This is a genomic window from Pseudomonas sp. BMW13 (genome assembly GCF_013357275.1).
Classification (GTDB): Bacteria; Pseudomonadota; Gammaproteobacteria; order Pseudomonadales; family Pseudomonadaceae; genus Aquipseudomonas; species Aquipseudomonas khazarica.
Map to the genome: position 1 here is coordinate 111,720 of NZ_SUKD01000036.1, position 98,294 is coordinate 210,013.

Sequence of the window (98,294 nt, forward strand, 5' to 3'; positions counted from 1 at the left end):
TCCATCAGCGGTACGGCGCGGGTCGACAGCGGCCAGGTCAGGAGCAGGGCGACGCAGATGCGATAGAGCATGACCGGGCCTCAGAGGGGGAACAGCGGGTGGGTGAAGAAGCGCGTCAGCCAGCCGGCCGAGTTGCTGTCGTTGAGCACGCCACGGCCGGCGTAGGAGATGCGGGCGTTGGCCACGTTCTGCGACGACACCTGATTGGCGCGGTTGATGTCGTCGGTGCGCACCAGACCGACCAGACGGATGTACTCGTCGCCCTGGTTCAGGCGCAGGGCCTTCTCACCCTTGATCAGCAGGGTGCCGTTGGGCAGCACCTGGTGCACGGTCACCGCGATGGAGCCGCGCAGGGTGTTCTGCTGCGAACTCTTGGCCGAGCCCTCGAAGTCGCGCTTGGCCTCGGCGGAGCTTTCCAGGCGGTCGTAGGTCTTGCCGAGCACGGTGGGTACGCCGATGGCCGCGCTGGAGTTCTTGCCGAAGCTGGTGCCGGCGCTCTTGCTCGACTGGGTGGACTCGTCGAGCACCACGGTGAGAATGTCGCCGACCCGCACCGCGCGCTTGTCGCCGGTCAGCGAGCCGCTGTAGCCGCTGCGAAACAGCCCGCCGCTGGTGGTCGGCGGCTGGCTGTAGTCCATCGCCAGTGGCTGGTACTGGCTGGAGTCTTCGTCGGGGAGCATCTCGTTGAAGCTGGCGCAGCCGCCGAGCAGCGACAGCAGAACCAGCGAAAGCAGGCGCATCATGGCGATCACACGGTCTGGTTGAGGAACTGTTGCATGCCGGAGGCGGCGTCGAGCACCTTGGCGTTGGCCTCGTAGGCGCGCTGGATGGAGATCATGTTGACCATGGCCTCGACCACCTGCACGTTGGAGCCTTCCAGCACGCCCTGCTTGAGGTTGCCCAGGCCTTCCTCGCCCGGCACGCCCTCCACCGGCTCGCCGCTGGCCACGGTCTCGCGGTAGAGATTGCCGCCGAGGGCTTCCAGGCCGCCCGGATTGGTGAAGTTGACCAGGGTGATCTGGCCCAGCTCGGACGGCAGGGTGTCGCCGGCCAGCACGGCGGTGACGATGCCGTCGCTGCCCACGGTGAAGCGGCTGCTGCCGGCTGGCACCTCGATGTTCGGCGTCAGCGGCAGGCCCTGGGAGTTGACGATCATGCCTTCGGCATTGAGCTGCAACTGGCCGTTCTCGGTGTAGTAGATGTCGCCATTGGGCGCTTCCACCTGGAAGAAGCCCGCGCCGATGATCGCCAGGTCCATGGGCTGGCCGGTGGTCTGGATGCTGCCCTCGGTGAACACCTTCTGCGTGCCGGCCACGCGCACGCCGCTGCCGAGCTGGATGCCGGAAGGTACGGTGTTGACCTCATCAGCCTGCGCACCCGGCTGCAGTTCGATGGCGTAGAACAGGTCCTCGAACACCACGCGGTCGCTCTTGAAACCGTTGGTGTTGACGTTGGCCAGGTTGTTGGCCACGGCGCTCATGGCCTTGTCCTGGGCGGCCAGGCCGGTCTTGCTGACCCAAAGTGCGGAACTCATGTCGTGTCTCCTCTGTAGCCCGGATGCGCTCCGGGGACGTACTCCCGGATCGCATCCGGGCTACCTGTGTCGTTGCCGACCTCTGCCGTTCAAGGGAGAGGGGAGGCAGCCTCATCAGCTGCCGCGGATCATCCGGTTGCCGGCCTCGGAGAGGTCCTCGGCGGCCTTCATCATCTTCACCTGGGTCTCGAACAGGCGGTTGAGGCTCATGGTCGCCACCAGCTGGTCGATGGCGCCGACGTTGCTCGCCTCCAGGTACCCGGCGGCCAGCACCGGCGCCTCCATGGCCTCGGCCGGCTGGCCGTCGCTGCGCAGCAGCAGGCCGCTGGCGTCCTTGCTCAGGTCGGCGGCGTCGACATCGACCACGCGAATGCGGTCGACCTCGGCGGTGACGAAATCGCCTCGCGGGATCACCGACACCGTGCCGTCGCGACCGATGTGCAGGCTGTCGTACTCGGGCAGCACGATGGGGCCGCCCTCGCCCAGCACGGCACGCCCGTTCAGGGTCAGGCGCAGCTCGGCATCGACCTGCAGCGCGCCGTTGCGGGTGTAACGCTCGGCACCGCCGTCGCCTTCGACGGCGAACAGGCCGCGACCCTGGATCGCCACGTCGAGGTCACGACCGGTGGCCATCAGCTCGCCGGGCGCCAGGTTGACGCCGTTGTTCTTGACCCGCGCCAGGTGCCGGCTGTCATAGCCGTAGCCTTCCACGGCAACGGCCTGGGCCTGTTCGAGGTCGGCGCGGAAGCCAGGGGTGTTGACGTTGGCCAGGTTGTTGGCGCGCACCGTGAGCGAGCTCATGGTGCGGCTGGCGGCGGTCATTGCGGTGTAGCCGAGACGGTCCATGGGTCAGCCTCAGATCGCGCCGAACAGCACTTGGGTGAGTTCCTTGTTGGTGGTCAGCACCTTGGTGTTGGCCTGGTAGTTGCGCTGGCCCTCCATCAGGCCAACCAGCTGCTGGGTCAGGTCGACGTTGGAGTTCTCCAGGGAACCGGCGGCCAGTTCGCCGAAGGGGCCGACACCCGGCACGCCGATCAGCGCGGCGCCGGACTCGGCGGTCTCCACCCAGGCGGTGCCGCTGATGTTCTTCAGGCCGCCGGTGTTGGCGAAGGTGGCCAGCGCCACCTGGCCCTGCAGCATGCGCTGGCCGTTGCTGTAGTTGGCGTAGACCATGCCGTCCTTCTCCACCGACAGGCCGGTCTGCTCGCCTGCCGCATAACCGCTGGCGCGGTTGGTGGTGACGACGAAGTCGGAGCCGTACTGGCTGGAGTTGCTGTAGTCGATGGCGATGGCCATGGGGTCGACGCCCGGTAGCGGGAAACCGACGTTGACCGGGCCGGCCGGTGCGGCGAGCGTGCCGTTGGTGCCGAAGTTCAGCGCCTGCGGGCCACCGACCGCGGCGCCATCGGCGTAGTAGTACGCCTCCCAGTCATTGGCGGCGGTCTTGACGAAATACTGGGTCAGGGTGTGTTCCTTGCCCTGGGAGTCGAACACCTTGGTGGTGTAGGTGGAGTTGTAGGTGTTCACGTCCGCCACGTCGAAGGGCGCGGTGGCCGGGACCGCCTCGTTGGAGTCCAGGTTCATGACGAACGCCAGGGTGTCGGTGGCGCGAGCCGGCAGGTTGGCGTTCTGCAGTTGCAGGTCGCCCATGGCCCCGACCAGCAGGTTGCCGGCGGCATCCACCGGGTAGCCCTGCAGGGTCTGCCCGGCGGCATTGACGATGAAGTTGTTCTTGTCGGCGCCGAACACGCCGGCGCGGGTATAGCTCAGGTCGCCATTGGTATCGCGGGTGACGAAGAAGCCGCCGCCGGAGATGGCCAGGTCCAGGCTGCGCCCGGTGGTCACCAGGGAACCGCCCTGGCTGATGCTCTGCGTGGTGGCCAGCACTTCCACGCCCATCGCCTGGCTGTCGGCGTAGATGCTGCCGAACTCGGTGCGCGACGATTTGAAGCCGGTGGTGCCGGCGTTGGCGATGTTGTGGCTGATGGTGTTGAGCTGTTCGTTGACGGCGCTGAGGCCGGTCATGGCGATGTTGAAACTCATGGCGACAGGACCCTTGAAGGAAGCGGATGAGAGGGATCAGAGCAGACCGGCGGTCTGCGTCTGGCCGAATTCGGTGATGTTGTAGAAGGGCACGGAGCCGACGCCGATGACGTCCAGCACCGGGCCTTCGGCGCTGACGCGCACCTGGGTGACACGCCCGGCCACCTCGACCTTGGGGTACTCGCCACTGTCGCTGTTGACCTCGACCTGGTAGCGCCCCGGTGCCAGGCCGAGTGCCTGCGGGTCCAGCGCGAAGGGCACGCGACCCGGCGCCTGGGAGCCGAGGTCGATGTCCTTCTTCACGCCGTTGCTGTCAGTCAGCGTCAGGGTCAGCTTGCCGGCGGCATGCTCCAGGTTGATCTCGCCGTTGATGGCGTCCTCGCCCAGCTCCAGCTGCTCGGTCGCCACCTTCACTTCCTGGCCGACCAGGCCCGCGGCGGTGAGGGTCTGCAGGTTGTCCAGCAGGACCAGGTTGCTCTTGCTCAGCGAGGCCATGTTTTCCAGGCTCTTGACCTGGCTCATGGCGGCGAACTGGTTGAGGAACTCGGTGCTGTCCACCGGCTTGGTCGGGTCCTGGTTCTGGATCTGCGCGACCATCAGGGTGAGGAAGTTGTTCTCCAGCTGCGCCGCGTCGCTGACGTTGACCGCCTGCTTCACCGCCTCGTCGATGCCATAGGCGGTGCTGTTCTGCTTGTCGTTGCTGACCACGGCCATCAGGATTCTCCGAGCTTGAGCAGGCCCTGCTGCATGCTCTTCAGGCGGTTGAGGACTTCGACACTGGTCTCGAAGCTGCGGGTGGCCGACATCATGTCGGTCATCTCTTCGATCTGGTCGATGTCGGCGTAGAACACGTAGCCCTGGTCATCGGCCAGCGGGTTGTCCGGTTCATAGCGGCGCACCGGCTCGCGCCCGGCCGTGACCACGTCGAGCACCTGCACATGGGCGCCGCCCATGCCCACGCTGCGGGTCATCTGGTCGTTGTTGTAGACGGCGGCGAACACCGGTTTGCGCGCCTGGTACACGTCGTCGGCGCTGGCCGCCGCCGAGTCGGCGTTGGCCAGGTTGCTGGCCACGGTGTTGAGGCGCACGGTCTGCGCGTTCATCGACGAGCCGGCGATGCGGTAGATGGAATCGAAAGCCATGGTCAGCGTCCCTCGATGGCCTGCTTCAGGCCGCGGAATTTCATGCTGAGAAAGGTCAGGCTGGTCTGGAAGTCCATGCTGTTCTTGGAGAACGCGGCCTGTTCCACACTCAGCTCGACGCTGTTGCCGTCCTGCGACGGCTGGGTCGGCACGCGGTACTTGAGGTCGGCGCTGCTGGCCGCGAAGGCCTGCTGCGGGTCGAGGCGCTGCATCTCACCGGCGAAGTCGATGTCACGGGCGAGGAAGCCCGGCGTGTCTTCGTTGGCCAGGTTGGCGGCGAGAATCTCGCTGCGTTGCATGCGCAGCTCGATCGCCCGCGAATGCAGCCCCACCACGTCATCAATCCGTATACTCATTCACCGCTACCCTTAACCCAAGGTTGTGCCGAGATGCCTTGAGCACAAAGCGTGCCCAACCCCATGAAGAGCTGCAGTACATTGATTTATCAGGACTTTTCAAGATCGATCGGGCGTCTTGGCGTCGCCCTCTTTCCGCATCGGCGCGGCGCCGAGAGGAAAAGCGGAAAGGCTTTTTCCGCCTGCGCGTCGCTGCTTTTCCTCCTCGCGCTGGGGCCACTCGCGACCATGGCCGCTGCGGATGAGGCGGCCGTCCAGATCGATCAGGCGATCGCCGCGCACATGCAGCAGCGGCTCGCCGAGGAGGCCAGGCGCCAGGCCTGGCACGGGCAACGCCACAGCCTCGACATCAGCCTGCTGGGCAATGCCGAACGCTTGCCGGCCTGCACCCAGGCGTTGCAACTGAGCGCCAGCAGCGACGACCCGTCACCGCTGTCACGCCAGCGTCTGCAACTGAGCTGCGCGGATGCCCCCGGCTGGACGCTCACTGCCCTGGTTCAGGCCAGCGTGTTCCTGCCGACCGTGCATGCGGCACGGGTGATCGAGCGCGGCCAGACCATCAGCCGCGACCACCTGCAGTTGCAGGAAGTGAACATCGGCAAGGCTTCGCGCGGTTTCTACGCCGACGTCGACGAGGTCGTCGGCCAGGGCGCCAAGCGGCGCATCCGCGCCGGCCAGCTGATCGCACCGAACCTGCTCAGCGCGCCGCTGCTGGTGCGTCGTGGCCAGCAGGTGAGCATCGTCGCCAGCCAGGACGGCATCTCCGCCTCGGCCACCGGCGAGGCCCTGGCCAACGGCCGCGAGGGCGAGGTGATCCGCGTGCGCAACCTCGGCAGCCAGAAGGTGATCGAGGCCCAGGTGGTGGAAGAAGGCGTGGTCACCAGCACCTTCCGGTAGCGCGGCGACAAGCCCCAGGCGACAAGTCGAAAGCAGCTCGCGAACGGCTGCGGGGTGGGTCAGCCGCCTGGCGTGCCGTGTTGAAATGCCTGCTGCGGCGCAACGCCTCCCAGCGGCAACCGCGACCAGGCTCTGGCTTCTACTTGCCGCTGGAAGCTGGCGGCTCGACGCTCATGTCCAGCCTTCCAGGCGCATGGTCGCGCGCACCAGGCGCTGCTCCTCCTGCTCGATGTCGCGCAGGTTGTCGCGGATGCTGTTGATATGGTCGCGTGCGGCGCGCTGGGCCTGCTCCGGCAGGCGCTCGAGCACCGCGTGGTAGAGACGCGCGTGCTGCCGGTCGATCTGCCGCTTCTGCGCCGGCCGGTGATACAGGTTGTTCACCGAGGCGAACACGGTGCTGAGCATCAGGTCGGTGAGCGATTGCAGGGTGTGCACCAGCACCGGGTTGTGCGAGGCCTCGCAGATCGCCAGGTGGAAGGCATGGTCGAGACGCGCATGCTCGCGCGGGTCGACCGGGTTCTCCTGGGTATGCGCGGCGAGCATCTCCTCGTAGCGCCGGGTCAGCAGGACGAAGTCCGCCTCGGTGCCACGCAGCGCCGCCAGCCGCGCCGACTCCCCTTCGAGCAGGCCGCGCACCTCCAGCAGGTCGTAGAGCGTGCGCGGCTGCGAATTGAACAGGTGCATCAGCGGGCTGGCATCGCGCTCGCCACTGAGCTTGGCCACACGCGAATCTCGCCCCTGGGCGGTCTCGATGATGCCGCGCCCGCGCAGCACCTTGAGCCCCTCGCGCAGCGCCGAGCGGGAGATGCCCAGTTTCTCGCACAGGCGCCGCTCCGACGGCAGCGGCTGCCCCACCTTGAGCACGCCATCGACGATCAGGCGCTCGATGCGCTCGGCCACCACGTCACTCACCTGCCGTCGTGCGGCGTTCAGATTCGCGTCCATTTCGTCCTCATCACAACTGGTCGTACCAGTTTTACAGCGCAGTCCGATCCACCCCGGATCGGCCAGCATGGCGCTAGAGAATAAGCGCTTTAGCCATGTTGGTGTGAAAGCCTGGAGAAAGAAACTGGTCCGACCAGCAGGGAAGACGGTGGACTGGCGAGCAAACGCAAGCTGAATATGCGGCCCATGGTCGCAGCATGACCGCCCATAAAAACAACGTTCCCGATTGAGCCTGCCATGAGCATTCTGTACGACGAGCGCGTCGACGGCGCGCTGCCCAAGGTCGACAAGGCCGCCCTGCTGGCGGAATTGCAGCAGCGTCTGCCCGACCTCGACATCCTCCATACCCGCGAGGACCTCAAGCCTTACGAGTGCGATGGCCTGTCCGCCTATCGCACCACCCCCATGCTGGTGGTGTTGCCCGAGCGCATCGAGCAGGTGCAGCAGTTGCAGCAGCTGTGCTACGCCCGCAACGTCCCGGTGGTCGCCCGTGGTGCCGGCACCGGCCTGTCCGGCGGCGCCCTGCCACTGGAGCAGGGCATCCTGCTGGTGATGGCGCGCTTCAACCAGATTCTCGAGATCAACCGCGAAGGGCGCTTCGCCCGTGTGCAACCAGGCGTACGCAACCTGGCGATCTCGCAGGCGGCGGCGCCGTTCGACCTCTACTACGCCCCGGACCCCTCCTCGCAGATCGCCTGCTCCATCGGTGGCAACGTCGCCGAGAACGCCGGTGGCGTGCACTGCCTGAAGTACGGCCTGACCGTGCACAACCTGCTCAAGGTGGAAATCCTCACCGTCGAAGGCGAGTTCATGACCCTCGGCAGCGATGCCTTGGACGCGCCAGGTTTCGACCTGCTGGCACTGTTCACCGGCTCCGAGGGCATGCTCGGCATCGTCACCGAGGTGACCGTCAAGCTGCTGCCGAAACCGCAGGTGGCCAAGGTGCTGCTGGCGGCCTTCGACTCGGTGGAAAAGGCCGGCCGTGCCGTGGGCGACATCATCGCCGCCGGCATCATCCCCGGCGGCCTGGAGATGATGGACAACCTGGCCATCCGCGCTGCGGAAGACTTCATCCACGCCGGCTACCCGGTAGACGCCGAAGCCATCCTGCTGTGCGAGCTCGACGGCGTCGAGGCCGACGTGGCCGACGATTGCGAGCGCGTCGGCGAGGTGCTGCAGAAGGCCGGCGCCACCGAAGTGCGCCTGGCCCGCGACGAAGCCGAGCGCGTGAAGTTCTGGGCCGGCCGCAAGAACGCCTTCCCGGCGGTCGGACGCATCTCGCCGGACTACTACTGCATGGACGGCACCATCCCGCGCCGCGAACTGCCCGGGGTTCTGCGCGGCATCGCCGAACTCTCCGAGGAGTACGGTCTGCGCGTGGCCAACGTGTTCCATGCCGGCGACGGCAACATGCACCCGCTGATTCTCTTCGATGCCAACGTGCCCGGCGAGCTGGAACGGGCCGAGGCCGTCGGCGGCAAGATCCTCGAACTGTGCGTCAAGGTCGGCGGCAACATCACCGGCGAACACGGCGTCGGACGCGAGAAGATCAACCAGATGTGCGCGCAGTTCAACAGCGACGAGATCACCCTGTTCCACGCCGTGAAGGCCGCGTTCGACCCGGCAGGCCTGCTCAATCCGGGCAAGAACATCCCCACCCTGCACCGCTGTGCCGAGTTCGGCTCCATGCACGTGCACCACGGCCAACTGCCCTTCCCGGAACTGGAGCGCTTCTGATGTCGCATGATTTCGATGCCAGCGCCGCGTTGCTGGAACAGGTCAACCACGCACTCAACAGTGCCACGCCGCTGCGCATCCAGGGCAGCGGCAGCAAGGCCCATCTGGGCCGGGCTACCACCGGCGAGGTGCTCGACACCCGCACCCACCGGGGCATCGTCAGCTACGACCCGACCGAGCTGGTGCTGACCGCCCGTGCCGGCACCCCCTTGAGCGAGATCGAGGCGGCGCTGGACGCCAACCAGCAGATGCTGCCGTGCGAACCGCCGCACCTGGGCAGCGGCGCCACCCTCGGAGGCATGGTCGCCAGCGGCCTGTCCGGCCCGCGCCGGCCCTGGGCCGGATCGGTGCGCGACCAGGTGCTAGGCACCCGCGTGATCACCGGTCAGGGCAAGCTGCTGCGTTTCGGTGGCGAGGTGATGAAGAACGTCGCCGGCTACGACCTGTCGCGCCTGCTGGCCGGCAGCTTCGGCTGCCTCGGCCTGCTCGCCGAAGTGTCGCTCAAGGTACTGCCCAAGCCGCGTCAGGTACTCAGCCTGCGCCTCGAGGTGGACGCCCGGCACGCGCTGAACAAGCTCGCCGAGTGGGGCCAGCAGCCGCTGCCGATCAGTGCCGCCAGCCACGACGGCCAGGCCCTGCACCTGCGCCTGGAAGGCGGTGAGGGTTCGGTCCAGGCCGCACGCCAGCGCCTGGGTGGCGACGAGATCGACAGTGCCTACTGGCTGGACCTGCGCGAACAGCGCCTGCCGTTCTTCGCCGGTACGGGTGCGCTGTGGCGCCTGTCGCTGCCGACCAACAGCGGCCTGCTCGACCTGCCCGGCCAGCAGCTGATCGACTGGGGCGGCGCACAGCGCTGGCTCAAGTCCGATGCCAGCGGCGAGCTGATCCAGCGCACGCTGGCCCAGGCCGGCGGCCATGCCACCTGCTTCGTCGCCGGTCAGGAGCAGCCCTTCCAGCCGCTGGCGGCCCCGCTGCTGCGCTACCAGCGCCAGCTCAAGAACCAGCTCGACCCCCAGGGCATCTTCAACCCTGGCCGCATGTACGCCGAGGTATAAGACGTGCAGACAAACCTGAGTGAACAAGCCAAGCGTCTGCCGCGCGCCGAAGAGGCCGAGCGCATCCTGCGTTCCTGCGTGCACTGCGGCTTCTGCAATGCCACCTGCCCGACCTACCAGCTGCTCGGCGACGAGCTGGACGGCCCGCGCGGACGTATCTACCTGATCAAGCAGATGCTCGAAGGCGGCGAAGTCACCGCCAAGACCCAGGAGCACCTGGACCGCTGCCTGACCTGCCGCAACTGCGAAACCACCTGCCCATCCGGCGTGCAGTACCACAACCTGCTCGACATCGGTCGCGAAGTCGCCGAGCAGCAGGTGCCGCGCCCGCTCAACCAGCAGCTGCTGCGCCAGGGCCTGCGCACCGTGGTGCCCCGCCCGGCGCTGTTCAAGGCCCTGACCCAGACCGGCCTGGCCCTGCGCCCGCTGCTGCCGGCGGCGCTCAAGGCCAAGCTGCCGCGAGAAGTGCGCCCGGCCAAGCCGCGCCCGAGCGAGCGTCATTCGCGCCGCGTGCTGATGCTCGAAGGCTGCGTGCAGCCGGGACTGTCGCCCAATACCAATGCCGCCACTGCGCGCGTGCTGGACCGTCTCGGCATCAGCGTCACGCCGATCCGCGAGGCCGGCTGCTGCGGCGCCGTCGACTACCACCTCAATGCCCAGGAAGCGGGCCTGAACCGCGCCCGGCAGAACATCGATGCCTGGTGGCCGACGATCGAGGCCGGCGCCGAAGCCATCGTGCAGACCGCCAGCGGCTGCGGCGCCTTCGTCAAGGACTACGGCCACCTGCTCGCCAGCGACCCGGCCTACGCGGCCAAGGCGGCGCGGGTCAGCGCCCTGGCCAAGGACCTGGTCGAGGTGCTGCAGGGCGAAGCCCTGGAGCAGTTGCAGGTCCGCGCCGAACAGCGCCTGGCCTTCCATTGCCCCTGCACCCTGCAGCATGCGCAGAAGCTCGGCGGCGCGGTGGAGGCGGTGCTCGGCCGCCTGGGCTTCGGCCTCACCGCGGTGCCCGACGGGCACCTGTGCTGCGGCTCGGCCGGCACCTATTCGCTGACCCAGCCGGAGCTGTCGCGCCAGCTGCGCGACAACAAGCTCAATGCCCTGGAGAGCGGCAAGCCGGACGCCATCGTCACCGCCAACATCGGTTGCCAGACCCACCTGGACGGCGCCGGGCGCACTCCGGTGCGGCACTGGATCGAGATAGTCGAAGAGGCGATGGGCTGACCATCACAGCAAACGTAGCCCGGATGAAATCCGGGAGAACCAACACCCTGAACCCGGATTGCATCCGGGCTACGAAACCACGAACACGAGGTCCGTCATGCAACACAAAGCCGTACTCAGCCAGACCGAAGTCAGCCAGATCATCGCCGCCGCCCGCAGCGAAGCGCAGCAACAGGGCTGGGCAGTCGCTATCGCCGTGGTCGATGACGGCGGCCACCCGCTCGCCATGGAGCGCCTCGACGGCTGTGCGCCGATCGGCGCCTACATCGCCACCGAGAAGGCCCGCAGCGCTGCCATCGGCCGTCGCGAGACCAAGGGTTACGAGGACATGGTCAACGGCGGCCGCACCGCCTTCATCAGTGCCCCGCTGATCACCTCGCTGGAAGGTGGCGTGCCGGTCGTGGTCGAGGGCCAGGTGGTCGGCGCCGTGGGCGTGTCCGGGGTCAAGGCCGAACAGGACGCGCAGGTGGCCAAGGCGGGCATCGCAGCCCTTTGAACATGCGGCGTAGCCGCCAACGGATGACCTTCTCCCCCAGGGGGAAGGTGGCACGCAGTGCCGGAAGAGGGTGTGCCCCTCTCTCCTCTTTCGATGAAAGAGGAATGCAGACAGACAGGAGAACAGGAAAATGACCGAACGCGTGCAATGTCAGCGCCTGCAGGTAGCCGCCGAGCTCAAGCAGTTCATCGAAAACGAAGTGCTGCCCGGCAGCGGTATCGAAGCCGCGGCCTTCTGGAGCGGCTTCGACGCCCTGGTACACGACCTGGCACCGCGCAACCGTGCGCTGCTGGCCGAGCGTGACCGCCTGCAGACCGAGCTGGACACCTGGCATCGCGCCAACCCCGGCCCGGTTCGCGACATGGCCGCCTACCGCGCCTTCCTCGAGTCCATCGGTTACCTGCTGCCGCAGCCGCAGACCGTCAAAGCCAGCACCGCCAACGTCGACAGCGAGATCACCAGCCAGGCCGGCCCGCAGCTGGTGGTGCCGGTGATGAACGCCCGCTACGCGCTGAACGCCGCCAACGCCCGCTGGGGTTCGCTGTACGACGCCCTGTACGGCACCGACGCGATCAGCGAGGACGGCGGCGCCAGCAAGGGGCCGGGTTACAACGAGGTACGCGGCGCCAAGGTGATCGCCTTCGCCCGTGCCTTCCTCGACCAGGCCGCGCCGCTGGCCAAGGGCTCGCACGCCGATGCCAGTGCCTATGCCGTGGTCGCCGGCCAGCTGCAGGTGACCCTGGGCAGCGGCGAGCAGACTTCCCTGGCGCAGCCGGAGAAATTCCTCGGCCACCAGGGCGAGGCCGCCACGCCGAGCGCCGTGCTGCTGAAGAACAACGGCCTGCACTTCGAGATCCAGATCGACGCCAGCAGCGCCATCGGCCGCACCGACGCCGCTGGCGTCAAGGACGTGCTGATGGAAGCGGCACTGTCGACCATCATGGACTGCGAAGACTCGGTCGCCGCCGTCGACGCCGCCGACAAGGTGGTGGTCTACCGCAACTGGCTGGGCCTGATGAAGGGTGACCTGGCCGAGGAACTGGAGAAGGGCGGCAAGCGCATCACCCGCCGTCTCAACCCGGACCGCACCTACAGCGCCGCCACCGGCGGTGAACTGACCCTGCACGGCCGCTCGCTGCTGTTCGTGCGCAACGTCGGGCACCTGATGAGCAACCCGGCGATTCTCGACGGCGACGGCCAGGAGATTCCGGAAGGCATCCTCGATGCCGTGGTGACCAGCCTGATCGCCCTGCATGACCTCAAGCGTCGCGGCAACTCGCGCGCCGGCAGCGTCTACATCGTCAAGCCGAAGATGCACGGCCCGCTGGAAGTGGCCTTCGCCAACGAGCTGTTCGGCCGTGTCGAGCAACTGCTGGGCATGCCCGCGGCCACCCTGAAGATGGGCATCATGGACGAGGAGCGCCGCACCAGCGTCAACCTCAAGGCCTGCATCGAGGCCGCCAGCAGCCGCGTGGCCTTCATCAACACCGGCTTCCTCGACCGCACCGGCGACGAGATGCACACGGCCATGGAAGCCGGCGCCATGCTGCGCAAGGGCGACATGAAGTCCAGCGCCTGGATCCAGGCCTATGAGCGCAACAACGTGCTGGTCGGCCTGGCCTGCGGCCTGCGCGGCAAGGCGCAGATCGGCAAGGGCATGTGGGCCATGCCGGACCTGATGGCGGCCATGCTCGAACAGAAGATCGGCCATCCCAAGGCCGGTGCCAACACCGCCTGGGTGCCTTCGCCGACCGCCGCCGTGCTGCACGCGCTGCACTACCACCAGGTGGACGTGCAAGCCGTGCAGACCGAGCTGGAGCTGATCGACCTGGCCAGCCAGCGCGACAGCCTGCTGGGCGACCTGCTCAGCGTGCCGGTCAGCGCCGAGCGCCCGTGGAGCGCCAGCGACATCCAGCAGGAACTGGACAACAACTGCCAGGGCATCCTCGGCTACGTGGTGCGCTGGGTCGAGCAAGGCGTCGGCTGCTCCAAGGTGCCGGATATCCACAACGTCGGCCTGATGGAGGACCGCGCCACGCTGCGGATCTCCGCCCAGCACATCGCCAACTGGCTGCATCACGGCGTGGTCGGCGAAGCCCAGGTGCGCGAGACGCTGCAACGCATGGCGCAGGTGGTCGACGGGCAGAACGCCGGCGACGCCGCCTATCGCCCGATGGCCCCCGGTTTCGAGCAGTCCCATGCCTTCCGCGCCGCCTGCGACCTGGTGTTCAAGGGCCGCGAGCAGCCGAGTGGCTACACCGAACCGCTGCTGCACGCCTGGCGTCTGCGCTTCAAAGAGGAGGTCTGAGCGTGGGAGGGGCCATACGCGGCTGCAGCGGGATGCCGCCCAGCCCCTCCTGAAAAATGATTGAGCGCCGTGGATGAACGCCACGGCGCTGCAACAGGCCCTGACGGTTTCCGACCGTCGGGGCTTTCGAGCATGAGCGCGACGGTGGGTGATCCCCGGCGTCGCTGCTCGCGGAATGGTCGGTGCCGTGGCGCCCGGCCACTCCAGATGCGTGGCGCCGGATATCTCCGGAAAACCGTGGTTCACAAGAAAAAGAAGGAACCAACACATGAGTCAAACGCTGCTGTCCATCCTGGCCTTCGTGCCGCTGGTGCTGGCGGGTGTGCTGCTGATCGGCTTCCGCTGGCCAGCCAAGTACGCGATGCCGCTGGTGTTCGTCCTGACCGCCCTGATCGGCCTGCTGGCCTGGGACATGTCCCTCAACCGGGTCATCGCCTCCAGCCTGCAGGGGCTGATCCTCACCGCCTCGATCCTGTGGATCATCTTCGGCGCGATCCTGCTGCTGAACACGCTCAAGCACTCCGGCGGTATCGCGGCGATTCGCCGTGGCTTCTCCAACATCAGCCCTGACCGGCGCGTACAGGCGCTGATCGTCGCCTGGCTGTTCGGCTGCTTCATCGAAGGGGCCTCCGGCTTCGGCACCCCGGCCGCCGTCGCTGCACCGCTGCTGGTTGCCCTCGGCTTCCCGGCGCTGGCAGCCGTGGTGCTGGGCATGATGGTGCAATCCACGCCGGTGTCCTTCGGCGCGGTGGGCACGCCGATCCTGGTGGGCGTCGGCGCCGGCCTGGACAGGACCGGCATCACCGAACAGCTGGCGGCCACCGGCAGCACCTGGGAGACCTTCTTCCACCTGATCTATTCGCGGGTGGCCATCACCCACGGCGTGATCGGCCTGCTGATGCCGCTGATCATGGTGATGATCATGACCCGCTTCTTCGGCAAGAACCGCAGCTGGAAGGAAGGCCTGGCCATCGCGCCGTTCGCCGTCTTCACCGCGCTGTGCTTCTCCCTGCCGTACATGGCGGCCGGCGTGTTCCTCGGTCCGGAATTCCCGTCGATGATCGGCGCCCTGGTTGGCCTGTCCATCGTGGTACCGGCAGCCCGTGCCGGCTTCCTCCTGCCGAAGGAGACCTGGGACTTCGCCGACGCCAAGGACTGGCCGGCCGAGTGGATGGGCAAGATCGAGATGAAACTCGACGAGGTGGCCGGCAAGGCGCCGATCTCCGTGCCCATGGCCTGGGCGCCGTACCTGCTGCTCGCGGTGTTCCTGGTGCTGTCGCGGATCTTCCCCGAACTCAAGGCCGCGCTGATGAGCCTGAGCTTCGGCTGGAAGGACATCCTCGGTGAGACCGGCGTGTCCGGCACCATCGAGCCGCTGTACCTGCCGGGGGGCATCCTGTGCATGGTGGTGCTGGTCACCTTCTTCCTGCACCGCATGCGCTTCTCCGAGCTGAAGGCGGCCGTGGGCGAGTCGAGCAAGACCCTGCTCGGTGCCGGCTTCGTGCTGATCTTCACCATCCCCATGGTGCGTATCCTGATCAACTCCGGGGTCAATGGCGCCGACCTGGTCTCCATGCCGGTGGCCATGGCGCGCCTGGTGGCCGACAGCGTGGGCGGCGTCTATCCGTTCTTCGCCCCGGCCGTGGGTGCCCTGGGCGCGTTCATCGCCGGCTCCAACACCGTGTCCAACCTGATGCTGTCGCAGTTCCAGTTCAACGCTGCCGAGCTGCTGGGCGTGTCCGGGGCGATGATGGTGGCGCTGCAATCGGTGGGCGCTGCGGCGGGCAACATGATCGCCATCCACAACGTGGTGGCGGCCTCGGCGACGGTCGGCCTGCTGGGACGCGAAGGCATCACCCTGCGCAAGACCATCCTGCCGACGCTCTACTACCTCGCTGCTGCGGGCTGCATCGCGCTGGTCACCATGTACGTCATGGGTATCAGCGATCCGCTGCTGGCAAGCCGCTAGTCCATGCGCGGGTCGTGCCGGGCACGACCCGACTTTGGTTGGCCTCTGGCAGGCGGCGATTACCGCCTGTCCGCTTGGCGCGTCCGTTCAATTGCGGTAGCGTGCCTCGCGCAAAACCGTGAGATTCACCCGAGGTCGATATGAAGAAGTGGCAATGCGTGGTCTGTGGACTGATTTACGACGAGAGCCAGGGCTGGCCGGACGACGGCATCGCGCCCGGCACCCGCTGGGAAGACGTGCCGGAAGACTGGCTGTGCCCTGACTGCGGCGTCGGCAAGATGGACTTCGAGATGATCGAGATCGGCTGATCACGTGTCATTTCAACGAACGGCGACCCTCGGGTCGCCGTTTTCATTTCACCCTGCCAGGCGCCGCCAGCAGGCCCCGCAAGCGCGTTACAGCCGCCTCACGCCCCAGCAGCCCCCTGGCCTGAAGCCCGCACCAGAGCCTTCGCCGGCCGTCCCGCAGAAAAATCATCAACGCCATTTAAGCAGCGTCAAAAGCCGGTCGCCCTTCACTTACAGCAGGCAATCACAGCCAGCTTCACTCAACTGAAGGAATCTCATCATGGCTCTGTCGATTCATACCAACTACTCCTCGCTGATCACTCAGACCAACCTGTCCAAGACCAACAACGCCCTGGGCACCAACCAGCAGCGTCTGGGCACCGGTTTCCGCATCAACTCCGCTGCCGACGACGCCGCCGGCCTGCAGATCGCTACCCGTCTGAACGCTCAATCGCGTGGTATGGACGTGGCCATCCGCAACACCAGCGACGCCGTTTCGCTGCTGCAGACCGCCGAAGGCGCCTTCAGCGAAATGACCGACATCGTGCAGCGCATGAAAGACCTCTCCACCCAGGCGGCGAACGACACCAACAGCGCAGACGACCGTCTGGCCCTCTCGGCCGAGTTCAACGAACTGGGCAAAGAGCTGGCCAACATCATGACCAACACCAAGTACGCGGGTGAGGCCCTGTTCGACATCGCCGGTACCGGCGGCAAGTTCGGCACCGCTGGCGGCATGAGCTTCCAGATCGGCGCCAGCGCCACCGAAACCCTGGCCCTGGACGTCAGCGCCGACGTCGGCACCCTGACCGCCGCCCTGGGCGCGCTGAACACCCAGTTCGCCGCTGCTCCGGCCGCCGACCAGAAGCTCGAGACCCAGGCCGGCGCCAACGGCGCGATCACCCTGGCCGAGACCGCTCTGGACGAGATCGGTGCACTGCGTGCCCAGTTCGGCGCCAACATCAACCGCCTGAACCACACCGCCAACAACCTCGGCAACATGAAGGACAACACCGACATGGCCAAGGGTCGCATCATGGATGCCGACTTCGCCAAGGAAAGCGCCAGCATGAGCAAGAACTCCATGCTCCTGCAGTCGGGCATCTCCATGCTCAAGCAAGCCGGCCAGATGCCGGGCATGGTCATGTCCCTGCTGGGCTGATCCCGCGTCATCCAGGCGCAACGGATGGCGCCACCCCCTCCAACGCCCCGTACTCACGGGGCGTTTCTCGTTACGGCCTGAGCCCCGGCAACGCGCATCGCCAGCGTGCAACCGTCATCAAACGACGGGATGCTGAAATGACCGTCACGACACCTGCCGACTGCATCGACTTCGTCCACGAAACAGCTAGCATAGAACTGAGCACGGCCTGTGCGAGGCCGCTCGGTCAGCCCGTGACTGGCACAAGACTTGCCACTGCATTTCCCTGACGCCAGAATGCTGACCATCCGTCGCCCGGACGTTTCCAGCCGGAAATGTCGCTCGCTCTAAGGACCGCATGAACTCCAGCCCCGACACGCCGCCCACCGAGCCGGGAAGCACCATCGCCTGCCAGGTCATCAGGACCGGGCGCAGTGACTGCTACGCGCACTTCTATCCGGCGCTGTATCAGCTGACGCTGGCCAAGAGCGGTATCGAAGAGAAGATCGACCTCGGCTACTCCGGTAGCCGCCTGCTCGAGCGCCTGCTGCAGAAGCCGGGCGAGGTCGTCTCGCGCGAGGAGCTGATGAACCACGCCTGGGCCGACCGGGTAGTGGGCCAGGGCAGCCTGAACCAGCAGATCTATACCCTGCGCCAGGTGCTGGGCGACGAGAAAAGCCGCGAGATCATCCAGACCCTGCCGCGCCGCGGCTACCTGCTCAACCCCAATCACCTGGTCGTGCCGTCAGCCAGCGATGCCGCCGACCCGTCCGGCGCGGCGCCCGACGTGCCAGCCGCACCACCCGCCTTCCTGCGGCGCCACAGTCGTCAGCGCGCCTCCTGGCTGATCCTGCTCAGCCTGTTCAGCATCATCGGCATCGCCCTGTTCCTGACGCTGTACCGGATCAGCCAGCCAGACGACCTGTACAGCAGCGAGATGACCCAGGGGCCCCTCAACGTGCGTTACATCGACCAGAACCCGCAGCGCCTGCAGCAACTCATCCTGCACACCCATGGCCTGACCAGCCGCCTCACGGCACTGGCCAGCGCGCCGTCCGAGCTGGTGCTGCGCCTGAGTGGTGGCTTCTACGAGCTGCTCTGCCTGCAACCGGGGGGCGGCGCACGCTCACTGATGCTGCATGAAAGCCAGCTGGGTCAGGTGGCCGATGCCCAACTGAGCAGATGCCTGCCATGAGCCGCTGCAGGCAACTCGGCATCAGCGGCGTGTGGCTGCTGAGCATGTTCGCCACGGCCCTGGCGATGCTCCTGGGCATGCTCGCGCTGTGGCTCAGCTTCAGCTCCAGCGCGGAGCTCGACGGCCGCTACCAGTCCAGCGGCCAGGTCCAGCTGAGCAACGGCAAGGTGCTCGACATCAGCCACAGCCTGCAGGTCAACAATGGGCGTTTCTACGCCATGACCCGCCAGGGCGACAGCATCCTGGAGACCTCGGGGACGGTCGACTACGGCTTCCTCGGCAACTACCGCCTGCGCGTCGAGGATGGCCAGGTCACCGGCCTGGCCAGCGAGGTCGACGACGAGCTGGTGTTCAACCTGCTCTACGGTCGGCACAAGGGCTCGACCATCCGCCTGACTCGCCTCGACGGCTGCCTCTACGCCCTGGAAACCCGCCAGTTCTACTGCCCGGCGCGCCACCTGTAGCGCCGCGCTCACGACTCCGGCGTGCTCAGCCGCGCGCCCTCGGCGCGGTACTCCACACGCACCTGCGTGTCGCCGAACAGCTCGCGGTACAGGCCCTCGGCCTGGCTGGTCAGCAACAGCAGCTCGATGCGCCGGTTGGCACCGTTCTCCGGGTCATCGGGCAGCAGCGGCATGCCATCGGCCTGCGCCGTCACCTGCAGCACCGCGCGGGTCGGCAGGCCGGCCTCGACCAGCACGTTGCGCGCGCGCAGGGCGCGATCACCCGACAGGTTCCAGTTGTTGTAGCCGCCGACGATGCCCCGGTAGGGAGTGGCATCGGTGTGGCCGCTGACGATCAGGTGGTTGTCGACCTTGGCCAGGATGCCGGCCAGGCGCTTGAGCAGGGTCTCGAAATGCGGGTCCAGGCGCGCGCTGCCACGGGCGAACATGAAGCGCTGCGCATCGTCCTTGATCAGAATGCGCAGGCCCTGGGGCACCACCTGCACCTCGATGTTGGCCTCGGCATCCAGTTGCAGCGCCAGCGCCTCCATCAGTTGCGCCAGCTCCTGCATCTGCAGCGGCTCGGCGTAGTGCGGCCTGCGCGCCGCGCCAGGCTGGCCATCACCCTGCTCGGCCCCCGGGTCCTCCTGGGGCGTACGCGCCTGGTTGAGGCGGTCCTGGCGCGGGCTGACCTGCACCGGAATACCGTCGAGGTCCAGCGGCGTGGTACTGGTGCCGTCGAAGATGCCGGCGCCGCCATCGACCAACGGGTTGTTCAGCATGTCCGCATTGGCCCGGCTCTGGTCCTGGGTCTGCGGCTGGATGATCCACAGCACCATGAACAGCGCCATCATGGCCATGGTGAAGTCGGCGAAGGCGACCTTCCAGGCACCACCGTGCTCGTCGTGGCCGCCTTTCTTTCCACGCCGCTTGATGATGATCTCGTGTTCTGCGCCGCCACGCTTCTTCATGCCGCGTCCCTTTCATCCTCGTAGCGGTTGACCCAGGTCTCCAGCTGCTTGAAGGCCGGCTTGACGTCCTGCTCGATCAGCTTGCGCCCGGCGTCCACGGCCAGCAGCGTGGGCTTGCCGGCGACATGGGCGACCAGCGTGGTGCGCACGCACTCGAGTGCCGACAGCTCGGTCTTGATGCGCTGGCTCATGGCGTTGGACAGCGGCTCCATCACGCAGTAGCACATGAAGATGCCGAGGAAGGTGCCGACCAGCGCGGCAGCGACGTGGGCGCCGATCTCGGCCACCGAACCGCCGATGTTGCCCATGGTGATGATGATCCCCATGATCGCCGCGAGGATGCCGAAGCCCGGCATCGCCTCGCCGATCTTGTGCAGCGAACGCGACGGCTGCAGCAGGATGTGCTCCATGGCCTCCAGCTCCTGTTCGAGGAAGCCTTCCAGCTCGTGTGCGCTGATCTTGCCCATGGCCATCAGGCGGAAGTTGTCGGCGATGAAGGCCATCAGGTTCTTCTCCTGACGGATCAGCGGGTACTTGGCGAACAGCTCGCTCTGCTCGGGCTCCTCGATGTGCGCGTCGAGCACCTTGAGACCACCGACCTCGACCATCTCCAGCAGCTCGTACAGCAGCATCAGCAGTTGCCGCTGGAACTCCTCGCCGCGCCGCTTGTAGACGAACACGCCCTTGATCTGGTGGCACATCTCCACCAGCACTTCCTTGGGGTTGCCCACCACCAGTGCGCCGAGACCGGCGCCGACGATGATCACCACCTCGGCCGGCTGCCAGAGCATGGCCAGCTCGCCGTGGGCCATGACGTACCCGCCCAGCACGCAGCCGACGATGATCAATGCACCTAGTAACTTCTGCACCCTAGCCTCTCTCGTTCAGGTAGCGGCTGGCCTTGGCGATCGCCTGCTTGCTCAGCTGGCAGACGCGCGCGTCGCTCAGCTCCAGCACCAGGGCGATTTCCTTGAGGCTCAGCTCATGTTGGTAGTAAAGGGTCAGCACCAGCCGCTCGCGCTCGCTGAGCTGGCTCAGCGCCTGGGTCAGCAGGCGTTCCTTGAGCACCCTGTCCTCGACCGCACTGCTGCCACAGGTGAACCCTTCGTGGCCGTTCTGCAGCAGCTCGTCGAGGCTCTCGATGGCCTCGCAGGCGTCGGCCTGGAGGAATTCCTGGTAGTCCTTGGCGCTGATCCCGGTGGCCCGGAGGATCTCCTCCTCCTGCGGCACACGGCCCAGCTGGCGCGCCAGCTGGCGAATGGCATCGCGGATCTTGTGGGTCTGCTGGCGTACCTGGCGCGGCCGCCAGTCCTGGCGACGCAGCTCGTCGAGGATCGCACCACGCACGCGCAGCGCGGCGAAGCGGCCGAACTGCTCGTCCGGCGTGCCGTAGCGGCGCAGGCATTCGAGCAGCCCCATCAGGCCGATCTGCTCCATGTCCTCGCGATCGAGTACCTGATTGGCCTGCAACGCCAGCTGGCTGACGATGCGCTTGACCAGCGGCAGGTACTGCATCAGCCATTTCTGCTCGGCCCCGGGGGCGAACAGCGCGGCACCACCCTGGTCGGCGGCGTAGCGGTAGTCGATGGCGCAGTTGGCGTTCATGGGCAGGCCCTGCTCTCTACTGGACGATCAGCTTGCTGACCAGCACGTTGGCGAACGGCATCGCCAGCTTCTTGCTGGCGAAGTCATCGAACAGCGCGCTTTCCAGCTTGCCCTGCAATTCGGGGATGGGCATGGCACGCAGGCTCTCGAAGGTCATCGCCGACAGGTGGGCGACCACCGAGTTGCGCACCATGGGGTCGATCTGCTCGAGCTTCTTCGGGTCGGTCTCGAGGTCGGCCTGCAGCACCAGGTCGAGCACGAAGTAGTGCTCGCGGTTCTCGCCCTGCAGGCTGACGATGACTTTCTCGATGGGGAAGAAGCGATACTCGCTGGCCTGCTCCTCTTCGCCGGCGCCCGCGCTGGAAAGCCCCGGCAGCGGCTGCCCGGACTGCAGCGAGCGCAGCGTGGCGTAGTTGAAGACGGTCCCGCCGACCACCACCAGCGTGTTGAAGATGAGCAGCAGGAGGATGATGCGCGGCATTGTCATGGGGTTCTCGATTCAGGTACGAAGGGTTAAACGGTGACCAGCACGTCGCTGGTCGAGTCCGGGTTGCGCGGGCCGCTGTCGGCCGTGGTGCCGCTCGCCGCCTGCACCGGCTCCTCGGCCAGCCAGGCCTGGCGCGGCTGGCCTTGCTGACGCCCGCCCTGGGCATCGGCGGAGACCTGCACGTCGACCTGCACGAAGTGCTGCCCGACCAGTTCCTGGCGCAGGCGCTCGCTGGTCTGCTGCAGCAGGCGGGCGACATCGGCGTTGGCCGCGGAAAGCTGCACGCTGAGCCGGCCGGATTCGTGACTGAGGAAGATTTCCAGGCTGCCCAGCTCCGGTGGGTCGAGACGGATGGTGGCGTTCTGGATGCGCTGGTTGATCTGCAGATCGACCTGCTCGCGCAGGCTGCCGAGCATCTGCTCGCCCCACTGCGCCTGCGGCGCATGCAGCTTGAGGTGGCGCTCCGTGGTCGGTGCCAGGTTCGCGGGCAGGGAAGCTGGCGCAGTGGCCGTCGCGGTCGCCTTGTCGTCGGCGCTGCCGGTGCCGGACAGACGCTCGACAAGGCTGGCCTCGAGGCTGTCGTTGGTGGCGAGTGACGCGGCATTCTGCAGCGCAGCGTCCAGCGCCATTGGCGGCATCGGCGCAGTCATGGCCTGGGCAGGCACGGCGGCAGGCACCGGCCTGGCCGTGACCGCAGCGCGCTCGGGCTCGCTCGGCAGGGGTTCACGCGGCACCCGCGCGGGATCGACCGGCAAGGCGGCCAGCTGCGGGTCCTGCTCCTGTTCGTCCGGGGGCGCCGGGGCGTGCTGCGCAGTCTCCGCCGTCTCGCGCGCCTCCACCCGGACCGCCTGCTGCCCCAGCACGCTGGCCAGCCACTGCTCGGCATCGGCCTCGCCGAGGCCGAGCGCGATCGGCGCCGGCGCGCTGGCTGGCGGCGCCACGCTTTCGCTGGCGGCGAAGGCATGCAGCTCCATCTGCAGATCGAAGGCCGGCTGTTCGCCGGACGCACTCTGCGCCTGGGCAAAGCCGTTCAGCGCAGGCTCCGCTGCGGCGCCGCCGAGGTCGACTCGCGCATTCGCGTTGATCAGTTGCAGCACCTTCTATCTCCCCTCTTGATACAGATCGACGCGCAGGTAGGCACTACGCCCTTCGGCGTATTCCAGATGCGTCAGCAGCAGGCGCCGCACGCGCTCGCATTCCTCGGCGCAGGCGACTCGCGCCTGGCCGTGCAGCTGTTGCAGACGCTGCTTGGCCGCACGCGTCTCGTCATTGAGCGACGGCAACCCGGCCAGCAGTTGCAGGCAGGCGCGGATCAGCGCATCGACCTCGCCGATGCGCGCCCAGTCGCCCTGCTCCAGCGCCTCGGCCAGCTGGCCATGCAGCTGCTGCAGGGCGCGCAGTTCACTTGCGCGCTGCATTCACGCCTTCCCAGCCTTCACGCAACACACCGAGCAGCCCCACCACCTCGTCCAGGCCTTCCAGCGACAGGCTGACGCTGACGTCGGAGAGCCGGTAGATGCAGTAGTCGTAGAGCCGCGCCAGGCCCTGCACCAGCTCGCCGCCGTTCTCGTAATCGAGCGCGCTGTTGAGGCCGCCGAGGATGTTCAGGCACTTCTCCAGGGACTGGCCCTTCTGCTGGTAACGCTTGGCCTCGATATGGCCACGGGCACGGGCCAGCTCGTCGAGCAGGCCGTCGAACAGCACCAGCACCAGCTCGTAGGGCGAAGCGGCGGCAGCGCGGGCCTCGAGGTCCACGGTGCGGTAGCTGTCGTAACTTTCGTTGAGGTTGTAGGCACTCATCAGAACATTCCGTAGGTCTGTTCCATCGCCGCCATGGTCTGCATCAGACCGGTGTACTGACGGAGATAGCGGGCGTAGTAGGAGTCGTACTGCTTCTGGATGTTGTCGAACTGCTGATCGACACGACGCAGCTGGGTGTTGAGGGTGTCCTTGCGATTGGTCAGCAGGCCGCCGGCGCTGCTGGTGTAGACCGCCAGGTTCTTGTCCAGGGTGTCGAGCAGGTTGCCCTTGTCGGTGAACAGCTTCTCGAAGCCTTCCGGGTTGGCCGCCACGGCCTTCTCGAAACGCGCACTGTCGATGGTCAGCTTGCCGCCGCGGTCGGCGACGATGCCGAACTCGGTCAGGCTCACCCCGCCGAAGGACGTGCGCACCAGCTGGTTGAGCATGCCTTCGATGGCGCGCACGCTGGCGTCACCGGCCAGGGGCCCACGGCTGCCGCTCTCGCCGCCGCTGGCGGTCAGCGAATCGAAGCTGCTCATCAGGGCATTGAAGGCACTGACGAACGTCTGCGCCTTCTCCTTGGTGGCGCTCTGGTCCTGGGCGATCTCGATGGTCAGCGGGGTGTCGCCCGTCTGGTGAGCCTTGCTGAACGTCAGGCTGACGCCGTCGATGATGTTGGCGAAGGTGTTGCTGCTACTGGTCAGCTCGATGCCGGCCTCGCCGCCGAGGCGGACGATGGCGTCCTTGGCCACGGACAGCTCCTGACGCGCGGCCACGGCATTCTCGAATGCCGTGTTGCCGCTGGCGGTCAGGCTGATGGCCTGGTCGGCACCGGTCGTCTCGCTGGTCAGCACCAGGTTGACCTGGCCATTGCTGCGCACCAGCGTGGCCTTGACCCCGCTGTTGTCAGCCGCGCCGTTGATCGCAGCGGCCAGTTCGTCGAGCGTCGTCACCGCGCCCAGGTCGACACTGAACGTGTCACTGCCCTGGCCGATGCTCAGGCTGCCGCTGCCCAGGTCGCCGTCCTGCAGGCCCTGCAGGGCGAGCTGGCTCTTGCTGGCCAGCTGCTGGACGAAGAAGTCATAGCTGCCCGCGACCGCCTTGCTGCCGACCGTGGCAGTGGCATAGCCCTCCTGGCTGTAGCTGGCGCTGTTGACCAGCATGCTGCTGCCGGCGAGCTTCAGGCCGCTGGCAGCGCTCTTGAAGCTCTTCAGCGCAGTGTCCAGGGAGCTCAGGGCATTGAGCTGCGCCTTGTAGGCTTCCTGGTTGCGGTTGGCCTTGGCCAACTGCCCCTGAATCTCGTATTGGGCCAGTTGGGTCGCCATGCTCTGTACGTAATCTGAATCGATAGCCATAGTCGGACACCCGTTTTCCTGAGAGATAGCAATAGCGGTGCCAACCAGCCAAGTCGTTGATATTCAAGGACTTGAGCCAACCGCCAGGTGAAAGATCCTTTCCGCTCGCGAGTCAGCGAGCGACAGGCGGAAGGCCGGCTTCCGCTCGCCTGCGCAACAGGCGGACATACCCCCTACACAGGCGACGCGGCAGCGGCCCGGCTTAAGGAAAACGCGGTGAATGCAGTGCACTGAGGCCGGGCAAGCCAGCCAGGCGCGGGGAGGGCTGCCGTGACGCGGGACAGCATTGAGGGAGTTCTCCCCAGCCGCGAGCGGGACAATCGTGGATGAATGCGCCGACGAAACCGGGACTGAGGAGCGAGAGAAGATTGCGTTGATGCGTGGGAGGGGCTTCAGCCGCGACCGCCCGCCTGAACCTGCCGCTTACTCGCCGCCAACGGCGAAATTGGGCAGGCTGTTGACCGGCTGGCGGAAGTTGAACGGAATGGATTCGACGGCCAGGCCGACGTTGCGCTGGACCACGAAGTGCAGGTGCGGGCCGGTGCTGTTGCCGGTATTGCCGGAGCGCGCCAGCAGGCTGCCGGTCTCCACCCGCTGCCCCTCGCGCACGCTGACCGAGCCACGCATCAGGTGCAGGTAGACCCCCATGGTGCCGTCGTCATGCAGGATGCGCACGAAGTTGCCGGCAGGGTTGTTGCCGCGCCCGCTCTGCTGGTTCTCGGTCTTCACCACCACCCCACCACGGGCTGCGACGATGGGCGTGCCCTCGGGCATGGCGATATCCACCGCGTAGCGCCCCTTGGCCGTGAAGTGGCTGTAGGTGCCGTTGGCGCCCTGGGTCTGACGGAACGGCCCCCCCCGCCAGGGCAGTGGATAACGATGGATGCTCGGTTGCAGACGCGGGTCGCCGAGGGCGTAGCGCAGCTTCGGCTTGTAGCGCAGCGGCTTGCCGGCATCCTGCGGCGTCAGGGTGGCGAGACGGATCTTGCTGCGCGGCGGCAGCACCCAGCGAATCGGCTTGCTCGGTGCACCGATGGCGTTCTTCACCTGCTCCAGCCTGAGCTCGATCTCCACCGGCGCATACAGGTCGTTGCGAATCAGCAGCGTCTCGCCGGCTTCGTGCTTCTTGGTCTCCAGCTTCACCTGGTTGTCCAGGCGCTCGACCATGCGGTCGTTGAACACGAACACCTGGGCACCAGGCGCCGCCTGATCGCTGTAGGTCACCACGCCGTTCGCGTCGACGTACTTGTAAACGGTCAGAGCAGCGGCCTGGCCACAGAGAACCAGCAGACTGCAGAAAATGATCAAACGCCCTAGCATAACGATTCGGATCTTATGGCTTTTTGCTATCCGGATTGAAAAGACTAGCAGCGCGGGAGGGCATGCGCGAGGAAGCAACCGTCAGGCTGTGAACCGGCTCACCGCCGCCGGTCGCTACGGCGCCGTGCGGATCAGGCGCCCGGAGAGAAATGCTTCTGCGCGGTACCACGTGCGATCAGCCGCGACAGGTAGTCGAGCTTCTGCGGGTCGCGGTCGACGAAACGGAAGGTCAGCTGCAGCCATTCGCTGTCGGGCTTGGGCTCGAACGCCGCCACGGCATGCAGGTAGCCGTTGAGGCGGGCGGTTTCCGCTGCCTCGCCCTGCTCCAGATCGAGCACCGCGCTCTCCAGTACCTGCGGCAGGACATCGGCACGCCGCACCACCAGCAGCGCCTCCTTCAGGCTCAGCGCCTTGATCACGCAGGCCATGCTGCCGGACGGCAGGCGCAACTGGCCCTGGCCACGCCCGGCCGGCGCCTTGCTCGCAGCCGCAGGGGCCGGTTTGGCGAAGGCCGCCGCCGGGGCTGGCGCGGCCGGTGTCGGCGCACTGGGCTTGACCACCTCGGCCTTGCCACCGGTGAGTGCGGCCAGCGAATCGTTGGCGAAGCCACCGCCGCTCAGCATCTTGGGCGCAGCGCTGGCGGTGAGCGCCTGCAGCTTGCCGGCGCGGCTCAGGGCCTTCTTCACCTTGGTGACCAGTTGCTCGTTGGAGAACGGCTTGCCGATGTAGTCGGAAACACCGGCCTGGATGGCCTGCACCACGTTTTCCTTGTCGCCACGGCTGGTGACCATGATGAACGGCGTGGTTTTCAGGTCGTCCTGCTCACGGCACCAGGTCAGCAGCTCCAGGCCGGACATCTCTGGCATTTCCCAATCGCAGAGGATCAGGTCGACCGCCTGCCGGCCCAACAGCTGCTGGGCCTTGCGACCGTTGACCGCTTCCTCGATCTGTACGCCGGGGAAGTGATCACGCAGCCCTTTCTTGACCAGATCACGGATAAAGGTCGCGTCGTCCACCACCAGCACACTGACTTTGCTCATCGGCCTCTCCTGTACGAATGGCAATAAGCATAGTCATGGCCAGTGGCCTAAGGCCAACGGAAACGTCGGGTAAACGACAAATCGCGCAAACGCAACGGCCCGGGAAGTCCCGGGCCGCTGGCTCGACGCAGGCATCAGTCTGCGGATTTGCCTTCGACTTCCTCGCGCATACGGGTCAGGCCGATATGCCGCACATCGGTACCACGCACGAGGTAGATCACCAGTTCGGCGATGTTGCGTGCATGATCGCCGATGCGCTCCAGCGAGCGCAGCGCCCAGATCACGCTGAGCACGCGGGTGATCGAACGCGGGTCTTCCATCATGTAGGTGACCAGCTCGCGCAGCGCCGTCTTGTACTCGCGGTCGACGGTCTTGTCGTACTGCGCCACGGACAGGGCCAGGTCGGCGTCGAAACGGGCGAAGGCGTCCAGCGCCTCCTGGACCATCCTGCGCACCTGATCGCCGATGTGGCGAACCTCGACGTAACCACGCGGCGCCTCGCCTTCCTCGCACAGCTGGATGGCACGCTTGGCGATCTTGGTCGACTCGTCGCCGATGCGCTCGAGGTCGATCACCGACTTGGAGATGCTGATGATCAGGCGCAGGTCGGAGGCCGCCGGCTGACGACGGGCGAGGATGCGCACGCATTCCTCGTCGATGTTGCGCTCCATCTGGTTGATCTGGTCATCGATCTCGCGCACCTGCTGAGCCAGACCGGAGTCGGCCTCGATCAGGGCGGTGACGGCATCGTTGACCTGCTTCTCCACCAGGCCGCCCATGGCCAGCAGGTGGCTGCGCACTTCTTCCAGCTCGGCGTTGAACTGCTGGGAGATGTGCTGGGTAATGTTGTCTTTGTTCATCAAGTTCGCTCCGCGAAAGCTTCAAGCTGCAAGCCGATCGGTGAAGTGTCTGGTTACCGCAAGCTGACCGGCAGCTTGCGGCTTGTAGCGTGCCGCTGTCCTCAACCGTAACGACCGGTGATGTAGTCTTCGGTCTGCTTCTTGGCCGGGTTGGTGAACAGCGTGTCGGTATCACCGAACTCGATCAGCTTGCCCATGTACATGAACGCGGTGTAGTCGGAGACGCGCGCCGCCTGCTGCATGTTGTGGGTGACGATGACGATGGTGTACTTGCTCTTGAGTTCGTAGATCAGCTCTTCGACCTTCAGCGTGGAGATCGGGTCGAGTGCCGAGCAGGGCTCGTCGAGCAGCAGCACTTCCGGCTGTACCGCCACGGTGCGGGCGATCACCAGACGCTGCTGCTGACCGCCGGACAGGCCCAGTGCCGAATCGTGCAGACGATCCTTGACCTCGTCCCACAGTGCCGCGCTCTTCAGCGCCCATTCCACCGCTTCGTCGAGCACGCGCTTGCTGTTGATGCCCTGGATGCGCAGGCCATACACCACGTTCTCGTAGATGCTCTTGGGGAAGGGGTTGGGCTTCTGGAACACCATGCCGACGCGGCGACGCAGCTCGGCGACATCCTCGCCCTTGCGGTAGATGTTGCGGCCGTCGATGTTGATCTCGCCATCGACGCGGCAACCATCGACCAGGTCGTTCATGCGGTTGAAGGTGCGCAGCAGGGTCGACTTGCCGCAGCCGCTCGGGCCGATGAAGGCGGTCACGCGCTGCTTGGGGATGTCCATCCTGACGTCGAACAGCGCCTGCTTCTGACCGTAGAACAGGTTCAGGCCCGGCACTTCGATGGCCGTGGTCTCGTCGGCCAGGCTCAGGCTCTGCTTGTCGCGGCCGAGGGCGGCCAGGTCGATACCGTGGGTATGGGCTTCGTGTTGCATATGGGCTCACTCCGTTCGCAGCTGCAAGCTGCACGCTACAAGCTGCAAGCCGGTCGCCGCGCTTCTCGTTGAAGCTTGCGGCTCGGGGCTTGCGGCTCGAATTTAATGATCCAGCGCCTTGTACTTCTCGCGCAGGTGGTTACGGATATAGACCGCGGTCAGGTTGAGCAGGGCGATGACGATCACCAGCAGCAACGCGGTTGCATAGACCAGCGGGCGGGCCGCTTCTACGTTGGGGCTCTGGAAGCCGACGTCGTAGATGTGGAAGCCCAGGTGCATGATCTTCTGGTCCAGGTGCAGATAAGGGTAGTTGGCGTTGAGCGGCAGGCTCGGCGCCAGCTTGACCACGCCCACCAGCATCAGCGGTGCCACCTCGCCGGCGGCACGGGCCACGGCGAGAATCAGGCCGGTCATCATCGCCGGGCTGGCCATCGGAATCACTACTTTCCACAGGGTCTCGGCCTTGGTCGCACCGAGCGCCAGCGACCCTTCGCGCACCGCACGCGGAATACGCGCCAGACCTTCCTCGGTGGCGACGATGACCACCGGCAGGGTGAGAATCGCCAGGGTCAGCGAGGCCCACATCAGGCCCGGTGTACCGAAGGTCGGCGCCGGCGCCGCCTCGGGGAAGAACAGCTGGTCGATGGAACCGCCCAGCACGTAGACGAAGAAGCCCAGGCCGAACACGCCGTAGACGATCGAGGGCACGCCGGCCAGGTTGTTCACGGCGATGCGGATCACCCGGGTCAGCGGGCCCTGGTGGGCATACTCACGCAGGTAGACCGCCGCGATCACACCGAACGGGGTGACGATCACCGCCATCAGCATGACCATCAGCACGGTACCGAAGATCGCCGGGAAGATGCCGCCCTCGGTGTTGGCCTCACGCGGCTCGTCGCTGATGAACTCCCACACCTTCATGGCGTAGAAGCCGAGCTTGTCGACGCTGCTCATGGCATTCGGGCGGAAGGCGCGGACGATCTTGCCCAGGGCGATCTCGGTCTGGCGGCCGTCGCTGGCGGTCAGGGTCACGCTGTCGCGGTTGATCTGCTGGGTCAGCGCCACCATGCGCTCTTCGAGCACCTTGTACTCGGCATTCAGGGCATCGCGGCGAGCGTCCATGTCGGCCTGGGCGGCAGCGTCCAGCTTGTCCTGCAGCTGCAGCTTGCGCCCTTCCAGGCGAATGCGCTCCAGACCATGGTTGATGCGGCCGATGTCGCTCTTCTCCAGGCGCACCAGTTGGGCGTGCAGCTCGTCGACCCGCTCCAGGCGCTGCTGCAGCTCGGCCCAGGCGGCATCGCCCTCGGCGACCAGCTGACCACTTTCCTTGACGTTGACCAGGTTGCCGTAGAAGTTGCCCCACTCGCGGCGCTCCAGCACGGTGATGTCCGCCGGCTTGCGCAGGTTGCTCAGCCATTCGCCGACGACCCAGGTGAAGTCCGCGCCGAACAGCTCGCGGTTACCCACCTTGAGCAGCTCGCGGGTCATGAATTCGCCGCCCTCTTCGGCGACCGGCAGGCCGGCCGCAGCGAGACGGGCACGCGGGACTTCCTCAGCCTGCACCACTTCGCCGAGCATGACCCGGGATTCCTGGCCAGGCACCTGATAGTCGGCCTCGATGATATCCGCCGGCCAGAAGTGCCCCAGGCCGCGCGTGGCGATCACCGCCAGCAGGCCGAGGGTCATGATGATGGCGATGGCGACCGCGCCGCCGCTCATCCACACGCCGGGGGCGCCGCTCTTGTACCAGGATTTCAGGTTGTTCTGTTTCACGGCATCACACCTTGAATGAAATCATTCTTTACCGCCCCTCTCCCGCTGGCGGGACAGGGGCCGGGGGAGCGGGTCGCGGCGTTGTTCGCACGGCCCTCTCCCGCCCTTCGGGCACCCTCTCCCATCAATGGGCGAGGGTCATCAGTTGGCCTGCTGCGCAGGCCATTCTTTACAGCGACGAATACTTGGTACGCAGACGCTGACGAATCAGTTCGGCCAGGGTGTTCATCACGAAGGTGAACATCAGCAGCACCAGTGCGGCCAGGAACAGCACGCGGTAATGGGTGCCGCCAACCTCCGACTCGGGCATCTCGACCGCGACGTTGGCCGCCAGGGTGCGCATACCCTCGAAGATGTTGACGTCCATGATCGGCGTGTTGCCGGTGGCCATCAGCACGATCATGGTTTCCCCCACGGCGCGGCCCATGCCGATCATCAGCGCCGAGAAGATACCGGGGCTGGCGGTCAGGATGACCACGCGGGTCAGGGTCTGCCAGGGCGTCGCGCCCAGCGCCAGCGAGCCGAAGGTCAGGCTCTTGGGCACGCTGAACACGGCGTCTTCGGCGATCGAGTAGATGTTCGGGATCACCGCGAAGCCCATCGCCAGGCCGACCACCAGGGCGTTGCGCTGGTCGAAGGGAATGCCCAGGTCATTGGACAGCCACAGGCGCATGTTGCCGCCGAACAGCCAGTTTTCCAGGTGACCGCTGATCGCGATGGAGAACCAGCCCACGGCGATCACCACGGGGATCAGCAGCGCGGCTTCCCAGCCATCGGGAACGCGATGACGCACCGCTTCCGGCAGCTTGCTCCAGATGAAGCCGAACAGCAGGATGCCCAGCGGCGTCAGCAACAGCAGGCTGAATATGCCGGGCAAGTGGTTTTCCAGGAACGGCGCGAGGAACAGACCGGCGAAGAAGCCGAGGATCACCGTCGGCAGCGCCTCCATCAGCTCGATCACCGGCTTGACCTTGGTGCGCATGCGCGGCGCCATGAAATAGGCGGTGTAGATCGCCGCGGCGACCGCCAGCGGTGCCGCCAGCAGCATGGCGTAGAAGGCTGCCTTGAGCGTGCCGAAGGCCAGCGGCGAGAGGCTCAGCTTGGCTTCGAAGTCGGTGTTGGCGGAAGTCGACTGCCAGACGTAGTCAGGCTCCGGGTAGCTCTCGTACCAGACCTTGCCCCACAGCGAGCTCCAGGAAATTTCCGGGTGCGGGTTGTCGACCACGAAGCGCTGCAGCTTGCCGTCGGACTCGACCAGCACGCGGGTGGCGCGCGGCGACAGGGCGGCGGCGGCCTTGCCGTCGGCGACCTGTTCCTTGAGCAGGGTACGGTGCGCGGTGCTGTGGAAGATACCGAGCAGGCCGCTCTCGTCGAGCGCCATGAAGCCCTTGCGGCGCTCTTCGGGAAGAATCTGGGTGACCGCGCTGCTGCCCAGCTGGAAGCTGCGGATCGACTGGAAGGTGGATTTGCCGTCCTTGTCACGCACCATGAACCACTGCTGGATGCCGCCCTTGGCGTCGCCGATCATGATGGAGATGCCGCCCAGCAGGCTGGTGGCGCTGGTGACACGGTTGGAGGCGTCCTTGAGCAGCTGGTAGCGGCCATTCAGGCTGCGCTTGCGCAGGTCGAAGACATCGGCGTTGGAGTCGCCATTGAGGACGTACAGCCACAGCTGGCGGGGATCGAGGATCAGCTGGCTGATCGGCTCACCGATCTGCGGCAGGGCGATGCGCTCTTCGCTGACGCTCACTTCGCCAGTGAACAGGTTTTCCTCGCGACCGAGGCTGATCAGGTGCAGCTCGCTAGCGGTGGAGCCTGCCAGCATCAGCGTGCCGCTGTTGAGGTTCAGCGCCACGTGCTCGAGCGGGCGGCCCTGCGGATCGACCTCGATCGGCGTCTCGCCGTACGGATAGTCGATGCGCGGCGCGATGGTGCGCACGTTGTCCGGGTAGGTGATCTTGTAGTTGTGCTGGATGACCAGCGCCTGGCCATTGCTCAGGCCCAGCGCCACGCGGCGGCTGCCCGGCTGGTCCTGCGCGACCGAGGCGACGCTGACGCCTTCCGGCAGCGGCAGCTGCACGCGCTGCAGCGCTTCGCCGTTCTTCAGCTCGAAGAACTGCACCGCGCCGCTGGCGTCCAGGCGCATGGCCACCTGGTTCTGCTCCTCGACGGCCAGCATCAGCGGCGCCGGGGCGTCAGCCAGCCAGGCCGGCTGCTGAACCTTGCGCGCATCCAGTTCGGCGCCCTGGAACATCGGCAGTACCACGTGCGCCAGGTAGAAGAAGATCAGGGTGATCGCACCCAGCACCGCCAGGCCACCGACGGAGACGTACCAGCGCGCCATGCGGTCCTTGAGGGCACGCAGGCGACGCTTGCGTTGCAGGGCGGGGGTATTGAAGTCGATCCCCAGCGGATTCTGAGAGCGATTCACGGATTCGTTTGCCAAGTCATTCATGCGAGAAGTCTCTGCGCGGGCTCAAGTGCAGCGCATAGGGCTGTCCAGGCTTGTCAATCTAGCGAGCTTGTATGACAGAAAGGTTACAGTCACCTGACATGACGAAGCCCACCACTCGAATCGAGTGGCGGGCTCTTCCGACCATCAGCCGAAGATCAGCGGGTCGGCGGCGTCAGGCACTGAAATTACAGGCCCAGTTCCTTCATGGTCTTCTCGACCACTTTGGACGGCAGCGGGATGTAACCATCCTTGACCACCACTTCCTGACCCTGCTTGGACAGCACCAGCTTGACGAACTCGGCGTCCAGCGGGCTCAGCGGCTGGTTCGGCGCCTTGTTCAGGTAGACGTAGAAGAAACGAGCCAGCGGGTACTTGCCGGACAGCGCGTTGGTTTCGTTGGCTTCTTCTACCTGGCCGTTCTTGTCGACCAGCGGAACAGCGCGAACGCTGGAGGTCTTGTAGCCGATGCCCGAGTAACCGATGGCGTTCAGGGTGCTGGAGATCGACTGCACCACGGAAGCCGAACCCGGCTGCTCGTTGACGTTGGCGCGGAAGTCACCTTTGCACAGGGCTTCTTCCTTGAAGTAACCGTAGGTGCCGGATACCGAGTTACGACCGAACAGCTGAATCGGCTTGCTCGCCCACTCGCCGGTCAGACCGACGTCACCCCAGGTTTTCAGGTCCTTGTCTTCGCCGCACAGACGGGTGCTGGAGAAGATCGCGTCGACCTGATGCATGGTCAGGGCCTTGATCGGGTTGTCCTTGTGCACGAATACCGCCAGGGCATCGATGGCGACCGGAACGGCGGTCGGCTTGTAGCCGTACTTCTCTTCGAAGGCCTGCAGCTCGCTGTCCTTCATCGGACGGCTCATCGGGCCCATGTTGGCGGTGCCTTCGGTCAGCGCGGGCGGCGCGGTGGAGGAACCGGCGGCCTGAATCTGGATGTTGACGTTGGGGTAGTTCTTCTTGAACTCTTCTGCCCACAGGGTCATCAGGTTGGCCAGCGAGTCGGAACCGACGCTGGACAGGTTGCCCGATACACCGGAAGTCTTCTCATAGGTCGGCAGAGCCGGGTCGACGGCGGCTACAGCAGATACGGCGCTTACGCCGGCGGCGGCGAAAGTCAGGGCCGCCATCAAACGCTTCAGTTTCATGCCTTGCTCCTAGCAGGATAGTGTTGGATGGAACGGGCCCAAGTATCTGCAGGCCACGTGAACACTCTATGAAACGAATGTGACAGTTAAATGAACGCTGATGACTTTTCATTGCAACGATGCAAAGCGGCCTGCCGCGAGGACGCAACCTGCGGATGAGCAGCGCTCGCCCGCTGCCGGACAACCAATGAAAAGCCCCCGCACGCAAGGCGTGCGGGGGCTCGGGGCTGACGCTGGGCGTTACTGCATGTTGTGCTTCAGCGCACGCATGCGGTCATGGCAGGCACGCACCTTGGGCATCTCCACGGCCAGCAGCGCACGGACGTCGTTGTCCGAGTCCTCCAGGGCGTCCTCGAAGGCGTGCAGGATGCGGTCCTCAGCCTCTTCCAGCTGGGCGACGTAGGTGGCCTCTTCGTCCTTGGCCAGGGTGGCGCGGGTATCGGCGTACACCTGGCGCAGCTTGCCCAGCATGGTGCCGCCGGCTGCCGGCTCGCTCTGGTTGGCCGCGACCTTGACGCTCAGCGCGTCGATCACTTCGGTCTTGGCGCGGACCATGTCACGGAACAGCGCCTGCAGGCGGATGTCCTTGACCTCCTCGTGGGCGTGCTCGTAGAAGCGCTTGCCGTCACGGGTGATCTCGATCAGTTCGTTGAGTTGTGCGGTCTTGCTGCTCATGGAATGACTCCTTGGCGATGGGACTTGCGGATGGCTGACCGCGCCTGCGGTCAGGATGAAAAAAGCTTCAGCCGGTGATGCGCAGGGCGTCGGCATCCACGCCACGCACACCACGGATGTTGCGGGCGATCTCGACTGCCAGGCGCTTCTCGGCACTGCTCAGCACGCTGCCACGCAGGCTCACCAGGCCATCGTCGGTGTTCACCGAGATGTTCAGCGCATCGAGGTTGCGGCTATAGAGGAAGCTGGCCTTGACCTTGCTGGTGATCCAGCTGTCGCTGATGTCCTCGCGCGCCTCTTCCACTGCGGTCTGCACTTCACTGCTGGTGCTGTCGGCGGTGCTGATGCTGAGGTGGTTGAACACCTCGCGCACACCGTCGGTGTTGGCGGCCAGCTGGCCGGCCAGTTCCTTGGCCGCCGGGGTCTGTGCACGGCCGCTGAGGGTGATGGCACCGGTCTCGCTCTTGACCTGGATGTCCAGGCCACGGGTGTTGCTGTTCCACAGCAACTTGGACTTCACGGTGGCGGCCAGGCTGGCGTCTTCCAGACGCTGCACCAGACCCGGCGGGTTGCCGCTGGCGGCCTCGCCCGCGACCTCGATGCGATTGTCCACCGCGTCGATGCCCTCTATGCTCAGGGCCACCTGCTCGGCCAGGTCCTTCTGCACGGCGTTCTCGACCTTGCCGGTCAGCGTGGCCTCGCCAGCCTCCACCTCGATGTCGAGCTTGAACGGATTGAGATGACGGTTGAGCGCGAAGGCGGTCCAGATGGAGCCTTCCTGACGCGCGGCTGCCAGTTGCGCGGCCAGCTGACCGTCAGCTGCCTGACTGGCCAGCGGCGTCAGGCTCAACATCAGCGCAGCGCTCGTGGCCAGCAGCAAGGGTTTGAACGGGGGCATGGATTCACTCCTGCTCATGAAAGGACAAGAGGAATATCGCAAGCCCCGTGCCAGCCGATACAATCAATTAAATTCTTTATAAAACAAAGAGTTAAAAACAATAAAGGCACCCTGCCTGCATGCAGGGTGCAGCATCGGCGCGGTCAGGCCGTGCAACTTGCACGGTTTTTACCTGACTAAGCTGCATCGACTCGTCAGACGGAGCACATACATGGCAGTTTCAGAGCAGACCAGTGGACGCATCCTGCTGGTGGACGACGAAGCCGCAATCCTGCGCACCTTCCGCTACTGCCTGGAGGACGAGGGGTACGACGTCGCCGGCGCCAGCAGCACGGCACAGGCCGAAGCACTGCTGCAGCGTCAGGTGTTCGACCTGTGCTTCCTCGACCTGCGCCTGGGCGAGGACAATGGCCTGGAGCTGCTGGCGCAGATGCGTATCCAGGCGCCCTGGATGCGCGTGGTGATCGTCACCGCGCACTCGGCAGTGGACACCGCCGTCGATGCCATCCAGGCCGGCGCCGCCGATTACCTGGTCAAGCCCTGCACCCCGGACCAACTGCGCCTGGCTGCAGCCAAGCAGCTGGAGGTGCGTACCCTGGCCGCACGCCTGGAGGCCCTGGAGGGCGAGGTGCGCAAGGCCAAGGACGGCCTCGATTCGCACAGCCCGGCGATGATGGCGATCCTGGAGACCGCGCGCCAGGTCGCGGGCACCGACGCCAACATTCTCATCCTGGGAGAGTCCGGCACCGGCAAGGGCGAACTGGCCCGCGCCATTCATGGCTGGAGCCGCCGCGCCAAGCGCACCTGCGTGACCATCAACTGCCCGTCGCTGACCGCCGAGCTGATGGAGAGCGAACTGTTCGGCCACGCGCGCGGCTCCTTCACCGGCGCCAGCGAGAGTACCCAGGGCCGCGTCAGCCAGGCCGATGGCGGTACCCTGTTCCTCGACGAGATCGGTGATTTCCCGCTGACCCTGCAGCCCAAGCTGCTGCGCTTCATCCAGGACAAGGAATACGAGCGCGTGGGCGACCCGGTGACCCGCCGCGCCGACGTGCGCATCGTCGCCGCCACCAACCTCGATCTCGACGAGATGGTCCGCGAAGGACGCTTCCGCGAGGACCTGCTCTACCGCCTCAACGTCATCACCCTCAAGCTGCCCGCGTTGCGCGAACGCCACGAGGACGTGATGTCGCTGGCCGAGCGCTTCCTCGCCCGCTTCGTCAGCGACTATGGCCGGCCGGCCTGCGCCTTCAGCGACGAGGCGGTTGCGGCGCTGCAGGCCTACCACTGGCCGGGCAACATCCGAGAGCTGCGCAACGTCGTCGAACGGGCCAGCATCATCTGCCAGCAGGAAACCGTGGAGGTCGCCCACCTCGGCCTCGGTGGCAGTACGGAAGCGCCGACCAGCACCGTGCGCGTCGGAGCGCCGATGAGCCTGGAGGAGCTGGAGAAGGCCCACATCGCCGCCGTGCTGGCCAGCAGCAACACCCTGGATACGGCGGCGAAGACGCTGGGCATCGATACCTCGACCCTCTACCGCAAACGCAAGCAATACAACCTCTGACCCCTGGGATCACCATGCAGCTGCCGATGAAGCTTCGCACCCGGCTGTTCCTCAGCATCTCCGCGCTGATCACCGTCGCCCTGCTCGGCCTGCTCCTGGGGCTGTTCAGCGTCACGCAGATGGCCAGCAGCCAGAGCGAGCTGATCCAGCGGGGCTTCAGCGCCGTGGAGATCGGCCAGAAGCTGCGCCAGCACCTGGGCGAGGAGCTGCTGATCCTGATCGGCGACACGCCCAAGCCGGAACAGCTTGCCAGCAGCCGCCAGGCCTTCGTGGCCACCCTCGACCGAGGTATCGCCGCCAACCTGGGCAAGCGCTACAGCCGTGGCCTCGAGCAGGCGGCCGTGCTGCACCAGCAGATGGTACAGGCCGCCAGCGCCGGCACACCCGCCGGTCAGTCGCCCCATGCCCTGGCCAACTACGATCCCTTCAGCGAAGCCTTCCAGAACCTGCGCCAGCACCTGCTGGACCTGCAGAACCAGGTGATCGAGCGGGTCAGCGAGGCCGAGCAGCAGGCCGCCGAACGCTCACAGCTGATCGCCGCCCTGCTCGCCCTGATCGGCGTGGCGGTACTGATCATCGGCGTGCTCACCGCCCATGGCATCGCCCGCCGCTTCGGCGCGCCCATCGACCTGCTGGCCCGAGCGGCCGACCAGATCGGGCGTGGCCAGTACGACGTCGTCCTGCCCGTGTCGCCAGTGGCCGAGCTGGCCCTGCTGAGCCGCCGTTTCGGCCTGATGATCGAGGCCCTGCGCGAGTATCACTCGAGCAACCTCAACCAGCTGCTCAGCAGCCAGGGGCGTCTGAAGGCAGTACTCGACAGCATCGACGACGGCCTGGTGATTCTCGACGCACATGGCCGTATCGAGCACGCCAACCCGGTCGCGTTGCGCCAGCTGTCCTGGCACACCGACCTGCTGGGGCAGAGCATCGGCCCGCTGCTGCCCGGTCACGCCGTGGAAGAGGCATTGCACCAGGTGCTCGCTGGCGAACTGCTCAGCGAGCCGCCCGCCGACCTGCAGATCGAGCGCGACGGCGAGACGCGCCTGCTGGCCTGGGCACTGACGCCTGTGCAGGTCAGCGAGGGCGGCAGTGTCGGGGCGGTGATGGTGTTGCGCGACGTCACCAAGCAGCGCGCCTTCGAGCGCGTGCGCAGCGAGTTCATCCTGCGCGCCTCCCACGAGCTGCGTACGCCCATAACCGGCATGCACATGGCCTTCAGCCTGCTGCGCGAACGCCTGCAGCTGCCCGCAGGAGGCCGCGAGCAGGACCTGATGCGCACCGTCGACGAAGAGATGCACCGCCTGGTACAGCTGATCGACGACCTGCTCAACTTCTCGCGCTACCAGAACGGTGTGCAGACCCTGCAGCGCACCCCTCAGGACCCCGCCGGCCTGATCCAGGACGCCCTGCAGCGCTGCGCAGACGAAGCCCAGGAGCGCGAGGTCGCCCTGGTCAGTGAGATCCACGAGGCACTGCCCGCGATCAATGTCGACGCCGAACAGGTGTCGCGCCTGCTCGACAACCTGCTCAGCAACGCCCTGCGCTACAGCAATCCCGGCGGCACCGTGCGGCTGCAGGCACGGCGCAGCGGCGAACAGGTCATCGTCAGCGTGCAGGACGCAGGCGAAGGCATTCCCTTCGGCCAGCAGAGCCGTATCTTCGAGCCGTTCGTTCAGGTCGGCAGGCGCAAGGGCGGCGTCGGCCTGGGCTTGGCACTGGCGCGGGAAATCGTCCAGCTGCACGGCGGTCAGCTCAAGGTCGACTCGAGCCCCGGCGAAGGGGCGCTGTTCTACTTCAGCCTGCCGGTGTGACGAAAACGCCGCACTGCGTGCGAACAGCTTTGGCTCCCCTCTCCCATTCATGGGAGAGGGGTTGGGGGAGAGGGCTGAAATGCCGCAAGACTGCGTGTGGCGTCTTCGCTGGCGTCAGGTGATGAATGAACGGGTCAGCGCAGCACCGGGTCGAACTTGATACGACGCCCGAGCATCAAGGCCACCAGGAAGGCCAGGGCGAACAGCGCGCAGGCGCCCTTGAGCAGCAGCGCAAGGCTGCCCTCCAGGCCTGGGCTCAGCCACAGCACGGCGAGGCTGAGCAGCGTCATGATCAACAACAGGAAAGCGCTTCTGAACATGGCGGGACTCCTGTCGCTCAAAATACCCAGCGCGGGCTGCTGGCAGGGCGCGGCTCACGGTTGGCGGTAGCGGTCTTGCCGTCGCTGACGGTGCGCAGCCACTGGCCGTCATCCTCGGTGCTGCGGGCAGCGGGCTGGCGCAGGCTGCCAGGCGCCTCCGAGCGCACGGCGGAGCCAGAGGTCCAGGCCTGCGCACTGGGCACCGTCAGTTCGGCGGTACGCGCCATGGCCCCTGCCGAACCCGTGAAGTCCGTGGCGTAAGCCCCGTTGACCAGCAATGCAGTGATGCAGAACAGGCTCATTCGGACGATGTACATGACGCTTCTCCATTAGCAGATCAGTCGAGGGCTTACATGACTGAATCTGCAGCGCTCATGCCAACACCAAACGAATAAAAATATCCTTATAAATCAAAAACTTAATGAACTCTCAAAGCGCCATTCCCATGCACTTTGCAAGATGCACGAAGTACGACACGTGCAAAATGCACGATCAGCCGCGATGCGGCAGCACGACGCTGAAACAGGAGCCCTCGCCAAGGCGACTGCTCAGCTCGATACGGCCGCCGTGCGCCTGGACGATCTGCTCGCTGATGAACAGGCCAAGCCCCAGGCCCTGCGCGACAGCGCTGTCGCCGACCCGCTCGAACTGTTCGAACACGCGACGCTGATCCGCTTCGGAGATGCCCATGCCCTGATCGCGTACCTCGGCGCGCACGGCATCGCCCTCGGCGCTCACCCGCACGGACACCGGCTTGCCGCCACCGTAGCGCAGCGCATTGGTCAGCAGGTTGGCCAGCACCTGCTCGATGCGGAACTCGTCCATCAGCACCGGGGCCGGGCCGTCCACCCTCAGGTCGACCTGGCAACCGGTGGCGCTGAACTGCGCGTCCAGGCTTTCCACCACGTTTGCGGCCAGCACGCCGAGATCGCCCGGCTGCGGACGCACCGAGAGCTTGCCGGTGCGAATGCGCGAGACATCCAGCATGTCGTCGATCAGGCGGCTAAGGCTGCGAATCTGCCGTTCGTCACGCGTGATCATCTCCTGCAGTTTTTCCGGTGTGAATGCGTCCTCCCGGCCCTGCTCCAGGCGCAACCGGCGCAGTTGCACATCGAGGATCAGGCCGTTGAGCGGAGTGCGCAGCTCATGGGAGGCGATGGACATGAACACGTCGCGCATCTGCACCGCCTTCTGCAGCTCGGCCTGGGTTTCGCGCAGTTCGGTGAGCAGGGCCTCCTGCTCGCGGCGCGCCGCCTCGACCACTTCCAGTTGCATGCTCAGCGCCTTGCGGTGGCGGTACAGCTCGACGAACATCGCCACCTTGCTGCGCACCTCGAAGGGCGACAGCGGCTTGTGCAGGAAGTCCACCGCACCGCTCTCGTAGCCACGGAAGGCGTAGTCCATGTCCCGGCCAACGGCGCTGACGAAGATGATCGGGATGTGCTTGGTCCTCTCCGTGCCGCGCATCAGCTCGGCCAGTTCGAAACCGTTCATGCCCGGCATCTTCACGTCGAGAATGGCCAGGGCGAACTCGTGCTCGAGCAGCAGCGACAGCGCATCGTCGGCACTGTTGGCTTCGAACACCGTGCGGTCCTCGCTCTGGATCAGCGAGCGCAGGGCCAGCAGGTTCTCCGGCAGGTCGTCGACGATCAGCACCTTGGCTTCAATCTTCCTTAGCATGGCGGGGCATCCAGTTCATTCAGCAGTACGCGCATGGCGGCGATGGGGAGAAGGAAGTCCGGTTGCAACAGCGCCAGCGCTGCTTCCGGCATGGTGGGCACTTGGGCGTCGGCGGGGTCCTGCACCAGAGCCAGGCCACCGGCTCGCTGGACGGCCAGCAGGCCGAGCGCACCGTCTTCGTTGGCGCCGGTGAGCAGCGCAGCAGCCAGGTATTCGCCGTAGGCATCGGCGGCAGACTCGAAGAGGATGTCGATCGACGGCCGGGAAAAATGCCGCGGTTCCTCGCGACTCAGGGAGAAACTGCGATCTCCCTCGATGGACAGGTGATACCCGGCAGGCGCCACATAGACCCTGCCGCCACGCAGGTATTCCTTGTCCTCGGCCTCCTTGACCGGCAGTTGCAGGCGCCGCGCGAGCAGTTCGGCGAGCAGACTGTCGTTGCGGTCCGGCACATGCAGCAGGCAGACCACCGGCAGCCGGTAATCGGCCGGCAGGTCCTCGAGCAACTGCAACAGCGCCTCCACGCCGCCGGCCGAGGCACCGATGAGCAGGGCCTGCAGCGGCGCACGCAGTTGCCCGCGCAGGTTGATCCGTTGGCCGCTCATCGCTTGCGGAAGATCCGCTCGGGGCGCGAGACCGCCTCGAACTGCTGGGCGTAGGCGGAGAAGTCCAGGCTTTCCTTGCTGCCCAGGCCGAGGAAACCACGGTGGCACAGCGACTCGTGGAACAGGCCGAGGGCGCGGTCCTGCAGGTCGCGGTTGAAGTAGATCAGCACATTGCGGCACGACACCAGGTGGGTCTCGGCGAACACGCTGTCGGTGGCCAGGCTGTGGTCGGCGAAGGTCACGTTGCTGCGCAGAAACTTGTCGAACAGCACCCGGTCATAGGCCGCCGAGTAGTAATCGGAGAAGGCTCGCTTGCCACCGGACAGCTGGTAGTTCTGGGTGTAGGTACGCAGGTTGTCGAGCGCGAAGATGCCCTGCTCGGCCTTCTCCAGCGAATGCGGGTTGATGTCCGTGGCATAGATCATGGTGCGCTCCAGCAGCTCTTCCTCGTGCAGCAGGATGGCCAGGGAATACACCTCCTCTCCGGTACTGCAGCCGGCCACCCAGATCTTCAGCGACGGGTAGGTGTGCAACAGCGGCACCACCTGTTCGCGCAGGGCGAGGAAATACCCGGGGTCACGGAACATCTCGCTGACCGGGATGGTGAGGTACTGCAGCAACTGCATGAACGCCTGCGGCTCGTGCAGGATGCGCTCCTGCAGCGCGGAGATGGTCGGGCACTCCAGCTGGGCCTGGGCCTGACGCACGCGGCGCTTCAGCGACGCCTTGGAGTAGTCGCGAAAGTCGTAGCTGTAGCGCAGGTAGATCGCCTCGATCAGCAGGCGCAGCTCGATCTCGTCAGGCATCAGAGACGCTCCAGCTTGGGCATCCACACGCGGATCAGGGAGAACAGGCGGTCCAGGTCGATGGGCTTGGCCAGGTAGTCGTTGGCACCCGCCTCACGGCAGCGCTCCTGGTCATCCTTCATCGCCTTGGCCGTCACCGCGATGATCGGCAGGTTGTTCCAGCGCGCCTGCTGGCGGATCTGCCGGGTGGCCTCGTAGCCGTCCATCTCCGGCATCATCACGTCCATCAGCACCAGGTCGACGTCGTCGTGTTCACGCAGCTTGGCCAGCGCCTCGATGCCGTTGCGCGCGACCACCACCGTTGCGCCCTTCTGCTCCAGGGCGCTGGACAGGGCGAAGATGTTGCGCACGTCATCGTCGACCAGCAGCAGGCGCCGCCCCTCGAACAGCTTGTCGCGGCTGCGTGCGGTCTTGAGCATCTTCTGGTGCTCGCTGGACAGCTCGGCCTCGACCTTGTGCAGGAACAGGGTGACCTCATCGAGCAGGCGCTCCGGCGAGCGCGCACCCTTGATGATGATCGAGCGCGAGTACTTGAGCAGCTCGGCTTCCTCGTCGCGGGTCAGGTTGCGCCCGGTGTAGACGATCACCGGCGGGAAGGAGCAGATGTCTTCCTCGGCCATGCGCCGCAGCAGTTCGTTGCCCTGCATGTCGGGCAGCTTGAGGTCGATGATCATGCAGTCGAAGACCGTGTCGCGCAGCTTGTCCAGCGCCTCGCCGGCCAGCGCCACGGCGGTGATCTCGATGTCTTCATCGCCGATCAGGCGGGCGACGCTGTCGCGCTGCAGGGGATCGTCTTCCACCAGCAGCACGCGCTTGACCTGCTGGTTGAGCTTGGCTTCGAGCTTGCCGAACACGTCCTTGAGCTGATCGCGACTGGTCGGTTTGAGCGCATAGCCGACGGCGCCCAGGTGCAGGGCCGCTTCGCTGTGGTCATCCACCGACACCACATGCACGGGGATGTGGCGGGTCTGCGCGTCGTCCTTCAGGCGTTGCAGCACGCCCAGGCCGGAGCCGTCGGGCAGGCGCATGTCGAGCAGGATGGCATCGGGGCGGAACTGCTGGGCCAGCTCCAGGCCCTCGTCGGCGCAGGTCGCCACCAGGCAGGCGTAGCCCAGCTCATGCGCCAGGTCGAAAAGAATGCGCGCGAAGCGCACCTCGTCCTCCACCACCAGCACGCGGCGGCCACCGCGCTCGCCGAGTTGCTCGCGGTCATCCGCGAACGGCGCCGGCGGGCGTGGTGCGACGCCGCCAGTGGAGGCAGCGGGCAGTGCAACAGGCGCCGGCGCCACGGGCACGGGCGCCGGCGCGAGCGCGCTCGACGGCAGCGGGCCGGCGCTTTCCAGCAACTGTTCGGGCAGTACCAGGGTGAAGGTGCTGCCCTCGCCTGGCACGCTGGCCACCGCGATGCTGCCACCGAGCAGGCCCGCCAGATCGCGCGAAATGGACAGCCCCAGGCCGGTGCCGCCATAGCGCCGGTTGGTGGTGCCGTCGGCCTGGCGGAAGGCATCGAAGATCACCTCCTGCTGGTCCGCGGCAATGCCGATGCCGGTGTCACGCACGGCGAAGGCCAGTGTCTGGCCGTCCTGCCGCGCCACGCTCAGCGTGACACCGCCACGCTCGGTGAACTTGAAGGCGTTGGACAGCAGGTTGCGCAGGATCTGCTCGGCGCGCTGGCGGTCGGTGAACAGCACGTCCGGCAGGTCGCCCTGCAGGAGGATCTCGAAGCCGAGGCCGCGTTCACGGGCCAGCGGCCCGAACACGTCGCGCAGGCCCTCGAGCATGCCGGCCAGCTGCGTGCGCTCGGGACGAACCTCAAGCTTGCCGGCCTCGACCTTGGCGATGTCGAGAATGTCATTGATCAGGTTGAGCAGGTCGTTGCCGGCGGAGTAGATCGACTCGGCGAACTTGACCTGCTCCTCGTTGAGGTTGCCCGCCGGGTTCTCCGCCAGCAGCTTGGCCAGGATCAGCGAGCTGTTCAACGGCGTGCGCAGCTCATGGCTCATGTTGGCGAGGAACTCGGACTTGTAGCGGCTGGCCCGCTGCAGCTCCTCGGCACGCTCCTCCAGCTGCGCCTGGATACGGCCCAGGGTGGTGTTGCGCTGATCCAGCTCGTCGCGCTGGTCGGCGAGCACCTGGGTCTGCTCGGCCAGCTTCTCGTTGGTCTGTTCCAGCTCGGCCTGCTGGGTTTCCAGGTGCGCCTGGGACTCCTTGAGCACGTTGGCCTGCTGCTCGAGCTCTTCGTTGGCGGCGCGCAGCTCTTCCTGCTGGGTCTGCAGCTCCTCGTTGAGCTGCTGGGTCTGGCCCAGGACTTCCTGCAGGCGCTGGCGATAGCGCGCCGCCTCCAGCGCGGTGCCGACGTTGCTGGCGATGGCCCCGAGGAACTCGCGCTCACGCGCATCCAGCTGGCGCATGAAGGCCAGTTCGACCACACCGTTGATACGGTCCTCGGACTGCAGCGGCACCAGGGCGACGCTGACGGGCAGGCCCTCGCCGAGGCTGGAGGCGACCTTGATGTAGTCGCCCGGCAGACTGTCCAGGTAGACCGGACGACGCCCCTGGGCGGCCCGCCCGACCAGACCCTCGCCCTGGTAGAACTGCTCCTTGAGGCTGGCGTCCTCACTGAAGCCGTAACCGGCCACGCGTTGCAGGTCGCCGCTCTGGGCATCGCGCAGATAGAGCGCCGCGACCACGCAGTCGAGGTACTCGGCGAGGAATTCCAGCGAACGATCGGCCAGCTCCTGCACCCGCGGCTGGCCGAGCAGGCGTTCCGCCAGCTGGGTCTGGCCGGCGCCCAGCCAGGCCTGGTCGCCCTGCTTCACCGCGAAGTCCGCCTGCCTGGCCATGGCCTGTGCATAGGTGCTCGAGAGGTTCATCAGTTCGCGGCGGCCGAACAGCGCGAGCAGCGCGCTGAACAGGATGCTGATCACCAGGTAGGTGCCGGCGCCCCACAGCGTGCCCGTGCTGACCTCGGCGTTGCGCTGCTGGCGCAGCTCACGCTCGCCGCTGATGAAGGTGTCCAGCTCGCGGCGCATGCCATCCATGAGGTTCTTGCCGCGCCCACTGCCGACGTCACCGAGGAAGTCGCCCCCGTCGCGACGGCTGACGATCACCTCCTCGGCATAGGTGTCCCATTGTTCCTGCAAGGCGCGCAGACGCTCGATGCGCTGTATCTGCGACGGATTGTCGACGACGATATCGGCGAGCTGCTCGGTCAGCGGGCCGAACTTGCCGCGCGCGAGTTCGTAGGGCGCCAGGTAGTTCTCGTCAGCACTGAGCAGGAAACCACGCATCCCGGTCTCCATGTCCAGCGTCAGCTTGTATACCTCGCTGGCCCGGTTGAGCACCTGATCGGAATGCTCGACCCAGCGCATCACGTTGAGCAGGTAGCCAATCAGCACGGCGAAGAACAGAGCACCAACCAGCCCCAGGCCGAGGGGCAGCCCGACATTGCGATTGAGGATTCGGCGAAAACCAGCCTCGTCCATGGCGGACTCATTCGACATTGGGGCGTCCATTCGATGATTGTCTCGCTGCTTCTTATAGTGGGAGGTGGCCTGTGGCAAACTGACCATGTGCAGACCCGGAAGTTTGCCAAACATTTGCGTCTTCTGCGCGCCCAAACAGAGAGCCCCATGACCGCGACCGATTCCGCTGCCGAGAAGACCATTCTGCTGGTCGAGGACGATGACGTCGTTCGCCACCTGACCGTGGAGGTTCTCGAAGAGTTCGGCTATCGCGTCCATGCCCTGCGCGACGCCCCCAGCGCACTGGAACTGCTGCGCGGCGACCTGGCCGTCGACCTGCTGATGAGCGACATCGGCCTGCCCGGCATGGACGGCCGCGAACTGGTGCAGAACGCCCGCCAGGTGCGACCGACCCTGCCAGTGTTGTTCGCCAGCGGCTATGCAGAGCGGGAACTGCTGGAGGAAGTGCGCAGCCGCGACGCCGGGGCCGCCACGGCCAGCATCGTAAAACCCTACGACTTCGCGCTGCTGGCCAGCCGCCTGAGCGAGCTGCTCGAAGCCTGAGGCCGCGACGACGGCAGGCGCTGCCATGCATCGTCGGTCATCATCCTCATCGATAGCGCTTGCCTGCCGGCACCACTCACCTCCAGGCTGACTCGATCAGCCACCGAGGAAGTCGCCATGCCCAGCCTCAACCCCAGCCGCGAACAGATGCGCGCATTCGCCGAAGCGATGCCGGCCGATACGCCGATCGTGATGCTCAACCTGCTGCGTTTCAGCCCCCAGGCGAACTACCCCTCGGGCAGTGACGAGACGCCCTGCAGCGGGCGCGAGGCCTACGCGCGATACAGCCGTACGGCGCTGGCCAAGGTGCGCGGCGTCGGTGGCGAAGTGCAGTGGCTGGGCACGGCCCATGTCGCCGTCATCGCGCCAAACGACGAGCACTGGGACCAGGTCCTGCTGGTGCGCTATCCATCCTCCAGCGCCTTTCTCGCCATGCTCGCCGACCCCGAGTACCAGGCCGCGACGGTGCATCGCAGTGCCGCGCTGGCCGACTCGCGCCTGATCGGCACGACACCGGCCTGATCACTCCCGGCGGGCGGCGTTCTGCTGGTTCAGCACCAGCAAGCGTGCGGCGGTCTCGGCATCGGGCTGGCCATCGTAGTTAGCCGGGCGGTACTTCATCTGGAAGGCGGCGATGACATTGCGCGTCGCCTCGTCCAGCTCACCCTGCCGAGGCACCGTGTAGCCGTTGCGCGCCAGTTGCTCCTGGAACCACTGCACGCTGGGCAGACTGAGGGCGAACAGCGCCTGCTGACGCGCCACCGCAGCCTCGTCCGGCCAGGGCACCAGCCCCTCGTCGGCCAGGCGCTTCCAGGGGAACAGCGGGCCCGGATCGACCTTGCGCTGAGGCGCCACGTCGCTGTGCGCGATGATCGAGCCCAGCGGCAACTGGTGACGCTTGACGATGTCCTTGAGCAGCACGATCAGCTTGTCGATCTGCTGCGCCGAGAAGGGCTGCCAGTAGCGCCCGGCAGCGGTCTGGTAATAACCCTGGTTGACCAGTTCGATGCCGATCGTCGTGCTGTTCAGCCAGGTGCGCCCCTGCCATTCGCTGACCCCCGCATGCCAGGCGCGGCGGTCCTCGTCCACCAGGCGGTAGACGGTCGCCGGGGCATCGCCGATCAGGTAGTGGCTGCTCACCTCGGTGTGCGTCAGCAGGTCGAGCGAGCGCTGCAGATCGGCGGAGGTGTAGTGCAGCACCACGTACTGCACGCGGCTGTTCTGGCCAGTGGCCGTGTGGCTGTCATCGATGCGCAGGCCGCCCGTGCAGCCCGCGAGCAGAACAGCGATTAAAGCGAGGCAGAAAGACTTCATGCGTGACCGAATACGCTCTGCAGGTTGTCCAGCAGCATGTCGACGCTGAGCATGATCAGCAGCATGCCCATCAGCCGTTCCACTGCCATCAACCCGCGATTACCAAGAAAACGCTGCAGGAACGAAGCCTGCAGGAGAATGAACGCCGTCGCCGCCCAGGCCAGGATCAAGGCCAGATACAGCTCCCAGATCGGCCCGACATGGGTGTTGCGCAGGGTCATCAGCACCGCCAGGGCCGAGGGCCCGGCCACGGCCGGCGTCGCCAGCGGCACCAGCATCGGCTCGCCATCCGGTACATCGCCGAGCAGCCCCTGCGGGCTGGGGAAGATCAGGCGCATGGCGATGACGAACAGGATGATACCGCCGGCGATGGCGGTTGCCTCACGCGACAGGCCGAGTCCGGTGAGGAATTTGTCACCAAAGGTGAGGAACAACAGCAACAGTCCCAGGGCGAACAGCAGCTCGCGCGCGGCCACCCACAGACGCCGACGAGGCTCGACGTTCTTCAGCGCAGCGATGTAGATGGCGATGTTGCCGAAGGGGTCGGTGACCAGAAAGATCAGCACGGCGATGCTGAAGATGTCCATAGGCGCCTCCAGTGGCTAGTGCGCATAGTCTAGGGGTTGCGCCAGGCGGGTGCGAGCGGACGTAACGGTCCGCCTGCGGGCGCCAGGCCGGAGCGAAGCAACTTCGTGACCGGATCGAGGGGAGGCGTCCTGACAAAGACCACTCGTAGAAATGTATACAAATAGTTAGATTTTTAACCCATAAAATGTATACATTGACCCAACAAGAACAACAGCGAGTAGTTTCCCATGACCTCCCCCGCCCAGCGCCCCGAGGACGAGAACCTCGGTCTTGGCTCCAACCTGCTCTACGGCCTGCAACACGTACTGACCATGTACGGCGGCATCGTCGCCGTGCCCCTGATCGTCGGCCAGGCGGCCGGCCTGACGCCGGCCGACATCGGGCTGCTGATCGCCGCCTCGCTCTTCGTCGGTGGCGCCGCCACGCTCCTGCAGACGCTCGGCCTGCCGTTCTTCGGCTGCCAGCTGCCGCTGGTGCAGGGCGTGTCGTTCGCCAGCGTCGCCACCATCGTCGCCATAGTCGGTGCCAACGGCGGCGAAGGGGGGTTGCCGGTGGTGTTCGGTGCCGTGATCGGCGCCGCGCTGATCGGCCTGCTGATCACGCCGGTCTTCTCCAAGATCACCAGGTTCTTCCCGCCGCTGGTGACGGGCATCGTCATCACCACCATCGGCCTGACCCTGATGCCGGTCGCGGCCCGCTGGGCCATGGGCGGCAACAGCCAGGCCGCGGACTTCGGCAGCATGGCCAACATCGGCCTGGCCGCCTTCACCCTGGCCACCGTACTGCTGCTGAGCAAGGTCGGCAGCGCCAGCATCTCGCGCCTGTCGATCCTCCTGGCCATGGTGATCGGCACCCTGGCGGCCCTGGCATTCGGCATGGCGGACTTCTCCCGCGTCGGCGCGGGCCCGTTGCTGGCCTTCCCGACGCCGCTGCATTTCGGCGTACCGGTGTTCAAGGTGGCGGCGATCATCTCGATGCTGATCGTGGTGATGGTGATCCTGGTGGAGACCTCGGCAGACATCCTCGCGGTGGGCGACATCATCGACACCCGGGTCGACTCCAAGCGCCTCGGCAACGGGCTGCGCGCAGACATGATCGCCAGCGTCGTCGCGCCGCTGTTCGGCTCCTTCACCCAGAGCGCCTTCGCGCAGAACGTCGGGCTGGTCGCCGTGACAGGCGTGAAGAGCCGCTACGTGGTGGCCACCGGCGGCCTGATCCTGGTCACCCTCGGCCTGCTGCCGGTCATTGGTCGGGTGATCGCCGCCGTGCCCACCTCGGTGCTCGGCGGTGCGGGCCTGGTGCTGTTCGGCACGGTCGCCGCCAGCGGCATCCGCACCCTGGCCAAGGTCGACTATCGCAACAACATGAACCTGGTGATCGTCGCGACCTCGATCGGCTTCGGCATGATTCCCATCGCCATGCCGAGCTTCTACCACCACTTCCCGGCCTGGTTCGAAACCATCTTCCACTCGGGCATCAGCTCGGCTGCGGTCATGGCCATCCTGCTCAACCTGCTGTTCAACCACTTCACCGCCGGCAACTCCGATCAGCAGTCGGTGTTCGTCGCCGGCACCGAGCGCAGCCTGCGCTACCAGGACATCGCCGCCCTGCACGAGGGCGATCACTTCATCGGCGGCAAGCTGTACGACGCACAGGGCATCGAGGTGCCGTTGCAGGAGGACGCGGCTCACGCGCCTCGGCCACGGACCGCCGAGGCAACCCCGGCGACAGGCAGGAGCGAGGAGAAGCTACCGTCCTAGCGGGACGCACGCGCGAGGCAGCGCCGCCTCTTCACTGATCAGGCGGCCTGCTCGACCCGGTTGCGGCCAGCACCCTTGGCACGATACAGCGCCTGGTCGGCGCGCTCGAAAGTGGTCTCGGCCGATTCACCATCGCGGAACTCGGCAATGCCGGCGGAGAGGGTGATGGTCACCGGCTCGCCCTTGAAGTGGAACGGGCAGGCCTCGACCGCGCTGCGCAGGGTTTCGAGCAGCTGCAAGCCACCCTCCAGCGGCGTCGCCGGTACCAGCAGGACGAACTCCTCGCCACCGAAGCGCGCGATGAAGTCGGTCTTGCGCAGGCGCCTGTTCAACTCACCGGCGATGATCTTCAGCACCCGATCCCCGGCCAGATGGCCGTAGCCATCGTTGATCCGCTTGAAGTGATCGATGTCCAGTACCGCCATCAGCAGCTGGCCGCCATAGCGCTGGCGGCGGGCGACCTCCAGCTCGAGACGCTCGCTCCAGGCGGCGCGGTTGGGCAAGCCGGTCAGGGGATCGAGCAGGGACTTCTGCCGCTGTTCCTCGATGTGCGCGCGGAACTGCTGCGCCTCGCTCTCCATTTCCGCGACACGCTTGACCAGGCCCTGCAAGCGCTCGGCGACATCGTCCTCGGCGCTGTCGCGCTGGCGCTGATGGTTGCTGACGCTCTGCAGCAGACCTTCCAGGCGCTGTTCCAGCGCCTGCTTGAGCGCGTCCAGGTCGACCGCTTCCTGCACGCTGTTCTGCAGGTCGGTGACCTGATCCTGCAACTGCTGGTTGAAGTTGCGCGCGCTCTGCGCCGAAGCGCCGTAGCCCTCGTGTGCCTCGCTCAGGGTCTGAATGAAGGCCGCCAGGCGCTCGTTGAGCTGTTTCAGGTAGCCGGCGAACTCGCGCTGGCCGCCGTTGTTGATCGCCAGCAGCAGCACCGCCAGGTCGTCCAGCACCGGCACCAGTTCGTACCAGTTGAGATTGCCCTCCAGGCGCTCGCGCAAGGCTTCGCCCTGCGGCAGGTGGCTGGCCGGCAGGTCCAGCTCGTCGAGCAGGTTGCGCAGGCTGTTGGCGATATGCGGCGCCACGGCGCTGTAGCCCGGCTCGCTGCTGGGCAGGGAGAACGGGCCATCACCCTCGTCATCCAGCGGGACCAGGCCAGGCGGTACCGGCAGGCTGTCGAGTACCGCCGGCACCTCGGCGGCCTCCTGACGCACCGGCGCCGCACCGGCAGCGGCAGCGGCAGCGGCAGCGGCCTCGGCGACAGGTGCAGGTGCAGGTGCAGGTGCAGGTGCAGGTGCAGGTGCAGGTGCAGGTGCAGGTGCAGGAATTGACGCAGGCGCAGGCGCGGCCGGCAAGGGCTCGTCGACAGGCAGCGTCGGCGCGGCGGGCTCTGCCGCTGGCGGCACATCGGCGGCGGCAGGCGCCGGTGTCACGGGCGCGTCGCTGGCACTCTCGCTGCGCGAGCCGAACAGGCGCTGCAGCAAACCGGGTTGGTCCTGCGCAGGTGCCTGCTGCACGGCCAGCGCCTGCGCCTGCAGATTGCTCAACTGGCTGAGCAGGGCCGGCAGCAGGTACTGATGGCTGGCCGCCTCCTCCAGCTGCTTGCCCAGCGCCTTGAGCGCCTTGCGCACCTCGCGGGGCGGCTCCAGGTCCTGCAACTGCGTGACCAGGCGCGCCAGGGCAGTGGCCGCCTCCGCAGCGCGCTTCTGACGGCGCTGCTCGGATTCCAGCACGGCCTTTTCCAGGCGCGGGATCAGGCCACCCAGTGCCGCGTCCATGTCATCGCGCCGCAGGATATCGCGCATCTCCTGCATGCACTGATCGACCGCCTTGTCGGCGCCCTCGGCAGCCAGACTGCTGCGCACCAGCCCCCGGCGCAGCAGATCCAGGCGCAACTCCCAGCGGCGCTCGAGCTTTTCGTGGCGCTCCAGGCTACTCAGGTATTTGTCTTTCCAGCGTTGCGCGTCTTCGCTCATACGGCTCACTCGGCAGATGGCGTCTTCAGCATAGGCAGTTGCGCCGTATTCTGGGCCTGCGGCAGGCGGATTTCCACGGCCACGGGCAGGTGATCGGATATCGGCTGGCTGAGGACATCGACGCGCCCCAGCTCCAGTTCGGAGCTGAGCAGGATATGGTCAAGGCAACGCTGCGGGCGCCAGCTGGGGAAGGTCGCCTGCGCCTGCGGCGCGACCAGCCCGAGGTCGCGCAAGGGGGAGTTTTCCAGCAGGTCGACGGCATGGGTGTTCATGTCCCCCATCAGCACCAGGTGGCGGAACTCGCTGACCCGTTCGCGGATATAGGCCAGCTGCCGGACGCGGGTTCGCGCGCCCAGCGCCAGGTGCATCATGACCACGCCGAGCGCCTGCTCACCCTCGCCCAGGCGCAGGAAGATGGCCCCCCTACCCGGCGGCCCCGGCAGCGGGTGATCCTCCAGCAGCGTCGGCCGCAGACGACTGAGCACCCCGTTGCTGTGCTGGGCGAGGCGGCCGAGATTGCGATTGAGCTGTTGGTACCAGTAGGGGAAGGCGCCCTGCTGGGCCAGGTACTCGACCTGATTGACGTAGCCGGAACGCAGGCTGCCGCCGTCGACTTCCTGCAAGGCCACCAGATCGAAATCGGCGAGCAGATCACCGATGCGCTGCAGGTTGCCGGCGCGCCCCGCATGAGGCAACAGGTGCTGCCAGCCACGGGTGAGGTAATGATGGTAACGCTGGGTATTGATGCCGACCTGGACGTTGAAACTGAGCAGGCGCAACAGGCCGTCGGCTGGCCAGTCGCCCTGTGGCGAACACTGCGGGTTGACCTGTGGATCGCACAGGCCAACCGTACGTGTCTGTCGCCAGCGGCGCAGCATGTCTTGCGCCTGCGGCCGCTTACAGCGCGGCGCGTTCCTTGGCGATCAGGTAGTCGGCTACACCGAGGGCCTCACGCGGGCCGCCGGAGGAGCCGATGTCGAAGCGGTACTTGCCGCCGACGATCATCACCGGTACGCCAGTGACCTGGTAAGCCATGGCCAGCTTCTTGGCCTTTTCCATCTGGCCTTTGACGGCGAAGGAGTTGAAGGTGCTGAGGAAGGTGTCGCGGTCCACGCCCTGAGTGGCGACGAAGTCGGCGAACTCTTCGGCGGAAGCCAGCTTCTTCTTCTCCTGGTGGATGGCGTTGAACACCGCGTCATGCACCTTGCCCTCGACCTTCATGCTTTCCAGGGTGAGGAAGGCCTGGCCGTGCACGTTCCAGATGCCACCGAACAGCGCCGGGACGCGGACGAAGTTGACATCTTCCGGCAGCTTCTCGACCCAGGGATTGAGGGTCGACTCGAACTGATAGCAGTGCGGGCAGCCATACCAGAACAGCTCGACGACCTCGACCTTGCCCGGTTTGGAGATCGGCACCGGGCTTTTCAGCTCGACGTATTGCTGGCCGGCAACCGGCTCGGCGTGGGCGCTGAGGCCGAAAAGACTGCTGATCGCCAGAGCGGCGCCGAAAATCAGGTTACGCATGGGGGTACTCCTTGGCTGGAAAGCGTCGCCCTGGTGGCGATTCGAGACTATGACTCGCTGGCACCGGGCCGGTTCCGCCCATTGTAGCCACCGCGCCCAATAAAAAGGGCGGCCGCAGCCACCCTTTGTCTTACCAAGTGCAACGGCGGTCTGTTAGTGCAGACCCTGGATGAAGCTGGAAACCGCTTCGATGTCCTTGTTGCTCAGCTTGGCGGCGATGGAACGCATGATCATCGAGTCGCCGTCGTTGGTGCGGTTGCCTTCACGGAAGTCGGTCAGCTGCTTGGCAACGTACTGCGCGTGCTGGCCACCCAGGTGCGGGAAGGCAGCAGCGGCCAGGCCAGCGCCGTTCGGCGAGTGGCAACCGGTGCAGGCCGGCATGCCTTCTTCCAGCTTGCCGCCACGGAACAGCGCTTCACCACGCTGGACCAGCTTGGGATCGGCAGCACCGACGCTCATCTTCTGGCTGGAGAAGTAGGCAGCGATATCTTCCAGATCCTGGTCGCTGAGGTTGTCCAGCATGCCGGTCATCTCGACCACCTGGCGATTGCCGGACTTGATGTCGTGCAGCTGCTTGAGCAAGTAACGCTCGCCCTGACCAGCCAGCTTGGGGAAGTTTGGAGCAGGGCTGTTGCCATCAGCGCCATGGCAGGCGCCACAGACAGCGACTTTGCCCTGACCGGCTTCGGCATCGCCAGCAGCCTGCGCCACGCCAGTGAGGCCCAGGGTCAACAGCAGACTCACGAGTACTTTGTTCATCAGCTAATCCAACTACGGCTAAGAGAGAAAAGGGTTATCGGTCGGGTTTACTCATTCGCTCATCAATTTGATGACCGCCTGGTAATCCTCGGCCGTGCAGTCCATGCACAGGCCGCGCGGCGGCATGGCATTCAAACCATTGGTGACGCTCTGCACCAGTGCATCCGTCCCCTTGGCCAGACGCGGCTCCCATGCGGCCTTGTCGCCCTTCTTGGGCGCCGTGGGAATCTGGCCGTTGTGGCAAACACCACAGGCACGGTCATACACAGCTTGCGGATCCTGAGCAGCATAGCCGTTGAAAGACAGCATCAACACGGCAGCTGCAAGCAGCATTTTCTTCATCAGATCAACCTCATCAGGGTAGAGAGCGTTCTGCTTTCTATCGAGCAGAGATGTAATCGCTCCCAGCAATCGGGTTCCTGCGGGTGGGACAAAGCGCACACAAAATCTGCGGCATTATATACTGGCAACGCTGAAACGGAAACGACGCCGCTTGCCGCGCCACCTGGCGTGCGGTAGGTGCGCGGAAATGTCGCAAGCCCTCGAGCGCCTCAATCGCCTCGCGGCAACCACCGGATACCCCCATGCTCCCGAAGAATCCCATCATCGGTCTGTGCCAGCAGGCCAGCTTCCTCATCAGTGCCGCCAAGGTCGATCAGTGCCCCGAGGACAGCGGTCTGGAAGTCGCCTTCGCCGGCCGCTCCAATGCGGGCAAGTCGAGCGCCTTGAACACCCTCACGCATGCCAGCCTGGCGCGCACCTCGAAGACCCCCGGGCGCACCCAGCTGCTCAACTTCTTCAGCCTGGACGAGGAGCGTCGCCTGGTGGACCTGCCCGGATACGGCTACGCCAAGGTGCCGATCCCGCTCAAGCAGCATTGGCAGAAACACCTCGAAGCCTATCTGGGCAGCCGCGAGAGCCTGTGCGGCCTGGTCCTGATGATGGATATCCGCCACCCGCTGACCGAGTTCGACCGCATGATGCTGGACTGGTCGGTGGCCAGCGGCATGCCGCTGCACATCCTGCTGACCAAGGCCGACAAGCTGGCCTTCGGTGCGGCGAAGAACGCACTGCTAAAGGTTCGTCAGGAGATCCGCAAGGAGTGGGGCGAAGGCATCAGCATCCAGCTGTTCTCGGCGCCCAAGCGCATGGGGGTGGAGGAGGCGCAGATGGTGCTGGCCGCCTGGCTGGACCTGCTGCCGGAGGAAGATGAGGAAGGCACTGAGGCCTGAGTCAGCCTGTGGCTAGGGGCACCTGAAGAAGATCGCTCAACGCCCGTTTTGAGTTGGGATGCCTCAAAGAAGCCTCTCCCGCCCTTCGGGAACCCCGGCTTTGGCATCCTCCTGCATCCACGCAGTCGTCTCCGATAAATGGGAGAGGCTCAGCAGAGTGCCGCTGGCGGCCGCTTTTTTTCAGGCAAAAAAAACCCCGAGCTTCGTATGGGGAGGGAGAAGTTCGGGGTTCAAGGTCTGAACCGCTAGGGCGGGGTCCAGATGTCTGCCAACACTTAACACAACAAAGGAGCATTGAAGGGCTTAACGGCCATTCACGAACTCTGACCTGGCTGTCTGGCGGAAAGTTCATCGCTTTTTTAAAAACCATTTGCAATAAGAAAGCGTCGTTTGATGCCCTGAAACCCATAAGCTAGAGCGGCCGCGGCTTTGCGCCGCGGCACCGGGTATCAATGCGCTTCATCCCAGTTGGCACCGACACCCACTTCGACCAGCAACGGCACATCCAGGTCGGCGGCGTCCCCCATCAGGCTCTGAAGCTTGGCACCGACCTCGTCGACCAGGTCCTCGCGCACCTCCAGCACCAGTTCGTCGTGGACCTGCATGATGATCCGCGCATCCACGCCGCTGTCCTGCAACCAGCCGTCCACCTTGATCATCGCGCGCTTGATGATGTCCGCCGCCGTGCCCTGCATGGGCGCGTTGATCGCCGCCCGCTCGGCCCCCTTGCGCATGGCCTGGTTCTGCGCGTGGATCTCCGGCAGGTACAGACGCCGGCCGAACACGGTCTCCACGTAGCCCTGCTCGGCCGCCTGCGCACGGGTGCGCTCCATGTAGCTGAGCACGCCGGGATAACGGGCGAAGTAACGGTCGATGTAGGCCTGGGCCTCCTTGCGCTCGACGTCGATCTGCTTGGCCAGGCCGAAGGCACTCATGCCATAGATAAGACCGAAGTTGATGGCCTTGGCCTTGCGCCGCTGATCGCTGCTGACCTCGTCCAGCGCCACGCCGAACACCTCGGCCGCGGTGGCCTTGTGCACGTCCAGGTCATTGCGGAAGGCCTCCAGCAGGCCTTCGTCCTTGGCCAAGTGGGCCATGATGCGCAACTCGATCTGCGAGTAGTCCGCCGCCATCGTGCGGTAGCCCTTGGGGGCGACGAACGCCTGGCGGATCCGCCGCCCTTCGGCGGTACGGATCGGGATGTTCTGCAGGTTCGGGTCACTCGAGGACAGGCGCCCGGTCGCCGCCACCGCCTGGTGGTAGCTGGTATGGATGCGCCCGGTACGCGGGTTGATCTGCTCCGGCAGCCTGTCGGTGTAGGTGCTCTTGAGCTTGCTCAGGGAGCGGTACTGCATCAGCACCTTGGGCAGTTCGAAGTCCTGCTCGGCCAGCTCGGCGAGCACCGCCTCGGCGGTGGATGGCTGGCCCTTGGCGGTCTTGCTGATCACCGGGTAACCGAGCTTCTCGTAGAGGATCACCCCGAGCTGCTTGGGCGAAGCCAGGTTGAACTCCTCGCCGGCGATCTCGAAGGCCTTGCGCTCCAGTTCCACCAGCTTCTCGCCCAGTTCGACGCTCTGCTGACCGAGCAGCCGGGCATCGACCAGCGCGCCGTTGCGCTCGATACGCGCCAGCACCGGCACCAGCGGGATCTCGATCTCGCGCAGCACCCTGGCCAGGGACGGCACGGCCTCGAGGCGGCCCCAGAGTTCCTGGTGCAGACGCAGGGTCACATCGGCGTCCTCGGCGGCGTAAGGCCCGGCCTGCTCCAGCGGAATCTGGTCGAAGGTCAGCTGCTTGGCCCCCTTGCCGGCGATGTCCTCGAAGCGGATGGTGCTGTGGTTCAGGTACTTCAGCGCCAGGCTGTCCATGTCGTGACGGGTGGCGGTGGAATCCAGCACGTAGGATTCGAGCATGGTGTCGAAGGCCACGCCCTGCACCGCGATCGGCGTGCTGGCATTGGCCAGGACATTGATGTCGTACTTGGCATGCTGGCCAACCTTGGCCTTGGCCGGGTCTTCGAGGATCGGCTGCAGCGCCTTGAGCACGGCATCGCGGTCGAGCTGCTGCGGCACGCCCATGTAGCTGTGGGCCAGCGGCACGTAGGCGGCCTCGCCGGCCTTGACCGCGAAGGACAGGCCAACCAGTTGCGCCTGCTGGGCATCGACGCTGGTGGTTTCGCTGTCGAAGGCGATCAGCTCGGCCTGCTCCAGCTTCCTCAGCCAGGCATCGAACTGTGCCTGCTCCAGCACCAGCTGGTAATCCCCGCTGCTCGCCGGCGCGGGCTCGGCTACCGCCTCGGCAGCGCCAGCGACCGGCTCGGCGAACAGATCACCGGCAGGCGCAGCGGCCTTGGCCGCCAGGCCCTTGTTCTGGCGCAGCAGGTCGTCCAGCCAGTTCTTGAATTCCAGTTCGCCATACAGCTCGACCAGCGCCGCCTGATCCGGCTCGCCCGGATGCAGGTCATCGATGGCGATGTTCAGCGGCACGTCGGTCTTGATGGTCGCCAGCTGATAGGAGAGGTAGGCCATCTCGCGGTGTTCCTCGAGCTTGGCCGGCAGGCCCTTGGCGCCGCGAATCGGCAGCGCCGGCACCTTGTCGAGATTGGCGTAGAGCACGTCGAGACCACCACCGATGCCGACCAGCAGGCCGAGCGCGGTTTTCTCGCCGACCCCGGGTACGCCGGGAATGTTGTCCACCTTGTCGCCCATCAGGGCCAGGTAATCGATGATCAGCTCGGGACCGACACCGAATTTCTCCTTTACGCCACCTTCGTCATAGACGCTTCCGGTCATGGTGTTGACCAGCGTAACGTGCGGGCAGACCAGTTGCGCCATGTCCTTGTCGCCGGTAGAGATCACCACGTCGCGCTGTTCACCGGCTGCCTGCCGGGCCAGGGTGCCGATCACGTCGTCGGCTTCCACGCCTTCGACGCACAGCAGCGGCAGGCCCAGGGCACGCACGCTGGCATGCAGCGGCTCGACCTGGACACGCAGCTCGTCCGGCATCGATGGACGATTGGCCTTGTACTCGGCGAACAGCTCATCGCGGAAGGTGCCGCCCTTGGCGTCGAAGACCACGGCGAACGGACTGTTCGGGTATTGCTTGCGCAGGCTCTTGAGCATGTTCAACACGCCCTTGACCGCCCCGGTGGGCATGCCCTTGGACGTGGTCAGCGGGGGCAGGGCGTGGAAAGCGCGGTACAGGTACGAGGAACCGTCGACCAGAACGAGGGGAGCTTGGCTCATGCGCGGGATCAACCTTTTCGGCGGGTGCAGCGGTAGAATGGCTGCATCGGTGAATATCAAGGAGCAAGGTTATCATGGGTACATTGAATCGCCTGTTGCTGGTCAGCCTGCTGGCCTGTCTTCCGCTCGCCGCTCACGCCGAGGACCCGGTTTCCGCTGACCCCGACGTAACCATCCGCCAGGACGGCGACCGCACCATCCAGGAATACCGGGTCAATGGCTTCCTCTATGCCATCAAGGTCATTCCGAAGAATGGCAAACCCTATTTTCTCGTGCGCGCCGATGGCAGCGACGGCAATTTCATTCGTTCGGACGATCCGGACATGCTCATCCCGTCATGGGAAATCTTCAGCTGGTAAGGCAATAAAGGTCTGATATGTCGGTATTCACCCCCCTGGAGCGTCATGAGCTCGAAGTCTTCCTGGCGCCCTACGGGCTCGGGCGCTTGCGTGATTTCCAGGGTATTGCGGCGGGCAGCGAAAACAGCAATTTCTTCGTCAGCCTGGAGCAGGGCGAATACGTTCTGACCCTGGTCGAGCGCGGCCCGGTGGCCGACCTGCCGTTCTTCATCGAACTGCTCGACGTCCTGCACGATGCCGGCCTGCCGGTGCCCTACGCCCTGCGTACCCAGGATGGCCTGGCCCTGCGCAGCCTGGCCGAAAAGCCGGCACTGCTGCAGCCGAGGCTGTCCGGCAAGCACGTGCGCGAGGCCAATGCCCACCACTGCCAGGAAGTCGGCCGCCTGCTGGCGAACATTCACCTGGCGACGCGGGCCACTCCCGTCGAACGACGCAGTGATCGCGGGCTGGACTGGATGCTCGCCGAAGGCCCGAGCCAGGCCCTGAAGCTCGACGAGCAGGCGCTGCCTCTGCTGCGTGATGCGCTGCAGGAGATCGCCGAGCTGAAGCCGCGCATCCTCGCCCTGCCACGCGCCAACCTGCATGCCGATCTGTTCCGCGACAACGTGCTGTTCGACGGCAATCACCTGGCGGGCGTGATCGACTTCTACAACGCCTGCTCGGGGCCGATGCTCTACGACCTGGCCATCACCCTGAACGATTGGTGCTCGCACGAAGATGGCAGCCTCGACGGCGCCCGTGCCCGCGCGCTGCTCGGCGCCTATGCTGCGCTGCGGCCGTTCACGGCGGCAGAGGCCGAGCTGTGGCCCGCCATGCTGCGCGTGGCCTGCGTGCGCTTCTGGCTGTCACGCCTGATCGCCGCCGAGTCGTTCGCCGGGCAGGAAGTGCTGATTCATGACCCCGGCGAGTTCCAGCGCCGCCTGGCGCAACGCCAACAGGTAGACCTGCCTCTGCCGTTCGCACTGTAGGGTGGGCCACGCTTTACCGGTCCACCGTGGCGTACGCTGCGGTGGATGGAAAGAGCGTCATCCACCCTACGCTGGGGTTTGCCAGCAGCGACCGGCTTGCAGAGCGGGTGAGCCGCCAACACCCGTAGGGTGGACCACGCTTCACCGGTCCACCGTCGCAGGCGCTGCGGTGGATGAGAAGAGCGTCATCCACCCTACGCAGGAACTTGCCGTCAGCGACCGGCTTGCAGAGCGGGTGAGCCGCCAACACCCGTAGGGTGGACCACGCTTCACCGGTCCACCGTGGCGGGCGCTGCGGTGGATGAGAAGAGCGTCATCCACCCTACGCAGAAACTTGCCGCCAGCGACCGGTTTGCAGAGCGGGCGAGCCGTCAACACCGTAGGGTGGACCACGCTTCACCGGTCCACCGTCGCAGGCGCTGCGGTGGATGAGAGGAGCGTCATCCACCCTACGCAGGAACGTGCCGTCAGCTGCCGGAAACCAGTCCCGGCAGTTGCTCGGCCAGCTTGGCGTTGTTGATCGGCGCGCGGATGAAGCCGCGCTGGGTGCCATCGGGGCCGACGATCACCAGGTTGCCGCTGTGATCGACGGTGTAGTTTTCCTTGCTGGTGTCGGCCGGGATGTAGGGGATGCTCACCGAATTGGCGAACTTCTGCAGCGTCGCCTCCTCACCGGTCAGCCCTTTGAAGCCCGCATCGAAGTAGCCCAAGTACTTGCTCAGTTGCTCCGGCGTATCACGGTGCGGGTCGACGCTGACCATCACCACGTTCAGCCGCGCACGGGTTTCTTCCGGCAGCTGGCCCTGCAGCTGGCGCAGCTGGGCGAGGGTGGCCGGGCAGATATCCGGGCAGAAGGTGTAGCCGAAGAACAGCAGGGTCCAGTCGCCTTTGAGCTGGTCGACCGCCACGGCCTTGCCATCCTGGTTGGTCAGGGTCAGCGCCGGCAGGCTGCGAGGCTGCGGCAACAGGACGATGCCGGCATCGAGCAGCGCCGCCGGATCACCCTGGCCCTTGCTGCTGAGCACCTTGTTGACGGTCAGGCCCAGCACCAGGGCCACGATGGCGACAAGAACGAAGACGGTTATGTGAGTACGAGTCATGAAAGCCCTTAGCACGTCGTGAAGGCCAGCTGCGCCGCCACGGCTCGCTAGACGTTCAGCAGCAGGTAGTGATCCGCCAGCAAGGCGATGAACAACAGGAACAGGTACCAGATACTGTACTTGAAGGTGTTGATCGCCGCGTGCGGTTTGCTGTCACGGTACAGCACCCAGGCCCAGTGCAGGAAGCGCCCGCCGAGCAACAGCGCACAACCGAGATAGAGCACCCCGCTCATGTGGATGGCATAGGGCAGCAGGGTCACGGCGAACATCGCCAGGGTGTAGAGGAGGATGTGCACCTTGGTGTAATGCTCGCCGTGGGTCACCGGCAGCATGGGAATGTCGGCCTTGGCGTACTCGGCCTTGCGATGAATGGCCAGGGCCCAGAAGTGCGGCGGCGTCCAAGCGAAGATGATCAGCACCAGCAGCAGTGGTTCGGCGCTCAGGTGCCCGGTCACCGCCACCCAGCCGAGCAGCGGCGGCGCGGCGCCCGCCAGGCCGCCGATGACGATGTTCTGCGGCGTGGCGCGCTTGAGGAACCCGGTATAGATCACCGCGTAGCCAAGCAGGGAGGCCAGGGTCAGCCAGGCGGCCAGCTCGTTGGTGAACAGCAGCAGCAGGCTCATGCCGGCGATGGCCAGCGCCAGGGCGAATGCCAGCGCGGCCACGGGCGAAACGCGCCCCGAGGTCACCGGTCGCTTGTGCGTGCGCGCCATGATCGAGTCGATGCGCCGATCCACCACATGGTTGACCGCCGCCGCCGCCCCGGCGCACAGGCCGATGCCGAGGTTGCCGAACAGCAGCACGGTCCACGGCACACCGGCGCGGGTGGCGAGGAACATGCCGACCAGGGAAGTGATCAGCATCAGCAGCACCACCCGAGGCTTGGTCAGCTCGAGGTAGTCACGCCAGCTTGCGGAGGCGGCGTGAGCAGTGAGCACGGTAGCCATGGTCATTCTCCTCTTCTTGTCATTTGCCGAGTGCCGGCGCCAGCTTGCTGGCCATCACCCGTTGCACGGCAGGTTCGCCCGCCCTGGCACGCTCGACGGCGCTGCCACGCAGGCGATAGTTGATCAGCACCATCGTCAGCAGCAGGGCCGCGCCGCCGGCGTTGTGCGCCACCGCCACCAGCAGCGGCAGGTGGAAGATCACGTTGCTCAACCCCAGGCTGATCTGCAGCGCCAGCGCGACCAGCAGCAGCCCGGCCAGGCGCGGCAACCCGGCCGCCCGCAGGCGCCAGGCCAGCAACAGCAGCGCCAGCGTGACCAGCAGGGCGCCGATGCGATGGCTCATGTGAATGGCGGTGCGCGCGTCACTGTCGAGCTGGCCGCCCAGGTAGTTGGGGCCGATGTGCTGGGTGAGGTGAAAACCCTTGCCGAAGTCCATCGCCGGCCACCACTCACCGTGGCAGGTGGGCAGGTCGACGCAGGCGACCGCCGCGTAGTTGGAACTGACCCAGCCGCCGAGGACGATCTGCCCGATCACCAGCAGCAGGCAGGCCGCAGCCAGCGCGCGCAGGCCGGCCGGCAACTGCAGCGGTGCGAAACGCCCGGACAGGCGCAACGTCAGCAGGGTCAGCAGACTCAGGGTGGCGAAGCCGCCCAGCAGATGCGCCGTGACCACCTGCGGCCAGAGTTGCAGGGTGACCGTCCACATGCCGAACGCCCCCTGCAGGATCACCAGGGCCAGGATGGCCAGTGGCAGCTTGAGCGGCTGCGTGGCATCGGCGCGGCGGCGGATGGCCTGGGTGGCGATGGCCAGTATCACCAGGCCCAGGGAACCGGCGAAGTAGCGATGGATCATCTCGTACCAGCCCTTGGCCACTTCCACCGGCGCCTCCGGGAAGCGCGCCTCGGCGATGGCCTGCTTGTGCTCGCTCATCGGCACGCCGAGAAACCCGTAGCAGCCCGGCCAGTCCGGACAGCCCAGGCCGGCGTGGGTGAGCCGGGTGTAGGCCCCGAGCAGGACCACCACCACGGTCAGGAGGGTCGCGAACAGCGCTAGACGATAACCTGGCTTGTGCATGTCTACTCCTTGGGCACTGGGCTTGGCGCTCTGCCGGCGAAGGCCGGGCGGAGCCTCAACCGATCAGGGAAATCTTCAGCAGGTAGCGCAGGTCATCGAGGATGGCCTTGCCGTCGCTACCGGCGGGGTAGCGCAGCACCAGGTTGCCGTGCGGGTCGACCAGCCACAGCTGGGCGCCGGATGCCGTCCCGCTGGCCTTGTCGTAGGCCTGCGGATCCAGCGGGTAGCGCCCCAGGCGCGGGTACTCGCGCTCGAGCTTGGCCTGGTAGTCGGCGGGCAGCGCCTCGGCCAGGGCCAGCGCATGACTGGCCCGGCCCGTCTCGCGGTTGAGGCCGATCTGGATCTGCCGCGCCAGGTAGACCAGCTGCTGGCAGTCGGCGGCGCACGCCCCAGGCGCCGTGACCAGGATCTGCCACACCGGCTGCACCTCGCCCTGCACGCCGAGATCGGCCAGGGTGCGGCCATCGCCGATCAGCACGCCGTGGTAGCTGCGCGTCTCCGGCACCCAGAAGCGCCATTTGTACATGGCGCTGGCGAGCAGCATCGGGCCGATGACGATGGCCAGGATCAGCAACAGCTGCAGGCGGCCACGCCCCTTGCGCGGAGCCTCAGGCATGGCGATGGCTGGGTTCATGGCGAATCTCCCGTGCGTTGTGTATTCCGAGATAGATGAACAGGCCGAGCAGTGCCGCAGCCAGGGCGAACCACTGCACGGCATAGCCCACATGCTTGCTGGGGCTCATGGAGACGATCGGCCAGTCGACGCGATAGCTGGCGGGCCCGGGTTCCAGGCGCACTTCGAATGGCAGGCCACCGCGCCCCAGGCGCTGCCACAGGTCGGGGGCCTCGACCTGGGTGATCAGCCGGGGCCAGCCGTCCGTGGCGCCGGACTGCAGGTGCAAGCCGCCCGCAGGTGCCACGTAGACCCAGGCCGTGAGCTGCATGACGCCGTCGGGGCTGGCGAAACGGGGCGGCGTGCGCCGGTCCGGCCAGGGCAGCCAGCCACGATTGAGCAACACCCAGAGCCCGCTGGGCTGGTCGTAGAAGGGTTGCAGCAGTTCCACGCCGGCATGGCCGTCACGAATCCGGTTGTCCAGCAGCAGGCTGTGCTCGCTGTCGAAGTAGCCATGCAGCTGCACGCGCCGATAGGCGGGGTCGCGCAGTGGCTCGAGCTGGTCGAGGCTGATCGGCTCGGCCTGGCGCCGTGCCTCGAAACTGGCCAGCAGCTGGCGCTTCTCGTCACCGCGCTGCAGCTGCCAGAAGCCCAGCCACAACAACCCCGGCAGGAGCAGGGCGACCAGCAGGCTGGGCAGCCAGCCGGGACGGAAGGCGCTCATCGCAACCTGCCGTTGGGCTTGGAGTGGCTGGCTATACTGCACTGCATCAGTCGATTCCCCCGGAGTCCCGCATGCTCAAGGCCGCGATCATCCTCTTGCTGCTGGCCACGCTCACCAGCCTGTTCAGCGGCCTGTTCTTCCTGGTCAAGGACGAAGGCCATGGTTCCCGTGTCCTCGGCGCCCTGGCCCTGCGCGTCGGCCTGACCGCCATCACCGTCGCCCTGATCGCCTGGGGCTTCTATTCAGGGCAACTGGTGTCCCACGTCACCTGGTAGCGCAACGCCTGCGACGATCCGCAGCGCGTTTCTTGCAGCGTGAAGCGTGTGGCTCGCCGCTGCCTCACAGCACGTAGACGAAGATGAACAGGCCCAGCCAGACCACGTCGACGAAGTGCCAGTACCAGGCGGCGGCCTCGAAACCGAAGTGCTTGTCGGCATCGAAATGCCCGCGCAGGATGCGCACCAGCATGACGGTCAGGATCAGGGTGCCGAGCGTCACGTGGGCGCCGTGGAAACCCGTGAGCATGAAGAAGGTCGCCCCGTAGATGCCCGAGCCCAGCGTCAGGCCCAGCTCGGTGTAGGCTTCGATGTACTCCTCGACCTGGAAGAACAGAAAGCTCAGGCCCAGCACGATGGTGGCCGCCAGCCAGGCCTTGAGCGCCCCCCGGTGATTCTTCTTCAGGGCATGGTGGGCGAAGGTGACGGTGAAGCTGGAAGACACCAGCAGGATGGTGTTGACCAGCGGCAGGTGCCACGGATCGATGACCCCGGTGGGCGGCGGGAACAGCTTGGAGTCGGGGTTCTGCAGCAGGGGCCAGTTGTACTCGAAGCCCTCCCAGAGCATGTTCGACACACCCTTGTCGCCTTCACCGCCCAGCCAGGGCACGGCAAAGGTGCGGATGTAGAACAGCGCGCCGAAGAAGGCGGCGAAGAACATCACCTCGGAGAAGATGAACCAGCTCATGCCCCAGCGAAACGAGCGGTCCATCTGCGCGCTGTACAGGCCGCTGCGACTTTCCTTGATGACGTTGCCGAACCAGCCGAACAGCATCCAGGCCAGGATCAGCCCGCCGACGAAGAAGATCAGCGGGCCGTTGGAATTCTCCCGCCCCGCCGACAGGTCGTTGAACCAGGTCCCCACGCCGAAGAAACTCACCAGCAACCCGATACTGGCGACGATGGGCCACTTGCTTTGCGCCGGTACGTAATAGTTTTCGTGACTCGACATTGTTGTTCTCCTTATGGAGTCGCCCGAGCAAGGGTCGCCTGTACCACTGGCGGTTTGCGTTCGGTGATATCGAACAGGGTGTAGCTCAGGGTCAGGTGTTTCACGTCCTGTGGCAGGTCGCGGTCGACGATGAAGCGCACCGGCATCTCGATGCGTTCGCCGGGCTGCAGCACCTGCTGGCTGAAGCAGAAACACTCGGTCTTGTGGAAGAAGGCCGCCGCCTTCGAAGGCGAGATGCTGGGAATCGCCTGCGCGGTCATCGGGTGGTCGCTGGGGTTGTAGGCGACGAACAGCATGTCGCGGGTTTCCCCCGGATGAACCAGCAGCTCGTCGGCCTTGGGCGCGAACTCCCAGACCATCTCGGCCGAGTTGGTGGCGAGGAACTGCACGCGCACCTGGCGCACCTCATCGATCACCTGCTCGCCCTGATAGGGGCCGGCGGTCTTGCCGTTGATCCCGAACACACGGCACATGGCGTCGTAGAACGGCGGCAGGACGAAGACGCCGAAACAGAACATCACCACCACCACGACCAGCAGGCGGGCGACCAGGCGACGCGTCGCGATGACCTCGCTCACGGCGGACCTCCTACTTCACTTCCGGCGGCGTGCTGAAGGTGTGGTAGGGCGCCGGCGAGGGCACCGTCCACTCCAGCCCTTCGGCACCATCCCAGGGCTTGGCCGGAGCCGGCTTGCCGCCGCGGATGCACTTGATGACGATGAACAGGAACAGCAGCTGGGTCGCCCCGAACAGGAAGGCGCCGATGCTGGAGACCATGTTGAAGTTGGCGAACATCAGGTTGTAGTCGGGGATGCGCCGCGGCATGCCGGCCAGGCCGACGAAATGCATCGGGAAGAAGGCCAGGTTCATGCCGACGAAGCTCATCCAGAAGTGCAGCTTGCCCAGGGTCTCGTCGTACATGTGGCCGGTCCATTTCGGCAGCCAGAAGTAGGCCGAGGCGAAGATGCCGAAGATCGCACCGGGCACCAGCACGTAGTGGAAGTGGGCCACCACGAAGTAGGTGTCGTGGTACTGGAAGTCCGACGGGGCGATGGCCAGCATCAGCCCGGAGAAACCGCCGATGGTGAACAGGATGACGAAGGCCACCGAGAACAGCATCGGTGTCTCGAAGGTCATCGAGCCCTGCCACATGGTGCTGGCCCAGTTGAACACCTTCACCCCGGTGGGCACGGCGATCAGCATGGTGGCGTACATGAAGAACAGCTCGCCGGTCAGCGGGATGCCGACGGTGAACATGTGGTGCGCCCAGACGATGAACGAGAGGAAAGCGATGGCCGCCGTGGCGTAGACCATCGAGGTGTAGCCGAACAGCGGCTTGCGCGCGAACGCCGGGATGATCGAGCTGACCGCACCGAACGCGGGCAGGATCATGATGTACACCTCGGGGTGGCCGAAGAACCAGAACACATGCTGGAAGAGCACCGGGTCACCACCGCCGGCGGCGTTGAAGAAGCTGGTGCCGAAGTGGATGTCCATCAGCATCATGGTCACCACGCCGGCCAGCACCGGCATCACCGCGATGAGCAGGAAGGCGGTGATCAGCCAGGTCCAGACGAACAGCGGCATCTTCATCAGTGTCATGCCGGGCGCACGCAGGTTGAGGATGGTGGCGATCACGTTGATCGCGCCCATGATCGAGCTGATGCCCATCAGGTGGATGGCGAAGATGAAGAAGGTGGTGCTCTCCGGCGCATAGGTGGTCGACAGCGGCGCGTAGAAGGTCCAGCCGAAGTTGGGCCCGCCGCCCTCCATGAACAGGGTGCTGACCAGCAGACCGAAGGCCGCCGGCAGCAACCAGAAGCTGAAGTTGTTCATGCGCGGCAGGGCCATGTCCGGCGCGCCGATCATCAGCGGGATCATCCAGTTGGCCAGGCCGACGAAGGCCGGCATCACCGCGCCGAAGACCATGATCAGGCCGTGCATGGTGGTCATCTGGTTGAAGAACTCCGGCTGCACGATCTGCAGGCCCGGCTGGAACAGCTCGGCACGGATGACCATGGCCATCGAGCCGCCGAGCAGAAAGGCGCAGAAGCTGAACCACAGGTACATCGTGCCGATGTCCTTGTGGTTGGTGGTCAGCACCCAGCGCATCAGGCCCTTGGCCGGGCCATGGTGGTGGTCAGTATGACCGTGGTCGATCACTGCACTCATGTCCTTACTCCTGCGCCTTGGAGAAATCGAGGATGTCCTTGGGCGTGACCATGTCACCGACATTGTTGCCCCAGGCATTGCGCTCGTAGGTGATGATGGCGGCCAGGTCGACCGGCGACAGCTGCTTGCCGAACGCCGCCATGGAAGTCCCAGGTTTGCCGTGGAAGACGATGTCGATATGGCCCTCGGCCGGCCCGGTGGCGACGGACGAGCCCTTGAGTGCCGGGAACATCGGCGGCAGGCCTTCACCGGTGGGCTGGTGGCAGGCGGCGCAGGTGGTGTTGTAGGCCTTCTCGCCACGCGCCATCAGCTCTTCCATGGTCCACTCCTTGCTGGTCAGCTCGCGCTCGGCAGCGGCCGCCTGCTTGCGCTCGGCCAGCCAGGCGGCGAAGTCCTCCTTGGACTTGGCCTCGACCACCACGGGCATGAAGCCGTGGTCCTTGCCGCACAGTTCGGTGCACTGGCCACGGTAGATGCCGGGCTCCTCGATGCGGGTCCAGGATTCGTTGATGAAGCCGGGAATGGCATCCTTCTTCACCGCCAGTGCCGGCACCCACCAGGAATGGATCACGTCGGCCGCGGTGATGAGGAAGCGCACCTTGGTGCCCACCGGCACCACCAGCGGCTCGTCCACCTCCAGCAGGTAGTGTTCGCCCTTGTCTTCGCGGTTGGTGATCTGCGTGCGCGGCGTGGCCAGGTTGCTGAAGAACTCGACATCCTGGCCCAGGTACTTGTAGTGCCACTTCCACTGGTAGCCGGTGATCTGGATGTCCAGCTCGGACTCGGACGAGTCGTAGATGTCGATCAGCGTCTTGGTCGCGGGAATCGCCATCGCCACCAGGATGAACAGTGGCACCACGGTCCAGAGAATCTCGACGGTGGTACTTTCATGGAAGTGCGCGGGCTCCTGGCCGGTGGAGCGGCGGTGCAGGATCATCGACCAGAACATGGCACCGAACACCAGGATGCCGATCACCACACAGATCCAGAAGATGGTCATGTGCAGGTCGAAGACGGAACGGCTGACCTCGGTGACACCGGGCGCCATGTTGACCGTCCACTGGGCGTGCGCCGAGCCCAATGCCAGCCACAGCAGGAGGCCCATCCAGACTCGTGGATGTCGCATCATTGCGGGTTCCCCTTGATTGTTCTTGTTATCCCGCCGGCTGAGCCTGCGGCTAAGGGATCGACTGCCATCGACGAGATTGCGCCTGGCTCACTGCCTGGGCTGCCCCGCCTGACTGCTGGCAACTGCTGTCAAAACCTTTCCGTGCCTGAGCCCGTCCGGTTCCATCAGGTACTGCCTTTCGAAATCGAGTATAGACGGCGACTTTCAGCCCGCAATGTGCCGGAAAGGCCCTCCATGCCCTCCCGACGCCGATGCTGAAGAGCGCGCCCGGCGCGGGTTGTAGCGTTTCTGATACAGGTAGATATAGCGGACTCGCATAAGTATGAAAAAGTTATGACAATCGCGTCTTAGCCCGCGAATTACGCCGGCTAAGGTTCACGTCCATGTCCTGAATTCGTAGGAGCAGTCATGAACACCGCCGCCCTTCGCCAACTGATCGCCCAGGCCCGCCAGCAGGAAGCCGGCGAGCAGACCCTCGCCCGCTTCCTCCAGACGCAGCTGGAACGCCTGCATCCCTCCATCCGCCTGCCCGAAGACAATGCATCGGGGGCGCTGAGCGCTTTCGTCATCGCCTATATCGAAGAGGTGCCGGACGTCCTCGACGCGGCCGCCGACGTGGCCCGCGAAGCCGGGATCGAGGCGGCGGTCAAACCGGTGCTGAAGATCGCCGAGCAGTTCTTCCTGCAGCCGCCGACGCTGGTGGCGGGGCACGAAGGGCTCGAAGGCCTGCTCGACGAGGCCTACCTGGCGCATCGCCTGGTGGAAGAGGTCAACGACCGCTACATCGCCCACCTCGGGCAGCCGTTGATCCCGCTGGATACCACCCGCGCCAACCTGATCGCCCACCAGTTGATCGGCGAGCCGTTCGCCAACCAGCTGGACGAAGCGGTGCACCATGCCCTGGCCGGCATGCTCGACGACAGCAGCTTCGACCAGCCGTCCGTGCAGGCCTACCGCGAGCGCCTGGCGGCGCCGAATACCGCGTCGGCCTGGCAGCGCTGGCCCTGCCTGTCGCAACAGCTGGGGGTGGAGCTGCAGCTCACGGCGTGATCAGCAGCAGGATCAGCGACAGGGTGAGCAGCGAGCCCAGGGTCGAGAACAGGATCGCCCGCGACACCAGCCCGGCCTCGCGGTCGTAGTATTCGGCCAGCATGAAGGGGCCGGTGCCGGTTGGCAGCGCGCTGAGCAGCAGCGCAGCGTGTGCCCAGAAGGGTGGCAGGTCGAGCAGGACGAAGGCGATGAACCAGGTCACCAGCGGCTGCAACACCAGCTTGAGACCTACCAGGGGCCAGGCCCCGGCGCCCGAGCCGCTTTGCCGCTGCGCCAGGAACAGCCCCAGCGAGACCAGGGCGCAAGGCACGGTGGCAGCCCCCAGCAGACGCAGGAATTCGTCCAGCGCCGCGGGCAGCTGCGCCCCGCCCAGGGCCCAGGCGGCGCCGAGCAGCGGCGCCACCACCAGCGGGTTCTTCAGCAGCGCGGCGAACACCTGGAGGATCGCCCCGGCCAGCCCCTTCTTGCTCTGCAACCCCACCTCGATGCACACCACCGCCAGGCCGAACAGCACGCAGACCACCATCAGCGAGGCGATCAACGCCGGCGCCATGCCGTCGTCGCCGAGCACCAGCACGCACAGCGGAATGCCGATGTAGCCGGTGTTGGCGTAGCCGGCGCTGAGGCCATCGATACTGGCGTCGACCAGGCTGCCCGTGGCTTTCCAGCGATACGCCAGGGTGATCAGGAACACCGCCAGCATGCCGCCGGTGAAGGCGAGCAGGAAACCCGGCTGCCAGATATGCGCCCAGTCGGCCTTGGCCGTGAGGCTGAACAGCAATGCCGGCAGGCCGAGCCAGACCACGAAGCGGTTCATCTCCGAGGCGGCGGTCGGTCCCAGGCGGTTGGTACGTCGGCAGATGTAGCCGATCAGGATCAGGCCGAAGATCGGCAACAGGACATTGAGAACGGTGGACATCGTACTGCGCCAGCGAAAGGGGAGACCGAGACTAGGGGCCCGCGCCTGCCAGAGCAAGCCGGCGTCTGTGATTCCACCTCGCCCGCCGGCGTCTAGGATTGACATGCCGGGGCAACCCGGCGTCGCCGCGAGCCAGCCCGAAGTCAGTTGCGCGTCGGCCATGCTGCTCGAAGGACAAGCTCGGAATGCTCATTCACCGCTCGTAAAGTCGAGCGCGACTCCTACCGGTCCTCGCCTGCTTGATTCGCTGGCGCTCACCCTTCGGGCCAGCCCTGGGCTGTGAATCCCGCTGGTCGTTGCGCCTTGCATGGCTCCAGCTCGCGAGACTTTGAACAGGCTCTACCCATGCAAGCGCTGTTGAACGAAATTCTCGATGAAGTCCGCCCGCTGATCGGCCAGGGCAAGGTCGCCGACTACATCCCCGCCCTCGCCAGTATCGTCCCCGATCAACTGGGCATCGCCGTGTACGGCAACGATGGCCAGCTGCATGTCGCCGGCGATGCGCGCACGCCGTTTTCCATCCAGAGCATCTCCAAGGTCTTCAGCCTGGTGCAGGCCATCGGCCACAGCGGCGAAGACATCTGGCAGCGCCTCGGCCACGAACCCTCGGGGCAGCCATTCAACTCGCTGGTCCAGCTCGAGTTCGAACGCGGCAGGCCGCGCAACCCCTTCATCAACGCCGGCGCCCTGGTGATCTGCGACATCAACCAGTCGCGCTACGCAGCACCGGCGCTGTCGATGCGCGACTTCGTCCGGCGCCTGTCGGACAACCCGGAGGTGACGGTGGACAACCATGTCGCCGAGTCGGAGTACCAGCACCGCGCACGCAACGCGGCGGCGGCCTACCTGATGCAGTCGTTCGGCAATTTCCACAACGAGGTGGAGGCGGTGCTGCGCAGCTACTTCAGTTGCTGCGCCTTGCGCATGAGCTGCGTCGACCTGGCGCGGGCCTTCGGCTTCCTGGCCAACCAGGGGTTCTGTCAACACAGCGGCGAGCAGGTGCTGTCGCCGCGCCAGAGCAAGCAGATCAACGCCATCATGGCCACCAGCGGGCTGTACGACGAAGCCGGCAACTTCGCCTATCGCGTCGGCCTGCCGGGCAAGAGTGGCGTGGGTGGCGGGATCGTCGCGGTGGTGCCGGGGCAGTTCAGCGTCTGCGTGTGGTCACCGGAGTTGAACGCCGCCGGCAACTCGCTGGCCGGCATGAAGGCCCTGGAGCTGCTCAGTCAGCGCATTGGCTGGTCGGTGTTCTGAGCCGATGGGCTATGGTCGCTACAGGCCGCACCGTCGTGCGGCCATCGAGAAGACCAGGAGTGCTCATGTCGATGCCCGAGTACCACATGTTCGCCGCTGCCCCCGCACCGGTCGCGCCGTTCTCCCACGCCTGCGAAGCCGATGGCTGGGTGTTCGTCACCGGCCAGTTGCCCATCGAGCCGGGCGATGAGTCCGCGCCCCTGCCCGAGGGCATCGAGGCGCAGACCCACAAGACCTTCGACAACCTGCTGGTGGTGCTGAACGGCCTTGGCCTGGGCCTGGAGAACGTGGTTTCGGCACGCGCCTTCCTCACCGATTTCCACGCGGATTACCAGCGTTTCAATGCGGTGTACGCCAGCTACTTCCCCGAAGGCAAGCGCCCGGCCCGTACCTGCATCGGCACCACCGGCCTGGCCCGCCATGCGCGGGTGGAGATCGACTTCATCGCCAGGCGGCCATGACGGCCACCTACAGCAACTTGCGGTACTGGACGAAGCCCGAGCGCTCGCCGATGCGCTCGTAGAGCAGCTTGGCCTGGCTGTTGCTCTCGTGCGTCAGCCAGTGCACCCGCGAGCAACCCGCCTCACGCGCCTGCTCGTAGACATGCTGGATCAGCCGGCGGCCGACACCGCTGCTGCGCTGGCCGCGCGCGACGAACAGATCCTGCAGGTAGCAGTAGTCGCCCAGCGTCCAGGTCGAGCGGTGCATGACCCAGTGCACCAGCCCGATGGCCTGCTCGCCCTGCCAGGCCAGGGCCGCGCCCATCGGCTCGGCGGGGTCGAGAAAGCGCTGCCAGGTGGCGGCGCTGGCTTCGGCTGGAATGTCGGTCATGTAGAAGCGCTGGTAGCCCTGCCACAAGGGCAGCCAGGCTTCGTGGTCGGCAGCAACTACGGGGCGAATCTCGACGCTCATCGTCCTTCCTCTGTGGGCAGGTGGATCAGTCGTTCATCTCACCACAGAGATCGCGCGCCAGCCAGTGCTCGACCTCGCTCTGCAGCAGGCCGGCCCCGAGCAGGGCGAACAGCTTGCCCAGCGCAGCCTCGCGCGTCATGCCGCCACAGGACACCAGGCCAACCTCGGCCAGGCGACTGCCGGCGGCGTACACACCGAACTGCACATGGCCCTGCGCGCACTGGCTGATCGCCGCCAGCACCACGCCACGCCCGTGCGCCTCGCGCAGCACTTCCATCAGCTCGGCATCGCCGGCAGGGCCGGTGCCGCTACCGTAGCACTCCAGCAACAGGCCCTGGACACCGCTCGCCAGCAGGGCTCGCAGGTGCCCGGCCTGCACGGCGGGGTGCAACGGCAACACGGCGACGTTCACCGCACGGCGAGCCTGGCGATAGTCGATGCGCGCGGTGATGGCCGCCCGCTCGGCCTGGCGCTCGCGGGGCAGCACCTGGAAGGCGTCGAAGGCGTCGCTGCGCAGCTTCGAGCAACGTGCACCGTGCAGCAGGTGGCCGTCGAAGAACAGATGCACCCCCGGCTTCACCCCACGATGCAACGCGCGCATCGCACCGAACAGATTGGGCCAGGCGTCGCCGCCTTCGACACCCGCCGGCTGCATGGCGCCGGTCAGCACCACCGGCACGTTGAAGCCCAGCAACAGGAAGCTCAGCGCCGCCGCGCTGTAGGCCAGGGTATCGGTGCCATGCAGCACCAGCACCGCGTCATGCTCACCCGCCTCGACGGCCTCGACGATCAGGTCGCGCAGGGCCAGCCAGTGGCCAGGGTTCATGTTGGCGCTGTCGATCAGCGGCAGCAGCTCGCGAAACTGCCAGTGCGGCAGCTCGCTGCCATCCTCGCGCGCCTGCTGGTCACGCATGCGCGCCTCGAAACCGGAGGCCGGCGCCAGGCCGTCGGCGCTCATCTGCATGCCGATGGTGCCGCCGGTGTACAGCACCAGGAGTCTTTCTGGGGTAGCCATGGGCTCTCCTCGCAAATCACGGGCATGAACCCCCTCGCAGGGGCTTCAGGCGTACTGGTGGCGACCTCAACAGGCAGCCACCTAATATGACAGGCCAAAAAAAGGGGGCCTCGCCCCCTTTTTTCCGGATCAACTCAACGCTGGAAAACGCGGTCACCGACTTCCGCAGGGTCTGCGGCGTTGCTCGGCTGGCTGCTCCACACAGCGGGGTCGAGGTCCAGATCGGCGAACTGCTTGGCATCGAACACCGGGGACTCGACGCCAGCCTTGATCTGGCTATCGTAGTCGCGCATCAGGCGCACGCCTACCTTGAACAGCAGCGCCAGGGCGATGAGGTTGGCGATGGCCAGCAGGCCCATGGTCACGTCGGCGAAGGCGAACACGGTGCCCAGGTCCTGCACCGAACCCCACAGCACCAGAACCACCACCAGCACACGGTAGACCATTACCGGGGCGCGCTTCTGGCTGAAGAAGCCCAGGGCGTTCTCGCCGAGGTAGTAGTTGTAGATCAGGGTGGTGAAGACGAACAGCAGCAGGGCGATGCTGATGAACACGCGGCCCCACTCGCCGACCACGGCGGCGACGGCAGTCTGGGTCAGGACCACACCGGCCTCTTCCATGCCCGGCTGATAGACACCGGAGAGCAGGATGATCAGCGCGGTGCAGCTGCACAGGATCAGGGTGTCGATGAACACGCTGAGCGACTGCACGATGCCCTGCGCGGCCGGGTGCTTGACCTCGGCGACGGCGGCCACGTTGGGCGCGCTGCCCAGGCCGGCCTCGTTGGAGAACAGGCCGCGCTTGACGCCCATGATGATGGCGGCGCCGATGCCACCGGCAAACGCCGGCTCCAGGCCGAACGCGCTCTTGAAGATCAGCGCGAAGGTGGCCGGCACTTCGGAGATATTCAGGCCGATCACCAGCAGCGCCATGGCGATGTAGGAGAACGCCATGACCGGTACCAGCACGTCGGCGAACTGGGCGATACGCTTGATGCCGCCGAAGATGATCAGGCCGATCACCACGGTCAGGGCGATGCCGCTGACCAGCGTCGGTACGCCGAAGGTGTCATGCAGCGAGCTGGCCACGGTGAACGACTGCACCGCGTTGAAACCGAAACCGAAGGTCGCCAGCAGCAGGATCGACACGACGATGCCTAGCCAGCGCTGGCCGAGGCCATGCTGGATGTAGAACGCCGGGCCGCCACGGTAGGTGCCGTCGGCTTCGCGGCGCTTGTACAGCTGCGCCAGGGAGCACTCGAAAAAGCTGGTGGCCATGCCGACCAGGGCAACGACCCACATCCAGAAGATGGCGCCCGGGCCACCGAGCATGATCGCCACCGAGACGCCGGCGATGTTGCCCGCGCCCACGCGGCCGGCCACCGACAGCATCAGGGCCTGGAACGAGCTGAGCTGACCAGGCTGGCGCTGCAGCGCTTCGCTGAAGATGCGGAACATGCTGCCGAAGTAGCGGAACTGAACGAAACGTGAGGCGACGGTGAAGTACAGGCCGAGACCGATCAGCATCACGATCAGCAGCTTGCTCCAGATGAGGTCATTGAGAAGATCGAGCATGGGAGGCTTTCTCTCTTGTTGTTCTGAATAGGGAATGCGCCCGCCGGGCGGGAGGCGCAATGGTTGGTGAAGGCGCCGCAGGGGACAATTTCGCAGGTCGCGGCGAACTGATGCGAGTTGATGCTAGAATCGCATCTTTCGCATCAGCTGGAGCGGTCATATGTCCGATTCCCTCGGCAGCAACCTGAAACTGCTCTGCAGCCACTACCGCTCGATCGCCGAGGTGTGCCGCAAGCTGGCGATCAACCGCGCCCAGTTCAACCGCTACCTGGCGGGCCAGAGCAGGCCCACCGCGCACAACCTCAAGCGCATCTGCGATTTCTTCGGCGTCGAGCCGTTCGAACTGGCCATGCCGAGCGAGCAGTTCGCCCGCCTGATCGGCGCACGCAGCGGTGATGCGCCCAGCCATGGCGCCAGCGACCCCCTGCTGGAGCTGTTCGCCCCCCTGCGGCGTCAGGCCAGCCCGATGGACCGCTACTGCGGCTACTACTTCGAGTATTCCAACTGCATGTCGGTGCCCGGCCACGTGCTGCTGTCACTGGTGCACCTGCGCGAGGAGCGCGGCAACTACCTGTTCGAGCGCCAGGAACGCCAGGAGCGCCAGGAGCAGACCCGCGGCGGCAGCGAGGACTGGGTGCGCTGCCGCTACCTGGGCACGGCGCTGTTCCTGCAGGACCGCCTGTTCCTGGTGGACTACGAGTCGCTCACCGGCAACGAGATGAGCCAGACCATCCTGATCCCCAGCTTCAAGAGCCGCATCATCCGCCTCAACGGCATCAAGACCGGCGTCTCCAGCGGTGACCGGCGCACGCCGGCCTGCACCCGCGTGGTCTGGCAGTATCTGGGGCACGAGATCAACCGGGTCAACGCCTATCGCCAGTTGATGCTCTACGCACCGGATGACCCACGCATCGACGACGACGTGCGCCAGCGCCTGAGCGGCGCGCAACTGCGTGACGGCCTGTTCGAGATGGAATGAGGCCTTATCGACGCAGCGCCTCCAGGCGCTGCCGCTGCTGGCCCTGCTCGTCGAAGTTCTCCGCCGCCAGCCACAGCTGGAACGCAGTCCGGCAGCCCGGCCACTCGCCGTCGATGATGGAGAACCAGGCGGTGTCGCGGTTGCGCCCCTTGCGCACCATGTGCTGACGGAACAGGCCCTCGCGGGTGAAGCCAAAGCGCTCGGCGGCCCGCTCCGAGCGGGCATTGGCCGCATCGCACTTCCATTCCAGACGGCGGTAGCCCAGGTCGTCGAAGGCATGCCGCGCCAGCAGGTAAATGGCTTCGGTGGCACCGGCCGTGCGCTGCATGGGCGCGCCGAAGGCGACGTGGCCAATCTCGATGCTGCCATCGAGCGCCATGATGCGCAGGTAGCTGAACAGGCCCAGGGCGCGGCCCGTGGCCTGGTCGATCACGGCATAGAACAGCGGATCGCGACTCTCGGCATTGCCCGTCAACCAGGCGTCGAAACTGGCGCGCTCGGTGAACGGACCGTAGGGCAGGTAATCCCACAGCGCGGGATCCGGCCCCTGCAGGGCGCACCAGAGGTCCTCGCCATGACGCGCCACATCCAGCGCCTCGATGCGCACGAAGCGGCCCTGCAGCACGCGCTGGTCCGGCTGCGGACGGGGTTGCCAGTGGGTGAGATCGGTGGTCATCAGAAGAGCTTCCTGTACTGGATGAAGCCGGAGCGGTCGCCAATGCCGTCGTAGAGCATGCGGCCCCGGTAGTTGGTTTCCTGGGTCAGCCAGTGCACGCGACTGGCACCGGCTGCCCGTGCCTCGCGGTAGACGTGCTCGATCAGCGCACGCCCGATCCCGGCACCGCGAATGTGCTCGGCGACATAGAGGTCCTGCAAGTAGCAGTAGTCGCCGCTGGTCCAGCAACTGCGGTGGTAGATGAAATGCACCAGGCCGATCGCCTGGCCCTCCTGCCAGGCCAGCGCAGCGTGCATCGGTTCGGCCGGGTCGAGAAAGCGCTGCCAGGTCACGGCGCTGGTTTCGGCCGCGATGTCAGCCTGATAGAAACGCTGGTAAGCCTGCCAGAGCGGCAGCCAGGCCGCATGGTCGTCGGTGGTTACAGGGCGAATATCGAGCATTGGGCACTCCTTGTGTCTCAGTCGGTTGGATTCATCTGCTGGGCCAGCTCGCGGTCACTGGCACGGGCCGACTCCGCCAGGCCCGCCCGCACGCCGGCCTGGTCGCTGGCCGAACGGTTCTGGCTGAGCTTCCACTTGCCCTCGATGCGACGGATCGGCAGGGCGAAGCCGACGATGGCGCGCAGCATGGCGTCGATGTAGGCGTGCGGTGCGTCGCTCACCGCCCAGGGCCGGGCACGCCCCTGTTCGTGACGCTCGCTGAGGCGGCTGACCAGGCGCAGCAGGCGCTCGGGGTCGTCGAACACCTCGGCCTGCCCCCAGGCATGCACGGCGATGTAGTTCCAGGTCGGCACCACCTTGCCGTGCTCGGCCTTGGCCGGGTACCAGCCGGGATGCACGTAGCCATCCGCGCCACTGAACACCACCAGGGCCTCGGTGCCAGTGGCGAGGTCTCGCCAGTGCGGATTGGCCCGGGCGAAGTGGCCGTAGAGCGTGCCGAACTCGCCTTCGTGCGGCTCCAGCAGCAACGGCAGGTGGCTGGCCTGCAGCCCCTGTTCGCCGGCACTGCTGAGCAGGGCGAGGCCGCTGGCCTGAATCTGCTGGTGCAGGGTGGCCAGGTCGTCCTGGCGAAAAGCGCTGGGGCAGTACATGAGCAGCTATCTCCGATGCGATAGCGCCATGCTAGGCGGGATATTGGTCTGCTGTAAGATCCATTACCGATCATTTCCATGGAGCCAATCAGCCGCCATGAAGCCTTCCGCACCGCTGTCGTTCGACCTCTCCGGCATCCAGCTGCAGGCCGGCCGTGGCCTGGCGCGCCAGCTCTACCAGGCGCTGCGCGAGCGCATCCTCGATGGTCGTCTGGCGGGCGGCACGCGCCTGCCGGCCAGCCGTGAGCTGGCGACGTTGCTGGGCATTTCCCGCAACACCGTGACGCGCGCGCTCGATCAACTGTATGCCGAAGGCTACGTGGCCGGGCGCGTGGGCGACGGCACCTACGTCGCCGAACTGGAGGCGCGCCGCCCGGCACCGCCACCGAGCGCCAGCGCGCTGCCTTGCAACCCGGTCCTGCAGCGCTTGCAGAGCCATCATCTGGCAGTGCCGCCCAGCGGTGCGCCACGCGCCTTTCGCATCGGCGTCCCGGCGTTCGACCTGTTCCCCTTCGACATCTGGGCGCGCCTGCACGCACGTTTCTGGCGCAAGCCCGCGCTGGCGCGCCTGGGCTACGGCGACCCGGCCGGCGACCTGGAACTGCGCCAGCTGATCGCCGCCTACCTGCGCACCGGGCGCGGCCTGGACTGCGACCCGCAGCAGATCGTCATCACCTGCGGCGCCCAGCAAGCCATCAGCCTCTGCGCCCAGCTGCTGGTGCAGGCGGGTGACCGGGTCGCGCTGGAGAACCCCGGCTACCGCGCTGCCGGCCATGCCTTCGCCCTGGCCGGCGCGCAACTGCAGGGCGTGGCGGTGGATGACGACGGCCTGCAGGTCGCGGCCCTGCAACGCATCGACGACTGCCGCCTGGTCTACCTGACCCCTTCGCACCAGTACCCGACAGGCGTGACCCTGTCGCTTGCCCGGCGCCTGGAGCTGCTGGAGTGGGCCAAGCGCGAGGACGCCTGGATCATCGAGGACGACTACGACGGCGAGTACCGCTACAGCGGCACGCCACTGGCGCCGCTGGCAGCCCTGGATCGTCAGCAGCGGGTGATCTACATCGGCACCTTCGGCAAGCTGGTCTTCCCCGCGCTGCGCCTGGGCTACATGGTGCTGCCCGCGGCACTGGCGGAACCCTTTGCCCGTTGCCGGGCGCTGGACATGCGCCATTCCGAAGTCGGCACCCAGGCGGTGATGGCCGAGTTCATCGCCGCCGGGCACTTCCAGCGGCACGTGCGGCGCATGCGCCAGGCCGCCCGGGCGCGGCGCGATGCGCTGCTGCAGGCCTGGCCGCACACGCTGCCCGGCTGTGCGCCGCTGCCGCAGGTGAACGCCGGGCTGCACCTGTGCGTACGGGTCGACAGCCTGATGCGCGAGCGCGAGCTGCTGGATGCGGCACACGCCGCCGGGGTGGAGATGAACGGGCTGAGCGGCTACTGGCTGGAGGACAGCCCGGAGCCCGACGATGAGCGCGCCGGCCTGGTGCTGGGCTTTGCCGCCGTGCCCGAGGCGCAGATCGTCGACGCCGTGGCGCGCCTCAGGCAGGCCTGGCGCTTGTAGAGCACCAGGCCAGCACGCTGCGTTCCACGGCTGCACTGTTTCGCAGCGGCGGATGTATCCGCGATCGGCGGCGTGGGCCATCCTCACAGCCCCGCGAATCGCGGTCACTCCCCCAGACCTGGGGCCTTGCGCTGCAACTGCAGTTCAGGCGCTGGGTCGCGGCTGGAGCGCCTCGCACAGAGTTCGCAGGCAAAAAAAGGGATGGCCTGGGCCATCCCTGAAGGGTGAGGCTGGTGAGGCCTCCTATGAAATCGTATGCGCCAGGTTGTGGATAACCTGACGCCGAAGAACATCAAGCCTCGTTGTCGCTGTTGTAGACGTCGCGATCCAGTTCGTTCTCGCTGCGCGCGACCAGGGCGGTGGTCATCAGGTCGCCCGTGACGTTCACCGTGGTGCGGGCCATGTCGAGGATGCGGTCGATCCCCGCGATCAGCGCCACGCCTTCCAGCGGCAGGCCCACCGAACTCAGCACCAGGCCGAGCATGATCAGGCCCGCGCCGGGGATGCCGGCGGTGCCCACCGAGGCCAGGGTCGCGGTGAGGATGATCATCAGGTACTGGCCGGCGCTCAGGTCGATGCCGAAGGCCTGGGCGATGAACAGCGCCAGCACGCCCTGGTAGATCGCGGTGCCGTCCATGTTGATGGTGGCGCCCACCGGCAGCACGAAACCGGCCACGCCCTGGGATACACCGAGGTTCTTGCGCGCGCACTCGATGGACACCGGCAGCGTGCCGGAACTGCTCGAGGTGCTGAAGGCCACCGCCAGCGCCGGTGCGATGCCACGGAAGAAACGCAGCGGGCTGAGGCGCGCCAGGCCACCGATCAGGCTGCCGTAGACCAGCAGCATATGGGCGATGCTGGCCAGGTAGATCACACCGATCACACCGGCCAGGGGCAGCAGCACCTCGATACCGTGGGAAGCCACCACCCCGGCGATCAGCGCGAACACGCCGATGGGCGCGAAGCGCATCACCAGGTCGGTGAGCTTGTAGAGCACCTCGGCCAGGCTGTCGAATAGGCGAATCGCCGGTGCGGCCTTCTCGCCGACCAGGTTCATGCTCACGCCCAGGGCGATGGCGAAGACGATGATCTGCAGGATGTTGCCTTCGGCGAAGGCGGTCACCGGGTTGGTCGGCACCAGGCCCACCAGGATCTGCACCAGCGACGGCGCCTGCTTGGCCTCTGCGCTGCCGCTGGCGACCATGTGCATGCCCTCGCCGGGGCTGAACAGGGTGCCGAACGCCAGGCCGATGCTCACCGCGAAGGCGGTGGTGATCAGGTAGATGGCGATGGTCTTGACGCTGATGCGGCCGAGCTTGGCGCTGTCGCTCATGGCGGTGATGCCCGCCACCAGCGAGATGAACACCAGCGGCACGATGAGCATCTTGATCGCGTTGAGGAACAGCGCGCCGACCGGGGCCAGCGCCAGTGCACCCGGCTTGTACAGCATGCCGACGACGACGCCGAGTACCAGGCCGACGAGAATCTGCTGCCACAGCGGCACGCGCGCAAGGAGAGAAGGGGAAGCGGTGTTGCTTTGACTCATGTGGTTGTCACCCGGATTGTCATTGTTGTGGGGTCGTCTGCCCGACCTCGGGCACCGCCTGCCGGCAGGCCACGGGGCAGAAAGAAACGCGCCGCACTCGAATGAGTGCGGCGCCGATGTTGCCGGTCGAATCAGCTCTGCAGCGGTACCAGGCGCGGAGCGATCATGTTCTCCGGGCGCAGGATGTCGGCCAGCGTGGCCTCGTCGAGCAACTGCTCTTCACGCACCAGCTCCAGCACACCGCGACCACTCTCCAGAGCGACCTTGGCGATGCGGGTGGCGTTCTCGTAGCCGATGTAGGGATTGAGTGCCGTGATCAGGCCAATGGAGTTCTCCATCAGTGCACGGCAATGCGCCTCGTTGGCGGTGATGCCGTCGATGCACAGCTCGCGCAGCATATCCATGGCGCGGGTCAGCAGGCGGATCGAGTCGAAGATCTTGTAGGCGATCAGCGGCTCCATGACGTTCAGCTGCAGCTGGCCACCCTCGGCCGCCATGGTCAGTGCCAGGTCGTTGCCGATCACTTCGAAGGCCACCTGGTTGACCGCCTCCGGGATCACCGGGTTGACCTTGCCCGGCATGATCGAGCTGCCCGGCTGGCGGGCCGGCAGGTTGATCTCGTTGATGCCGGTGCGCGGGCCGCTGGAGAGCAGGCGCAGGTCGTTGCAGATCTTCGACAGCTTCACCGCAGTGCGCTTGAGCATGCCGGAGAACAGCACGAAGGCGCCCATGTCGCTGGTGGCCTCGATCAGGTCGGCGGCCGGCTTGACCGGATGACCGCTGATCACGCCGAGGCGCTTGACCGCCAGGGCCTGGTATTTCGGGTCGGCATTGATGCCGGTGCCGATCGCGGTGCCGCCCAGGTTGACCTCGTGCAGCAGGGTCGGCGCGAGCATCTTCAGGTGCTGCAGGTCTTCGCCCAGGGTGGTGGCGAAGGCATGGAACTCCTGGCCGAGGGTCATCGGCACGGCGTCCTGCAACTGGGTGCGACCCATCTTCAGCACATGGCCGAACTCCAGGCCCTTGGCCGCCAGCGACTGGATCAGCTTGTCCAGGGCGTTGAGCAGACTCTCGTGACCCAGCAGCAGGCCCAGACGGATGGCAGTGGGGTAGGCGTCGTTGGTCGACTGCGCCATGTTCACGTCGTTGTTCGGGTGCAGGTGCTGGTACTGGCCCTTCTCATGGCCCATGGCTTCCAGGGCGATGTTGGCGATGACCTCGTTGGCGTTCATGTTGGTCGAGGTACCGGCACCGCCCTGGATCATGTCGACCACGAACTGGTCGTGGAACTCGCCCTGGATGATGCGGGCACAGGCGGTGCTGATCGCCGTGTGCTTGGCCGCGCTGAGGTGGCCCAGCTCGCGGTTGGCATCGGCCGACGCCTGCTTGACCATGGCCAGGCCGATCACCAGTTTCGGGTAGTGCGACAGCGTCACCCCGGACAGGCGGAAGTTCTGCACGGCACGCAGGGTCTGGACGCCGTAGTAGGCATCAGCGGGGACTTCGAGGGTGCCGAGCAGGTCTTTTTCGACGCGAACAGATGCAGCAGAGGACATGATAGCGATGACTCTTGGGAAATACGGCGAGTGCCGCGATGCCCATAGAATATGGCCTCATGCCGTCTTGCGACCAATGCCGTTGCTTGCTGCCCTATGCACAATCGGCATAATGTCGACGTGACGTTCGCTGCATTCGCAACGTATGAGCCAGGGTGGACGACGCTTCGCCTGCACAACCTCGCCCGGCAACGGAGACGCGATGAATCTGGAAACCAAATGGCTGGAGGACTTCATCGTCCTGGCCGCCACCCGCAGCTTCTCCCAGGCCGCCGAGAAGCGCTTCGTCACGCAGCCGGCCTTCAGCCGGCGTATCCGCAGCCTGGAGGCCATGCTCGGACTGACCCTGGTCGACCGCTCCTGCACCCCCATCGAACTGACCGAGTCGGGCCGTCTGTTCCTGGTCACCGCGCGCAGCCTGGTGGAACAACTCGGCGAGGTGGTGCGCCATCTGCACAATCTGGAGGGGCAGCGCGGCGAGGTACTGTCGATCGCCGCGGCGCACTCGCTGACCCTGGGTTTCTTCCCCGAATGGATCGCCCGCCTGCGCCGTGAAGGGCTGCCGCTGACCACCCGGCTGGTGGCCACCAACGTCGGTGAAGCGGTGCACTCGCTGCGCGAGGGGGCCTGCGACCTGATCCTCGCCTACTACGACCCTGACGCGGCCCTGCAGATGGACCCGGAGATCTTTCCCTCGCTGCACCTGGGCGCCACCTCGATGCTGCCGGTCTGTGCGGTGAACGAGGCCGGCGCGCCGCTGTTCGACCTCGACGCCGGGCAGAGCGTACCGCTGCTGGCCTACAGCGCCGGCGCCTTCCTCGGCCGCTCGGTCAACCTGCTGCTGCGCCAGCGCGCCCTGCGCTCGACCACCGTGTACGAGACCGCCATGGCCGACAGCCTGAAGAGCATGGCCCTGCAGGGCATGGGCGTGGCCTGGGTGCCACGCCTGTCGGTGACCGCCGAGCTGGCGCGTGGCGAGCTGGCCATCTGCGGTGGCGAACACTGGCAGATCCCCCTGGAAATCCGCCTGTACCGCTGCGCCCTGGTGCGCAAGGCGGCGGTACGCTTGCTCTGGCGCAAGCTGGAGACGGGGGAGCCGGCGCGTGCATGAGGACGCCGAGCAACGCGCCTTGGCCGACGTCAGGACTGACCGACCACGACCTCGCTGATCTGCATGATCGGCACCAGGTCGGTGTAGTTGGCGATGTCCGCGAGAATCTCCTGCGCATGCGGCGCAAAGCCGGCTTGAAAGGCTTCGACGGAGTCCGCATAGACATGACACATGCCGACGTAGGCGGGCGGATCATCGGGCGAGCCACCGGCCACCCCCTTGTCGACGGTGTAGAACAGGCAGGCATCGCCCATCCTGGCTTTCACCAGCGGCATATGCGTGTCGCGGTAGTAGGCGTGGTCGAAACGCGCGCCGGGCTTGTAGGGATACATCACACTGACCTTGATCATCTGGCTCTCCTGAGTGCCTGCAGAACGCCACGGCGACATCGGCCTGGCGCGCAGGGAAAGATAGCTGAAGCAGAAGCTGGCAGACTGCTGCAGCGTCCCCTTATCCACAGCTGACACGCGAGAGACGACGATGGCACACACAAGACCCGGCCTGCGGCTCATCGCGGCGATGGAAGCCTGCAAAGGCCTCATCTCGCTCGTGGTCGCGCTTGGCCTGCATGAGCTGGCCGGGCGCAACCTGCAGCAGGTGGCCGAGGCGCTGGTCAGCCATGCGCATCTGAATCCTGCCAGTCACCTGCCTGGCATTTTCCTGCACGCGGTGAAGTCGCTGCCCGACGTCGACCTGTCACTGCTGGCCATCGGTGCACTGGTCTACGCCGTCATCCGCCTGATCGAAGCCTATGGCCTGTGGAAAGGGCTGCTCTGGACGGAGTGGTTCGCCTTGGCCAGCGGGGCGATCTACCTGCCGTTCGAGGTCTACGAGATGCTGACCCACAGCAGCGCCCTGAGCGCCGCCGTGTTCGTGCTCAACCTCCTCGTGGTCGCCTACATGGCGCGCGTGCTGCTGGTGCAGCGAGGGCAGGCCAGCCACCCACGCTGACGCCCGGCACGACAGAGCGCACGGAATGTGTGCGCTCTGCAGGGGGTGGCGTCAGCCGCGAGCCTTCAGCGACTCACTTGCCCGACTTGATCGACGTCCAGGCGCGGGTGCGCACACGCTCGATCTTCTGCGGCAGCGGCTGCACCACGTACAGCGACTTCTGCATCTCGGCGGTTGGTGTCAGGTCCTGGTCGGCGGCGATTTCCTCGCTCACCAGCTTCATGCCTGGCACGTTGGGGTTGGGGTAACCGAGGAAGTCGCTGATCGGGGCGATGACCTGTGGATCGAGCAGGTGATTGATGAAGGCAAGCGCCTCATCCTTGTTCTGCGCGCTCTTGGGAATGGCCCAGGTGTCGAACCAGATCGGCGCGCCTTCCTTCGGCAGACGCCAGTTGATGACCACGCCGTTACCTGCCTCCTTGGCGCGGTTGGCGAACTGGTAGAAGCTGCCGGAGTAGCCGATGGCCACGCAGATGTCGCCGTTGGCGATGTCGGTCATGTACTTGGCGGAATGGAAGTAGGCCACGTACGGACGCACCTTCAGCAGCAGCTCGGTGACCTTGTCATAGTCGGCCGGATTGGTGCTGTTCGGGTCCAGGCCCAGGTAGTGCAGGGCGATGGGGATGATCTCGCTGGGCGAGTCGAGCATGGCGACGCCGCAGGACTTGAGCTTCTCCATGTACTCGGGCTTGAACACCAGATCCCAGCTGTTCACCGGTGCATCCTCACCGAGGGCGGCCTTGACCTTGTCCGGGTTGTAGCCGATCAGCACGGTGCCGTACATGTAGGGCACGCCGAACTGGTTGCCCGGATCGTTCTTCTCCAGCAGCTTGAGCAGCACCGGGTCGAGGTTCTTCCAGTTGGGCAGCTTGGACTTGTCCAGCGGGGCGAACACGCCGGCCTTGATCTGGGTTTCGAGGAACTGGTTGGACGGGATCACCAGGTCATAGCCGGAGTTGCCGGTGAGCAGCTTGGCTTCCAGCGCCTCGTTGGTCTCGAAGGTGTCCCAGGTCAGCTGGATACCCGACTGCGCCTGGAAGTCCTTGGGCACGGACGGCAGGATGTAGTCCGCCCAGTTGTACACGCGCAGCTCCTTGGCCTGTACCGCACCGCTGAGCAAGGTGGCGCCGCACAGGGCGGCGCCGAGCATCTGTTTGATGGCTTTCATCGTTTCTCACCCCTGAAGTGTCGTTATTGGTCTTTGGGTAAGGTGGACGACGCTTTATCCGTGCACCGAGCGTATGGCGGTGGACGAAAAAGCCTCGTCCACCCTATGCGCCTTCGAAACCTTCCAGCACGTTGACCGCGTTGACGCCGATGGCCTCGACCGCGTAGCCGCCTTCCATGATGAACAGCGTCGGCAGGCCGAGCGCGGCGATGCGCCGGCCCATGCTCAGGTAGTCCGGGCTGTCGAGCTTGAACTGCGAGATCGGGTCTTCCATGTAGGTGTCCACGCCGAGCGATACCACCAGCACCTCGGCGCCGTATTCGGCGATGCGCTGGCACGCCTGCTCCAGCGCCGCGCTCCAGGTCTCCCAGGAGCTGCCCATCGCCAGCGGGTAGTTGAAATTGCAGCCTTCGCCCTCACCCTCGCCCAGCTCGTCGGCGTAACCGAGGAAAAACGGGAACTCCTCGGCGGGGTCGCCATGGATCGAGGTAAACAGCACGTCGCTGCGGCGATAGAAGATGTCCTGCGTGCCGTTGCCGTGGTGATAGTCGACATCGAGGATCGCCACCTTCCTGCGCCCCTGGTCGATGAAGGCCTGGGCGGCGATGGCGGCATTGTTCAGGTAGCAGTAGCCCCCCATCACGTCGGCGGCGGCATGATGACCTGGCGGACGGCACAGGGCGAATGCAGCGCGGGCGCCAGCGGCGATCTCGGCCTGGGCGCTGAGGGCCACCTGGGCGGCGCTGTAGGCGGCCTGCCAGGTGCCGGCAGTGATCGGCGCACCGCCGTCGAAGCTGTAGTAGCCGAGCTGGCCATGCAGGTCACTGGGCATCATCGCGCGCAGGGTGCGGGCCGGCCAGGTGAACGGCAGCAGATCACCCTTGCCGCCCTGTGCCTGCCAGCGCGTCCAGGCGCCCTGGAAGAAGTCGAGGTAGGGCTTGCTGTGGATGCGCTCGATCGGCGCCAGGCCGAAATCCCTGGGCGCATGGACATCACCGAGCTGGCGGTCCCTGACACGCGCGAGGACATGATCGGCACGCTGCGGCTTCTCGAAGCAGGGCATCAGCTGCCCATCGATCAGCTCGCACTTGCCGTGGTGCAGGTGGTGGTCGTCACTGTAGTACGTGAGCATGCAAAGCGCTCCAGGCCTGTTGTTGTGCCTGCATTGTTCGCTCACTCGCGCCGCATCGAGAACGCTGACAATGGCCAAAAGGGGATCGAAATGGCCAAATCTCGCTGTCACCGGGGGACTGATCGTTCCTCGCGCTGCGCGCAGGACGCTACGGCGGCCAGGCAGCGCAAACGGGGATACCTTGGCAGGTACGTCAGTGCCGAGGCTTTTCGCGGCTGAAGCCGCTCCTACGGAATCGAGCCAACCTGTGGCCCGGCGCGCTATGCGCGGAAACGGCTCGGCGGCACGCCGCTCCAGCGCTGGAAGGCATGACGAAAGCTGGCGGTCTCGCTGAAACCGAGCACCTCGGCAATCCGGTACACCGGCCACTGTTCTTCGCCGAGCAGGGCCTTGGCCCGTTCGAAGCGCAGCTCGTCGAGCAACCCCTGGTAGCTGGTGCCCAGCTCCTGGAGGTGACGACGCAGGGTGCGCGGCGAGCAATGCATCTGCTGCGCCAGGCTCTCCAGCCCCGGTGGCTCGGCCAGTTGCGCGGCAAGCAGCTGGCGCACCCGCTCCAGCCACGCCTGGCGGCTGCTGAACTCGGCATTCAGACGGCGGCAGCGCTCGACCATGTCACCGTGGGTGACGCTGTCAGCCAGCGGCAAACGGCGCTCCAGCAAGGCAGCGGGAAAGGCGAAGGCGTTGCGTTGCGCATCGAACCGCAACGGGCAGGGAAAACTGAGTGCATAGCGCGCCACGTAGTCCGGCTGTGCATGGGTGAACTCGGCACCCTCGAGCGCGAGCGGCTGACCGAGCAGCTCGTCACCGATCAGTTTCAGCGAAGCCAGGCACATCTCCACGTTGAATACTTCCAGCGCCTCGGCATCGCGATAACCGCTGGCACAGACCCAGGCCAGTTCGCCCTCGACCTGCAACTCCAGGCGGAAGTAGGTGCCGAGCAGCGCCGGGTACTGCAACAGCAGGCGCCAGGCGTCACCAAAGGTGGCAGCCGACAATGCGGCGTAACCGAGCAGCCCATAGGAGGAAACATGCAGGCTGCGCCCCAACTCCAGGCCCATGTCGGCTCGCAGGGTCAGGGCATTGGCGCACACCTGCAGTTCCTGCACCCGTTTGATGCGTGCGTCCGGGCTGTCCAGATCGGCCGCACCAATGCCGCTTCCGGCCAGCAAGCGAGGGTGCAATTGCGGCTGGTCGGCGAAGCGTTGCAGAACCAGGGAAACGACGTGCAGGGTGGTCAGAGGAGCGTGCAGCATGATGCGTTCCGTGTGCGCAGACGAGCAAAGGAACGCAAGAAACATGCCGCGAGGCGGGCCGAAACCCGCCCGCGCCGGTCAGCGGTTACGCAGGATGGCGTTGATGAAGTCGCCCTGATTCGCTTCTTGCGGATGGGTGGTGAACAGCAGCTGTCCGTCCTTCTCGTGCAGTTTCAGCCCCTCGCCGAAACGGCAGTCGACACCCTTGAGGGTCTTGGCTTCGGCCTTGTAGCGATCATCCTTGCCGCACAGGTAGGCCATCTGGCTGACCACCTCGCCGCAGAAGCTCGGCACGCTGAGGCTCATCAGTTGCTCGTCGGAGAGCGCACTCCAGTTGACCTTGGTGCCCAGCGGGGTCGCGCAGGCCTTGCTCGCTTCGCCGTCCATCTCCTCCAGGCGCGCGCTGTAGTCGGCCACACGCTGCTTGCGGTCGAACGCCGCGAGGCGCGCCTGCAGGCCGTCTTTCTCCTGTTTCTGATAGAGCGCGAGCAGGTCGCCGGTCTTGAGCGACTTGGTCTTGCTCTCGTCATAACTGAGTTCGAAGCCCTGGGTGTTCGGCAGATTGAGCTGGTAGCTCTCGCCGCCCCAGGCACGGCGCTTGTTCAGCAGGTTGTAGTCACGGCCATCGAGGCGGATGCCGTAGTCGCGCTGTTCGTTGCCCAGTTCACGGATGTCGGTGAGGAACACCACTTCATCGAGCGGATGGTTGATGCCGCGCACCTGAACCAGCGCCTGCTTGCCGTCAGCCGACGGCGCCAGCGCCAGGCTTACGCCCTGGCCGGCATCGAATACCTGCGGGTGCTTGGCCAGCTCGACGGCCGAGACGTGTAGGGAAAGCACGGAAAGGGCAAACAGTGAAACGTACTGTTTCATGGCGATACGTCCTTGTAGGAATGACAGGCGCACAGTATAGCCACGCCACTGGCGATGATCTGTGCGCCCGTCCGCGCTCGGCCTGTAGGAAATCTGCCTATCCGAAGCGGTTCTCAATCAGAACTGCAACACGATCCGCCCCTCGATCTGCCCACCGCGCATCTGTTCGAAGATGCCGTTGATGTTGTCGAGTTTGTCGCTGTGCACCGTGGCCTTGACCAGACCCTCGCCAGCGAAGTCCAGCGCCTCCTGCAGATCCGCTCGGGTACCGACGATGGAACCGGTGATGCTGATGGCCTTGAGCACCACATCGAAGATCGGCGTCGGGAAATCGCCTGGTGGCAAGCCGACCAGCGCTACCGTGCCGTGCCGGCGGGCCATGCCGATGGCCTGGCCGAACGCCGCGTTGGACACGGCGGTGACCAGCACGCCATGGGCGCCGCCGATGTCGCGCTGCACCACCTCGGCCGGGTTCTCCTTGCGGGCGTTGATGGTCAGGCTGGCGCCCAGCTTGCGCGCCAGCTCCAGCTTGGCGTCGTCGACATCCACCGCGATCACATGCAGGCCCATGGCGCGGGCGTACTGCACGGCGACGTGGCCGAGGCCACCGATGCCGGAGATCGCCACCCACTGGCCGGGGCGTGCCTTGGTCTCCTTGAGGCCCTTGTACACCGTCACACCGGCGCAGAGGATCGGGGCGATCTCGAGGAAATCGACATTCTTCGGCAGGATGCCGACGTAGTTGGGGTCCGCCAGCACGTATTCGGCATAGCCACCGTTGATCGAATAACCGGTGTTCTGCTGGCTTTCGCAGAGGGTTTCCCAGCCGGTCAGGCAGTGTTCGCAGCAGCCACAGGCGGTGTACAGCCAGGGCACCCCGACGCGGTCGCCCTCCCTGACCCGCGTCACGCCACTGCCCACCGCCGCCACGTAACCAACCCCTTCGTGGCCGGGAATGAATGGCAGGCTGGGTTTTACCGGCCAGTCGCCTTCGGCGGCGTGCAGGTCGGTGTGGCACACACCCGAGGCCTCGATCTTCACCAGAATCTGCCCGGGGCCGGGCAGCGGGATCTTCACCTCCTCGATACGCAGCGGTTCGCCGAAGGCGTGGACGACTGCGGCTTTCATGGTCTGGTTCATGCGCTGTTCCTCTTCCATGCGAGTGTCTCGCCAGTGTGCGCGCCTGACGCCCACGGGCATTGCTCCAGAGCAAGGTTTAGGCGGTTTCCCCGAGGCGCCACGGCTGGCATGACAAACGGTCATGGCAACTGCCCGCCCGCCGTGGCTTTACGGTATACTGCGCGGCCTTCGGCCGGCAGCACCCGGCCAACCGAACATTCACAAGCCACGCTGGCCTGCCCGCGTGGCTTGTTGGTTTTTGACGCGCCCTGCGGGGCACACCTTTGACGCGCCGCGAGGCGCCCGAGATGAAGAGGCACGACGATGAGCGCACTGGTTGGCGTGATCATGGGCTCCAAGTCCGATTGGTCCACCCTTAGCCACACCGCCGAGATGCTGGACAAGCTGGGCATTCCCCACGAGGTCAAGGTGGTCTCCGCCCACCGTACCCCGGACCTGCTGTTCCAGTACGCCGAGGAAGCCGAAGCACGCGGTATCCAGGTGATCATCGCGGGTGCCGGTGGTGCGGCGCACCTGCCGGGCATGTGCGCGGCCAAGACCCACCTGCCGGTGCTCGGAGTACCGGTGCAGTCGTCCATGCTCTCGGGCGTCGACTCGCTGCTGTCGATCGTGCAGATGCCGGCCGGTATTCCTGTCGCCACCCTGGCCATCGGCAAGGCGGGGGCAGTCAACGCGGCGCTGCTCGCAGCCAGCATCCTCGGTCACCAGCACCCGCAGTTCCACGCGGCGCTCAAGCAGTTCCGCGAGGAGCAGACCGAGACCGTGTTGAGCAACCCGGACCCGCGCGAGGCCTGATGCCCATTCCATCAGGGGCTGTGACACGGCGCATTTGAACGCCGGCCGCTGCTCGGAATGCTCATTTACCGGCGTAAACTCCGCTTCCTGCATTGCGGGCAGCGTTCAACTGCTTGGTCTCGCCACCTGCTAAAAAGGGGTTTTGTTATGAAAATCGGTGTGATCGGTGGCGGCCAGCTGGGCCGCATGATGGCGCTGGCGGGGACTCCGCTGGGCATGAACTTCGCCTTCCTCGACCCGGCGCCGGACGCCTGCGCCCAGGCACTCGGCGAGCACATCCGCGCCGACTACGGCGACCAGGACCACCTGCGCCAGCTGGCCGACGAAGTCGACCTGGTCACCTTCGAGTTCGAGAGCGTGCCAGCCGAGACCGTGGCTTTCCTCTCGCAGTTCGTGCCGGTCTACCCGAGCGCAGAAGCCCTGCGCGTAGCCCGTGACCGCTGGTTCGAGAAGTCGATGTTCAAGGACCTCGGCATTGCCACGCCGGAATTCGCCGACATCCAGTCGCAGGCCGACCTGGACGCCGCCGTGGTCAGCATCGGCCTGCCGGCCGTGATGAAGACCCGCACCCTGGGCTACGACGGCAAGGGCCAGAAAGTCCTGCGCCAGCCCGAGGACGTGACCGGCGCCTTCGCCGAACTGGGCAGCGTGCCGTGCATCCTCGAAGGCTTCGTGCCCTTCACCGGCGAAGTTTCGCTGATCGCTGTGCGTGCCCGTGATGGCGAGACCCGTTTCTACCCGCTGGTGCACAACACCCACGACAGCGGCATTCTCGCCCTGTCCATCGCCAGCACCGACCACCCGCTGCAGAAGCTGGCCGAGGACTACGTCGGCCGCGTGCTGGACAAGCTCGACTACGTCGGCGTGCTGGCCTTCGAATTCTTCGAGGTGGACGGCGGCCTCAAGGCCAACGAGATCGCCCCGCGCGTGCACAACTCCGGGCACTGGACCATCGAGGGTGCCGAGTGCAGTCAGTTCGAGAACCACCTGCGCGCCGTCGCCGGCCTGCCGCTGGGCTCCACTGCCAAGCTGGGCGAGAGTGCCATGCTCAACTTCATTGGCGAAGTACCGCCGGTGGACAAGACCATCGCCATCGCCGACTGCCACCTGCACCACTACGGCAAGGCCTTCAAAGCCGGGCGCAAGGTCGGCCACGCCACCCTGCGCAGCGCCGATCGCGCCACGCTGGAGGCGCGCATCGCGGACGTTGAAGCGCTGATCGCCAAGCGCTGAGCGAGCATTTCGCAGCTAAGCTCTTGAACGACGGTGGTCGTTCAAGAGCCTCCCATGAAGTACCTCTTTTCCCTGCTGCCTCTGTTGTTCGCCCTGACCTGTGCCGGGGCTGAGGACGCATTGCGCGTCGACTTCCGCGAACGCCCACCGGAGATGCGCGCAGTCGATGGCATGCCCAGCGGCCCGCTGATCAGCGTGCTGGAGACCGCGGCCGAGCGCATCGGCGTGGACGTGCACTGGCGCCTGGCGCCCTTCCTGCGCAGCCTCGAAGATCTGCGCTCGGGGCGTATCGACCTGGTACCACGCGTGCTGATGACCGAACCACGCAGCGAGTACATCCATTTCCTTCCGAGCATCGGCAGCCAGCAGCTCAACGTGCGCTTCATCGTGCATCCCGGCAGGGAAGGCGAGCTGAACCGTTACGAAGACCTCCATCGACTGTCCGTCGGGGTCAAGCGCGGCACCGCCTACTTCGAGCCCTTCGACAGCGACGGTCAGCTCGATCGCGTCTACGCCAGCGACGATGTACAACTGGTCGCCATGTTCCGCGCCGGCCGCCTCGACGCCATCGCCGTGCTCGACGCGATTCCGATGGAAACGCAGCTCCAGGCCATGAACTTTCGCGACTACAGCTACGCGCACTACGCCCATCAGCAGACCCTGGACAACCACTTCGGCGCATCGCTGGCACGCTATCAGGGCGACCGACACGCACTCTATGACCGCCTTGCCGCCGAACTGGAGCGCATGCGCGCGGACGGCGAGATTGCACTGATCTACCGCCGCTATGGCGTTGCGCCACCCGATGAGGCGAACTGATTGCCCTGCCGGGCTGTCCGATACAGACACTGACTCAAGGAGACCCGCCAATGGGCATTATCGGCACCATCTTCATCGGCCTGATCGTCGGGCTGGTTGCACGCTTTCTCAAACCCGGCGATGACAGCATGGGCTGGATCATGACCATCCTGCTGGGCATCGGCGGCTCCATCGCCGCCACCTACGGCGGCCAGGCACTGGGCATCTACCAGGCCGGCCAGGCGGCCGGTTTCATCGGTGCGGTGATCGGCGCCATCGTTCTGCTGGTAATCTACGGCGCTATCAAGAAGGGCTGAGTAGCCGCCTGGCGGAGCCGGGGGACTCACTCGGTCCCTGCCGGCTCCACCGCCTTCGCCGCCACGAGATACCCCTGCCATGCGCCACCTGCTCCTCTCCCTGCTGCTCCTCTCCAGCCTGGCTCATGCCGAACTGCCGGAAACCGACTGGCTCGACCTGATGCCCGCCGAAGACCGCCAGGCCCTCGAAGACATGCCCGAGATCAGCCATGACAGCCCTGAAGGCGACAGCGCCTTCTACGGTACGGACGGCCTGCGCCAGCAAGACAAGGACCTGCCTGCCGTGATGTATTCGGCCAAGACCGTCGCCGCACTCGACGGCAAGGCCATCCGCCTGGGCGGCTATCCGGTACCGCTGGAAAGCGACGAGAAAGGCAACAGCACCCTGTTCTTCCTGGTTCCCTACCCCGGCGCCTGCATCCACGTACCACCGCCACCGCCCAACCAGCTGGTGCTGGTGCGCTATCCCAAGGGCATTCCGCTCGAGAACATCTACGCGCCCTTGTGGGTCAGCGGCGAACTCAAGGTAGAAACGATCAGCAATGAGCTGGCCGACGCCGCCTACGCCATGGATGCCGGCGAAGTACGCCTGGTGACCGACGAAGACCTCTGACAGACGACCAACCCCGGCCCGGAGCCCAAGCATGAAAGCCGCCACCCTGCTGTTGCTGTGCCTGCTGTCCAGCGTTGCCCTGGCCATGGAACCTGGCGAGCGCCTGGCGCCGTGGACGCTGCTGGATCAGTTCGACGCGCCCTACACCCTGAACGACGAGACCCACATCCTCCTGGTCGCCCGCGACATGGACGGCGCCAAGCTGGTCAACGCCGCGCTGGAAGGCCAGCCCAAGGGCTACCTGGAACAGCGCCAGGCGGTCTTCCTCGCCGACATCAGCCGCATGCCGGGCGTGATCGCCACGCTGTTCGCCGTACCGAAGATGCGCGACTACAACTACCGCATCCTTCTCGACCGCAACGCCCGCATCGCGCCACGCTACCCGGCCGGCGAGGGCGAGGTGCTGTGGTTGCAGTTGGAGGATGGGAAGTTGGTGGAGCAGAAGGTGTTTAAGGAGGCGGGGGCTCTGAAGAGTGCGCTGGAGGCGGTAGAGCCGTAAACCGGAAGGGGCAGCAGCGCAGAAATGCGCCGCTGCCCGTGACGCCTAGCCAGTGAGATCCTTGGCCATGCCTTTGGCCTGATCCAGCCAACCGGGAGATTGCAGCCCTGGCTTAGGATCGCTCTTGCCCACCATATCCATCGCTTGTCCCAGTAGACCACTCATATCACCAGAATCATTGGCAGCCTTGACCGTCTTCACCGCCTCAGCGGCTTTGAAGACGGCTTGCAGCTCTGGCGTAGTAGCGGTTTGCTCGGTAAGCGGTACGGGCAAAGGCATAGCGTTGAGCATAGCAACAACGTCACCAGGCTTTTGAGTAAAGGCCCGTACGGCTTCCACACCCTGCATCATCGGCAATGCGATACCGGTTAAAGGATCAAATGCGCTGATTTCCGGGAAAGCCGGCAGGCCTGGCCTGCCCGTCAGTACGGGCGTAGCCAGCGAGGGCAGGAAAAGGCCGAGCAAGTAACGCGGATTGCGTTTCTTGATCGAGAGCCCGACGCTGGCCAAGGCGATACCCACACCGACCACACGACCGGCAGTCGCCAATACCGACAGGCTTTTGTTCGATTCATTGTCGAAATGCACCAGGCGGTAGCGGAAGTAGTCGGTAAAAGGCTCGCGTTCGCCAAAACCAGAAGAGTTCATGAACCAGGCACGTGAGTCGTGTACCTGCTCGTCGAAAAGCGCGACCAGATCTTGCTCCCCACTTACGATGACGCCCGACTTGGTGAATAGCTCACCATGGCGCTGCGTGCCGTTCTGATAAAGCTCGGCGTATTCCTGAGCTTCATCTTCTTCGTTGATCAGGTAGACAGTGCCACCCAGCAGCATGTTGATGATGCCACCGACGCTGAAGGTGTCTTCGTCGACACCCCAGCTACGATCGTAGTCACGCTTGAACTCGGCGGCGGCACGGCGCAGTTGCCGGTCATCCAACGCTGGCTCGAATGCCTTGTTGGTATTGATGCGCGCATAAGCCTCGGAGCCCCCAACCAACTCGAGATCGGCCTCGCGCTGCTGCTGCTCTTTCGCACTGAGCACCGGCGGTTCCTTGCCTTGAGCCGCTGCGGAATTTTCCGCCAGCTTCTGGGCATGCAGGCGTTTCAGAGCGTCCTGCTGCTCCTCGGTCATGTCCCGACCCTTCACATGGCTGTAAAAGCCCTGCTTGTCGATACCACCGGCATAGCGGTCGATACGCCAGGCCGTGATCAGGGCTTGTTCTCGCTTGATCACATTCTCAAGTGATCCGGCCTTGGCCTGTTTCTGCCAGGCGTTGAAGCGGGAGACAAGTTGTGGGGTGAAGTCGAATTCGTCCCGTGTCTTACCATCCATCTTCCGCCAATCTTCTACCACTTCAGAAATGTCCGCAGGTACTTGCAATGGTGCGCCTGCCGCAAAGGCTGAGCGATACATATGGTGCAGAGGTATCTGCGACAGCAGTTCTCCTTGTCCACCACGGGCCTTGCCCTGATCGCCAGGGGGATAGCCGCCGCCCACATCGGAGTGCATACCCGGATAGACGTATTCCCAGGAGTCCTTGCGATAGGCGGACGCCTTTGTTTCATCACGCTTTCCGTCGGCGTTCTTTTCTCGACGACGAATGGAGTCCAGCGGGAAGCTAGCACGCTGCTCATGGGCGGAAACCAGGTGCACGCAGCGTTTGAGAAAATGGCAATCTTCAGGCAGCCCAGTTGGCATGCAGGCTTGCACCTGGCTTTCGTCCGGCAAACGCATGGTGCCACTGGCCCAGTCCATATGACCGGCGGCGAAAGGCGCGCTATCAGCCAGCCCCACGGCGGCCACGGTATCGAACAGGCCGAGGAACTCGATGGAAATGGGTAGCCCGGCGAAGCGGTATTCGCTGGCCTCGCCGTTTTGCCGGCGCGTCAGCTCCATCAACCAGTTGGCGAAGGTTCGGGCCTGGGCTGCACCTCGGGAAAAGCCATAGACATACAGGCGCAAGGCCAGGATTTCCGGTTTATCGCCTGCGCTGCTGCGTTGCTCCAGCAAGCTGGCCAGCTCGTCCTCATAGGGCTGTATCGCAGCCTGGCGCTTGCGGGCTCCATTTTCCAGTAGCCCACCACTGAGCACGGAGGCGGCCCAGTTAGTGCCCATGGCTTCAACCAGGGCTTGGGTCTGAGCAATAGAAAGCGGCTCCTGGCCTGCCTCCTTGAGGGTTTCCTTCAATGCTGCGATTAAGCGAGTAAGCCCCCAATTGATTCGGTCTTCACCACCACTCGCTCCGATCAGGCCAGCCTGGCTGGGCAGATACTCTTTGATTTCCTCGAAAACAGTGCCCACGCCTGGGCTGTAGTATCGAAAAAATCCTTTTTCCGTTTTCTCGATACTCGCGTGGTACAAACGCGCCACATTGCTCGTGCATATCGGGTCGGCAATCGAGTCCGAAGGCTCGTGATTATTGGTGCCATCGAAGCAAAGGCTGATATGTAGAGCCTTGCAGCAAGGTTCGGGGGCTTCGTCCCCTTGTTTAGCTGCAGCGTCAACTGTCTTACCCCAGGCCTTCTTCTCATCACGATTCTGGCTACGGATATTTCTAGCGACCTCTGATGAATCGATTGGCAAACCCGTACGTTCGAAAGGACGTGCAATCAACACACTGGCAGGTGGTGGGCTCAAGGTTTGGGACATTCCGTATCCTCCATCTTGCGGGGAAAGTTATAGGGGTAGCCGGCAACCCCATAGAAAATATTGTCCGCCG

General features: G+C 65.7%; 98 protein-coding genes (1 of these 98 only partly in view). 33 read left to right on the forward strand and 65 right to left on the reverse strand.

Features of this window, described 5'->3' with window-relative positions; all coding sequences use genetic code 11:
• The 8 genes from E4487_RS22640 to flgB form a co-directional block, all read right to left on the reverse strand.
• Window positions 1-71 carry the beginning of a flagellar basal body P-ring protein FlgI gene (locus E4487_RS22640; protein WP_037057087.1) on the reverse strand. It extends 1,024 nt beyond the left edge of the window, so only the first 71 of its 1,095 coding nucleotides appear in the window; it begins with the start codon at window positions 69-71; its stop codon lies off the left edge, out of view.
• Window positions 72-80: 9 nt separating this feature from the next.
• Entirely contained in the window at window positions 81-743 is a 663-nt protein-coding gene (flgH, locus tag E4487_RS22645) for a flagellar basal body L-ring protein FlgH (RefSeq protein ID WP_134677587.1), read from the reverse strand.
• A gap of 5 nt (window positions 744-748) precedes the next feature.
• Window positions 749-1,534: a flagellar basal-body rod protein FlgG gene (flgG, locus tag E4487_RS22650; protein ID WP_047588779.1), complete on the reverse strand. Its 786-nt coding sequence runs from the start codon at window positions 1,532-1,534 to the stop codon at window positions 749-751.
• A 114-nt stretch (window positions 1,535-1,648) separates the two neighbouring features.
• Window positions 1,649-2,380 (reverse strand): flagellar basal body rod protein FlgF, encoded by a 732-nt coding sequence (locus tag E4487_RS22655; protein ID WP_047588780.1) that lies wholly within the window; start codon window positions 2,378-2,380, stop codon window positions 1,649-1,651.
• A 9-nt stretch (window positions 2,381-2,389) separates the two neighbouring features.
• Entirely contained in the window at window positions 2,390-3,577 is a 1,188-nt protein-coding gene (gene flgE, locus E4487_RS22660) for a flagellar hook protein FlgE (RefSeq protein WP_134677584.1), read from the reverse strand.
• Window positions 3,578-3,613: 36 nt separating this feature from the next.
• Entirely contained in the window at window positions 3,614-4,291 is a 678-nt protein-coding gene (gene flgD, locus E4487_RS22665) for a flagellar hook assembly protein FlgD (protein ID WP_047588786.1), read from the reverse strand.
• Window positions 4,291-4,719, reverse strand: coding sequence for a flagellar basal body rod protein FlgC (flgC, locus tag E4487_RS22670; protein ID WP_037057098.1), 429 nt, complete (start codon window positions 4,717-4,719; stop codon window positions 4,291-4,293). The genes flgD and flgC overlap by 1 nt, the downstream gene beginning before the upstream one ends.
• Before the next feature lie 2 nt (window positions 4,720-4,721).
• Entirely contained in the window at window positions 4,722-5,075 is a 354-nt protein-coding gene (gene flgB / locus E4487_RS22675) for a flagellar basal body rod protein FlgB (RefSeq protein ID WP_037057100.1), read from the reverse strand.
• A gap of 228 nt (window positions 5,076-5,303) precedes the next feature.
• Here flgB and flgA point away from each other — a divergent pair, with 228 nt between their 5' ends.
• Complete coding sequence (gene flgA / locus E4487_RS22680; RefSeq protein WP_257229485.1) at window positions 5,304-5,972, forward strand: flagellar basal body P-ring formation chaperone FlgA; 669 nt, start codon at window positions 5,304-5,306, stop codon at window positions 5,970-5,972.
• Window positions 5,973-6,143: 171 nt separating this feature from the next.
• Here the strand turns inward: flgA and glcC are convergent, their stop codons facing one another.
• Window positions 6,144-6,917: a transcriptional regulator GlcC gene (gene glcC / locus E4487_RS22685; protein WP_037057102.1), complete on the reverse strand. Its 774-nt coding sequence runs from the start codon at window positions 6,915-6,917 to the stop codon at window positions 6,144-6,146.
• Between the two features lie 237 nt (window positions 6,918-7,154).
• Between glcC and glcD the strand changes: the two genes are divergently transcribed.
• The 10 genes from glcD (at window position 7,155) to E4487_RS22735 (ending at window position 18,790) form a co-directional block, all read left to right on the forward strand.
• Window positions 7,155-8,654: a glycolate oxidase subunit GlcD gene (gene glcD / locus E4487_RS22690; protein ID WP_175254443.1), complete on the forward strand. Its 1,500-nt coding sequence runs from the start codon at window positions 7,155-7,157 to the stop codon at window positions 8,652-8,654.
• The gene (gene glcE / locus E4487_RS22695; protein ID WP_175254444.1) at window positions 8,654-9,709 is read left to right on the forward strand and encodes a glycolate oxidase subunit GlcE; all 1,056 of its coding nucleotides are present in this window, start codon (window positions 8,654-8,656) and stop codon (window positions 9,707-9,709) included. The genes glcD and glcE overlap by 1 nt, the downstream gene beginning before the upstream one ends.
• A 3-nt stretch (window positions 9,710-9,712) precedes the next feature.
• Complete coding sequence (gene glcF / locus E4487_RS22700) at window positions 9,713-10,930, forward strand: glycolate oxidase subunit GlcF (RefSeq protein WP_175254445.1); 1,218 nt, start codon at window positions 9,713-9,715, stop codon at window positions 10,928-10,930.
• Between the two features lie 97 nt (window positions 10,931-11,027).
• Window positions 11,028-11,426, forward strand: a complete 399-nt coding sequence (locus E4487_RS22705; protein WP_037057107.1) for a heme-binding protein — start codon at window positions 11,028-11,030, stop codon at window positions 11,424-11,426.
• Between the two features lie 130 nt (window positions 11,427-11,556).
• Complete coding sequence (locus E4487_RS22710) at window positions 11,557-13,734, forward strand: malate synthase G (protein ID WP_175254446.1); 2,178 nt, start codon at window positions 11,557-11,559, stop codon at window positions 13,732-13,734.
• 268 nt (window positions 13,735-14,002) lie between these two features.
• On the forward strand, window positions 14,003-15,703 hold the full coding sequence (locus E4487_RS22715; RefSeq protein ID WP_037053858.1) for an L-lactate permease: 1,701 nt from the start codon (window positions 14,003-14,005) through the stop codon (window positions 15,701-15,703).
• A gap of 140 nt (window positions 15,704-15,843) precedes the next feature.
• Window positions 15,844-16,011, forward strand: a complete 168-nt coding sequence (locus E4487_RS22720; RefSeq protein WP_003242223.1) for a rubredoxin — start codon at window positions 15,844-15,846, stop codon at window positions 16,009-16,011.
• A 259-nt stretch (window positions 16,012-16,270) separates the two neighbouring features.
• Entirely contained in the window at window positions 16,271-17,152 is an 882-nt protein-coding gene (gene lafA / locus E4487_RS22725) for a lateral flagellin LafA (RefSeq protein ID WP_037053859.1), read from the forward strand.
• A gap of 337 nt (window positions 17,153-17,489) precedes the next feature.
• Window positions 17,490-18,326 (forward strand): winged helix-turn-helix domain-containing protein, encoded by an 837-nt coding sequence (locus E4487_RS22730; protein ID WP_037053862.1) that lies wholly within the window; start codon window positions 17,490-17,492, stop codon window positions 18,324-18,326.
• Window positions 18,323-18,790, forward strand: a complete 468-nt coding sequence (locus tag E4487_RS22735) for a hypothetical protein (protein ID WP_037053864.1) — start codon at window positions 18,323-18,325, stop codon at window positions 18,788-18,790. Before E4487_RS22730 ends, E4487_RS22735 begins: the two co-directional genes overlap by 4 nt.
• Window positions 18,791-18,798: 8 nt before the next feature.
• Here E4487_RS22735 and E4487_RS22740 read toward each other — a convergent pair whose 3' ends face one another.
• From E4487_RS22740 to E4487_RS22820, 17 genes are all read right to left on the reverse strand, one after another.
• Entirely contained in the window at window positions 18,799-19,740 is a 942-nt protein-coding gene (locus tag E4487_RS22740; protein ID WP_175254447.1) for a flagellar motor protein MotB, read from the reverse strand.
• Window positions 19,737-20,609 (reverse strand): flagellar motor stator protein MotA, encoded by an 873-nt coding sequence (motA, locus tag E4487_RS22745; RefSeq protein ID WP_037053869.1) that lies wholly within the window; start codon window positions 20,607-20,609, stop codon window positions 19,737-19,739. The genes E4487_RS22740 and motA overlap by 4 nt, the downstream gene beginning before the upstream one ends.
• 1 nt (window position 20,610) lies before the next feature.
• Window positions 20,611-21,345 carry a FliA/WhiG family RNA polymerase sigma factor gene (locus tag E4487_RS22750; RefSeq protein WP_037053872.1) on the reverse strand — a complete coding sequence of 245 codons (735 nt, stop codon included), beginning with the start codon at window positions 21,343-21,345 and terminating at the stop codon, window positions 20,611-20,613.
• Window positions 21,346-21,361: 16 nt separating this feature from the next.
• The gene (locus E4487_RS22755) at window positions 21,362-21,832 is read right to left on the reverse strand and encodes a flagellar basal body-associated FliL family protein (RefSeq protein WP_175254448.1); all 471 of its coding nucleotides are present in this window, start codon (window positions 21,830-21,832) and stop codon (window positions 21,362-21,364) included.
• Window positions 21,833-21,858: 26 nt separating this feature from the next.
• Window positions 21,859-22,929: a flagellar hook-length control protein FliK gene (locus tag E4487_RS22760; protein ID WP_175254449.1), complete on the reverse strand. Its 1,071-nt coding sequence runs from the start codon at window positions 22,927-22,929 to the stop codon at window positions 21,859-21,861.
• A 3-nt stretch (window positions 22,930-22,932) separates the two neighbouring features.
• The gene (locus E4487_RS22765; protein WP_175254450.1) at window positions 22,933-23,250 is read right to left on the reverse strand and encodes a hypothetical protein; all 318 of its coding nucleotides are present in this window, start codon (window positions 23,248-23,250) and stop codon (window positions 22,933-22,935) included.
• Entirely contained in the window at window positions 23,234-23,632 is a 399-nt protein-coding gene (gene fliS / locus E4487_RS22770; RefSeq protein WP_011920495.1) for a flagellar export chaperone FliS, read from the reverse strand. Before fliS ends, E4487_RS22765 begins: the two co-directional genes overlap by 17 nt.
• The gene (gene fliD, locus E4487_RS22775; RefSeq protein WP_150607482.1) at window positions 23,632-24,927 is read right to left on the reverse strand and encodes a flagellar filament capping protein FliD; all 1,296 of its coding nucleotides are present in this window, start codon (window positions 24,925-24,927) and stop codon (window positions 23,632-23,634) included. Before fliD ends, fliS begins: the two co-directional genes overlap by 1 nt.
• A gap of 423 nt (window positions 24,928-25,350) precedes the next feature.
• Window positions 25,351-26,247, reverse strand: a complete 897-nt coding sequence (locus tag E4487_RS22780) for a peptidoglycan DD-metalloendopeptidase family protein (RefSeq protein WP_037053889.1) — start codon at window positions 26,245-26,247, stop codon at window positions 25,351-25,353.
• 131 nt (window positions 26,248-26,378) lie between these two features.
• Entirely contained in the window at window positions 26,379-27,287 is a 909-nt protein-coding gene (locus E4487_RS22785) for a response regulator (protein WP_037053891.1), read from the reverse strand.
• 134 nt (window positions 27,288-27,421) lie between these two features.
• Window positions 27,422-28,150 carry a phosphate signaling complex protein PhoU gene (gene phoU / locus E4487_RS22790; RefSeq protein WP_037053894.1) on the reverse strand — a complete coding sequence of 243 codons (729 nt, stop codon included), beginning with the start codon at window positions 28,148-28,150 and terminating at the stop codon, window positions 27,422-27,424.
• Between the two features lie 98 nt (window positions 28,151-28,248).
• On the reverse strand, window positions 28,249-29,082 hold the full coding sequence (gene pstB / locus E4487_RS22795) for a phosphate ABC transporter ATP-binding protein PstB (RefSeq protein WP_037053897.1): 834 nt from the start codon (window positions 29,080-29,082) through the stop codon (window positions 28,249-28,251).
• A 102-nt stretch (window positions 29,083-29,184) separates the two neighbouring features.
• A complete protein-coding gene (pstA, locus tag E4487_RS22800) occupies window positions 29,185-30,801 on the reverse strand; it encodes a phosphate ABC transporter permease PstA (protein ID WP_167494374.1) in 1,617 nt (538 codons plus the stop codon).
• A gap of 223 nt (window positions 30,802-31,024) precedes the next feature.
• Window positions 31,025-33,310 carry an ABC transporter permease subunit gene (locus E4487_RS22805; RefSeq protein WP_037053903.1) on the reverse strand — a complete coding sequence of 762 codons (2,286 nt, stop codon included), beginning with the start codon at window positions 33,308-33,310 and terminating at the stop codon, window positions 31,025-31,027.
• Window positions 33,311-33,495: 185 nt separating this feature from the next.
• Window positions 33,496-34,464, reverse strand: coding sequence for a PstS family phosphate ABC transporter substrate-binding protein (locus E4487_RS22810; protein ID WP_037053906.1), 969 nt, complete (start codon window positions 34,462-34,464; stop codon window positions 33,496-33,498).
• A gap of 240 nt (window positions 34,465-34,704) precedes the next feature.
• Window positions 34,705-35,139: a PA2169 family four-helix-bundle protein gene (locus E4487_RS22815; protein WP_175254451.1), complete on the reverse strand. Its 435-nt coding sequence runs from the start codon at window positions 35,137-35,139 to the stop codon at window positions 34,705-34,707.
• A gap of 67 nt (window positions 35,140-35,206) precedes the next feature.
• Window positions 35,207-36,037, reverse strand: coding sequence for a BON domain-containing protein (locus E4487_RS22820; RefSeq protein WP_175254452.1), 831 nt, complete (start codon window positions 36,035-36,037; stop codon window positions 35,207-35,209).
• A gap of 211 nt (window positions 36,038-36,248) precedes the next feature.
• Between E4487_RS22820 and algB the strand changes: the two genes are divergently transcribed.
• Window positions 36,249-37,601, forward strand: coding sequence for a sigma-54-dependent response regulator transcription factor AlgB (gene algB, locus E4487_RS22825; protein ID WP_037053914.1), 1,353 nt, complete (start codon window positions 36,249-36,251; stop codon window positions 37,599-37,601).
• A 14-nt stretch (window positions 37,602-37,615) separates the two neighbouring features.
• Entirely contained in the window at window positions 37,616-39,412 is a 1,797-nt protein-coding gene (locus E4487_RS22830) for an ATP-binding protein (RefSeq protein ID WP_134677574.1), read from the forward strand.
• A gap of 134 nt (window positions 39,413-39,546) precedes the next feature.
• On the opposite strand, the gene E4487_RS22835 is transcribed toward E4487_RS22830, so the two are convergent.
• The 6 genes from E4487_RS22835 to E4487_RS22860 all read right to left on the reverse strand — a co-directional run bounded on the left by E4487_RS22835 (window position 39,547) and on the right by E4487_RS22860 (window position 46,326).
• Window positions 39,547-39,732, reverse strand: a complete 186-nt coding sequence (locus E4487_RS22835) for a PA3371 family protein (RefSeq protein ID WP_175254453.1) — start codon at window positions 39,730-39,732, stop codon at window positions 39,547-39,549.
• A gap of 17 nt (window positions 39,733-39,749) precedes the next feature.
• Window positions 39,750-40,049: a hypothetical protein gene (locus E4487_RS22840; RefSeq protein WP_175254454.1), complete on the reverse strand. Its 300-nt coding sequence runs from the start codon at window positions 40,047-40,049 to the stop codon at window positions 39,750-39,752.
• Between the two features lie 175 nt (window positions 40,050-40,224).
• On the reverse strand, window positions 40,225-41,412 hold the full coding sequence (locus E4487_RS22845; RefSeq protein WP_175254455.1) for a hybrid sensor histidine kinase/response regulator: 1,188 nt from the start codon (window positions 41,410-41,412) through the stop codon (window positions 40,225-40,227).
• A complete protein-coding gene (locus tag E4487_RS22850; RefSeq protein WP_175254456.1) occupies window positions 41,406-42,017 on the reverse strand; it encodes a chemotaxis protein CheB in 612 nt (203 codons plus the stop codon). The genes E4487_RS22845 and E4487_RS22850 overlap by 7 nt, the downstream gene beginning before the upstream one ends.
• Complete coding sequence (locus tag E4487_RS22855) at window positions 42,014-42,823, reverse strand: protein-glutamate O-methyltransferase CheR (RefSeq protein WP_037053926.1); 810 nt, start codon at window positions 42,821-42,823, stop codon at window positions 42,014-42,016. Before E4487_RS22855 ends, E4487_RS22850 begins: the two co-directional genes overlap by 4 nt.
• The gene (locus E4487_RS22860; protein ID WP_175254457.1) at window positions 42,823-46,326 is read right to left on the reverse strand and encodes a response regulator; all 3,504 of its coding nucleotides are present in this window, start codon (window positions 46,324-46,326) and stop codon (window positions 42,823-42,825) included. Before E4487_RS22860 ends, E4487_RS22855 begins: the two co-directional genes overlap by 1 nt.
• Window positions 46,327-46,455: 129 nt before the next feature.
• Between E4487_RS22860 and E4487_RS22865 the strand changes: the two genes are divergently transcribed.
• Together E4487_RS22865 and E4487_RS22870 are read left to right on the forward strand one after the other, a co-directional pair.
• Entirely contained in the window at window positions 46,456-46,851 is a 396-nt protein-coding gene (locus E4487_RS22865; protein ID WP_175254458.1) for a response regulator, read from the forward strand.
• A 117-nt stretch (window positions 46,852-46,968) separates the two neighbouring features.
• Window positions 46,969-47,373 (forward strand): DUF1330 domain-containing protein, encoded by a 405-nt coding sequence (locus tag E4487_RS22870; RefSeq protein ID WP_037053933.1) that lies wholly within the window; start codon window positions 46,969-46,971, stop codon window positions 47,371-47,373.
• On the opposite strand, the gene E4487_RS22875 is transcribed toward E4487_RS22870, so the two are convergent.
• Entirely contained in the window at window positions 47,374-48,165 is a 792-nt protein-coding gene (locus tag E4487_RS22875; RefSeq protein WP_037053935.1) for an N-acetylmuramoyl-L-alanine amidase, read from the reverse strand.
• Complete coding sequence (locus E4487_RS22880) at window positions 48,162-48,752, reverse strand: MarC family protein (RefSeq protein WP_037053937.1); 591 nt, start codon at window positions 48,750-48,752, stop codon at window positions 48,162-48,164. Before E4487_RS22880 ends, E4487_RS22875 begins: the two co-directional genes overlap by 4 nt.
• 228 nt (window positions 48,753-48,980) lie before the next feature.
• Here E4487_RS22880 and E4487_RS22885 point away from each other — a divergent pair, with 228 nt between their 5' ends.
• Window positions 48,981-50,513: a nucleobase:cation symporter-2 family protein gene (locus E4487_RS22885; RefSeq protein ID WP_134677567.1), complete on the forward strand. Its 1,533-nt coding sequence runs from the start codon at window positions 48,981-48,983 to the stop codon at window positions 50,511-50,513.
• 38 nt (window positions 50,514-50,551) lie between these two features.
• On the opposite strand, the gene E4487_RS22890 is transcribed toward E4487_RS22885, so the two are convergent.
• From E4487_RS22890 to E4487_RS22910, 5 genes are all read right to left on the reverse strand, one after another.
• Complete coding sequence (locus tag E4487_RS22890) at window positions 50,552-52,480, reverse strand: GGDEF domain-containing protein (RefSeq protein WP_175254459.1); 1,929 nt, start codon at window positions 52,478-52,480, stop codon at window positions 50,552-50,554.
• A gap of 5 nt (window positions 52,481-52,485) precedes the next feature.
• Window positions 52,486-53,358, reverse strand: coding sequence for an endonuclease/exonuclease/phosphatase family protein (locus tag E4487_RS22895; protein ID WP_150607457.1), 873 nt, complete (start codon window positions 53,356-53,358; stop codon window positions 52,486-52,488).
• 19 nt (window positions 53,359-53,377) lie between these two features.
• On the reverse strand, window positions 53,378-54,004 hold the full coding sequence (locus E4487_RS22900; RefSeq protein WP_037053948.1) for a thiol:disulfide interchange protein DsbA/DsbL: 627 nt from the start codon (window positions 54,002-54,004) through the stop codon (window positions 53,378-53,380).
• 153 nt (window positions 54,005-54,157) lie between these two features.
• Entirely contained in the window at window positions 54,158-54,763 is a 606-nt protein-coding gene (locus tag E4487_RS22905) for a cytochrome c (protein WP_037053950.1), read from the reverse strand.
• 51 nt (window positions 54,764-54,814) lie between these two features.
• Window positions 54,815-55,105, reverse strand: coding sequence for a cytochrome c5 family protein (locus tag E4487_RS22910; RefSeq protein WP_037053953.1), 291 nt, complete (start codon window positions 55,103-55,105; stop codon window positions 54,815-54,817).
• 242 nt (window positions 55,106-55,347) lie between these two features.
• On the opposite strand from E4487_RS22910, the gene yihA reads away from it, so the two are divergent.
• The gene (yihA, locus tag E4487_RS22915; RefSeq protein ID WP_047584511.1) at window positions 55,348-55,995 is read left to right on the forward strand and encodes a ribosome biogenesis GTP-binding protein YihA/YsxC; all 648 of its coding nucleotides are present in this window, start codon (window positions 55,348-55,350) and stop codon (window positions 55,993-55,995) included.
• 449 nt (window positions 55,996-56,444) lie between these two features.
• Here yihA and polA read toward each other — a convergent pair whose 3' ends face one another.
• Window positions 56,445-59,240, reverse strand: coding sequence for a DNA polymerase I (gene polA, locus E4487_RS22920; protein ID WP_175254460.1), 2,796 nt, complete (start codon window positions 59,238-59,240; stop codon window positions 56,445-56,447).
• A 74-nt stretch (window positions 59,241-59,314) separates the two neighbouring features.
• On the opposite strand from polA, the gene E4487_RS22925 reads away from it, so the two are divergent.
• Window positions 59,315-59,599 (forward strand): DUF2782 domain-containing protein, encoded by a 285-nt coding sequence (locus tag E4487_RS22925; protein WP_037053961.1) that lies wholly within the window; start codon window positions 59,315-59,317, stop codon window positions 59,597-59,599.
• Window positions 59,600-59,616: 17 nt separating this feature from the next.
• Window positions 59,617-60,567, forward strand: a complete 951-nt coding sequence (locus tag E4487_RS22930) for a homoserine kinase (RefSeq protein ID WP_037053963.1) — start codon at window positions 59,617-59,619, stop codon at window positions 60,565-60,567.
• 467 nt (window positions 60,568-61,034) lie between these two features.
• Here the strand turns inward: E4487_RS22930 and E4487_RS22935 are convergent, their stop codons facing one another.
• The 5 genes from E4487_RS22935 to E4487_RS22955 are packed head-to-tail and all read right to left on the reverse strand — an operon-like array spanning window position 61,035 to window position 65,026.
• On the reverse strand, window positions 61,035-61,667 hold the full coding sequence (locus E4487_RS22935; protein WP_037053965.1) for an SCO family protein: 633 nt from the start codon (window positions 61,665-61,667) through the stop codon (window positions 61,035-61,037).
• Window positions 61,668-61,714: 47 nt separating this feature from the next.
• Complete coding sequence (gene cyoE, locus E4487_RS22940) at window positions 61,715-62,614, reverse strand: heme o synthase (RefSeq protein ID WP_037054061.1); 900 nt, start codon at window positions 62,612-62,614, stop codon at window positions 61,715-61,717.
• A gap of 19 nt (window positions 62,615-62,633) precedes the next feature.
• On the reverse strand, window positions 62,634-63,689 hold the full coding sequence (locus E4487_RS22945; RefSeq protein ID WP_037053967.1) for a heme A synthase: 1,056 nt from the start codon (window positions 63,687-63,689) through the stop codon (window positions 62,634-62,636).
• Window positions 63,690-63,744: 55 nt separating this feature from the next.
• Entirely contained in the window at window positions 63,745-64,323 is a 579-nt protein-coding gene (locus E4487_RS22950; RefSeq protein ID WP_175254461.1) for a hypothetical protein, read from the reverse strand.
• Window positions 64,298-65,026: an SURF1 family protein gene (locus E4487_RS22955; protein WP_175254462.1), complete on the reverse strand. Its 729-nt coding sequence runs from the start codon at window positions 65,024-65,026 to the stop codon at window positions 64,298-64,300. The genes E4487_RS22950 and E4487_RS22955 overlap by 26 nt, the downstream gene beginning before the upstream one ends.
• 71 nt (window positions 65,027-65,097) lie before the next feature.
• Here E4487_RS22955 and E4487_RS22960 point away from each other — a divergent pair, with 71 nt between their 5' ends.
• Complete coding sequence (locus E4487_RS22960; RefSeq protein ID WP_037053973.1) at window positions 65,098-65,301, forward strand: twin transmembrane helix small protein; 204 nt, start codon at window positions 65,098-65,100, stop codon at window positions 65,299-65,301.
• 64 nt (window positions 65,302-65,365) lie between these two features.
• Here E4487_RS22960 and E4487_RS22965 read toward each other — a convergent pair whose 3' ends face one another.
• The 4 genes from E4487_RS22965 to coxB are packed head-to-tail and all read right to left on the reverse strand — an operon-like array spanning window position 65,366 to window position 69,554.
• On the reverse strand, window positions 65,366-66,253 hold the full coding sequence (locus tag E4487_RS22965) for a cytochrome c oxidase subunit 3 (protein WP_175254463.1): 888 nt from the start codon (window positions 66,251-66,253) through the stop codon (window positions 65,366-65,368).
• 11 nt (window positions 66,254-66,264) lie between these two features.
• The gene (locus E4487_RS22970) at window positions 66,265-66,831 is read right to left on the reverse strand and encodes a cytochrome c oxidase assembly protein (protein ID WP_047592768.1); all 567 of its coding nucleotides are present in this window, start codon (window positions 66,829-66,831) and stop codon (window positions 66,265-66,267) included.
• 10 nt (window positions 66,832-66,841) lie between these two features.
• On the reverse strand, window positions 66,842-68,425 hold the full coding sequence (gene ctaD / locus E4487_RS22975) for a cytochrome c oxidase subunit I (protein WP_047592770.1): 1,584 nt from the start codon (window positions 68,423-68,425) through the stop codon (window positions 66,842-66,844).
• Window positions 68,426-68,429: 4 nt separating this feature from the next.
• Complete coding sequence (gene coxB / locus E4487_RS22980) at window positions 68,430-69,554, reverse strand: cytochrome c oxidase subunit II (protein WP_175254464.1); 1,125 nt, start codon at window positions 69,552-69,554, stop codon at window positions 68,430-68,432.
• 408 nt (window positions 69,555-69,962) lie between these two features.
• On the opposite strand from coxB, the gene E4487_RS22985 reads away from it, so the two are divergent.
• A complete protein-coding gene (locus E4487_RS22985) occupies window positions 69,963-70,604 on the forward strand; it encodes a hypothetical protein (protein WP_037053988.1) in 642 nt (213 codons plus the stop codon).
• On the opposite strand, the gene E4487_RS22990 is transcribed toward E4487_RS22985, so the two are convergent.
• On the reverse strand, window positions 70,594-71,523 hold the full coding sequence (locus E4487_RS22990) for an AEC family transporter (RefSeq protein ID WP_037053991.1): 930 nt from the start codon (window positions 71,521-71,523) through the stop codon (window positions 70,594-70,596). The two genes, E4487_RS22985 and E4487_RS22990, sit on opposite strands and share 11 nt — an antisense overlap.
• A gap of 345 nt (window positions 71,524-71,868) precedes the next feature.
• Here E4487_RS22990 and glsB point away from each other — a divergent pair, with 345 nt between their 5' ends.
• Together glsB and E4487_RS23000 are read left to right on the forward strand one after the other, a co-directional pair.
• Entirely contained in the window at window positions 71,869-72,777 is a 909-nt protein-coding gene (glsB, locus tag E4487_RS22995) for a glutaminase B (RefSeq protein WP_037053994.1), read from the forward strand.
• 65 nt (window positions 72,778-72,842) lie between these two features.
• Entirely contained in the window at window positions 72,843-73,238 is a 396-nt protein-coding gene (locus E4487_RS23000; protein WP_175254465.1) for a RidA family protein, read from the forward strand.
• Between the two features lie 7 nt (window positions 73,239-73,245).
• On the opposite strand, the gene E4487_RS23005 is transcribed toward E4487_RS23000, so the two are convergent.
• From E4487_RS23005 to E4487_RS23015, 3 genes are all read right to left on the reverse strand, one after another.
• Window positions 73,246-73,689 carry a GNAT family N-acetyltransferase gene (locus E4487_RS23005; protein ID WP_037054000.1) on the reverse strand — a complete coding sequence of 148 codons (444 nt, stop codon included), beginning with the start codon at window positions 73,687-73,689 and terminating at the stop codon, window positions 73,246-73,248.
• 25 nt (window positions 73,690-73,714) lie between these two features.
• Window positions 73,715-74,704: an asparaginase gene (locus E4487_RS23010; protein WP_037054003.1), complete on the reverse strand. Its 990-nt coding sequence runs from the start codon at window positions 74,702-74,704 to the stop codon at window positions 73,715-73,717.
• A gap of 134 nt (window positions 74,705-74,838) precedes the next feature.
• A complete protein-coding gene (locus tag E4487_RS23015; RefSeq protein ID WP_037054005.1) occupies window positions 74,839-76,278 on the reverse strand; it encodes a sodium:alanine symporter family protein in 1,440 nt (479 codons plus the stop codon).
• Between the two features lie 160 nt (window positions 76,279-76,438).
• Here E4487_RS23015 and E4487_RS23020 point away from each other — a divergent pair, with 160 nt between their 5' ends.
• Entirely contained in the window at window positions 76,439-77,257 is an 819-nt protein-coding gene (locus E4487_RS23020; protein ID WP_037054009.1) for a helix-turn-helix transcriptional regulator, read from the forward strand.
• 4 nt (window positions 77,258-77,261) lie between these two features.
• On the opposite strand, the gene E4487_RS23025 is transcribed toward E4487_RS23020, so the two are convergent.
• Genes E4487_RS23025 through E4487_RS23035 form a run of 3 tightly spaced genes read right to left on the reverse strand, consistent with a single transcriptional unit; the run spans window position 77,262 to window position 79,023 of the window.
• Window positions 77,262-77,933 (reverse strand): GNAT family N-acetyltransferase, encoded by a 672-nt coding sequence (locus tag E4487_RS23025; protein ID WP_175254466.1) that lies wholly within the window; start codon window positions 77,931-77,933, stop codon window positions 77,262-77,264.
• A complete protein-coding gene (locus E4487_RS23030) occupies window positions 77,933-78,373 on the reverse strand; it encodes a GNAT family N-acetyltransferase (RefSeq protein ID WP_175254467.1) in 441 nt (146 codons plus the stop codon). The genes E4487_RS23025 and E4487_RS23030 overlap by 1 nt, the downstream gene beginning before the upstream one ends.
• 17 nt (window positions 78,374-78,390) lie before the next feature.
• Window positions 78,391-79,023 carry an FMN-binding negative transcriptional regulator gene (locus tag E4487_RS23035; RefSeq protein ID WP_175254468.1) on the reverse strand — a complete coding sequence of 211 codons (633 nt, stop codon included), beginning with the start codon at window positions 79,021-79,023 and terminating at the stop codon, window positions 78,391-78,393.
• Between the two features lie 97 nt (window positions 79,024-79,120).
• On the opposite strand from E4487_RS23035, the gene E4487_RS23040 reads away from it, so the two are divergent.
• Window positions 79,121-80,587 (forward strand): PLP-dependent aminotransferase family protein, encoded by a 1,467-nt coding sequence (locus tag E4487_RS23040; protein ID WP_175254469.1) that lies wholly within the window; start codon window positions 79,121-79,123, stop codon window positions 80,585-80,587.
• A 292-nt stretch (window positions 80,588-80,879) separates the two neighbouring features.
• Here E4487_RS23040 and E4487_RS23045 read toward each other — a convergent pair whose 3' ends face one another.
• Complete coding sequence (locus E4487_RS23045; RefSeq protein ID WP_037054018.1) at window positions 80,880-82,133, reverse strand: dicarboxylate/amino acid:cation symporter; 1,254 nt, start codon at window positions 82,131-82,133, stop codon at window positions 80,880-80,882.
• Window positions 82,134-82,264: 131 nt separating this feature from the next.
• Window positions 82,265-83,689 (reverse strand): aspartate ammonia-lyase, encoded by a 1,425-nt coding sequence (locus tag E4487_RS23050; protein WP_037054020.1) that lies wholly within the window; start codon window positions 83,687-83,689, stop codon window positions 82,265-82,267.
• 202 nt (window positions 83,690-83,891) lie between these two features.
• Here E4487_RS23050 and E4487_RS23055 point away from each other — a divergent pair, with 202 nt between their 5' ends.
• A complete protein-coding gene (locus tag E4487_RS23055) occupies window positions 83,892-84,800 on the forward strand; it encodes a LysR substrate-binding domain-containing protein (RefSeq protein WP_175254470.1) in 909 nt (302 codons plus the stop codon).
• 29 nt (window positions 84,801-84,829) lie between these two features.
• Here E4487_RS23055 and E4487_RS23060 read toward each other — a convergent pair whose 3' ends face one another.
• A complete protein-coding gene (locus E4487_RS23060; RefSeq protein WP_047584351.1) occupies window positions 84,830-85,150 on the reverse strand; it encodes an EthD family reductase in 321 nt (106 codons plus the stop codon).
• Window positions 85,151-85,280: 130 nt separating this feature from the next.
• Between E4487_RS23060 and E4487_RS23065 the strand changes: the two genes are divergently transcribed.
• The gene (locus E4487_RS23065; protein WP_175254471.1) at window positions 85,281-85,751 is read left to right on the forward strand and encodes a DUF2127 domain-containing protein; all 471 of its coding nucleotides are present in this window, start codon (window positions 85,281-85,283) and stop codon (window positions 85,749-85,751) included.
• A 73-nt stretch (window positions 85,752-85,824) separates the two neighbouring features.
• On the opposite strand, the gene E4487_RS23070 is transcribed toward E4487_RS23065, so the two are convergent.
• The 5 genes from E4487_RS23070 to adhP all read right to left on the reverse strand — a co-directional run bounded on the left by E4487_RS23070 (window position 85,825) and on the right by adhP (window position 91,317).
• Window positions 85,825-86,919, reverse strand: a complete 1,095-nt coding sequence (locus E4487_RS23070) for a polyamine ABC transporter substrate-binding protein (RefSeq protein ID WP_037054030.1) — start codon at window positions 86,917-86,919, stop codon at window positions 85,825-85,827.
• 103 nt (window positions 86,920-87,022) lie between these two features.
• Complete coding sequence (locus E4487_RS23075) at window positions 87,023-88,051, reverse strand: histone deacetylase family protein (RefSeq protein ID WP_037054032.1); 1,029 nt, start codon at window positions 88,049-88,051, stop codon at window positions 87,023-87,025.
• Between the two features lie 260 nt (window positions 88,052-88,311).
• Window positions 88,312-89,304, reverse strand: a complete 993-nt coding sequence (locus tag E4487_RS23080) for an AraC family transcriptional regulator (protein ID WP_134677546.1) — start codon at window positions 89,302-89,304, stop codon at window positions 88,312-88,314.
• Between the two features lie 78 nt (window positions 89,305-89,382).
• A complete protein-coding gene (locus E4487_RS23085; RefSeq protein ID WP_037054036.1) occupies window positions 89,383-90,177 on the reverse strand; it encodes a hypothetical protein in 795 nt (264 codons plus the stop codon).
• A 117-nt stretch (window positions 90,178-90,294) separates the two neighbouring features.
• Window positions 90,295-91,317 (reverse strand): alcohol dehydrogenase AdhP, encoded by a 1,023-nt coding sequence (gene adhP / locus E4487_RS23090; protein WP_037054062.1) that lies wholly within the window; start codon window positions 91,315-91,317, stop codon window positions 90,295-90,297.
• A 303-nt stretch (window positions 91,318-91,620) separates the two neighbouring features.
• On the opposite strand from adhP, the gene purE reads away from it, so the two are divergent.
• The 6 genes from purE to E4487_RS23120 all read left to right on the forward strand — a co-directional run bounded on the left by purE (window position 91,621) and on the right by E4487_RS23120 (window position 95,572).
• Window positions 91,621-92,112, forward strand: a complete 492-nt coding sequence (gene purE / locus E4487_RS23095; RefSeq protein ID WP_037054038.1) for a 5-(carboxyamino)imidazole ribonucleotide mutase — start codon at window positions 91,621-91,623, stop codon at window positions 92,110-92,112.
• Window positions 92,113-92,259: 147 nt separating this feature from the next.
• On the forward strand, window positions 92,260-93,345 hold the full coding sequence (locus tag E4487_RS23100) for a 5-(carboxyamino)imidazole ribonucleotide synthase (RefSeq protein ID WP_175254472.1): 1,086 nt from the start codon (window positions 92,260-92,262) through the stop codon (window positions 93,343-93,345).
• 54 nt (window positions 93,346-93,399) lie between these two features.
• Window positions 93,400-94,164: an ABC transporter substrate-binding protein gene (locus E4487_RS23105; RefSeq protein WP_175254473.1), complete on the forward strand. Its 765-nt coding sequence runs from the start codon at window positions 93,400-93,402 to the stop codon at window positions 94,162-94,164.
• 50 nt (window positions 94,165-94,214) lie between these two features.
• Window positions 94,215-94,460, forward strand: a complete 246-nt coding sequence (locus E4487_RS23110) for a GlsB/YeaQ/YmgE family stress response membrane protein (RefSeq protein WP_047590125.1) — start codon at window positions 94,215-94,217, stop codon at window positions 94,458-94,460.
• Between the two features lie 79 nt (window positions 94,461-94,539).
• On the forward strand, window positions 94,540-95,073 hold the full coding sequence (locus tag E4487_RS23115) for a DUF3299 domain-containing protein (protein ID WP_175254474.1): 534 nt from the start codon (window positions 94,540-94,542) through the stop codon (window positions 95,071-95,073).
• Window positions 95,074-95,104: 31 nt separating this feature from the next.
• Window positions 95,105-95,572, forward strand: a complete 468-nt coding sequence (locus E4487_RS23120; protein ID WP_175254475.1) for an FAD/FMN-containing dehydrogenase — start codon at window positions 95,105-95,107, stop codon at window positions 95,570-95,572.
• Between the two features lie 45 nt (window positions 95,573-95,617).
• Here E4487_RS23120 and E4487_RS23125 read toward each other — a convergent pair whose 3' ends face one another.
• Window positions 95,618-98,224 carry a DUF2235 domain-containing protein gene (locus E4487_RS23125; protein ID WP_175254476.1) on the reverse strand — a complete coding sequence of 869 codons (2,607 nt, stop codon included), beginning with the start codon at window positions 98,222-98,224 and terminating at the stop codon, window positions 95,618-95,620.
• Between the last annotated feature and the right edge of the window lie 70 nt (window positions 98,225-98,294).

Bases quoted from the DNA above. Each gene is read 5' to 3' on its own strand.
- glsB (WP_037053994.1), top strand. From the start codon at position 71,869: ATGCAAGCGCTGTTGAACGAAATTCTCGATGAAGTCCGCCCGCTGATC.
- E4487_RS22765 (WP_175254450.1), bottom strand. From the start codon at position 23,250: ATGCAGCGCGCAAGTGAACTGCGCGCCCTGCAGCAGCTGCATGGCCAG.
- E4487_RS22835 (WP_175254453.1), bottom strand. From the start codon at position 39,732: ATGTTCAGAAGCGCTTTCCTGTTGTTGATCATGACGCTGCTCAGCCTC.
- E4487_RS22850 (WP_175254456.1), bottom strand. From the start codon at position 42,017: ATGAGCGGCCAACGGATCAACCTGCGCGGGCAACTGCGTGCGCCGCTG.
- E4487_RS23080 (WP_134677546.1), bottom strand. From the start codon at position 89,304: ATGCTGCACGCTCCTCTGACCACCCTGCACGTCGTTTCCCTGGTTCTG.
- E4487_RS23035 (WP_175254468.1), bottom strand. From the start codon at position 79,023: ATGTACTGCCCCAGCGCTTTTCGCCAGGACGACCTGGCCACCCTGCAC.
- E4487_RS23055 (WP_175254470.1), top strand. From the start codon at position 83,892: ATGAATCTGGAAACCAAATGGCTGGAGGACTTCATCGTCCTGGCCGCC.
- E4487_RS22925 (WP_037053961.1), top strand. From the start codon at position 59,315: ATGGGTACATTGAATCGCCTGTTGCTGGTCAGCCTGCTGGCCTGTCTT.
- E4487_RS22965 (WP_175254463.1), bottom strand. From the start codon at position 66,253: ATGTCGAGTCACGAAAACTATTACGTACCGGCGCAAAGCAAGTGGCCC.
- coxB (WP_175254464.1), bottom strand. From the start codon at position 69,554: ATGATGCGACATCCACGAGTCTGGATGGGCCTCCTGCTGTGGCTGGCA.
- E4487_RS22715 (WP_037053858.1), top strand. From the start codon at position 14,003: ATGAGTCAAACGCTGCTGTCCATCCTGGCCTTCGTGCCGCTGGTGCTG.
- flgC (WP_037057098.1), bottom strand. From the start codon at position 4,719: ATGGCTTTCGATTCCATCTACCGCATCGCCGGCTCGTCGATGAACGCG.
- E4487_RS22810 (WP_037053906.1), bottom strand. From the start codon at position 34,464: ATGAAACTGAAGCGTTTGATGGCGGCCCTGACTTTCGCCGCCGCCGGC.
- E4487_RS23005 (WP_037054000.1), bottom strand. From the start codon at position 73,689: ATGAGCGTCGAGATTCGCCCCGTAGTTGCTGCCGACCACGAAGCCTGG.
- glcC (WP_037057102.1), bottom strand. From the start codon at position 6,917: ATGGACGCGAATCTGAACGCCGCACGACGGCAGGTGAGTGACGTGGTG.
- E4487_RS22900 (WP_037053948.1), bottom strand. From the start codon at position 54,004: ATGCGTAACCTGATTTTCGGCGCCGCTCTGGCGATCAGCAGTCTTTTC.
- E4487_RS22860 (WP_175254457.1), bottom strand. From the start codon at position 46,326: ATGTCGAATGAGTCCGCCATGGACGAGGCTGGTTTTCGCCGAATCCTC.
- E4487_RS23050 (WP_037054020.1), bottom strand. From the start codon at position 83,689: ATGTCCTCTGCTGCATCTGTTCGCGTCGAAAAAGACCTGCTCGGCACC.
- E4487_RS23065 (WP_175254471.1), top strand. From the start codon at position 85,281: ATGGCACACACAAGACCCGGCCTGCGGCTCATCGCGGCGATGGAAGCC.
- flgA (WP_257229485.1), top strand. From the start codon at position 5,304: ATGGCCGCTGCGGATGAGGCGGCCGTCCAGATCGATCAGGCGATCGCC.
- E4487_RS22945 (WP_037053967.1), bottom strand. From the start codon at position 63,689: ATGCACAAGCCAGGTTATCGTCTAGCGCTGTTCGCGACCCTCCTGACC.
- E4487_RS23045 (WP_037054018.1), bottom strand. From the start codon at position 82,133: ATGAGTCAAAGCAACACCGCTTCCCCTTCTCTCCTTGCGCGCGTGCCG.
- E4487_RS23100 (WP_175254472.1), top strand. From the start codon at position 92,260: ATGAAAATCGGTGTGATCGGTGGCGGCCAGCTGGGCCGCATGATGGCG.
- E4487_RS22820 (WP_175254452.1), bottom strand. From the start codon at position 36,037: ATGCCCCCGTTCAAACCCTTGCTGCTGGCCACGAGCGCTGCGCTGATG.
- E4487_RS23070 (WP_037054030.1), bottom strand. From the start codon at position 86,919: ATGAAAGCCATCAAACAGATGCTCGGCGCCGCCCTGTGCGGCGCCACC.
- flgB (WP_037057100.1), bottom strand. From the start codon at position 5,075: ATGAGTATACGGATTGATGACGTGGTGGGGCTGCATTCGCGGGCGATC.
- E4487_RS22880 (WP_037053937.1), bottom strand. From the start codon at position 48,752: ATGGACATCTTCAGCATCGCCGTGCTGATCTTTCTGGTCACCGACCCC.
- E4487_RS22740 (WP_175254447.1), bottom strand. From the start codon at position 19,740: ATGAAGAAGCGTGGCGGCGCAGAACACGAGATCATCATCAAGCGGCGT.
- fliD (WP_150607482.1), bottom strand. From the start codon at position 24,927: ATGGCTATCGATTCAGATTACGTACAGAGCATGGCGACCCAACTGGCC.
- E4487_RS22890 (WP_175254459.1), bottom strand. From the start codon at position 52,480: ATGAGCGAAGACGCGCAACGCTGGAAAGACAAATACCTGAGTAGCCTG.
- purE (WP_037054038.1), top strand. From the start codon at position 91,621: ATGAGCGCACTGGTTGGCGTGATCATGGGCTCCAAGTCCGATTGGTCC.
- pstB (WP_037053897.1), bottom strand. From the start codon at position 29,082: ATGCAACACGAAGCCCATACCCACGGTATCGACCTGGCCGCCCTCGGC.
- flgD (WP_047588786.1), bottom strand. From the start codon at position 4,291: ATGGCCGTGGTCAGCAACGACAAGCAGAACAGCACCGCCTATGGCATC.
- E4487_RS22960 (WP_037053973.1), top strand. From the start codon at position 65,098: ATGCTCAAGGCCGCGATCATCCTCTTGCTGCTGGCCACGCTCACCAGC.
- algB (WP_037053914.1), top strand. From the start codon at position 36,249: ATGGCAGTTTCAGAGCAGACCAGTGGACGCATCCTGCTGGTGGACGAC.
- E4487_RS22910 (WP_037053953.1), bottom strand. From the start codon at position 55,105: ATGAAGAAAATGCTGCTTGCAGCTGCCGTGTTGATGCTGTCTTTCAAC.
- E4487_RS22720 (WP_003242223.1), top strand. From the start codon at position 15,844: ATGAAGAAGTGGCAATGCGTGGTCTGTGGACTGATTTACGACGAGAGC.
- E4487_RS22985 (WP_037053988.1), top strand. From the start codon at position 69,963: ATGAACACCGCCGCCCTTCGCCAACTGATCGCCCAGGCCCGCCAGCAG.
- glcE (WP_175254444.1), top strand. From the start codon at position 8,654: ATGTCGCATGATTTCGATGCCAGCGCCGCGTTGCTGGAACAGGTCAAC.
- E4487_RS22955 (WP_175254462.1), bottom strand. From the start codon at position 65,026: ATGAGCGCCTTCCGTCCCGGCTGGCTGCCCAGCCTGCTGGTCGCCCTG.
- E4487_RS22905 (WP_037053950.1), bottom strand. From the start codon at position 54,763: ATGAACAAAGTACTCGTGAGTCTGCTGTTGACCCTGGGCCTCACTGGC.
- E4487_RS23010 (WP_037054003.1), bottom strand. From the start codon at position 74,704: ATGGCTACCCCAGAAAGACTCCTGGTGCTGTACACCGGCGGCACCATC.
- E4487_RS23110 (WP_047590125.1), top strand. From the start codon at position 94,215: ATGGGCATTATCGGCACCATCTTCATCGGCCTGATCGTCGGGCTGGTT.
- E4487_RS22950 (WP_175254461.1), bottom strand. From the start codon at position 64,323: ATGAACCCAGCCATCGCCATGCCTGAGGCTCCGCGCAAGGGGCGTGGC.
- E4487_RS23060 (WP_047584351.1), bottom strand. From the start codon at position 85,150: ATGATCAAGGTCAGTGTGATGTATCCCTACAAGCCCGGCGCGCGTTTC.
- E4487_RS23015 (WP_037054005.1), bottom strand. From the start codon at position 76,278: ATGCTCGATCTTCTCAATGACCTCATCTGGAGCAAGCTGCTGATCGTG.
- yihA (WP_047584511.1), top strand. From the start codon at position 55,348: ATGCTCCCGAAGAATCCCATCATCGGTCTGTGCCAGCAGGCCAGCTTC.
- E4487_RS22755 (WP_175254448.1), bottom strand. From the start codon at position 21,832: ATGACAATGCCGCGCATCATCCTCCTGCTGCTCATCTTCAACACGCTG.
- E4487_RS22785 (WP_037053891.1), bottom strand. From the start codon at position 27,287: ATGAGCAAAGTCAGTGTGCTGGTGGTGGACGACGCGACCTTTATCCGT.
- E4487_RS22750 (WP_037053872.1), bottom strand. From the start codon at position 21,345: ATGAACGCCAACTGCGCCATCGACTACCGCTACGCCGCCGACCAGGGT.
- E4487_RS22885 (WP_134677567.1), top strand. From the start codon at position 48,981: ATGACCTCCCCCGCCCAGCGCCCCGAGGACGAGAACCTCGGTCTTGGC.
- E4487_RS23125 (WP_175254476.1), bottom strand. From the start codon at position 98,224: ATGTCCCAAACCTTGAGCCCACCACCTGCCAGTGTGTTGATTGCACGT.
- E4487_RS22930 (WP_037053963.1), top strand. From the start codon at position 59,617: ATGTCGGTATTCACCCCCCTGGAGCGTCATGAGCTCGAAGTCTTCCTG.
- E4487_RS22830 (WP_134677574.1), top strand. From the start codon at position 37,616: ATGCAGCTGCCGATGAAGCTTCGCACCCGGCTGTTCCTCAGCATCTCC.
- E4487_RS22735 (WP_037053864.1), top strand. From the start codon at position 18,323: ATGAGCCGCTGCAGGCAACTCGGCATCAGCGGCGTGTGGCTGCTGAGC.
- E4487_RS23000 (WP_175254465.1), top strand. From the start codon at position 72,843: ATGTCGATGCCCGAGTACCACATGTTCGCCGCTGCCCCCGCACCGGTC.
- E4487_RS22710 (WP_175254446.1), top strand. From the start codon at position 11,557: ATGACCGAACGCGTGCAATGTCAGCGCCTGCAGGTAGCCGCCGAGCTC.
- E4487_RS22655 (WP_047588780.1), bottom strand. From the start codon at position 2,380: ATGGACCGTCTCGGCTACACCGCAATGACCGCCGCCAGCCGCACCATG.
- E4487_RS22815 (WP_175254451.1), bottom strand. From the start codon at position 35,139: ATGAGCAGCAAGACCGCACAACTCAACGAACTGATCGAGATCACCCGT.
- lafA (WP_037053859.1), top strand. From the start codon at position 16,271: ATGGCTCTGTCGATTCATACCAACTACTCCTCGCTGATCACTCAGACC.
- cyoE (WP_037054061.1), bottom strand. From the start codon at position 62,614: ATGGCTACCGTGCTCACTGCTCACGCCGCCTCCGCAAGCTGGCGTGAC.
- E4487_RS23025 (WP_175254466.1), bottom strand. From the start codon at position 77,933: ATGACCACCGATCTCACCCACTGGCAACCCCGTCCGCAGCCGGACCAG.
- E4487_RS23105 (WP_175254473.1), top strand. From the start codon at position 93,400: ATGAAGTACCTCTTTTCCCTGCTGCCTCTGTTGTTCGCCCTGACCTGT.
- E4487_RS22990 (WP_037053991.1), bottom strand. From the start codon at position 71,523: ATGTCCACCGTTCTCAATGTCCTGTTGCCGATCTTCGGCCTGATCCTG.
- E4487_RS23085 (WP_037054036.1), bottom strand. From the start codon at position 90,177: ATGAAACAGTACGTTTCACTGTTTGCCCTTTCCGTGCTTTCCCTACAC.
- E4487_RS22875 (WP_037053935.1), bottom strand. From the start codon at position 48,165: ATGAAGTCTTTCTGCCTCGCTTTAATCGCTGTTCTGCTCGCGGGCTGC.
- ctaD (WP_047592770.1), bottom strand. From the start codon at position 68,425: ATGAGTGCAGTGATCGACCACGGTCATACTGACCACCACCATGGCCCG.
- E4487_RS22870 (WP_037053933.1), top strand. From the start codon at position 46,969: ATGCCCAGCCTCAACCCCAGCCGCGAACAGATGCGCGCATTCGCCGAA.
- glcD (WP_175254443.1), top strand. From the start codon at position 7,155: ATGAGCATTCTGTACGACGAGCGCGTCGACGGCGCGCTGCCCAAGGTC.
- E4487_RS22730 (WP_037053862.1), top strand. From the start codon at position 17,490: ATGAACTCCAGCCCCGACACGCCGCCCACCGAGCCGGGAAGCACCATC.
- E4487_RS22935 (WP_037053965.1), bottom strand. From the start codon at position 61,667: ATGACTCGTACTCACATAACCGTCTTCGTTCTTGTCGCCATCGTGGCC.
- flgG (WP_047588779.1), bottom strand. From the start codon at position 1,534: ATGAGTTCCGCACTTTGGGTCAGCAAGACCGGCCTGGCCGCCCAGGAC.
- E4487_RS22805 (WP_037053903.1), bottom strand. From the start codon at position 33,310: ATGAATGACTTGGCAAACGAATCCGTGAATCGCTCTCAGAATCCGCTG.
- E4487_RS23030 (WP_175254467.1), bottom strand. From the start codon at position 78,373: ATGCTCGATATTCGCCCTGTAACCACCGACGACCATGCGGCCTGGCTG.
- E4487_RS22705 (WP_037057107.1), top strand. From the start codon at position 11,028: ATGCAACACAAAGCCGTACTCAGCCAGACCGAAGTCAGCCAGATCATC.
- E4487_RS23120 (WP_175254475.1), top strand. From the start codon at position 95,105: ATGAAAGCCGCCACCCTGCTGTTGCTGTGCCTGCTGTCCAGCGTTGCC.
- E4487_RS22780 (WP_037053889.1), bottom strand. From the start codon at position 26,247: ATGCTAGGGCGTTTGATCATTTTCTGCAGTCTGCTGGTTCTCTGTGGC.
- E4487_RS23040 (WP_175254469.1), top strand. From the start codon at position 79,121: ATGAAGCCTTCCGCACCGCTGTCGTTCGACCTCTCCGGCATCCAGCTG.
- E4487_RS22895 (WP_150607457.1), bottom strand. From the start codon at position 53,358: ATGCTGCGCCGCTGGCGACAGACACGTACGGTTGGCCTGTGCGATCCA.
- E4487_RS23020 (WP_037054009.1), top strand. From the start codon at position 76,439: ATGTCCGATTCCCTCGGCAGCAACCTGAAACTGCTCTGCAGCCACTAC.
- E4487_RS22840 (WP_175254454.1), bottom strand. From the start codon at position 40,049: ATGTACATCGTCCGAATGAGCCTGTTCTGCATCACTGCATTGCTGGTC.
- fliS (WP_011920495.1), bottom strand. From the start codon at position 23,632: ATGAGTGCCTACAACCTCAACGAAAGTTACGACAGCTACCGCACCGTG.
- adhP (WP_037054062.1), bottom strand. From the start codon at position 91,317: ATGAACCAGACCATGAAAGCCGCAGTCGTCCACGCCTTCGGCGAACCG.
- E4487_RS22845 (WP_175254455.1), bottom strand. From the start codon at position 41,412: ATGCTAAGGAAGATTGAAGCCAAGGTGCTGATCGTCGACGACCTGCCG.
- E4487_RS23115 (WP_175254474.1), top strand. From the start codon at position 94,540: ATGCGCCACCTGCTCCTCTCCCTGCTGCTCCTCTCCAGCCTGGCTCAT.
- E4487_RS22855 (WP_037053926.1), bottom strand. From the start codon at position 42,823: ATGCCTGACGAGATCGAGCTGCGCCTGCTGATCGAGGCGATCTACCTG.
- flgH (WP_134677587.1), bottom strand. From the start codon at position 743: ATGATGCGCCTGCTTTCGCTGGTTCTGCTGTCGCTGCTCGGCGGCTGC.
- E4487_RS23075 (WP_037054032.1), bottom strand. From the start codon at position 88,051: ATGCTCACGTACTACAGTGACGACCACCACCTGCACCACGGCAAGTGC.
- polA (WP_175254460.1), bottom strand. From the start codon at position 59,240: ATGAGCCAAGCTCCCCTCGTTCTGGTCGACGGTTCCTCGTACCTGTAC.
- pstA (WP_167494374.1), bottom strand. From the start codon at position 30,801: ATGAGCGGCGGCGCGGTCGCCATCGCCATCATCATGACCCTCGGCCTG.
- flgE (WP_134677584.1), bottom strand. From the start codon at position 3,577: ATGAGTTTCAACATCGCCATGACCGGCCTCAGCGCCGTCAACGAACAG.
- E4487_RS22865 (WP_175254458.1), top strand. From the start codon at position 46,456: ATGACCGCGACCGATTCCGCTGCCGAGAAGACCATTCTGCTGGTCGAG.